103 protein-coding genes, 1 tRNA gene and 1 pseudogene (2 of these 105 running past the window's edge) are annotated in these 112159 nt (G+C 64.7%); 55 read left to right on the top strand and 50 right to left on the bottom strand.

Annotated features, from left to right (window positions below; genetic code table 11):
• On the bottom strand, positions 1–1492 hold the 5' portion of the coding sequence (gene ptsP / locus WI560_RS30620; RefSeq protein ID WP_257178739.1) for a phosphoenolpyruvate--protein phosphotransferase. The gene continues 776 nt to the left of window position 1, outside the view; only the first 1492 of its 2268 coding nucleotides appear in the window; it begins with the start codon at positions 1490–1492; its stop codon lies off the left edge, out of view.
• A gap of 268 nt (positions 1493–1760) precedes the next feature.
• Complete coding sequence (locus WI560_RS30615) at positions 1761–3017, bottom strand: aspartate kinase (protein WP_375306142.1); 1257 nt, start codon at positions 3015–3017, stop codon at positions 1761–1763.
• 147 nt (positions 3018–3164) lie between these two features.
• Here WI560_RS30615 and WI560_RS30610 point away from each other — a divergent pair, with 147 nt between their 5' ends.
• The 3 genes from WI560_RS30610 (at position 3165) to WI560_RS30600 (ending at position 5485) form a co-directional block, all read left to right on the top strand.
• Positions 3165–3632 carry a PH domain-containing protein gene (locus WI560_RS30610; RefSeq protein WP_028139054.1) on the top strand — a complete coding sequence of 156 codons (468 nt, stop codon included), beginning with the start codon at positions 3165–3167 and terminating at the stop codon, positions 3630–3632.
• A gap of 14 nt (positions 3633–3646) precedes the next feature.
• Entirely contained in the window at positions 3647–4414 is a 768-nt protein-coding gene (gene ubiG / locus WI560_RS30605; RefSeq protein ID WP_257178736.1) for a bifunctional 2-polyprenyl-6-hydroxyphenol methylase/3-demethylubiquinol 3-O-methyltransferase UbiG, read from the top strand.
• Between the two features lie 171 nt (positions 4415–4585).
• A complete protein-coding gene (locus WI560_RS30600) occupies positions 4586–5485 on the top strand; it encodes an EamA family transporter (RefSeq protein WP_375306141.1) in 900 nt (299 codons plus the stop codon).
• Here the strand turns inward: WI560_RS30600 and WI560_RS30595 are convergent.
• The 4 genes from WI560_RS30595 to WI560_RS30580 are packed head-to-tail and all read right to left on the bottom strand — an operon-like array spanning position 5482 to position 7956.
• The gene (locus WI560_RS30595; RefSeq protein WP_375306140.1) at positions 5482–5964 is read right to left on the bottom strand and encodes a DUF1178 family protein; all 483 of its coding nucleotides are present in this window, start codon (positions 5962–5964) and stop codon (positions 5482–5484) included. The two genes, WI560_RS30600 and WI560_RS30595, sit on opposite strands and share 4 nt — an antisense overlap.
• Positions 5961–6839 (bottom strand): carbon-nitrogen hydrolase family protein, encoded by an 879-nt coding sequence (locus WI560_RS30590; protein ID WP_375306139.1) that lies wholly within the window; start codon positions 6837–6839, stop codon positions 5961–5963. Before WI560_RS30590 ends, WI560_RS30595 begins: the two co-directional genes overlap by 4 nt.
• A complete protein-coding gene (gene grxC, locus WI560_RS30585) occupies positions 6836–7111 on the bottom strand; it encodes a glutaredoxin 3 (RefSeq protein ID WP_375308951.1) in 276 nt (91 codons plus the stop codon). The genes WI560_RS30590 and grxC overlap by 4 nt, the downstream gene beginning before the upstream one ends.
• Positions 7112–7158: 47 nt before the next feature.
• Positions 7159–7956 carry a ComF family protein gene (locus tag WI560_RS30580; protein ID WP_375306138.1) on the bottom strand — a complete coding sequence of 266 codons (798 nt, stop codon included), beginning with the start codon at positions 7954–7956 and terminating at the stop codon, positions 7159–7161.
• Positions 7957–8155: 199 nt separating this feature from the next.
• On the opposite strand from WI560_RS30580, the gene WI560_RS30575 reads away from it, so the two are divergent.
• The gene (locus tag WI560_RS30575; protein ID WP_375308950.1) at positions 8156–9025 is read left to right on the top strand and encodes a methyltransferase domain-containing protein; all 870 of its coding nucleotides are present in this window, start codon (positions 8156–8158) and stop codon (positions 9023–9025) included.
• 112 nt (positions 9026–9137) lie between these two features.
• Here the strand turns inward: WI560_RS30575 and WI560_RS30570 are convergent, their stop codons facing one another.
• The gene (locus WI560_RS30570) at positions 9138–9548 is read right to left on the bottom strand and encodes a (deoxy)nucleoside triphosphate pyrophosphohydrolase (RefSeq protein ID WP_375306137.1); all 411 of its coding nucleotides are present in this window, start codon (positions 9546–9548) and stop codon (positions 9138–9140) included.
• 138 nt (positions 9549–9686) lie between these two features.
• Between WI560_RS30570 and WI560_RS30565 the strand changes: the two genes are divergently transcribed.
• Entirely contained in the window at positions 9687–11039 is a 1353-nt protein-coding gene (locus tag WI560_RS30565) for a TadE/TadG family type IV pilus assembly protein (RefSeq protein WP_375306136.1), read from the top strand.
• A gap of 175 nt (positions 11040–11214) precedes the next feature.
• On the opposite strand, the gene argJ is transcribed toward WI560_RS30565, so the two are convergent.
• Positions 11215–12474, bottom strand: a complete 1260-nt coding sequence (gene argJ, locus WI560_RS30560) for a bifunctional glutamate N-acetyltransferase/amino-acid acetyltransferase ArgJ (RefSeq protein WP_375306135.1) — start codon at positions 12472–12474, stop codon at positions 11215–11217.
• A 101-nt stretch (positions 12475–12575) separates the two neighbouring features.
• Positions 12576–13502 carry a peptidylprolyl isomerase gene (locus tag WI560_RS30555; protein ID WP_028139043.1) on the bottom strand — a complete coding sequence of 309 codons (927 nt, stop codon included), beginning with the start codon at positions 13500–13502 and terminating at the stop codon, positions 12576–12578.
• 354 nt (positions 13503–13856) lie between these two features.
• On the opposite strand from WI560_RS30555, the gene secA reads away from it, so the two are divergent.
• Both secA and WI560_RS30545 read left to right on the top strand, forming a co-directional pair.
• Positions 13857–16697: a preprotein translocase subunit SecA gene (gene secA, locus WI560_RS30550; protein WP_375306134.1), complete on the top strand. Its 2841-nt coding sequence runs from the start codon at positions 13857–13859 to the stop codon at positions 16695–16697.
• A 237-nt stretch (positions 16698–16934) separates the two neighbouring features.
• The gene (locus tag WI560_RS30545; protein WP_375306133.1) at positions 16935–18494 is read left to right on the top strand and encodes a sensor histidine kinase; all 1560 of its coding nucleotides are present in this window, start codon (positions 16935–16937) and stop codon (positions 18492–18494) included.
• On the opposite strand, the gene WI560_RS30540 is transcribed toward WI560_RS30545, so the two are convergent.
• Complete coding sequence (locus tag WI560_RS30540) at positions 18445–18855, bottom strand: response regulator (protein WP_375306132.1); 411 nt, start codon at positions 18853–18855, stop codon at positions 18445–18447. The genes WI560_RS30545 and WI560_RS30540 overlap by 50 nt on opposite strands.
• 166 nt (positions 18856–19021) lie before the next feature.
• Positions 19022–19147, bottom strand: a pseudogene (locus WI560_RS30535) (MarR family transcriptional regulator); the annotation flags it as partial.
• Positions 19148–19439: 292 nt separating this feature from the next.
• On the opposite strand from WI560_RS30535, the gene WI560_RS30530 reads away from it, so the two are divergent.
• The gene (locus WI560_RS30530) at positions 19440–19844 is read left to right on the top strand and encodes a DUF6006 family protein (RefSeq protein ID WP_375306131.1); all 405 of its coding nucleotides are present in this window, start codon (positions 19440–19442) and stop codon (positions 19842–19844) included.
• 46 nt (positions 19845–19890) lie between these two features.
• On the opposite strand, the gene WI560_RS30525 is transcribed toward WI560_RS30530, so the two are convergent.
• The gene (locus WI560_RS30525) at positions 19891–20334 is read right to left on the bottom strand and encodes a MarR family winged helix-turn-helix transcriptional regulator (RefSeq protein WP_257178725.1); all 444 of its coding nucleotides are present in this window, start codon (positions 20332–20334) and stop codon (positions 19891–19893) included.
• A gap of 179 nt (positions 20335–20513) precedes the next feature.
• Between WI560_RS30525 and WI560_RS30520 the strand changes: the two genes are divergently transcribed.
• From WI560_RS30520 to WI560_RS30490, 7 genes are all read left to right on the top strand, one after another.
• Entirely contained in the window at positions 20514–21698 is a 1185-nt protein-coding gene (locus WI560_RS30520; RefSeq protein ID WP_375306130.1) for a substrate-binding domain-containing protein, read from the top strand.
• Between the two features lie 165 nt (positions 21699–21863).
• Entirely contained in the window at positions 21864–23378 is a 1515-nt protein-coding gene (locus WI560_RS30515; RefSeq protein WP_375306129.1) for an amidase, read from the top strand.
• Between the two features lie 36 nt (positions 23379–23414).
• Positions 23415–24272 (top strand): branched-chain amino acid ABC transporter permease, encoded by an 858-nt coding sequence (locus WI560_RS30510; RefSeq protein ID WP_135171376.1) that lies wholly within the window; start codon positions 23415–23417, stop codon positions 24270–24272.
• Between the two features lie 4 nt (positions 24273–24276).
• Positions 24277–25494: a substrate-binding protein gene (locus WI560_RS30505; RefSeq protein ID WP_375306128.1), complete on the top strand. Its 1218-nt coding sequence runs from the start codon at positions 24277–24279 to the stop codon at positions 25492–25494.
• A 198-nt stretch (positions 25495–25692) separates the two neighbouring features.
• Positions 25693–26796 carry a branched-chain amino acid ABC transporter permease gene (locus WI560_RS30500; protein WP_375306127.1) on the top strand — a complete coding sequence of 368 codons (1104 nt, stop codon included), beginning with the start codon at positions 25693–25695 and terminating at the stop codon, positions 26794–26796.
• On the top strand, positions 26786–27517 hold the full coding sequence (locus WI560_RS30495) for an ABC transporter ATP-binding protein (RefSeq protein ID WP_375306126.1): 732 nt from the start codon (positions 26786–26788) through the stop codon (positions 27515–27517). The genes WI560_RS30500 and WI560_RS30495 overlap by 11 nt, the downstream gene beginning before the upstream one ends.
• Complete coding sequence (locus WI560_RS30490) at positions 27510–28205, top strand: ABC transporter ATP-binding protein (protein WP_257178719.1); 696 nt, start codon at positions 27510–27512, stop codon at positions 28203–28205. Before WI560_RS30495 ends, WI560_RS30490 begins: the two co-directional genes overlap by 8 nt.
• Positions 28206–28636: 431 nt before the next feature.
• Here WI560_RS30490 and WI560_RS30485 read toward each other — a convergent pair whose 3' ends face one another.
• The 4 genes from WI560_RS30485 to WI560_RS30470 form a co-directional block, all read right to left on the bottom strand.
• The gene (locus WI560_RS30485; RefSeq protein WP_375306125.1) at positions 28637–30145 is read right to left on the bottom strand and encodes a L,D-transpeptidase family protein; all 1509 of its coding nucleotides are present in this window, start codon (positions 30143–30145) and stop codon (positions 28637–28639) included.
• A gap of 576 nt (positions 30146–30721) precedes the next feature.
• On the bottom strand, positions 30722–31684 hold the full coding sequence (locus tag WI560_RS30480; RefSeq protein ID WP_135166795.1) for an acetyl-CoA carboxylase carboxyltransferase subunit alpha: 963 nt from the start codon (positions 31682–31684) through the stop codon (positions 30722–30724).
• Between the two features lie 301 nt (positions 31685–31985).
• On the bottom strand, positions 31986–32954 hold the full coding sequence (gene xerD, locus WI560_RS30475) for a site-specific tyrosine recombinase XerD (protein WP_375306124.1): 969 nt from the start codon (positions 32952–32954) through the stop codon (positions 31986–31988).
• Positions 32955–32971: 17 nt separating this feature from the next.
• Entirely contained in the window at positions 32972–33118 is a 147-nt protein-coding gene (locus WI560_RS30470; RefSeq protein ID WP_257178713.1) for a histidine kinase, read from the bottom strand.
• A gap of 187 nt (positions 33119–33305) precedes the next feature.
• On the opposite strand from WI560_RS30470, the gene WI560_RS30465 reads away from it, so the two are divergent.
• From WI560_RS30465 to WI560_RS30455, 3 genes are all read left to right on the top strand, one after another.
• Positions 33306–33929, top strand: coding sequence for a shikimate kinase (locus WI560_RS30465; RefSeq protein WP_375306123.1), 624 nt, complete (start codon positions 33306–33308; stop codon positions 33927–33929).
• A complete protein-coding gene (gene aroB, locus WI560_RS30460) occupies positions 33926–35068 on the top strand; it encodes a 3-dehydroquinate synthase (RefSeq protein WP_375306122.1) in 1143 nt (380 codons plus the stop codon). The genes WI560_RS30465 and aroB overlap by 4 nt, the downstream gene beginning before the upstream one ends.
• Positions 35069–35135: 67 nt before the next feature.
• Complete coding sequence (locus WI560_RS30455; RefSeq protein ID WP_375306121.1) at positions 35136–36488, top strand: hemolysin family protein; 1353 nt, start codon at positions 35136–35138, stop codon at positions 36486–36488.
• Between the two features lie 155 nt (positions 36489–36643).
• Here WI560_RS30455 and WI560_RS30450 read toward each other — a convergent pair whose 3' ends face one another.
• Entirely contained in the window at positions 36644–36913 is a 270-nt protein-coding gene (locus WI560_RS30450) for a BolA family protein (RefSeq protein ID WP_375306120.1), read from the bottom strand.
• Positions 36914–37019: 106 nt separating this feature from the next.
• Here WI560_RS30450 and WI560_RS30445 point away from each other — a divergent pair, with 106 nt between their 5' ends.
• Complete coding sequence (locus WI560_RS30445) at positions 37020–37652, top strand: J domain-containing protein (protein WP_028139023.1); 633 nt, start codon at positions 37020–37022, stop codon at positions 37650–37652.
• 144 nt (positions 37653–37796) lie between these two features.
• On the opposite strand, the gene WI560_RS30440 is transcribed toward WI560_RS30445, so the two are convergent.
• Positions 37797–38891, bottom strand: a complete 1095-nt coding sequence (locus WI560_RS30440; protein WP_375306119.1) for a citrate synthase/methylcitrate synthase — start codon at positions 38889–38891, stop codon at positions 37797–37799.
• A 78-nt stretch (positions 38892–38969) separates the two neighbouring features.
• Here WI560_RS30440 and WI560_RS30435 point away from each other — a divergent pair, with 78 nt between their 5' ends.
• On the top strand, positions 38970–40181 hold the full coding sequence (locus WI560_RS30435; protein WP_375306118.1) for a citrate/2-methylcitrate synthase: 1212 nt from the start codon (positions 38970–38972) through the stop codon (positions 40179–40181).
• 30 nt (positions 40182–40211) lie between these two features.
• On the opposite strand, the gene WI560_RS30430 is transcribed toward WI560_RS30435, so the two are convergent.
• Positions 40212–41141 (bottom strand): LysR family transcriptional regulator, encoded by a 930-nt coding sequence (locus tag WI560_RS30430; RefSeq protein WP_375306117.1) that lies wholly within the window; start codon positions 41139–41141, stop codon positions 40212–40214.
• Between the two features lie 125 nt (positions 41142–41266).
• On the opposite strand from WI560_RS30430, the gene WI560_RS30425 reads away from it, so the two are divergent.
• Both WI560_RS30425 and WI560_RS30420 read left to right on the top strand, forming a co-directional pair.
• Entirely contained in the window at positions 41267–41869 is a 603-nt protein-coding gene (locus WI560_RS30425) for an NADPH-dependent F420 reductase (RefSeq protein ID WP_375306116.1), read from the top strand.
• 46 nt (positions 41870–41915) lie between these two features.
• Entirely contained in the window at positions 41916–42296 is a 381-nt protein-coding gene (locus WI560_RS30420) for a nuclear transport factor 2 family protein (RefSeq protein WP_375306115.1), read from the top strand.
• 11 nt (positions 42297–42307) lie between these two features.
• Here the strand turns inward: WI560_RS30420 and WI560_RS30415 are convergent, their stop codons facing one another.
• Complete coding sequence (locus WI560_RS30415; RefSeq protein ID WP_375308949.1) at positions 42308–42964, bottom strand: DedA family protein; 657 nt, start codon at positions 42962–42964, stop codon at positions 42308–42310.
• Between the two features lie 313 nt (positions 42965–43277).
• Between WI560_RS30415 and cobS the strand changes: the two genes are divergently transcribed.
• From cobS to WI560_RS30390, 5 genes are all read left to right on the top strand, one after another.
• Entirely contained in the window at positions 43278–44261 is a 984-nt protein-coding gene (cobS, locus tag WI560_RS30410) for a cobaltochelatase subunit CobS (protein WP_373568102.1), read from the top strand.
• A 141-nt stretch (positions 44262–44402) separates the two neighbouring features.
• The gene (gene cobT / locus WI560_RS30405; protein WP_375306114.1) at positions 44403–46304 is read left to right on the top strand and encodes a cobaltochelatase subunit CobT; all 1902 of its coding nucleotides are present in this window, start codon (positions 44403–44405) and stop codon (positions 46302–46304) included.
• Entirely contained in the window at positions 46301–47377 is a 1077-nt protein-coding gene (locus WI560_RS30400) for an esterase-like activity of phytase family protein (protein WP_375306113.1), read from the top strand. The genes cobT and WI560_RS30400 overlap by 4 nt, the downstream gene beginning before the upstream one ends.
• Before the next feature lie 239 nt (positions 47378–47616).
• Entirely contained in the window at positions 47617–48729 is a 1113-nt protein-coding gene (locus WI560_RS30395; protein ID WP_375306112.1) for an NADH:flavin oxidoreductase/NADH oxidase, read from the top strand.
• 127 nt (positions 48730–48856) lie between these two features.
• The gene (locus WI560_RS30390) at positions 48857–49264 is read left to right on the top strand and encodes a hypothetical protein (protein WP_375306111.1); all 408 of its coding nucleotides are present in this window, start codon (positions 48857–48859) and stop codon (positions 49262–49264) included.
• 201 nt (positions 49265–49465) lie between these two features.
• Here WI560_RS30390 and WI560_RS30385 read toward each other — a convergent pair whose 3' ends face one another.
• A complete protein-coding gene (locus WI560_RS30385) occupies positions 49466–49717 on the bottom strand; it encodes a PilZ domain-containing protein (RefSeq protein WP_375306110.1) in 252 nt (83 codons plus the stop codon).
• A gap of 396 nt (positions 49718–50113) precedes the next feature.
• On the bottom strand, positions 50114–51442 hold the full coding sequence (locus WI560_RS30380) for a DUF2235 domain-containing protein (protein WP_375306109.1): 1329 nt from the start codon (positions 51440–51442) through the stop codon (positions 50114–50116).
• Between the two features lie 168 nt (positions 51443–51610).
• Here WI560_RS30380 and WI560_RS30375 point away from each other — a divergent pair, with 168 nt between their 5' ends.
• Positions 51611–52132: a hypothetical protein gene (locus WI560_RS30375; protein ID WP_375306108.1), complete on the top strand. Its 522-nt coding sequence runs from the start codon at positions 51611–51613 to the stop codon at positions 52130–52132.
• Positions 52133–52183: 51 nt separating this feature from the next.
• On the opposite strand, the gene WI560_RS30370 is transcribed toward WI560_RS30375, so the two are convergent.
• The 3 genes from WI560_RS30370 to rpmB form a co-directional block, all read right to left on the bottom strand.
• Positions 52184–54826, bottom strand: coding sequence for a DEAD/DEAH box helicase (locus WI560_RS30370; RefSeq protein WP_375306107.1), 2643 nt, complete (start codon positions 54824–54826; stop codon positions 52184–52186).
• Positions 54823–55833 (bottom strand): DUF1837 domain-containing protein, encoded by a 1011-nt coding sequence (locus WI560_RS30365; RefSeq protein WP_375306106.1) that lies wholly within the window; start codon positions 55831–55833, stop codon positions 54823–54825. The genes WI560_RS30370 and WI560_RS30365 overlap by 4 nt, the downstream gene beginning before the upstream one ends.
• Positions 55834–55961: 128 nt before the next feature.
• A complete protein-coding gene (gene rpmB, locus WI560_RS30360) occupies positions 55962–56273 on the bottom strand; it encodes a 50S ribosomal protein L28 (RefSeq protein ID WP_126260955.1) in 312 nt (103 codons plus the stop codon).
• Positions 56274–56790: 517 nt separating this feature from the next.
• Here rpmB and WI560_RS30355 point away from each other — a divergent pair.
• The 5 genes from WI560_RS30355 (at position 56791) to WI560_RS30335 (ending at position 63841) form a co-directional block, all read left to right on the top strand.
• On the top strand, positions 56791–57654 hold the full coding sequence (locus WI560_RS30355) for a DUF3108 domain-containing protein (RefSeq protein WP_375306105.1): 864 nt from the start codon (positions 56791–56793) through the stop codon (positions 57652–57654).
• Between the two features lie 745 nt (positions 57655–58399).
• Positions 58400–61861, top strand: a complete 3462-nt coding sequence (locus tag WI560_RS30350) for a helicase-related protein (RefSeq protein WP_375306104.1) — start codon at positions 58400–58402, stop codon at positions 61859–61861.
• 114 nt (positions 61862–61975) lie between these two features.
• Entirely contained in the window at positions 61976–62197 is a 222-nt protein-coding gene (locus WI560_RS30345) for a S4 domain-containing protein (RefSeq protein WP_375306103.1), read from the top strand.
• A 131-nt stretch (positions 62198–62328) separates the two neighbouring features.
• The gene (gene fdxA / locus WI560_RS30340; protein ID WP_018643465.1) at positions 62329–62667 is read left to right on the top strand and encodes a ferredoxin FdxA; all 339 of its coding nucleotides are present in this window, start codon (positions 62329–62331) and stop codon (positions 62665–62667) included.
• 343 nt (positions 62668–63010) lie between these two features.
• Entirely contained in the window at positions 63011–63841 is an 831-nt protein-coding gene (locus tag WI560_RS30335) for a CarD family transcriptional regulator (protein WP_375306102.1), read from the top strand.
• A gap of 89 nt (positions 63842–63930) precedes the next feature.
• Here the strand turns inward: WI560_RS30335 and WI560_RS30330 are convergent, their stop codons facing one another.
• Positions 63931–65319 (bottom strand): adenylate/guanylate cyclase domain-containing protein, encoded by a 1389-nt coding sequence (locus WI560_RS30330; RefSeq protein ID WP_375308948.1) that lies wholly within the window; start codon positions 65317–65319, stop codon positions 63931–63933.
• A gap of 33 nt (positions 65320–65352) precedes the next feature.
• A complete protein-coding gene (locus tag WI560_RS30325) occupies positions 65353–65724 on the bottom strand; it encodes a winged helix-turn-helix transcriptional regulator (protein WP_375306101.1) in 372 nt (123 codons plus the stop codon).
• 108 nt (positions 65725–65832) lie between these two features.
• On the opposite strand from WI560_RS30325, the gene WI560_RS30320 reads away from it, so the two are divergent.
• Entirely contained in the window at positions 65833–66537 is a 705-nt protein-coding gene (locus WI560_RS30320; protein ID WP_375308947.1) for a glutathione S-transferase family protein, read from the top strand.
• A gap of 27 nt (positions 66538–66564) precedes the next feature.
• On the opposite strand, the gene WI560_RS30315 is transcribed toward WI560_RS30320, so the two are convergent.
• Genes WI560_RS30315 through cyoA form a run of 7 tightly spaced genes read right to left on the bottom strand, consistent with a single transcriptional unit; the run spans position 66565 to position 73510 of the window.
• Positions 66565–67098 carry a response regulator transcription factor gene (locus WI560_RS30315; protein ID WP_257179418.1) on the bottom strand — a complete coding sequence of 178 codons (534 nt, stop codon included), beginning with the start codon at positions 67096–67098 and terminating at the stop codon, positions 66565–66567.
• Entirely contained in the window at positions 67088–68491 is a 1404-nt protein-coding gene (locus WI560_RS30310) for an ATP-binding protein (protein WP_375308946.1), read from the bottom strand. The genes WI560_RS30315 and WI560_RS30310 overlap by 11 nt, the downstream gene beginning before the upstream one ends.
• The gene (locus WI560_RS30305; RefSeq protein WP_375308945.1) at positions 68463–69323 is read right to left on the bottom strand and encodes an SURF1 family protein; all 861 of its coding nucleotides are present in this window, start codon (positions 69321–69323) and stop codon (positions 68463–68465) included. The genes WI560_RS30310 and WI560_RS30305 overlap by 29 nt, the downstream gene beginning before the upstream one ends.
• The gene (gene cyoD, locus WI560_RS30300; protein WP_375306100.1) at positions 69320–69700 is read right to left on the bottom strand and encodes a cytochrome o ubiquinol oxidase subunit IV; all 381 of its coding nucleotides are present in this window, start codon (positions 69698–69700) and stop codon (positions 69320–69322) included. The genes WI560_RS30305 and cyoD overlap by 4 nt, the downstream gene beginning before the upstream one ends.
• On the bottom strand, positions 69697–70326 hold the full coding sequence (gene cyoC / locus WI560_RS30295; RefSeq protein WP_257179422.1) for a cytochrome o ubiquinol oxidase subunit III: 630 nt from the start codon (positions 70324–70326) through the stop codon (positions 69697–69699). Before cyoC ends, cyoD begins: the two co-directional genes overlap by 4 nt.
• Positions 70327–72324 carry a cytochrome o ubiquinol oxidase subunit I gene (cyoB, locus tag WI560_RS30290; protein WP_375306099.1) on the bottom strand — a complete coding sequence of 666 codons (1998 nt, stop codon included), beginning with the start codon at positions 72322–72324 and terminating at the stop codon, positions 70327–70329.
• Between the two features lie 25 nt (positions 72325–72349).
• Positions 72350–73510, bottom strand: a complete 1161-nt coding sequence (gene cyoA, locus WI560_RS30285) for a ubiquinol oxidase subunit II (protein ID WP_375306098.1) — start codon at positions 73508–73510, stop codon at positions 72350–72352.
• A gap of 180 nt (positions 73511–73690) precedes the next feature.
• On the opposite strand from cyoA, the gene WI560_RS30280 reads away from it, so the two are divergent.
• Positions 73691–75019, top strand: a complete 1329-nt coding sequence (locus WI560_RS30280; RefSeq protein WP_257179426.1) for an MFS transporter — start codon at positions 73691–73693, stop codon at positions 75017–75019.
• Positions 75020–75153: 134 nt separating this feature from the next.
• On the opposite strand, the gene WI560_RS30275 is transcribed toward WI560_RS30280, so the two are convergent.
• Positions 75154–76545, bottom strand: coding sequence for a M48 family metalloprotease (locus WI560_RS30275; RefSeq protein ID WP_375306097.1), 1392 nt, complete (start codon positions 76543–76545; stop codon positions 75154–75156).
• 134 nt (positions 76546–76679) lie between these two features.
• Positions 76680–77450: a thermonuclease family protein gene (locus WI560_RS30270; RefSeq protein WP_375306096.1), complete on the bottom strand. Its 771-nt coding sequence runs from the start codon at positions 77448–77450 to the stop codon at positions 76680–76682.
• A 420-nt stretch (positions 77451–77870) separates the two neighbouring features.
• Between WI560_RS30270 and WI560_RS30265 the strand changes: the two genes are divergently transcribed.
• From WI560_RS30265 to WI560_RS30255, 3 genes are all read left to right on the top strand, one after another.
• Positions 77871–79076, top strand: coding sequence for an ABC transporter substrate-binding protein (locus WI560_RS30265; RefSeq protein ID WP_257179430.1), 1206 nt, complete (start codon positions 77871–77873; stop codon positions 79074–79076).
• Between the two features lie 115 nt (positions 79077–79191).
• Positions 79192–79980, top strand: a complete 789-nt coding sequence (locus tag WI560_RS30260; protein WP_375306095.1) for an enoyl-CoA hydratase — start codon at positions 79192–79194, stop codon at positions 79978–79980.
• Positions 79981–79982: 2 nt separating this feature from the next.
• The gene (locus WI560_RS30255; RefSeq protein WP_375306094.1) at positions 79983–80732 is read left to right on the top strand and encodes a hypothetical protein; all 750 of its coding nucleotides are present in this window, start codon (positions 79983–79985) and stop codon (positions 80730–80732) included.
• Positions 80733–80925: 193 nt separating this feature from the next.
• Here WI560_RS30255 and WI560_RS30250 read toward each other — a convergent pair whose 3' ends face one another.
• From WI560_RS30250 to WI560_RS30240, 3 genes are all read right to left on the bottom strand, one after another.
• Positions 80926–81738, bottom strand: coding sequence for an enoyl-CoA hydratase/isomerase family protein (locus WI560_RS30250; RefSeq protein ID WP_375306093.1), 813 nt, complete (start codon positions 81736–81738; stop codon positions 80926–80928).
• Positions 81739–81934: 196 nt separating this feature from the next.
• Entirely contained in the window at positions 81935–83095 is a 1161-nt protein-coding gene (locus WI560_RS30245; protein WP_027573854.1) for an acyl-CoA dehydrogenase family protein, read from the bottom strand.
• 16 nt (positions 83096–83111) lie between these two features.
• Positions 83112–84176, bottom strand: coding sequence for an acyl-CoA dehydrogenase family protein (locus WI560_RS30240; RefSeq protein WP_375306092.1), 1065 nt, complete (start codon positions 84174–84176; stop codon positions 83112–83114).
• A 250-nt stretch (positions 84177–84426) separates the two neighbouring features.
• Here WI560_RS30240 and WI560_RS30235 point away from each other — a divergent pair, with 250 nt between their 5' ends.
• On the top strand, positions 84427–85212 hold the full coding sequence (locus WI560_RS30235) for an SDR family NAD(P)-dependent oxidoreductase (protein WP_028138984.1): 786 nt from the start codon (positions 84427–84429) through the stop codon (positions 85210–85212).
• A 232-nt stretch (positions 85213–85444) separates the two neighbouring features.
• Here WI560_RS30235 and WI560_RS30230 read toward each other — a convergent pair whose 3' ends face one another.
• Together WI560_RS30230 and WI560_RS30225 are read right to left on the bottom strand one after the other, a co-directional pair.
• Positions 85445–85717 (bottom strand): GlsB/YeaQ/YmgE family stress response membrane protein, encoded by a 273-nt coding sequence (locus tag WI560_RS30230; protein ID WP_257179435.1) that lies wholly within the window; start codon positions 85715–85717, stop codon positions 85445–85447.
• Positions 85718–85758: 41 nt separating this feature from the next.
• The gene (locus WI560_RS30225; RefSeq protein WP_375306091.1) at positions 85759–86355 is read right to left on the bottom strand and encodes a YidB family protein; all 597 of its coding nucleotides are present in this window, start codon (positions 86353–86355) and stop codon (positions 85759–85761) included.
• 161 nt (positions 86356–86516) lie between these two features.
• Here WI560_RS30225 and WI560_RS30220 point away from each other — a divergent pair, with 161 nt between their 5' ends.
• Complete coding sequence (locus WI560_RS30220; protein ID WP_375306090.1) at positions 86517–87524, top strand: 2-dehydropantoate 2-reductase; 1008 nt, start codon at positions 86517–86519, stop codon at positions 87522–87524.
• A 17-nt stretch (positions 87525–87541) separates the two neighbouring features.
• Complete coding sequence (locus WI560_RS30215) at positions 87542–87757, top strand: hypothetical protein (protein WP_375306089.1); 216 nt, start codon at positions 87542–87544, stop codon at positions 87755–87757.
• A 131-nt stretch (positions 87758–87888) separates the two neighbouring features.
• Here the strand turns inward: WI560_RS30215 and WI560_RS30210 are convergent, their stop codons facing one another.
• Entirely contained in the window at positions 87889–88509 is a 621-nt protein-coding gene (locus WI560_RS30210) for a hypothetical protein (RefSeq protein ID WP_375306088.1), read from the bottom strand.
• A gap of 244 nt (positions 88510–88753) precedes the next feature.
• Between WI560_RS30210 and WI560_RS30205 the strand changes: the two genes are divergently transcribed.
• The 6 genes from WI560_RS30205 to WI560_RS30180 all read left to right on the top strand — a co-directional run bounded on the left by WI560_RS30205 (position 88754) and on the right by WI560_RS30180 (position 95380).
• Positions 88754–90271, top strand: coding sequence for an AMP-binding protein (locus tag WI560_RS30205; RefSeq protein WP_375306087.1), 1518 nt, complete (start codon positions 88754–88756; stop codon positions 90269–90271).
• A gap of 19 nt (positions 90272–90290) precedes the next feature.
• On the top strand, positions 90291–90929 hold the full coding sequence (locus WI560_RS30200) for an RraA family protein (RefSeq protein ID WP_257196852.1): 639 nt from the start codon (positions 90291–90293) through the stop codon (positions 90927–90929).
• Between the two features lie 26 nt (positions 90930–90955).
• Positions 90956–91327 (top strand): dimethylsulfonioproprionate lyase family protein, encoded by a 372-nt coding sequence (locus WI560_RS30195; RefSeq protein WP_375306086.1) that lies wholly within the window; start codon positions 90956–90958, stop codon positions 91325–91327.
• Between the two features lie 127 nt (positions 91328–91454).
• A complete protein-coding gene (locus WI560_RS30190; RefSeq protein WP_375306085.1) occupies positions 91455–92411 on the top strand; it encodes a tripartite tricarboxylate transporter substrate-binding protein in 957 nt (318 codons plus the stop codon).
• Between the two features lie 176 nt (positions 92412–92587).
• Complete coding sequence (locus WI560_RS30185; protein ID WP_375306084.1) at positions 92588–94378, top strand: adenylate/guanylate cyclase domain-containing protein; 1791 nt, start codon at positions 92588–92590, stop codon at positions 94376–94378.
• A 78-nt stretch (positions 94379–94456) separates the two neighbouring features.
• The gene (locus WI560_RS30180) at positions 94457–95380 is read left to right on the top strand and encodes a phosphatase PAP2 family protein (RefSeq protein WP_375306083.1); all 924 of its coding nucleotides are present in this window, start codon (positions 94457–94459) and stop codon (positions 95378–95380) included.
• Positions 95381–95444: 64 nt separating this feature from the next.
• Here the strand turns inward: WI560_RS30180 and WI560_RS30175 are convergent, their stop codons facing one another.
• On the bottom strand, positions 95445–97904 hold the full coding sequence (locus WI560_RS30175) for a hypothetical protein (RefSeq protein ID WP_375306082.1): 2460 nt from the start codon (positions 97902–97904) through the stop codon (positions 95445–95447).
• Positions 97905–98399: 495 nt separating this feature from the next.
• Here WI560_RS30175 and WI560_RS30170 point away from each other — a divergent pair.
• From WI560_RS30170 to WI560_RS30160, 3 genes are all read left to right on the top strand, one after another.
• Positions 98400–98476, top strand: a tRNA-Arg gene (locus tag WI560_RS30170).
• A 262-nt stretch (positions 98477–98738) separates the two neighbouring features.
• Positions 98739–99866 (top strand): DUF2252 family protein, encoded by a 1128-nt coding sequence (locus WI560_RS30165; protein WP_375306081.1) that lies wholly within the window; start codon positions 98739–98741, stop codon positions 99864–99866.
• Positions 99867–99987: 121 nt separating this feature from the next.
• Positions 99988–101127: an amidohydrolase/deacetylase family metallohydrolase gene (locus tag WI560_RS30160; protein WP_375306080.1), complete on the top strand. Its 1140-nt coding sequence runs from the start codon at positions 99988–99990 to the stop codon at positions 101125–101127.
• Between the two features lie 37 nt (positions 101128–101164).
• Here the strand turns inward: WI560_RS30160 and WI560_RS30155 are convergent, their stop codons facing one another.
• Positions 101165–101890, bottom strand: a complete 726-nt coding sequence (locus WI560_RS30155) for an alpha/beta fold hydrolase (RefSeq protein ID WP_375306079.1) — start codon at positions 101888–101890, stop codon at positions 101165–101167.
• 141 nt (positions 101891–102031) lie between these two features.
• On the opposite strand from WI560_RS30155, the gene WI560_RS30150 reads away from it, so the two are divergent.
• A complete protein-coding gene (locus WI560_RS30150; RefSeq protein WP_375306078.1) occupies positions 102032–103012 on the top strand; it encodes a helix-turn-helix domain-containing protein in 981 nt (326 codons plus the stop codon).
• A gap of 16 nt (positions 103013–103028) precedes the next feature.
• On the opposite strand, the gene WI560_RS30145 is transcribed toward WI560_RS30150, so the two are convergent.
• From WI560_RS30145 to WI560_RS30125, 5 genes are read right to left on the bottom strand one after another with little or no spacing between them, the layout of a single operon-like run.
• Positions 103029–104174: an acyl-CoA dehydrogenase family protein gene (locus WI560_RS30145; protein WP_375306077.1), complete on the bottom strand. Its 1146-nt coding sequence runs from the start codon at positions 104172–104174 to the stop codon at positions 103029–103031.
• A gap of 13 nt (positions 104175–104187) precedes the next feature.
• Positions 104188–105015 (bottom strand): SDR family NAD(P)-dependent oxidoreductase, encoded by an 828-nt coding sequence (locus WI560_RS30140; RefSeq protein WP_375306076.1) that lies wholly within the window; start codon positions 105013–105015, stop codon positions 104188–104190.
• A gap of 19 nt (positions 105016–105034) precedes the next feature.
• On the bottom strand, positions 105035–105442 hold the full coding sequence (locus WI560_RS30135; RefSeq protein ID WP_375308944.1) for a MaoC family dehydratase: 408 nt from the start codon (positions 105440–105442) through the stop codon (positions 105035–105037).
• A complete protein-coding gene (locus WI560_RS30130) occupies positions 105442–105897 on the bottom strand; it encodes a MaoC family dehydratase N-terminal domain-containing protein (protein ID WP_375306075.1) in 456 nt (151 codons plus the stop codon). The genes WI560_RS30135 and WI560_RS30130 overlap by 1 nt, the downstream gene beginning before the upstream one ends.
• 8 nt (positions 105898–105905) lie before the next feature.
• Positions 105906–107087 (bottom strand): lipid-transfer protein, encoded by a 1182-nt coding sequence (locus tag WI560_RS30125; RefSeq protein WP_375306074.1) that lies wholly within the window; start codon positions 107085–107087, stop codon positions 105906–105908.
• A gap of 89 nt (positions 107088–107176) precedes the next feature.
• Between WI560_RS30125 and WI560_RS30120 the strand changes: the two genes are divergently transcribed.
• The 3 genes from WI560_RS30120 to WI560_RS30110 all read left to right on the top strand — a co-directional run bounded on the left by WI560_RS30120 (position 107177) and on the right by WI560_RS30110 (position 110255).
• Positions 107177–107920 carry a TetR/AcrR family transcriptional regulator gene (locus tag WI560_RS30120; RefSeq protein ID WP_375306073.1) on the top strand — a complete coding sequence of 248 codons (744 nt, stop codon included), beginning with the start codon at positions 107177–107179 and terminating at the stop codon, positions 107918–107920.
• Positions 107917–109473, top strand: coding sequence for a long-chain-fatty-acid--CoA ligase (locus WI560_RS30115; protein WP_375306072.1), 1557 nt, complete (start codon positions 107917–107919; stop codon positions 109471–109473). The genes WI560_RS30120 and WI560_RS30115 overlap by 4 nt, the downstream gene beginning before the upstream one ends.
• Positions 109474–109577: 104 nt before the next feature.
• Positions 109578–110255, top strand: a complete 678-nt coding sequence (locus WI560_RS30110; protein WP_375308943.1) for an alpha/beta family hydrolase — start codon at positions 109578–109580, stop codon at positions 110253–110255.
• A gap of 4 nt (positions 110256–110259) precedes the next feature.
• Here WI560_RS30110 and WI560_RS30105 read toward each other — a convergent pair whose 3' ends face one another.
• Entirely contained in the window at positions 110260–111234 is a 975-nt protein-coding gene (locus WI560_RS30105; protein WP_375306071.1) for a ketopantoate reductase family protein, read from the bottom strand.
• 153 nt (positions 111235–111387) lie between these two features.
• Between WI560_RS30105 and WI560_RS30100 the strand changes: the two genes are divergently transcribed.
• Positions 111388–112159 carry the 5' portion of an enoyl-CoA hydratase-related protein gene (locus tag WI560_RS30100; RefSeq protein ID WP_375306070.1) on the top strand. 32 nt of this gene lie beyond the right edge of the window, so the window shows 772 of its 804 coding nt (coding positions 1–772); the start codon lies at positions 111388–111390; the stop codon falls past the right edge of the window.

The following is a 112159-nucleotide window of genomic DNA, read 5'->3' as shown; positions in this document are numbered from 1 at the left end:
CGGTGCGATAGAGCGCCAGCTGGTCGCTGGTGCGCGGCAGGCTCTGGCCCACCATGAATTGCAGCTCGGTGCGGAACAGGCCGATGCCGGCGCTGCCGGTGTCCTCGATATGCGGCAGGTCGATGGCGAGCCCCGCGTTGATCATCAGCTCGACCTTCTGGCCGTCCTTGGTGACGCAGGGGCGGTCGCGCAGCGCCAGATATTGCGCCTGGCGGCGGGCGCGGAAGCGCACGCGCTCGGCGAAGGCCGCTTCGACCTCCTGAGAGGGACGCACATAGATCGAGCCGGAGGTGCCGTCGACGATGATGGCGTCGCCGGGATCGGCGATGCCGGGCGCGTTCGGGACTTCGCCGACCGCGGGGATGCCGAGCGCGCGCGCCACGATCGAGACGTGGGAATTGGCGGTGCCTTCCTCCAGCACGATGCCGCGCAGGCGCTTGCGGTCGTAGTCGAGCAGCGCCGCAGGGCCCATCGCGCGCGCGATGACGATGGCATTGTCGGGCAGCTGCTCGCGTGAGGGCGCGTGGTCCTGGCCGACCAGCTGCCGCATCAGACGGTAGCCGAGATCTTCTAGATCATGCAGGCGGTCGCGCAAGTAGGGATCGGTCGAGCGAAGCATGCGCGCGCGGGTGTCGGATTGCACGCGCTCGACCGCGGCTTCCGCGGTGAGGCCGGTGGCGACCGCCTCGTGCAGCTTGTGCGACCAGCCCTGGTCGTTGGCGAACATGCGGTAGGCTTCCAGCACCTCGCGATGCTCGCCGCCCTCGGCGACGTCGCCGCGCTCCAGCATCCGGTCGAGATCGGCGCGCAGCTTGGCGAGCGCGGTGTCGAGCCGCTTGATCTCCTTCGGCAGGTCCTCGGCGATGTAGTCCTTGATGACAACGCGCGGCTCGTGCAGCACGACGTGGCCGAGCGCGATGCCCTCGGAGAGGATCGCGCCGACCTTCTGCGCGGAATGGCGCGCCGCCGGCTCCTGGCCCGGCTGCGCCAGCGCGGAGAGCTCGCCGGAGGCGATCAGCTCCGCCAGCACCATCGCGGTGGTCTGCAGCGCCTCGAGCTCTTCCTCGACATAATTGCGCTTGGCGCGGTTCTGCACCACCAGCACGCCGAGCGTGTTGCCGGCCCGCAGGATCGGCACGCCGAGGAAGGAATGGTAGATCTCTTCGCCGGTCTCGGGGCGGAACGAGAAGGCGGGGTGGCTTTGCGCGTCGCTCAAATTGAGCGGTGTCGCCTCGCTGGCGACGAGGCCGACCAGGCCCTCATGGGCGCTGAGCACGGTGTGGTGCACCGCCTCGCGGTTGAGGCCTTCGGTGGCGTAGAGCTCGAGCGTGTTGTCGATGCGCAGCACATAGACCGAGCACACCTCGGCCACCATGTTGGCGGCGATCAGCACCACGATCTTGTCCAGCCGCTCCTGGGCCGAGACCTGCTCCGCCATGGTTTCGCGGAGCCGTCTCAACAAGACGCGGGGACCTCCCGACGCGCTCCGCATGAACCGTCAATCTCCTCCGTCTGCCGGGGCCGAAAGGGGCCGCGGCTGCTCGCCCAATATCCAGAAAAACAACAAGTTTGCTCGTCCGGCGCCGGCTCAGGCGGTTGCCTCAGCCGAATCAGCACCGCCTGAACTGGGGCACAGTTTCCGGCAGCCCACCCTGTTCGCCGTATAGCGAATTGGGGCTTGTTTTGCCAAGCAAAACGCCTGCCAAACGCGAAAGTGTGGACACCTGCGCGTTTGCTGCGACCGCTAAGAGAAAATTCGTCTAGGCTTGGTCGAGACCGTAGAGCGTGTGCAGCGTGCGCACCGCCAGCTCGGTATAGGCGGCGTCGATCAACACCGAGAACTTGATCTCGGAGGTTGTAATGGCCCGGATGTTGATATTCCGCCCCGCGAGGGCCGAGAACGCCTGGGCGGCGACGCCGGCGTGGCTGCGCATGCCGCTGCCGATCACCGAGATCTTGGCGACGTCGGTGGCGGTATCGAGCCGCGCATAACCGATCTTGCCCTTGGCGGCGGTAATCGTGTCCTTGGCGCGGGTATAATCTGCCGCCGGCACCGTGAAGGTGAGGTCGGTGGTCTTGCCGTCCTCGGAGACGTTCTGCACGATCATGTCGACGTTGATGTTGGCATCCGCCAGCGGGCCGAAGATCGAGGCCGCAACGCCCGGCTTGTCCTCGATCTGGCGCACCGAGATCTGGGCCTCGTCCTTGGAGAAGGCGATACCGGTGACGACGTGGCTTTCCATGATCTCCTCCTCGCTGCAGATCAGCGTGCCGGGCGGCTGGTTGGCATGCGGGTCGATATCCTCGGGCTTGTCGAAGCTCGAGCGGACGAAGATCGGCATGTTGTGGACCATGCCGAGTTCCACGGAGCGGACCTGGAGCACCTTGGCGCCCTGCGAGGCCAGTTCCAGCATGTCTTCGAACGCGATCTTGTCGAGCCTCTTGGCCTTCGGCACGATTCGCGGGTCGGTGGTGTAGACGCCGTCGACGTCGGTGTAGATATCGCAGCGGTCGGCCTTGACGGCGGCGGCGACCGCCACGGCCGAGGTGTCCGAGCCGCCGCGGCCGAGCGTGGTGATGCGACCCGTCCTGGGCTCGATGCCCTGGAAGCCGGCGATGACCGCGACCTCCTTGCGCTCCTTGAAGCGCTTGATGATCTCGCTGCCGTCGATGTCCTCGATCCGGGCCGAGGCATGGGCGTCGCTGGTCTTGATCGGAATCTGCCAGCCCTGCCAGGAACGGGCCTGGATGCCCATGCCCTGAAGCACGATGGCAAGGAGGCCCGAGGTGACCTGCTCGCCCGAGGCGACGACGGCGTCGTATTCGCGCGCATCGTGCATCGGCGAGGCCTCGGTGCACCAGGCCACCAGCTCGTTGGTCTTGCCGGACATCGCCGAGACGACCACGGCCACCTCGTGGCCGGCGTCGACCTCACGCTTCACATGGCGTGCGACGTTGCGGATACGTTCGATGTTGGCGACGGATGTGCCGCCGAATTTCATCACGAGGCGGCTCATGACGACGCGTGCATTCCTTCATAAGGATCAGTATGGTGGCCCGCACTGGACGGGCCTGGCGGACACCGACCGCGCGTATACAGAGGGGCGGGGCCGGGGGCAAGCGGGTTCCTGCCGGCCAATCCGGGCAATGGGTTAATCGAGGTCATGGCGCGCTATATCGACGAGATCCTGCAGCCGGGCGAGCGGGTGCTGTATTCGACCAATGCGCACTGGATCTTCTATCTTCCGGCCATCCTGGCCTGGATCGTGGCCCTGGCGCTGTTCGTGTTGTCCCGGCAAACCATTGTCGAGGGGCTCATCCTGCTCTGTCTCGTCGCGTCCGGCCTGGTGGCGCTGGCCGCCCTGTACTGGACGGTGAAGGGCTGGTTCCATCGCTTCACCACCGAGACCGACGTCACCAATCTGCGGGTCGTGCACAAGACCGGCTTCATCAAGCGCCGCACCTTCGAAATGGCGCTGGACAAGGTCGAGAGCGTCGACGTCGACCAGACCATCCTTGGACGTATTCTCAACTACGGCGACGTGACGATTCGCGGCGTCGGCGAGGGCATCGAGACGATCAGGACCATCGCCTCGCCGCTCGCCTTCCGTAGTTCGATCACCACGCGGTAGGACCGCGCGCAACCATGAGCATGCAGCAAAATACTTCCGTCTCCGCCCAGCCGGGCTCGACCGTCGATGCCGCCGAGATCGCCAAATTCTCGAAACTCTCGGCGGAGTGGTGGGACCCCAATGGCAAGATGGCGCCGCTGCACCGGATCAACCCGCTGCGGCTCGGCTATATCCGCGATGCCGCCTGCCGCAAGTTCGAACGCAATGTGCGCAGCCTCAACTGCCTCGCCGGCCTGCGCGTGCTCGACATCGGCTGCGGCGCCGGCCTGTTGTGCGAGCCGCTGTCTCGCCTCGGCGCGCAGGTCATCGGCGTCGATCCCTCCCAGAGCAACATCGCCGCGGCGAAGCTGCATGCCGACAAGAGCCATCTTGCCATCGACTACCGCTGCACCACGGTCGAGGAAATCGACCCGCGCGAGCGCTTCGACATCGTGCTGGCGATGGAGGTGGTCGAGCACGTCGTCGACGTCGGCGTCTTCCTGAAGCGCTGCGCGGCAATGCTGAAGCCGAACGGCCTCATGGTGGTCTCGACGCTGAACCGCAACTGGAAGAGCTTCGCGCTCGCCATCGTCGGCGCCGAATACGTCCTGCGCTGGCTGCCGCGGGGCACCCACGAATGGAACAAGTTCGTCACCCCGGACGAGCTGACGAAATATCTGCTCGACAACCGTCTCGTCATCACCGAGCAAACCGGCGTCGTCTACTCACCCTTCGCCGACAAATGGTCGCTCTCATCGGACATGGACGTCAACTACATGGTGGTCGCCGAAGCGATGGTGTGAGGGGGCATGCGAGCTGCTTCTCCCCCAACGGTGTCCGTGCCTGCGTTCGCGGGATGACACCGAGTTTGTGGGGTGAGCATCGCACCCATGACGCCTGTGCGGTTGACCGCGCAGGTCTCAGCTTGCAGGTTGGTCGCATCCTTTCTGCCAAAGCGCCATTTACCCACCCCCATGCTCACCGTCGCCAGCCTCTGGATTCCCTTCACCATCATTGCTGCGCTCGGGCAGGTCGCGCGCAACGCGATGCAGCGGTCGCTCACGAAGCCGCTGGGCACCTGGGGCGCGACCAATATCCGCTTCCTGTTCGGCTTTCCGTTCTCGGTGCTGTTTCTGGGCGTGGTTCTGGTTGCGACCGGCGACCGTCTCGGCATGCCGCCGACTGTATTCTGGCCGTGGCTGCTGCTGGGGGCGCTGAGCCAGATCGTCGCCACCGGCCTGATGCTGCTCGCGATGAACGACCGCTCCTTCGTGGTGACGACGGCCTACCTCAAGACCGAGGCGATCCAGACCGCGATCTTCGGCTTCGTCTTCCTCGGCGATCACCTGACCTGGCTGAAGGTGCTGGCGATCGTGGTCGCGACCATCGGCGTCGTCATCACGGCGCTGCGGCCAGGCGGCGAGAAGGGCTTTGCGGAACTGAAGCCGACCATCACCGGCCTGGTGGCGGCGGCGGCCTTCGCGCTCTCCGCGGTCGGGTTTCGCGGCGCCATCATCAATGTGCCCGGCGTCTCCTTCGTGACCGCGGCGTCGGTCACGCTGGTGCTCGGCCTGTTCGTGCAGACGCTGATCCTGACGATCTACCTGCTCTGGCGCGCGCCGGACGTGCTGCGGGGAATCCTCAATCTATGGCGGCCGTCGATGCTGGCGGGCTTCACGGGCGCCTTCGCCTCGCAATTCTGGTTCCTGGCGTTCGCGCTGACGGCCGCCGCCAATGTCCGCACGCTCGCTCTGATCGAGGTGCTGTTCGCGCAAGCCGTGGCGTATTATTCGTTCAAGCAGCCGATCGCGCCGCGCGAGCTTGCGGGCATCGCGCTGATCGTGATCGGCGTGGCGGTGCTGGTGGGAGCTTAGTTCCGGTCTTCCGGCAGCGCCGGCAGCGGCGAGACCTCGATGCCCTCGTCGATCAGCGATTTCGCCTCTTCCGGCGAGGCCTCGCCGTAGATCGGACGGTGCTCCTTGTCGCCGTAATGCATCGCGCGGGCTTCGTTGGCGAAGCGCTCGCCGACATTGTCGGCGTTCTTGACGATGTGATCGCGCAGCTCCTTCAGCTTGGCGCGCAGCTCCTTCTCCTGCGCCATCAGCAGCGAGGTCGGACCTGACGGCGCGGCTTCGGGCGCGGCCGCAGCAATTGCTTCCGGCGGCGGCGTCGCGCGGCCGCGGCCCTTCTTGCCGACGATGCGCGGCGCCATGATCGCCTTCTCGACCTTGGCCGAGCCGCAGATCGGACAGGTCACCAGCTTGCGCTTGACCTGGGATTCGTACGCCGACGAGCTCTGGAACCAGCTCTCGAAATCGTGGTCCCGGTCGCAGCGGAGTGCGTAGCGGATCATGCCGATCCCCGAACGAGGTGCAGATGGTCCGGCCCTGCCTTGAGATCGGACACGCCGAAGCGGCGGCCGTGCTGGAGCGAGGGAATCGCGCGGCGCGCGGTCTCGACCTTGGCTGGATCGATCTCGGCCATGATGATGCCGGGCTCGACGTCGCCCTCGGCGAGGATCTCGCCCCAGGGATCGATGATCAGTGAATGGCCGTAGGTCTCGCGCTTGTTCTCGTGCAGCCCGGCCTGGGCGGCCGCGAAGATGAAGCAGCCGGTCTCGATCGCGCGCGCACGCAGCAAGATATGCCAATGCGCTTCGCCGGTCTTGCGGGTGAAGGCCGAGGGCACGGTGATGAAATAGGCGCCGCTCTCGGCCAGCGCGCGATAAAGCGCGGGGAAGCGCACGTCGTAGCAGATCGTGAGGCCCACCCGGCCCCAGGGCAGGTCGGAGATCACCGCGGTCTCGCCCGGCTGGTAATTGGCGGATTCGCGGTAACTCTCGCCGTCCGGCAGCTCGATGTCGAACATGTGGATCTTGTCGTAGCTCGCGAGCACATTGCCCTCGGGCCCGATCAGGAAGGAGCGGTTGACCGCCTTCTCCGGCGAAAAGCGCAGCGCCAGCGAGCCGACATGGAGATGGATCTTCAGCTCCTTGGCGAGCGCCCGGTAGGCCTTCAGCGAGCTGTCGTCCTCCTCGCTCTGCAAATGTTCGAACAGCGCCTTGCGGTTCAGCTGCATCATGTTGCTGACCTCGGGCGTCTGCACGTAGTCGGCGCCGTTGGCTGCCGCCTGCCGGATCAGCCTGGTGGCCTGTTCGAGGCTCGGCCCCGGCATCAGGCCGGTGCGCATCTGCACCATCGCGGCGGTGAACGTGCGGTTCTCGCTCATGAGCTGGCCTTCACGCCTTCGAGCATGCTGTCGAGCTTGCCTTCGCGGTCGAGCGCGTAGAGGTCGTCGCAGCCGCCGACATGAGTGCCGCCGATCCAGATCTGCGGGAAGGTCGAGCCCTGGCCGGCGCGGTCGTACATCTCGGCCCGCCAGGAAGGGTTCTTGGCGACGTCGAATTCGGTGAAGGCCGCCTTCTTGCGGGTCAGCAACGACTTGGCGGCGGAACAATAGCCGCAGCCCGGCCTGGTGTAGATCTCGACAGCAGCGTTCATCTTGTCGGGCGCTCTCATGTCATGAATTCATTGAATTATATGGGACTTTACCTGACCTCCACAACCCGGGCGAAGACCAGCACGTCAACCTGGGCGGCCTTGGCTCGCAGCAGGGCCCGCGCGCAGGCATCCAGCGTTGCGCCCGAGGTCAGGACATCGTCGATCAGGACAATGCGGCGGCCCTGGACCGCAGCCTGACGGTCGGAAGATACCTGGAATGCGCCTTGCATATTGGTGGAGCGCTGGGCCCGCGACAGGCCGATCTGCTGCTCGGTCGCGCGCACCCGCCGCAGCACGTCGCCCTGCACCTTCACCCCGCTCTGCCGCGCGATGATGCGCGCAAGCGCCCCGGACTGGTTGTAGCGGCGGCGCCAGGCCCGCCGCCAGTGCAGGGGCACCGGCACCAGCATGTCGGCGCCGGCCAGCAGCTCGCCACCCGCCCGCGCCATCCAGCGCCCCATGGCGGGCGCCAGATCGGTGCGGTCTTGGTATTTCAGCGCATGCACCAGTGTGCGCGCGACGTCGTCATAGCGCACCGCGGCGCGGGCGCGCATGTAGGCCGGCGGGCTCGCGATCGCCTCCATCGACAGCATGTCGGGGCCGGGATCATAGACGAAGGGAATGCCGAGCCGCGGGCAATAGGGCCGCTCGATGAACGACAGCCGGGCCCAGCACGCGGCGCAGACGCCCTCGCCGTCGACCGGCTCGCGGCAGGACACGCACAGCGTCGGCAACGCGATGTCGAGCGCGAGCCGAGCTGCCCGCGACAGCACGTGACGGCCGGCCGCCCACGCGGCACGAACGGGCGCGGCGATGGAGCGGGTCGGGGCGGCGTCGGCTTCCATGCGGGAAGGCTAGCGTTGCCCCCCGGATTGCTCAAGTCATGGTCTCGTGCCCCGGACGCAGCGCAGCGCCTCCGGCGATGCGCTGCAGAGCCGGGGCCCAGAGAGCCGCGCGCACAGATCCGTGGGTCCCGGCTCTGCGCAGCAGCGTTGCACGCTGCAGCGCGTCCGGGACACGAGAGAGGAGATTGCAATGTCCAGCATGATCGGCGTAACCAGCGGCATGGCGCCGACCCCGCAAATCCCGCTCGCTTTGTTCGACCGTGCTCTACTGCATGCGCGGCAGCGGCGTGCGCAGGCGCAGGGGGCCGTGAGCTTCCTGCTCGATCGCGTGGCCGAGGACATGTCGGACCGGCTGGCTGCGGTGATGCGGGAATTTCACGCGCCAGCCGATCTCTGGACGCCCGGCGAGGGGCTTGCGGGTTTACACGCGCGCCTGCCCTCGCTCCGGCACATCGCGCTCGACGCGGCCGGCGCGGAGAAGCTGCCGATCTCCCCGGAAAGCCTCGACCTCGTCGTCTCGGCGCTGGCGCTGCAATTCGTCAACGACCTGCCGGGCGTGCTCGCGCAGATCCGCCGCGCGCTGAAGCCGGACGGGCTGCTGCTCGCCGCCATGATCGGCGGCGACAGCCTGACCGAACTGCGCCAGGCCTTTGCCGCGGCCGAGGCCGAATGCGAGGGCGGCGTGTCGCCGCGCGTGGCGCCGTTCGCCGATTTGCGCGATATCGGCGCGCTGTTGCAGCGGGCGGGCTTTGCGCTGCCGGTCACCGACGTCGATCGCGTTGTGGTGCGTTACGCTAATGCGTTCGCCCTGATGCAGGATCTCCGCCGCATGGGTGCGGCCAACGTGATGATCGAGCGGCGACGCTCGCCGTCGCGGCGCGCGACGCTGCTGCGGATGGTCGAAATCTACGCCGAGCGCTTTGCCGATGCCGACGGCCGCATCCGGGCGACGTTCGACATCATCTGGCTCTCCGGCTGGGCGCCGCATGCGAGCCAGCAGCAGCCGCTGAAGCCGGGATCGGCGAAGGCGAGCCTGGCGGACGCGGTGAAGAAGGCGGGGAAAGAGTGATGTGTCCCGGACGCGCTGCAGCGTTCTTACGCTGCTGCGCAGAGCCGGGACCCAGTCTGCGGCTTCTGGGCCCCGGCTCTGCAGCGCTTCGCGCTGCGTCCGGGGCAAGCCGTCACATCAATAAATCGATCAAATGCGGGATCAGCGGAATGTCCGCAGGCGGCATCGGGTAATCGCGCAGTTTGTTGGCGCGGACCCAGGCCAGGGCCTGGCCCTCGCGTGCCGTCACGGTCCCTTCCCAGCGCCGGCAGATGTAGAGCGGCATCAGCAAGTGGAAGCTCTCATAGGCGTAGCTCGCGAAGGTCAGCGGCGCGAGGCACGGCTCGGCGACAATGATACCGAGCTCCTCGGAGAGCTCGCGGATCAGGCTCTGCTCCGGCCGCTCGCCCGGCTCACACTTGCCGCCGGGGAATTCCCAGAGGCCGGCCAGCGCCTTGCCCGCGGGGCGCTGCGCGATCAGGACGCGCTTGTCGGCATCCACGAGGGCGCAGGCCACCACCAATGTCAGTTTGAGATCGGCCATGCCGGAATGTCGCTCGCTGAGTCTTTCGCAAGGATTCGTTAATCCCGTTGAGGAGGCCAAGTGTCCGGCTCCCATAAGTCATATTTAATCAACGGTTCCTAGAGTGGGAACATATTTAAACCATTCCGAGCCCAATTCATGCGCGCTGTGCTTCGCACCACCCTCCGCCGATTCCTACGCGACCGGCGCGGCAATATCGCGGTGATCTTCGCACTCGCCTGCGTCCCCCTGATCACGGCGGTTGGGTGCGCGGTCGATTATTCCCGCGCCACGCAGATGCAGGCCAAGCTTCAAGCCGCCGCCGACGCGGCCAGCGTCGGTGCGGTCGCCAAGGCATCGCCGGCTTTCAAGGCGGCGGGCACGATGAACTCGGACGGTGCGATCCCGGCGGGCGTAACCGACGCGAGGAACATCTTCAATGCCAACGTCGCCAACCTGACCGGCTATACGCTCGACAGCGTCACGCCGAAAGTGGTCAAGAACGGCTCGACGGTCACCTCGTCCGTCACGTTCAAAGGCACCATCAACACCATGTTCCTCGGCGTGATCGGCAAGTCCGCGTTGAGCGTCACCGGTTCGTCGACGGCGACGGCGAGCATGCCGCTCTATGTCGACTTCTACCTGCTGCTGGACAATTCGCCGTCGATGGGCGTGGCGGCGACGCCGGCCGATGTGACCAAGCTGGTCAACGCGACCACCGGCAACAGCTTCAAGCCAGACGACCAGTGTGCCTTCGCCTGCCACGACTACAATGATTCCAACAATTACTACAATCTGGCCAAGAGCATTGGCGTGACCACCCGAATCGACGTGCTGCGCAGCGCGACGCAATCGCTGATGGACACGGCTGCCGCGAGCCAGACCTATTCGAACCAGTTTCGCATGGCGATCTACGATTTCGGCGCGGACTCAAAGACGATCGGCTTGCGTGCGCTTTTCCCGTTGTCCTCGAACTTGTCGAGCGCGAAGACGGCGGCCGGCAACATCGACCTGATGGGCGTCTACGGCAACAATGACAAATATACCAAGGATCAGGACACACCGTTCAGCACCATCCTGCCGGCGATCGACAAGGAAATTCCCAATCCCGGAAGCGGCAAATCCAACGCGCCCCTGAAGTATCTTTTTTTCGTCTCCGACGGTGTCGCCGACGAAAGCAATACGGGCTGCCTGAAGCCGCTTTCGGGCTCGTCGCGGTGCCAATCGCCGATCAACGCCTCGCTCTGCAAGACGATGAAGGACCGGGGCGTCAAGGTGGCCGTGCTCTACACGACCTATCTCGCGCTGCCCACCAACAGCTGGTACATGAAATGGGTCGACCCGTTCAATGCCGGCCCCTATGGCCCGTCGCCGAACAGCGAGATCGCGCAGAACATGCAGAGCTGCGCTTCGCCAGGGCTGTATTTCGAGGTAAGCCCGACCCAAGGCATCTCGGACGCGATGAACGCGCTGTTCAAGAAAGCGGTCGCGGACGCCCGGATCTCGGGGTGAGGCAATCAATCACCGTCACCCTGAGGCGGCCGCTTCTTAGCGGCCCTCGAAGGGCGACGGCCCTGTTTCCGCGCTGCTGCCGCGTGGCCGTTCATCCTTCGAGGCTCCTGGCGTGATGCCAGGCATCACGCCACTCGTACCTCAGGATGACGGACTCGGGGAGTCGCAGCGGAAATTACGACCTGTAGTCCCCGTTGATCGCCACATATTCCTTGGTGAGGTCGCAAGTCAGCACGCGGTCGCGGCCCTTGCCGAGGCCGAGTGAGACCAGAATTTCGATCTCCGGCGCCTTCATCGCCTCCGACACCTGCGCTTCGTCATAAGACGGATCGCGCGCGCCGCTCTTGGCGACGCGGATGCCGTTGAACGAAATCGAGAGCTTGTCGCGATCGGCCGGCTCGCCGGCCTTGCCCACCGCCATCACCACGCGGCCCCAATTGGCGTCCTCGCCGGCGATCGCGGTCTTCACCAGCGGCGAGTTGGCGATCGACATCGCGATTCGGCGCGCCGAGGCCTTGGTCTTGGCGCCCTCGACAATGATCTCGACCAGCTTGCGCGCGCCTTCGCCGTCGCGGGCGACCTGCTCGGCGAGGTTGGCGAGCACCTGGTTGAAGGCCTTGACGAAGGCTTTCAGGCGCGGATCGCTGGCGCGGCTGATCTTTGGTGCGCCGTGCGCGGCGGCAGCGCCGGTGGCGAAGGCCAGCAGCGTGTCCGAGGTCGAGGTGTCGCCGTCGATCGTCACCGCGTTGAAGGTGTCCTCGACGCCGGCCTTGAGCAGCGCCTGCAACGCCGCAGGCGCGATCGGCGCGTCGGTGAAGATGAAGGACAGCATCGTCGCCATGTCGGGAGCGATCATGCCGGCGCCCTTGGCCATGCCGTTGATGGTGACCTTGGCTTTGCCGAGCTTGACGGTCGCGGTCGCGACTTTCGGGAAGGTGTCGGTGGTCATGATCGCCTTGGCCGCGGCGAGATAGTCGCCGGGCGCCGCGGTTTCGGCCAGCCGGCCGAGCACGCCGTCGAACTTGGTCGCATCAAGCGGCTCGCCGATCACGCCGGTCGAGGCCAGGAAGATCTCGCCCTCGCTGCAGCCGACCGCCTTGGCCGCGATCCTGGCGGTGAGCGCGGTGGAGGCGCGGCCGGTCTTGCCGGTGAAGGCGTTGGCATTGCCGGAATTGACGACGAGGGCGCGCGCCAATCCTTTTTTAGAAGATCCGCCACCCTTCAGCTTGGCGCGGCACCATTCCACCGGCGCGGAGGGGCATTTCGATTTGGTGAAGACGCCGGCGACCGCGGTGCCCTTGTCCATCACCGCCAGCAGCACGTCGGTGCGGTTCTTGTAACGGATGCCGGCCTCGGCGGTCGCCAGGCGGACGCCCGCGATCACGGGCATATCGGGGACGGTCTTTGGGGCGAGCGGGGAAACGGAGGAGGACATCGCGGAGCGCCTTGCTGGGGTCTGGACATGCAGATGGCCGGGGAATCCCCGGCCATTGCGACGTTAGATACTCTCGGCGTACGCGAAGTGACAGCGAATTCTTACTTCTTCGCTGGCGGCGCCATCTTGCTGTCGGACGGCTTGGCCGGGTCGGCCGGTTTGGCATCCGACTTGGCGCCTGCCGCCGGCTGGTCCAGCCGCTCGACCTTGGCTTCGGTGCGCAGCTTGGCGACATACTCGGCCTGGGCCTTGCGGGTCACATATTGCTCGATCTGCGCCTTGACCTGCTCGAAGTCCGGCGCCTTGCGGTTGCGCTTTTCCTCGACCTTGATGATGTGCCAGCCGAACTGCGACTTCACGGGGTCGGAGACCTTGCCCGGCTCCAGCGCGAAGGCGACGGTGGAGAATTCCGGCACCATCTGCTCCTTGGTGAAGAAGCCGAGGTCGCCCCCATCGGCCGACCCCGGATCCTTGGACTTCTTCTTGGCCAGCTCGGCGAAATCGGCGCCCTTGTCGAGCTCGGCCTTGACCGCCTTGGCCTCGTCCTCGGTCTCGACCAGGATGTGGCGGGCGCGCACCTCCTGCTCGCCGGTGATCTGCTTGGAGGCCTCCTCGTAGACCTTCTTCATGGCGTCGGGGGTGGTGGCGGCCTTGCCCTCATTGGCGAGCAGGCTGTCCATCAAGAGCCGATTGCGGGCGAATGCCAGGCGCTTCTTGAACTCCTCGCTGTCGGCGACCTTCTTGTCCTCGGCAGCCTTGCTGACGATCTTCATGTCGATCAGGAACGACAGGACGTTCTCGTCCTTGGTCGCGGGGTCCATCTGGGCGAGGCTCGGCCCGAGCTCCTCCTCGGCCATGGCGACGTCGCTCTTCCTGATTTCCGCGCCATTGACCTTTGCCAGCACCGGATCGTCGGCGGCCCGGAGCGGGCCCGCGAACGCCAGCGACAGCGCCAGGGCAAGGCTGCCAGCCAGGGCGGTCGCAAGGCGGAAACGCTGGCCGGTGGTTACCGGGAACGAGCTGGTCATGGAAAATCCTTATGTTGAAGCAGGGGGCTGCTCGAGCGGGGCGGACACTTGCCCAATTCAGGGGGGCTTGGCAACGCGAAAAGTCTGTCGAAATGATGAATTAGCCGCAATGCGCCCGCCGTTGACAAGGCCCCGACCGGGCCATATCTCTGCCCGGTCGCGACCATGGCGATGGCGTTTATTTTGCTGCGTTTTTGGCCGTTGAACCCAGGCTTGCCCAATTCCCACCCATATGGCGGACGACCCCGCAGTCCGGGCCGAAGGTGCCATCAGGCGTCACGGTGAGTTGATAGGCAGGCGGGTGACAACTTTCTCGGGCCCAACGCGGTTAAATCGCGAACACAGGAACTAGGCATGATCGGCGCGCTCGCCCGCAAGTTTTTCGGCTCCGCCAACGACCGGCGGGTGAAGGGATATCAGTCCCGCGTCAACGCGATCAACGCGCTGGAACCCGAGGTTTCCAAACTTTCCGACGAGGCGCTCAAGGCCCGCACCGCCGAGTTCAAGAAGCAGCTTGCCGAGGGCAAGACGCTGGACGATCTCCTGGTGCCCGCCTTCGCCACCGTGCGCGAGGCCGCCAAGCGCACCCTCGGCCAGCGCCATTTCGACGTCCAGCTGATCGGCGGCATGGTGCTGCACGAGGGCGACATCGCCGAGATGAAGACCGGCGAAGGCAAGACGCTGGTCGCCACCCTCGCGGTCTACCTCAACGCGCTCGCCGGCAAGGGCGTCCACGTCGTCACCGTCAACGATTATCTCGCCCGCCGCGACTCCGGCTGGATGGGCCAGATCTACGGCTTCCTCGGCATGACCACCGGCGTGATCGTGCACGGCCTCGACGATGCCGAGCGCAAGGCGGCCTATGCCTGCGACATCACCTACGGCACCAACAACGAATACGGCTTCGACTATTTGCGCGACAACATGAAGTACCGGCTCGAGGACATGGTCCAGCGGCCGCACTTCTTCGCCATCGTCGACGAGGTCGACTCCATCCTGATCGACGAGGCGCGCACGCCGCTGATCATCTCCGGCCCGCTCGACGACCGCTCCGACTTCTACAACACCATCGACAGCTTCCTGCCCAAGCTCGACAAGACCGATTACGACGTCGACGAGAAGCAGCGCACGGTGACGCTGACCGAAGGCGGCATGGAGAAGATCGAGACGCTGCTGCGCGATGCCGGCCAGCTCAAGGGCGAGTCGCTCTACGACGTCGAGAACGTCTCCGTCGTGCACCACATCAACCAGGCGCTGCGCGCCCACACGCTGTTCACCCGCGACAAGGACTACATCGTCCGCGACGACGAGGTCGTCATCATCGACGAGTTCACCGGACGCATGATGCCGGGCCGCCGTTATTCGGAAGGCCTGCATCAGGCGCTGGAGGCCAAGGAGCACGTCCAGGTTCAGCCCGAGAACCAAACGCTGGCCTCGATCACCTTCCAGAATTATTTCCGCATGTACGAGAAGCTGGCCGGCATGACCGGCACGGCCGCGACCGAAGCGGACGAGCTGTTCGACATCTACAAGCTCGAGGTCGTGGAGATCCCGACCAATCTGTCGGTTGCCCGTCTCGACGAGGACGACGAGGTCTACCGCACCCAGCAGGAAAAATACCAGGCGATCCTCGCCGAGATCGAGCGCGCCAATTCGCGGCTGCAGCCGGTGCTGGTCGGCACGGCCTCGATCGAGAAGTCGGAAGTGCTCGCCGAATTCCTCAGGAAGAACGGCTACAAGCAGATCGACTTCGGCAAGGAGCACGCCCTCGACAAGCTCTATGCGGCGGCCCGCGCCGGCAAGCCGGCGAAGCTGTTCGCGGTGCTGAACGCGCGCTTCCACGAGCAGGAAGCCTATATCGTCGCCGAAGCCGGCGTGCCCGGTGCGATCACGATCGCCACCAACATGGCCGGCCGCGGTACCGACATCAAGCTCGGCGGCTCGCTGGAAATGCGCATCCAGCAGGAGACCGTCGGGATCACCGACGAAGCCGAGAAGGCCAGGAAGATCGAGCAGATCAAGGCCGACATCGAGACCTTCCGCAATATCGTGCTGAAGGCCGAGGAGACCGTCGAGATCGAGCCGGCGAAGGGGTCCAAGCCGGCCAAGACCGTGAAGAAGCCGGGCGGCCTCTACATCATCGGCTCCGAGCGTCACGAATCCCGCCGCATCGACAACCAGCTGCGCGGCCGCTCCGGCCGTCAGGGCGACCCCGGCCGCTCGAAGTTCTTCCTGTCGCTGGAAGACGACCTGATGCGCATCTTCGGCTCGGACCGTCTCGACAGCATGCTGCAGCGTCTCGGCCTGCAAGAGGGCGAGGCCATCATCCATCCCTGGATCAACAAGGCGCTCGAGAAGGCGCAGCAGAAGGTCGAGGCGCGCAACTTCGACATCCGCAAGAACCTGCTCAAGTTCGACAACGTGCAGAACGACCAGCGCAAGGTGATCTTCGACCAGCGCGTCGAGCTGATGAAGGACGAGAGCGTCGCCGAAACCGTCGCCGACATGCGCCACGCCTTCATCGATGACCTCGTCGCCAAGCACGTGCCCGAGCATGCCTATGCCGAGCAGTGGGACGTCGCAGGCCTGAAGGACGAGTTGAAGCGCGTGCTCGATCTCGACCTGCCGGTCGACGAATGGGCCAAGGAAGAGGGCATCGCCGACGAGGAGCTGCTCTCCCGCATCGAGACCAGGGCCGACGAGCACATGGCGGCCAAGGTGGCGCAATGGGGCCCCGACGTGATGCGTTACGTCGAGAAGACCATTTTGCTCCAGACCCTCGACCATCTCTGGCGCGAGCATCTGATCATGCTCGACCATCTGCGCCAGGTCATTGGCCTGCGCGGTTACGGCCAGCGCGATCCCTTGCAGGAGTACAAGACCGAGGCCTTCAATCTCTTCCAGGAGATGAGCGCTCACTTGCGCGAGGCGGTCACGGCGCAGCTGATGCGGGTCGAGATCGTCCCGCCGGAGCAGGAAGCCCCCGTCCTGCCGCCGATGGAGGCGCACAAGTTCGATCCCAACACCGGTGAGGACGAGATGGCGCTCGCGAGCGTCACGCTCGGAGCGCAGGCCTCCGACGCCGCGCTGCGCGATCCCAAGAACCCCGCCAGCTGGGGCAAGGTCGGCCGCAACGAGGATTGCCCGTGCGGCTCGGGGAAGAAGTACAAGCACTGCCACGGGCGGTATGCGTAGCCGGGGACAGTCGGCCGGCTCGCCTTGGCGTTTCAATGGTGGCCCGGTCGGTGCTGTGGACCCGGCCGGAACTCCGATTAACATTTGTTGTTATGATGTCATCACCTTGTGGGTGTGCGCTCGCCCTCAAGGCGGGACAATGATGTCCGCCGGTGCCTGACCGTGTGACGATCGGAATGCAAGTCGGGACGGCTTAACGTGGGGAGGCGGCCATATGACGAGCTATATTGCTCGACGATGGCTGCGCTGGAGCCGGGGTTAAGGCCGTTCATGAGTTCCTTAGACGATCTTCCGCCATCCAGAAGCGAGATAATCGAGGCGCTCGACCTCGAAGGTCTTGCCGATGAAGCGAGCTTCGATGAATTAACCCGCTTCACTGCGGCGCTGTGCGAGGCGCCGATCTGTCTGATCAGTGTGGTCGGGGACACGATGCAGCGCTTCGTGGCCAAGCACGGCCTTCACGTATCCGAGACGCCGCGGGAATCTTCTTTCTGCGCGCACGCCATGCTGGGATCGGATCTGATGGTCGTGCCCGATGCTGCCGTGGACCCGATGTTCGCGGACAATCCCTTGGTCACGGGCGATCCTTTCATCCGCTTTTACGCCGGTGCGCCGCTGCTGACGGATGACGGCTTTCCGCTCGGCTCGCTCTGCGTCATCGATCGCGCGCCAAGGCTTGGTCTGACCCCGTTGCAGGAGCAGGGCTTGCGTGTCATGGCCGGCCAGGTTGTGGGTGCGATGGGTCATCGCAAGACCACGAAGAGGCAGCAGGCCAGCGAGGCGGTTGCGAAGCAGGCGCTTTCTGAAACCGAGCAGAAGTTTCGTGTACTGGCCGACACCATGCCCCAGATGGTGTGGTCGACGCTGCCGAACGGTGATCACGATTACTACAATGCCAGATGGTATGAATTTACGGGCGTCCCGGAGGGCTCGACCGACGGTGAGGGCTGGAACGGCATGTTTCATCCCGAGGACCAAGACAGAGCTTGGGAGCGGTGGCGGCATGCGTTGCGGACCGGCGAGCCCTACGAAATCGAGTACCGTTTGAGGGATGCCGAGGGCAATTATCGCTGGACCCTCGGACGCGCATTGCCGATGCGGGATGCCGACGGCAACATCACCCGTTGGTTCGGAACCTGCACCGACATCCACGAGCAGAAACTGCTGATGGATCAGCGCGAGATGATCAGCCAGGAGCTGAGCCATCGCATCAAGAACATCTTCTCGGTGATCAATGGTTTGATCGGCCTGTCGACCCGTACGCATCCGGAGCTCAAGGGACTTGCGGACGAGTTGCGGTCGCGCATCATGTCGCTCGCCAAGGCGCATGATTTCGTGCGTCCGCACAGCGCCCGCTCGCGGCCGACTTCGACCCAGGCAACGCTCAAGGGTCTTCTGGAGCAACTCTTGTCGGCCTATCAGTCGGAGACCAAGCGGGTGCTCATCACGGGCGATGATGTCCCTATCGACGATCGCTCCGCCACCCCGCTCGCTCTGTCCTTCCACGAACTTGCAACCAACGCCGCCAAGTACGGCGCATTCTCGACGCTAGCCGGGCGCGTCTCGGTGGACGTGAACGCGGCCGATGATGATGTCGTCGTTGCGTGGACGGAAATTGGCGGTCCGCAAATCAGGTCGGCGCCGGCGGCTGAAGGCTTTGGCTCCAGGCTGATCGCCTTGAGTATGTCCAGTCAGCTCGGTGGGAAAATCGCCTACGATTGGAGACCGGAAGGGCTCCGGGCCGTGGCTATGATTCCAAAGACGTCGATGAGCCGCCCGCAGCCGCAAAGAACGTGACGTCCGGAGAGCGCAGCGCTTCCGGCACGCCCGCTGCGTGCTGGACCGCCGTCAGGATCGCCTCATCACTAAAAGGCTTGCGGATGAAGCCGATTGCAGTGCCCGCCCTCGGCTGGATCTGCGCAGGATTTGCCGTGACGTACACGATCTTGGTGCCATAGTTCCGCGCAAGGTCCAGCGCGATCTGCGGTCCGGTCGAGCCGTCCCTCAGGTTGACGTCTACCAGCGCAATTTGCGCCTGTGGACCCGCCTCCAAGGCCTCCTTGCGATCCGTCGCTATCCCGGCGACGCGATAGCCTGCGTCTTCCAGAATGCGAGCGATGTCGCTGGCGACGAAAATCTCGTCTTCGACAATCAACACGGAAGGGGGCATCTGCTACGTCGTGCTGGGTTGAACAATCAGAGCGGCTCGGCGGACGCGCTCTCCACGGCCGATGAGGCGAGGACAACGTCAAGTTCCGCTTTTGGTTCCCGAGGCTCGGCGCTGTCAAGTTCCGAAACGCAAGCGCAGCTCTCACGAGGACTGAATTCGAGCTGTCGATCAAACTCTCCCGCAGCCGCTTGAGCTCGCTGGTCGACTTGGCGCCGTAGCTCTCCAGGATGTGCTCCTCCTGATCCACCGCGAGCGAGTTGAGCTTCTTGCACAGCGCCTCGCTGACAAGCTGCCGAGGATGCCGAAGCGACATTCCAACGACAAGACACTTCGGTGGGGGACATGAATGCTCGGCACGGCCATCGTCAAATGCGCGGCTGAGCAAAGGCGTGAAGCCCAGCATCGCGCGCAGCTGACGGCGTTCGGGCAAAGCGCGGGATCGTGTCTCGGAGAACCTGCCGGGTAAACCACCCAATCTTTGCCGTTCTTTGTGAACTGGATCACCGCAGCAAAGCTCGATCCGTGTTCTGATTGAGACGCATCACGCGGCCCGACAAAATGGAGCCCGGACAATGTCTAAACGTGCGCTGCCAACTGCCTTTTGTTTTCTTGCATTTAGCTTTTACGCCTGCGGTTCGGCCCCTGCGAGCCAGGTCGCCGGATGGTGGGGCGGAACATGGTCTTGCAACATCGATGGCCGGCCGGCCCGGATGAAATGGGCCGCCGTGGACGACAGTCAGACAAGCTGCGACGGCGACACTTGCACCAGCAGCTCGGGAGCACGCTGGGCAGGTAGCTTCTCAGACAATGGCTCGCGATGGGTGAAGTTGACAAATCCACGCAGCGGAACGAAGGGCGGCCTATATTTCAACCATGCCGATGGCAATAAATGGTATTTAGCCAAACCGGTCAGCAACAAGGCCGCTGGCTGGACGACATGGAACGGCCAACGCTATCGCCTCTCGTGCTGGCGATGACGCAAATGCGGCGCCTGCTCATCTCAGCCTGGCCTCGAGGACGAGCCTAATTCGAGCTGTCGATTAGGCTCTCGAGCAGCCGCTTCAACTCGCTGGTCGACTTGTCGCCGTAGCTCTCCAGGATGTGCTCCTCCTGGTCCACCGCAAGCGAGTTGAGCTTCTTGCACAGCACCTTGCCGCGGTCGGAGATGAACATCAGCACCTTGCGGCGGTCGTTCGGATCCTGGACGCGATAGACCAGTGTGTCCGAGACCATGCGGTCGATCATCTTGGTCAGCGTCGGATGGTTGAGCAGCACGGCCTCTGCGAGCTCGCCCATCGAATGGCCGTTGCCGTCCGACAGCACCTTCAAAATGCGCCATTGCTCGACGGGAACCCCCTCCTTGCTCAACCGCAGTTCGAGCTGCCGGTTGATTTCCCGGTTGGCTTGCGCGAGCAGATAAGCGAGGTGTTCGGTGATCGGGGAGTTTTGTTTCGGCGGTTTTGCCACGGCTGAGACTTCGCCTTGACCCAAATGAGTGAATGTCTTGCAATCCATGCTGCATCTATATGCACTTCAATTCTTGAATATTCAATATTTTCAAAATAGGATCATTGCCCAACAAAGGGGCGGATGCCGCGGCCGCTCGAAGAATGTGCTTTCAGGTCTGGTCTCAGACAGGAGTTGGCGTGCGCGCGACGGTGAACTTCCCGGCTCACGGCGGCTCGGCGTTGCCGCCGTTCTTGCTGTTCAGGAATTTGTCGTCTTCGGCGGCGGATTTCGACCTGTCGCCATATGACGCCGACGTCATGAGGCGCCGCGGCGCGCGCAACAAGCTGCGCATCGGCAATTTCCTCACCTTCACCGGCTCGCCCGGGATCTGGGGTCCGACCTCCACCAACAGCGCGATGCTGGCGGTCGCCGAGATCAACAAGCGCGGCGGCATTCTGGGCCGCGAGCTCGAGCTGTCGATCTACGATTCCGGCGGTCCGATCGAGGAGGTGGTGCGCCGCGCCGAGCAGGCGATCGCCTTCGACGAGGTCGACCTGATCATGGGCTCGCACATCAGTGCCGTTCGCGTCGCGCTCCGCAAGGTCACCGGCAACCGCATCCCTTACATCTACACCCCGGTCTACGAAGGCGGCGAGCGCACGCCGGGCGTGATGGCGATCGGGGAGACGCCGCGCTGGCAGAGCCGGCCCTCCATCCACTGGCTCGCCGACGTCAAGAAGGCGGCACGCTGGTACCTGATCGGCAGCGACTACGTCTGGCCCTGGCAATCGCATCGCGCGGTGAAGCGCTACATCAAGGAGGCGGGCGGCCAGGTGGTCGGCGAGGAGTTCGTGCCGGTCGGCGAGGACTATCACGAGCCGCATCTGGCGCGCATCCGTGCGGCAAGGCCCGACGTCGTGCTGATCTCGCTGATCGGCACCGACAGCATCACCTTCAATCGCGCCTTCGCGGAGGCGGGCCTCGCGACGTCGACGCTGCGGCTCGCGGGCGCGATGGACGAGACTGTGCTGCTCGGCATCGGCGCCGACAACACCGAGAATCTGTTCTGTGCGTCCGGCTATTTCAACTGCATGGCCTCGCACGCCAACGACGAGTTCCTCAGCGGTTACCAGGCCATGTTCGGGGCCAACGCGCCGCCGGTCGGCTCCGTCGGCCAGTCGAACTATGAGGGGTTGCGCTTCCTGGAATCGGTGGCCCATCGCGCAGGCTCGCTGGCCTTTCGTCCGCTGCTCAAGGCCGCGCGCAACACCGTCTATACGGCCGGCCGCGGTCCCGTGACGCTGCGCGACGGCCGCGCCGAGATGCCGATGTATCTCGCCGAGGCCGACGGCCTCGACTTCAGGATCCTCAAGACGCTCTGAGCGGCCCCTGCCGACGCGCCGCAGCGGTGTCGCGAAATAATACTTGAAAAGGAAAATATTTCCGTCTCTAGTAACGGAGTGAAGCCGATTGGCCCGCGCTCTGCAAGGTGCGAGCGAGCGGCTTCCGTCCAGTGCCAGGGATCAAGAAGCCTCAAGGAGAGCGCCGTGACAGTTGCCCTTCCCACGCCAGCCCAGCTCCGCAGTGTCGCCGAGCAGTGCGGCCTTTCGCTCACCGATGACGACGTCGCCTCGTTTCGCGGCCTGATGCAGGGTTCGATCGAAGCCTACAATCTCGTTGCCACGATGCCGGACGAGCTGCCGGAGGTGAAATATCCGCGCACCCCAGGCTATCGCCCCTCGGCCGAAGAGAACCCGCGCAATGCCTGGTACCGCAAGTCGACCGTGAAAGGCGCCGCCAGCGGCAAGCTCAAGGGCAAGACCGTGGCGCTGAAGGACAACATCATGCTGGCCGGCGTGCCCATGACCAACGGCTCTTCGACGCTGGAAGGTTTCGTGCCCGATTTCGACGCCACCATCGTCACGCGCATGCTGGATGCTGGCGCGGAGATCAAGGGCAAGGTGCATTGCGAGCACTTCTGCCTGTCCGGCGGCAGCCACACCAACTCCTACGGAGCGGTGCACAATCCACACAAGATGGGCTACTCCGCCGGCGGCTCGTCCTCGGGCTCGGGTGTCGTGGTCGCGCTCGGCGAGGTCGACATGGCGATCGGCGGCGATCAGGGCGGCTCGATCCGCATGCCGTCCTCGTTCTGCGGCACCTACGGCATGAAGCCGACCTGGGGCCTCGTCCCTTACACCGGCATCATGCCGATCGAGATCTATGTCGACCATACCGGCCCGATGACGGCGACCGTCGCCGACAATGCGCTGTTGCTCGAGGTGCTCGCCGGCGACGACGGCTACGATCCGCGCATCAAGGCGCCCAAGGTCGAGGAATACACCAAGGCGCTCGGCCAGGGCGTCAAGGGCATGAAGATCGGCATCGTCAAGGAAGGCTTTGAGCAGCCGGTCGCAGAAGCCGCCGTGAATGAAAGCGTGCGCGAGGCCGCCAAGCGCTTCAAGGACCTCGGCGCCACCGTCGAGACCGTCTCGATCCCGATGCACTTGTTGGGTGGCGCGATCTGGACCCCGATCGGGACCGAAGGCCTGACCCAGACCATGATGTTCGGCGACGGCTACGGCCTGTCCCGCGGCGATCTCTATTCGACCTCGCTGATGGATTTCCATCGCGGCTGGCGCCGGCAGGCGGATTCGCTGTCCGAGACCACGAAGCTGTTCATGATGCTCGGCACCTACATCAACAACAATTTCGGTCCGCGCTTCTACGGCAAGGCGCTCAACATCTCGCGCCGGCTGACCGCCGCCTACGACAAGGCCTTCAAGGACTACGATCTGCTCTTGATGCCCACCACGCCGATGAAGGCGACCAAGCTGCCGGAGCCCAATGCCAGCCGCGAGGAATATGTCGCCCGCGCGCTGGAGATGATCTCCAACACCGCGCCGTTCGACATCACCCATCATCCCGCGATGTCGCTGCCCTGCGGCATGATCGACGGCCTGCCGGTCGGCCTGATGCTGGTCGGCCGCATGTTCGAGGAGTCCACTATCTATCGCGCCGCCCATGCCTTCGAGCAGATCGGCGACTGGAAGAAGATGTGAGCGGAGCATCGATGCAGGTCGCCGGAAACGCCACGCATGGCTAACGCGTTCGTCGCAGCGTTCGAGATCCTGAGCTTCGGCGCGATCATCGTCCTGATCGTGCTGGGGCTCGGGATCATCGCCAGCATGATGGGCATCTTCAATTTCGCGCAGGGCGAGTTCGTCCTGCTCGGCGCCTACATCACCTATCTCGCCTACGCCAAGGGCATGCCGATCTGGGCCGGCATGGTCGCGGCGCCCTTCGTGGTCGGCGCGCTCGGCTTCGCGCTGGAGGCGCTGATCATCCGCCGCTTCTATGCCGCGCCGATCGTCGCCATGCTCGGCACCTATGCGCTCGGCCTGATCATCCGCGAATCCGTGCGCGGGCTGATCGGCGGCTTCTACCTCACCGTGCCCGAGCCGATCGGCGGCTCGATCGACATCGGCGCCATGCACATCTCGGCCTGGCGCTTCACCATCATCGTCATCACGCTCCTGGTGATGGCGGGCTGCTACCTGCTGCTGTCGCGCACCAGCTTCGGCCTGCGCATGCGCGCCACGCTGGAAAATCCCTCGCTGGCGCGGGCCTCGGGCATCTCCACGCCGCTGATGTACGGCGCCACCTTCGCATTCGGCTCCGCCCTTGCGGGGCTCGCCGGCGCGCTGATCGTCCCGGTGTTCAGCCTCTATGCCGATCTCGGCCTGCGCTTCCTGATCCAGGGTTTTGTCGCGGTCATGGTCGGCGGGGTCGGCTCCTTCATCGGGCCGGTCGCGGGTGCCGGCGTCATCGGCACGCTCAGTGCCGCGCTGCCATGGATCATGGCGCCCGTCGTCGCCGACGTGCTCGTCTTCGTGCTCGCCATTGTCTTCATCAAATTCCGCCCGCAGGGCCTCATCGCTGGAAAAGGGGTTTAATCACATGTTCGATCGCACGCAGCTCTCACGCCGTCGCTTCCTCTCCAACTTCGCCTTCGCGTCCGGCGCGGTCGCAACCGGGGTCGGAAGCTGGGTGATCCCGGCGCCCTGGGCCAATGCGGCCGAGGCCCCGATCAAGGTCGGCATCGCCACCGACCTCACCGGCCCGATCGCCTATGCCGGCAACGCCGACGCCAACGTCGCCAAGATGGTGATCAAGGAGATCAACGCCGCCGGCGGCCTGCTCGGCCGTCCGCTCGAGCTCTATATCGAGGACACCGCGTCGAACGAGTCGGTTGCGGTGGGTAACGTGCGAAAACTGATCCAGCGTGACAAGGTCGACATGGTGCTCGGCGGCATCACCTCCTCGATGCGCAACGCGATCAAGGATCCGATCGTGGCGCGCGGCAAGACGCTCTACATCTATCCGCAGCTCTACGAGGGCAAGGAGTGCACGCCCTATTTGTTCTGCACCGGGCCGACGCCGGCGCAGCAATGCGACGAGTTCATCCCCTGGCTGATCAAGAACGGCGGCAAGAAGTTCGCGCTGCCCAGCGCCAACTATGTCTGGCCGCACACGCTCAACGTCTACGCTCGCAAGGTGATCGAGGCGAACGGCGGCGAGGTCGTGTTCGAGGAATATTACCCGCTCGACCAGGTCGACTTCTCCGCGACCGTCAACCGCATCGTCTCCAACAAGGTCGACGTCGTCTTCAACACCGTGATCCCGCCCGGCGTCGGCCCGTTCTTCAAGCAGCTCTATGAAGCCGGCTTCCTCAAGAACGGCGGGCGTCTCGCCTGCGTCTACTACGACGAGAACACGCTCAACATCAATCAGGCCGCCGAGATCGAGGGCCTCGCCAGCTGTCTCGACTATTTCAAGGTGCTCACCAAGGAGAACCCGTTCGACGCAAAAATCCAGGCGGCGTACGAGAAGGATTTCCCCGGCAACTTCCTGTTCGCGGCCGGCAGTGCCGCGACCGGCACCTATCGCGGCCTCAAGCTGTGGGAAGCCGCGGTCAAGGAAGCCGGCAAGATCGACCGCGAGTCCGTTGCCGCCGCGCTCGACCATGCCAAGATCGCCGAAGGTCCGGGCGGGCCTGCCGAGATGGTCCCCGGCAAACGGCACTGCAAGATGAAGATGTACACCGCGGTCGCCAAAGGCGGGAATTACGAGATCGTCGCCCGCAGCGCCGGCCTCGTCGATCCCAAGGAATGCTGATCTTCACCTCTCCCGGAGGGAGAGGTCGGATCGCATCGCAAGATGCGATCCGGGTGAGGGGATCAGGTCTCACTCGATGTCGCGGCCCCTCACCCGGATTGCTCCGGACGATGCTTCGCATCGCCAGGCGCAATCCGACCTGTCCCCGCTGGGGAGAGGTGAACCAACGCGGACTGACCTCTCAATGCTTAACGTGGAATGCTGAAGCCGATGAGTGTGGTAAGAGAAGCCATCGCCACCGACATGGGCGACGAAGCGGGCGGTGCGATGGCTGAGGGCGCAGCGGCGGGACAGGCCAAGGACCGCGTCAGGGCGGGACGGAAGATCCTGCCGATCGTCGAGGCCGTCGTGCTGGTCGCGGCGGCGCTCGCGCCGCTGGTGCTGCAGGACTATCTCACCGTGTTCGCGACGCGCGTGATCATCCTGGCGCTGTTCGCGCTGTCGTTCGACCTGGTCTGGGGCTATGCCGGCATCATGAGCTTCGGCCAGGCGCTGTTCTTCGGCTCGGCCGGGTATGGCGTCGCACTGCTCGCGCGCGACCTCAACGTCACCAATATCTTCCTGGTGCTGCCGGCGGGCACGCTGATCGGCCTCGCCTTCGCGCTGCTGCTCGGCGGCTTCCTGCTGTTGGGACGGCATCCCTCCAGCGTGATCTTCGTCTCGCTCGGCACGCTGACCGGCTCCTACGCCGCCGATCGCTTGGCGCGCGGCTGGTACTATCTCGGCGGCCAGAACGGCATCCCCTCGATCGCGCCGATGTCGCTGGGCAGCTACGATTTCACCGAAGGTCCGGCGTTCTATTATCTGGTGCTCGGCATTCTCGTCGCCGTCTACCTGCTCTGCCGCTTCCTGGTGCGCTCGCAATTCGGCCTCGCGCTGGCGGGCCTGCGCGAGAACGAGCAGCGCATCGCCTTCTTCGGCTACAAGGTGCAGCACCTCAAGGCGATCATCTTCACCATCGGCGGCGCCGTCGCGGGCCTCGCCGGCAGCCTCTATGCCTTCCACGAAGGTTTCGTCTGGCCCAACATGGTCGGCGTCGTGGTCTCGACGCAAGTGGTGCTCTACGTGCTGTTCGGCGGCTCCGGCACGCTGATCGGCGCCGTGATCGGTGCCGTGATCGTCGAGGGCGTCAGCTTCTGGCTGTCGGACAATTACCGCGACATCTGGCCGATCATTCTGGGCTTGCTGCTGCTGCTCGTGATCCTGTTCCGCCCGCTCGGCCTGATCAGCTTCCTCCTTGGCGAGCGCGAACGGGTCGGCAGCTTCGGTGCGAGACCCAAGGAGACGCGCGATGCTCCTTGAAGCCGCCGGCATCAAGAAGGTCTTCGGCAAGCTCACCGCGCTCGACGACGCGGCGCTGACCGTCGGCGAGAACGAGTTCCACGGCCTGATCGGACCCAACGGCTCCGGCAAGAGCACGCTGATGAAGTGCATCGCCGGCGCCGAGGTGCCGACGCAAGGCAAGGTCTCCTTCGTCAACACCGACATCACCGCGTTCACGCCGACCGAGCGCGCACGCGCCGGCATGAGCCTCAAGTTCCAGATCACATCCGTGCTGCCGTCGCTGACGCTGTACGACAACATCCTGCTCGCGTTGCAGGCGCAGTCCTCGCTGTTCGACCTCGTGTTGTCGCGCACCAGGGGCGCGCTGCACGACCAGGTCATGACCATGCTGACGCAGTTTCGCCTGGCCGACCGCGCCTTCGAGGCCGCGGCCGCGCTGTCGCACGGCCAGCAGCAATGGCTGGAGATCGCGATGGCACTCGCCGGCAAGCCGAAACTTCTTTTGCTCGACGAGCCCACCGGCGGCATGAGCCTGGAGGAGCGCCGCGTCACCGGCGAGCTGCTGCAGCCGATCAAGCAGCATTGCTCCCTCGTCATCGTCGAGCACGACCTCGATTTCATCCGCGACATCTGCGATCGTCTCACCGTGCTCGACCAGGGCAGGGTGCTGGCCTCGGGCACCGTGTCCGAGATCCAGGCCAACAAAGCCGTCCAGGAGATCTATCTGCGCCGTGCCTGAATTTTTGGACATCAAGCATCTCGACGCCGGCTATGGCCGCAGCCAGGTCCTGTTCGACGTCACGCTCGGCATTCCCTGGCGCGGCGGCGTCGCCGTGCTCGGGCGCAACGGCGCCGGCAAGACCACGCTAATGAAGACCATCGTCGGCGAGCTGCCGGCGTGGAAGGGCGAGGTCGCCTTCGACGGCCGCGACATCAGCCGCAGAGCCACCCAGGAGCGCGTTCGCGCCGGCATCGGCTACGTGCCGCAGGAGCATTCGGTGTTCGCCCGCCTGTCGGTGCGCGACAATCTCGCGGTCGGCTCGCTCGCGAAGAAGGATGCTTCGGCGGTCGACCGCGTGTTGACGATCTTCCCGAAGCTCGGCCAGCGGCTCGACCAACCCGCCGGCACGCTCTCCGGCGGCGAGCGCAAGATGCTCGCGATCGGCCGCGCCATGCTCGGCGATCCCAAGCTGCTGCTGCTGGACGAGCCGACCGAAGGCGTCTGGATCGGCGTGATCGAGGAGATCACCGAGCGCCTGATCGAGCTCGCCAAGGAGATCGCGGTCATCATCGTCGAGCAGCATCTCGATTTGGCGCTCCGCGTCGCCGACTACGCCTACGTGCTCGACCGCGGCCGCGTCGCGCTGCAAGGCGAGGCGGGGCAGGTGCGGGGCAATCCGGAACTGATGCGGTATCTGGCGCCGTAGAAGGCGCTGCTGTAGCCCACATGAGCGCAGCGACATGCGGGGACGCTGGCCACAGTCGCCGGCGGCTTATGCAGTGGAATGGCTCGGCACGAGAACAACCGTCGTATCAGCAATGGCTAACAGTATTTGATGGCCTGCGAGCCGAGCTACAGCACTCAGCATCTCGGAAATGGAAGGGGCTGTGCTAAATGGTGCCCAAGCGACGCCAGCGAAGCCTATTTTCCAAACGGCGGATGCCGTCAACGGTAAGCTTCCCAACCGGCCGACCGTCTGGGAAAAATTCGCGAGTCCATAGCGCGGGCAACTTATTCAAGTCCCGTCATCCCGAAGTCGCGAGCAGCGCGATGATCGCGCCGCGAGCCTCGAAAGGGGGTACGGCCGAGCTGACACTGTGGAGTGAAGAAGCGCCGAAACGAAAGCAGATCGCCCGCCTACTTCACCGCCGAGAACCGGCTGTCGAAGGAGTTCGATGACACTATCGGCGCGGCGCCCATGATCTGCGTGGCTTCACCCGCGCCGTCGCTTACCGACGGCTTCAGCGCCGGCCGCGTCTGGGCGAGGCGCGTGTCGGGCTTGGCCGGCTCGGCGGGCTTTGCGGCGACGGCCGGCTTCGGCGCGTCCTTCGCGGCATCCTTCTTGTCGCTGCCCGGCACGAACCGGCTCACGGCGGCTTTCAGCCGCGACGCCGCGGTCGGGGGTGTCGTGGTCGTGGCGGCCGGGGCGACGGATGCGGTGGCTTGCGGCGGCGGTGTGGTCGCCGTGGTGTCGGATGAGCCGATGCCCATCTTGCGGCCGAGGTTCGAGAAGAAGCCGCCGGATTTCTCTTGAGGCTTTTCAGTCGTCGGGGCGGCCGAGGCAATGCGGGTGCTCGCGGGCACCGCGACCACCGGCTCCTCCTGCGGCGCCGGCGCGGACGCCACCGCGTCGAGGTTCGGCTTCGGCGGATTGACGTGGCTGGGGATCGTGCCGGGCGCCTTGGCCATCGCCAGCATCTGCAGCGTGGTGCCTTCGGCGCCCTCGGACAGGCCGGTCGAGCCTTCCGGAATCTTGGCGGCGAACACCTTGTTCATGCCGCCGTCGATGCCGGTGTTCATGCGCGCCACCGGCGTGCCCTTGGCGACCAGCCTGGCGTATTCGGCCTCGTCCTTGGCCTGCTTGCCCCGCACCGCGGCGACGATGTCCTCGGGGATGACATAGGCCGGGCATTTCGCCGAGGCGTCGAACACCGGATCGCGCTTGGCGTCCGCCGGCTTCGCCGCGTCGAAGACGTACTTCTTCTCGCAGAAATCGACCTTCGGCTCCTGCCGCGTCACCTCGAAATGATCATAGCCTTCCTTGATCATCTTCCAGAACGGCATGTTCGGATTGTTGCGGTGCCGGGCCATGTTCACCGGCGTCATCCTGAACGGATAGGCCTGCAGCTGGAACGCCTTCTGGCCGCCGAAGAAGGATTCGCGGCCCAGCGAATAGATCTCCGCGATCTGCTCGTCGGTCATGGCGTAACAGCCGCGCGAAGAGCAGTCGCCGTGCACCATCAGCTGCGAGCCGGTGCGGCCCAGCGCCTTGTCGAACGCGTTCGGATAGCCGGTGTTGAAGGAGAGGTAATAGGCCGATTGCGGATTCATCTGGCTCGGATTGATCGAGTAGAATCCTTCCGGCGCCTGGCGGTCGCCTTCGCGCACCTTGGGGCCGAGGTCGCCCGACCAGCGGCAGATCGGATAGGTCTTGAGCAGTGCGAACTGGCCGGAGCGGGTCTGCTTCCAGATCTCGAGCTCGGCCTCCTGCTTGAACAGGCGCACCAGGATCGGCGATTGCAGATCCATGTCCTTCTCGGCCATCGCGGCGATCAGCTTCGGCGGCACCGGCTGATTGGCCTTGGCATTGGTCGCGAGCGAGACCTGGTCGGTGTTGCAGCCGGCCAGCAGACCGCCGGCCGTCATCAGCGCAACCGAAGCCAAGAGCGCGCGAGCAAGCGAACGAGAAATCAAGATGGACCCCACACCGTGCCGGGCATTGATGCGCGAACCCCAATTCGTTTGGCGCATGATCCGACCGGCGAACCGGACCCGTCAGAGACGGGTTTTTTCAGCTCACGCCCCAGCGCTTGTGCCCTGAAGCCATTGATTAAAATTCTAACCTCTGGGTCATGTGGTCGCAACCCGAGCAGGGATCACGAGGGCGTTGGCCCAAAGGTGTGGTCAACAGAGACTTAAACTGGGCCGGAACTTGGACCACGCGGCCAGACCACCACAGAGATCGCCGATTTGGGCAAAAAAAGGGTTAATGCGGGGTTACCGGGGGCGCCCGGGAGGTCTCGTGCCCCGGACGCAGCGCAGCGCCCCTAGGCGGTGCGCTGCTGAGCCGGGGCCCATGACGCGGGGTCCCTGGCGCGGGTGAGCTAGTTTCGTAGGGTGGGCAAAGCGGAAGCGTGCCCACCATCTTTCTCGATCAGGAAGAGATCGTGGGCACGGCGCTTCGCGGCTTTGCCCACCCTACGGCATCAGAATCGAGCCGAATCAGCCCAGTTTCCGGCCGATATCGAGGAATTTCTGCCGCCGCTGCTTGCGGATGGCGTCGCCGTCGAGGCCGCGCAGCTCGTCGAAGGCTTTTGCGATGGCCTCACCCGTGGTGGCGATCATGGCGGCGGGATCGCGGTGGGCGCCGCCGACCGGCTCCTTCAGGATCTGGTCGATCACCCCGAAGCGGAGCATGTCCTGGGCGGTGATCTTCATGTTGTTGGCGGCTTCCTGCGCCTTGGTGCCATCGCGCCAGAGGATCGAGGACGCCGCTTCCGGCGAGATCACGCTGTAGATCGCGTGCTCCAGCATCAGGACCCTGTTGGCGGTGGTGATGGCGATGGCGCCGCCCGACATGCCCTCGCCGGTGATGATCGCGACGTTCGGCACGGTCAGCGCCAGGCAGGCGTCGGTCGAGCGGGCGATCGCCTCGGCCTGGCCGCGCTCCTCGGCGCCGATGCCGGGATAGGCGCCGGCGGAATCGGCCAGCGACAGCACCGGCAGGCCGAACCGCTCGGCCATCTCCATCAGCCGCACGCATTTGCGATAACCTTCGGGCCGCGCCATGCCGAAATTGTGCCGGATGCGGCTCTCGGTGGAATCGCCCTTCTCCTGGCCCATCACGCAGATCGGCTCGCCGCGGAAGCGGCCGAAGCCGGCGACCAGCGCCTCGTCCTCGCCGAACTTGCGGTCGCCGGCGAGCGGGGTGAATTCGGTGATCAGGCCCTTGATGAAGTCGTTGAAATGCGGCCGCTGCGGATGCCGCGCCACCAGCGTCTTCTGCCACGGCGTCAGGTTCTGATAGAGGTCGGCCAGCGCCTGCGCCGCCTTGTCCTCGATCCGCCCGATCTCGTCAGCGATATCCGTGCCGGAGGCCGCCAGCGTCCTGAGCTCGTCGAGCTTGGAATCGAGTTCGGCGACCGGCTTTTCGAAGTCGAGATAGCTGCGCATCTGGTCTTGCATCAACTCAATATAGGGGGACGGGGCTACGAGGCGAAGCGAGGTCGGGGCCGTGGGAAGAAGTGCAGCGTCTTCAATGGCTTGGCTTGTGCACTCCGGGCAGGCAGCCAAATCAAGCGAGAGGCCACGGCTCTTTCTGCGGAGATGTGGCCGAAGTCAAGGCGGTTTCCTCCACCTCTCCCGCTTGCGGGAGAGGTCGGCGCGTAGCGCCGGGTGAGGGTTCTCTCCTCTAGGGGATTGTCGCGGAGACACCCTCTCCCCAGCCCTCTCCCGCAAGCGGGAGAGGGAGCGCACGTCCCACGCCTCACTTCTCCGCCAGCGGGTGCAGGTCGCGCACCAAGCTCTTCAGCCGCTCCTCGACCACATGGGTGTAGATCTGGGTGGTGGAAATATCGGTGTGGCCGAGCAGGGTCTGCACGATGCGCAAGTCCGCACCATTGTGCAGGAGGTGGCTGGCAAAGGCATGGCGCAGTACGTGCGGGGACACCAGCCGGGCCTGTAGGCCCGAGGCGACCGCGAGCTCCTTGAGGTCGCGGGCGAAATGCTGCCGCGTCAGGTGTCCGCTCTCGCCGAACGAGGGGAACAGCCATTTCGAGGCGGTAAGGCCGTTCTTCTTGTCGGCTTTGGTGTCGGCTTTGGCGGCGTCGGTCGCAGCGAGATAATCCGCCATCGCCTGCCGCGAGGCCTCGTTGAGCGGCACCAGGCGTTCCTTGTTGCCCTTGCCGCGCACCACGATCATGCGCGCATCGCGCTTGGCCGCCGAGCGCGGCAGCGCCACCAGCTCGGAGACGCGCAGGCCCGTGGCGTAGAGCACTTCGAGCAGGCAATAGAGCCGCAAGCTCCGCAGCCGCTTCGCCGGCGAGGCATCCTCCGCCTCGCTCAATTCCTTGGCGCGGCGAAGCATGCGGTCGACGTCCGAGATCGACAGCACTTTCGGCAGGCTTCGGCCGCGCTTGGGACCTGACAGGATCGCGGCAGGATCCTCAGTTCGGATGCGCTCGTTGAGCAGGAAGCGATAAAGGTGCCGCAGCGCCGACAGCCGCCGTGCCACGCTGGTGGATTTGAAGCCGCGGCTGTCGAGATCGGCGAGATAGTCGCGCAGCGTCTGCGTCTCAGCGTCCGCAAAGCGGCGGCCGACGCGGCCGAGAAACTCCGAGAAATCGGTGAGGTCGCGGCGATAGGCGTCGAGCGTATTGGGCCCGGCGCCCTGTTCCGCCGCGAGCATGTCGAGGAACAGGCCGGTGAGCCTGGCGTCTGAGGGCGAGTTGCGCATGCCCGTCAGGCTAGCTCCTATTTCTTGAGAAATTTATCCGGCGGGATAGTCACCGTCATTTCCCGCGACTTGGGCGTGACGAAGTTGGCCAGTGCGAAGACCACGCCATAGACGATGCCGGCGAGCACGGCGACGACCGTCAGGAAGCGGAACAGGCTGGGCATCGGGGCAAGGTCTCGGGAGAAGGTCTTGGAAGTAGGTCTTGGGCGGCCAAATTAACCAATGAAATCATCCAACATGTTCGCCGTTTCGTGGCAAGAGTCCTCTGGCGAGGCCCCTTCCGGGGTCGTATAGGTGGCCGAAGCGCGCCGCCATTTGCGGCAGATCGAGCGGGATCCAATCGAGCGAGACATGTCCGACGCCGCGTTGCCGATACCAGCTTCGCCCGAAGCCGACATCCTGTCGGCGCTGGGATCGCGCTCGATCGTGCTCGTCGGTATGATGGGAGTGGGCAAATCCACCATCGGCCGTCGCATGGCGCTCAGGCTCAAGCTGCCCTTCGTCGATGCCGACACCGAGATCGAGACGTCGGCGCAAATGACCATCCCGGAGATCTTCGAGCGCCATGGCGAGGCCTATTTCCGTGACGGCGAGGCGCGGGTGATCGCGCGGCTGCTCGACGGCGGGCCGGTGGTGCTGGCGACCGGCGGCGGCGCCTTCATGCGCGAGGAGACGCGCAAGCGCATCGCGGCAAAGGCGGTGTCGATCTGGCTCAAGGCGGACCACGACGTCATCATGCGCCGCGTGCGCCGACGCGCCGACCGCCCGCTGCTGCAGACCGCCGATCCCGAAGGAACCGTGACGCGCCTGCTCACCGAGCGCGAGCCGGTCTATGGCCATGCCGACCTCACCATCGCCTCGCGCGACGTGCCGCACGACAGAATCGTCGAGGAATGCATCGAGGCGCTGCGCGCCCATCTTTGCGGCGAACAGGCCGCTTCCCCATCTGCCGACGTAGCGAGTGCGCTGAGATGACTGCGCCGTTGAAACATTCAGATCCCGTCAAGGTCGAGGTCGCGCTGGAGAACCGCGCCTACGACATCGTCATCGGCCGCGGCGTGCTGGCCTCGCTGGGCGAACGCGTCGCGCGTTTGCGTCCGGGCGTGCGCACCGCTGTTGTGACCGATCGCAACGTGGCCAAGCACTGGCTCGAACCCGCCGAGGCCTCGCTCGCGGCGAGCGGCATCCCGACCTCGCGCATCGTGGTCGAGGAAGGCGAGATCTCCAAGACCTATGCCGGCCTGGAGAAGGTCAGCGAAGCCCTGATCGCCGCCAAGATCGAGCGCAACGATCTCGTCATCGCGCTCGGCGGCGGCGTGGTCGGCGATCTCACCGGCTTTGCCGCGGCGATCCTGCGCCGCGGCGTCGATTTCGTGCAGGTGCCGACCTCGCTTCTCGCGCAGGTCGATTCCTCCGTCGGCGGCAAGACCGGCATCAACTCGCCGCAGGGCAAGAACCTGCTGGGCGCGTTCCACCAACCGGTGCTGGTGATCGCCGACACCGCCGTGCTCGACACGCTGTCGCCGCGCCAGTTCCGCGCCGGCTATGCCGAGGTCGCCAAATACGGCGTGCTCGGCGACGAGGCCTTCTTCGCCTGGCTGGAGAAGAACCATGCCGACATCGTCAAGGGCGGCTCCGCGCGCGAGCACGCGATCGCGACCTCCTGCCGCGCCAAGGCCGGCGTGGTCTCGCGCGACGAGCGCGAGACCGGCGAGCGCGCGCTGCTCAATCTCGGCCACACCTTCGGTCACGCGCTGGAAGCGGCGACCGGCTTCTCCGACCGCCTGTTCCACGGCGAGGGCGTCGCGATCGGCATGACGCTGGCGGCGCAGTTCTCGGCGAAGCTCGGCATGATCGGCGAGCAGGACGCCGCGCGCGTCGAGCGCCATCTGATCGAGGCCGGCCTGCCGACCCGCCTGCAGGACATCGCGGGCTTTGCGCAGGAAGGCCTCGCCGATGCCGACGCGCTGATGGCGTTGATGGCGCAGGACAAGAAGGTCAAGCGCGGCAAGCTCACCTTCATCCTCTTGGAGGCGGTGGGACGCGCGGTGATCGCGAAGGATGTCGAGCCGGCGCCGGTGCGCGACTTCCTGCAGTCGAAATTATCGCAGTGATGGCGGGACCCTTCAGGTCGGCCGCCCGCGCAACGGCGGGGAATGCCGAGGCGGTCGCGAGGCAAACATGAATTCGATCTCGATCAATCTGCTGCTGGCGGTGCTCCTGCTCGCCGCCAACGCGTTCTACGTGGCGGCGGAATTTGCGCTGGTGAAGAGCCGCGGCTTTCGCGTCAAGGCCATGGTCGAGCAGAATCGCTTCGGCGCCCGCCTGCTGCAGACGATGATGGGAAATATCGAATCCTATCTCGCCTGCTGCCAGCTCGGCATCACCATGGCGTCGCTCGGTCTTGGCTGGATCGGTGAGCCGACCGTCTCTGCGCTGCTGAGCCCGATCCTCGAGCCGCTCGGTCTGTCGGAGGCCACGCTCCACTTCGTCTCGTTCGTGGCGGGTTTCCTGGTGTTCTCGTCGCTGCATATCATCATCGGCGAGCAGGTGCCGAAGACGCTCGCGATCAGGGAGCCGATGCCGGTGTCGCAGTGGATCGCCTATCCGCTGCATGTCTCCTACCTGGTGTTCTATCCGCTGAGCTGGTGTCTCAACGCGGCGTCGAGCGCGATCCTGCGTCTGATCGGGGTCCAGGAGTTTTCGCAGCACGAGATCCTGACGGATTCCGAGATCGAGGGCCTGGTCGAGGAATCGGCCGTGCACGGCAAGATCGAGAGCGGCGAGGCCGAATACATTCACAACGTCTTCCGCCTCGGCGAGCTGACCGTGTCCGACGTGATGGTTCATCGCACCGCCATGGTGATGATCAACGCCGACCTGCCGCCGGAGGAGCTGGTGCGTGAGGTGCTGGCGACCGAGTACACCCGCATTCCGCTGTGGCGCGACAAGTCGGAGAACATCATCGGCATCCTGCACGCCAAGGATCTGTTGCGGGCCATCCGCGCCTCGGAGGGCGATACCTCGCGCATCGACGTCACCACCATCATGCTGCCGCCCTGGTTCGTGCCGGAAATGCGGCCGATCTCCCAGCAGCTCAAGGCCTTCCGCCGCCGCAAGACTCATTTCGCGCTCGTCGTCGACGAGTACGGCGAGGTCGAAGGCCTCGTGACGCTGGAAGACATTCTGGAGGAGATCGTCGGCGATATCTCCGACGAGCACGACGTGGTGGTCGCCGGCGTCCGCCGGCAGCCCGACGGCTCCGTCGTGGTCGACGGCTCAGTGCCGATCCGCGATCTCAACCGCGCGCTCGACTGGCACCTGCCCGACGAAGAGGCAACCACGGTCGCCGGCCTCGTCATTCACGAGGCGCGCTCGATCCCCGACCGCGGCCAGAGCTTCACCTTTCACGGCTTCCGCTTCCGCGTGCTCCGCCGTGAGCGCAACCGCATCACCGCGCTCCGCATTTCGCCGGTCGCACGCGAGGCGGAGCTGGAAGAGGCGAAGCCGAGACGGGCGGGGACGTCGTTTTGACGTAGTGGTTTTGCGCCCGGACGTTCCATATCGTCATGGCCGGGCTTGACCCGGCCATCCACGTCTTACTGGTCGCACCAAGAACGTGGATGCCCGGGACAAGCCCGGGCATGACGACCATTTGTGATCATGTTCAAGCCCGCCAGAAGGAAGAGCTAGCCTTCCCCCGGCGCCTGCGCCTGGATCGCCAGCGCATGCACGCGGCCGGCGAGTTCCGCGGCCAGCGCCGAATTTATCATGCGATGGCGCTCGACCCGGCTCTTCCCTTTGAAGACCGCAGATACGATATAGACCCGGAAGTGTGTCTCACCGCCCGGCCGATGGCCGGAATGGCCTTCATGCAAATGTGACTCGTCGACGACTTGCAGGCTTTCCGGCGTGAAAGCTTCCTGCAACTTGTTGCTGATAGTGTCGCGCATAGCCATGTTGTGCCATTCGGGTGCAGAGATCTCGCCCCGTTAATTGCCGGGTTTGCGGCGAATTGCAATGTCAAGACTTGAACGTTTTTGCATTGCGTAGTCAAAGTCAGCCATGCCGATCGATTCATCAAAATTCTTCGACTCCATCCGCGTCAAGCCGCGGGGCAAGCAGCCGGACGTGAAGCCGCGCGACACCGCCGTCGGCTGCGAGTGGGCGGGGTGTCAGAACAAGGGCGCGCATCGTGCGCCCAAGGGCCGCGAGAACCAGCGCGAGTACTGGCACTTCTGCCTGGATCACGTGCGCGAGTACAACCAGAACTACAATTTCTTCTCCGGCATGAACGCCGACGCCGTCGCGCGCTACCAGAAGGATGCGCTGACCGGTCACCGCCCGACCTGGAAGATGGGCGCCAATGGCGGCAAGAAGGGCGCGGAAGCCGAGATCGACATGGCGTCCGATCCGTTCAGCATGTTCAGCGAGATCAACGGCCGCGCCAGCTGGCGCAAGGGCCCCGAAGCCGCGCCCAAGGCCGAGACGCGCAAGGTGATGAACGCCGAGCGCAAGGCGCTGCTGGTCATGGGCCTCGGCCCCAGCGCCACGCTCGCCGACGTCAAGACCAAGTACAAGGCGCTGGTGAAGCAACACCACCCCGACGCCAATGGCGGCGACCGCTCCACCGAGGATCGCCTGATCGAGATCATCAAGGCGTATAATTATCTGAAGACCGTGGTGCGCGAGGCGTAGTGGCCTCAGCGCGCGCAACTGCCGTAGGGTGGGCAAAGCGCAGCGTGCCCACGATCTCTTGTAATTTCGGACCGATGGTGGGCACGGCGCAAGTGCGCCTTTGCCCACCCTACCGATTCCGAGTTGCGGAGACATCCGCGATACTCATCCTTCCGGCATCGCCCCCACGTAAGACGAACTCGGCCGGATCAGCCGCCCGGTGCGCTGCTGCTCGCGCGCATGCGCGGTCCAGCCTGCGGCGCGTGCCACTGCGAAGATCGGCGTGAACGCCTGTCGTGGGATCGCCAGCGCATCGAGCAAGATCGCGGTGAAGAACTCGACATTCGTCTCCAGCGGCCGCTCCGGATTCTTCTTGCGCAGCGCGCTGCGGATATAGGCCTCGACCTCGCCGGCGAAGGGCAGGTCGGCACCGTCCGCGGAGAGCCGCTCGATCGCCGCCTTCAGCACGTCGGCGCGCGGATCGCGGACGCGATAGACGCGATGGCCGAAGCCCATCAGCCGCTCGCCGCGGGCCAGCGCCGCATCGACCCACGGCTTGATCCGCTCGTTCGTGCCGATCGCGTCGAGCATTTCCAGCACCGGCTCCGGCGCACCGCCGTGGAGGGGACCGGTGAGTGCGCAATAGCCAGCGGTGACGGCGGCGAACAGATCGGCCTGCGTGGAGGCCACCACGCGCGTGGCGAAGGTCGATGCGTTCATGCCGTGATCGCAGACCGTAACGAAATAGGCGTCGAGCGCGGCGACCTCGCGCGGTTCAGGCGATGTGCCGCGCAGCATGCGCAGCGTATCGGCGGCATGGCTCGCATTCGGATCGGGCGCGACCGGATCGAGCCCCTTGGCGCGGCGGACCAGCGCGCCGGCGATCACCGGAAACGCGCCGACGATGGTGGCTTCATGCGCAAGGCCATGCTCGGCGCGAAGCCCCGCGACCGCGGCGCGAAATCCGTCGATGATGCCCATGCCGCGCGTTGGCGGCAGCAGGTCCGGCAGGCGTGCGAAGGCGCGCTCGCGCGCAGCGCCCAGGCTCGCGCGCACGTTGGCTTCGCTCAGGCTGGTCTTGCTGGCGCCGTTCCAGAGCCGGGCGGTGACGCCCTCGAAGCTCGACTGGCTCGCCAGCCGGCCGACATGCTCGCCGGCGATGATCAGCTCGCCGCGCTCGCCATCGACATGGCTCAGCACGGTCTCGGCCGCGGGGACGCCGTCCAACCCGATCTGGCTCTTGGTGAGGTGGATATTCATGGCCCAAATCTCCTGTTCACGGAGCAGACAAGGTCAGGCCTCTCGACACATTGATCAATCTTGATTACATGAATCAATATGAAAAATCCGGAAGGACTCTATCTCTCCGCCCGGGAGGCCGCGGCCGAGCTCGCGATCTCGCCGGCCACACTCTACGCCTACGTCAGCCGCGGCCTGATCCGCTCCGAGCCGACGCCGGATTCGCGCAAGAACCGTTACCGCGCCGAGGATGTCCGGGCGCTGAAGGAGCGCCGGGTGCCGTCGCCGGAGCCGCGTGGCCTGCGCAGCTTCGATGCCGACCTGCCGGTGATGGACACCGAGATCTCGACCATCACGGAGGAGGGCGCGATCTATCGCGGCGTCAACTGCGTCGATCTTTCCGAGAACGGCACGCTGGAGCACGCCGCGACACTGCTCTGGGATGTCTCCGACGTCGATCCTTTCGCCGCCGACAATCAACCTGAGCTCTCCGAGGAGATACGCGCGATCGCCGCGGCCGCACGCCGCGCCGCGCCGATCGACCGTGCCATCGCCGTGTTCGCGCTGGCCGCCAGCACTGATCCCCGCGCCTTCACCCGCGCGCCCGACGGCCGCGCCATGGTCGGCGCGCGCATCGTCCGGCTACTGGTCGCGACCATGCTCAATGCCGAGCCTTCGGCCGAGCCGTTGCATCAGCAGGTCGCAACAGCCTGGGCGCCGGACCACAAGCACGCGCCCGACCTGATCCGCCGCGCCCTCGTCCTGCTCGCCGATCACGAGCTGAACGCCTCGACCTTCACCGCGCGTTGCGCGGCCTCGACCGGCCTCAACCTGTACGATGCCGTCATCGCCGGCCTTGCCGCGTTGAAAGGGCCGCAGCATGGCGGCGCCGGCGTGCTGGCCTCGCAGCTCGTCAAGACGCTGATCGACCGCGACGTCGAGCCCATGGTGCGCGAGCGCGTCGCGCTCGGCGAGCGTTTTGCCGGCTTCGGCCACGGCGTCTACAAGCGCGGCGATCCCCGCGCGCAGTCGCTGCTCAACGCACTGTCACGCGCCGGCGCGCCGCGCAAATTCACCCGCGAGGTGCCGGAGCGCATCGCGGAAGCCACCGGTGAATTCGTCAACATCGACTATGCGCTCGCCGTGCTTGTGCACGCGCTGCGCCTGCCCGGAGGCAGCGAGCTCGCTCTGTTCGCGATGGCCCGCAGCGTCGGCTGGATCGCCCATGCCAGCGAGCAATTGCAGTTCGGCAAGCTGATCAGGCCGAGGGCAAGGTATGTGGGACCCGCGCCAGGTCGGAGAATCCGGTAAGGATCAAGGCCGGCGCGAGCGCATGGGGTATCAGCCCAAGCTTCCGGCGAAACGCTCGGCTAGCCTGTTCTTCCTGAATGCCTCGGCGACCCAGTCCACGAAGACTCTCGTCTTCGCCGGCACAAGCTTGCGCGATGCGTGGTAAATCGAGATGGCGCCGGCGTCACAATACCAACGTGGCACCAGGCGTAGCAGCGACCCGTCTTCGAGCGCTGGAAGAATGTCGGCGGTAGCGAGCATTGCAACTCCCAGACCCAGCCGTGCGGCCTCGCGCATCGCGGCGGGGTCGTTGACGACGATCGATTCAGACAGGGGGGCCTGAACCTCGCGTCCCGAGACATCGCGCATCGACCTGTGCCGGATCCGCCCGCTTTGCAGCGAGCGCATGACAATGCCATCCAGCGCGGCCAATTGGTCCGGCTCGGTCGGTAATGTCCGTCCCGACATGTAGCCTGGAGAGGCCACGGCGACGATGTGCGCCGGCGCCAGGGTTCGGCTGACGAGTCCCGGCAACAATTCAAACCCACCTCCGATCGCGGCGTCATAGCCTTCACCGACCAGGTCGACCTGGCGGTTCTCGAAGTGCCACTCAGGGCGGACCTGCGGGTAACGGGCCAGGAAGGCGGGAAGCAGCGGCAGGATATGGGCGGCGCCGAATGTCGGCGGCAGGCTTATCTTGAGAGCGCCCGCCGGCTCCTCGCGTCCGGTCGACACTCCGGCGATTGCGGCCTGGAGCCCCTCGAGGTGGCCGGCAATCGCCGTGCGGAACGTCTCGCCAGCCTCGGTAAGCGTCAGCCGTCTTGTCGAACGATGAAACAATCGGACGCCGAGATTACGCTCCAGCATGGCGACGTTGCGGCTGACGGCCGCCGGAGTGAGCAAAAGGCGTCGGCCAGCCTCGGAAAAGCTGCCGCATTCGGCGCTGCGAACGAAGGATTCCAGGTTGGCCAGCGTTTCCATGGGCTCATTTACAAGTGATCATTGATAATCTTACGAGCCATAACGCCCTAATCAAAGGGGAATGTTTAAGGCATCTCTGGGCCACCGATCAGCTCGCCTGATCCCAATCAACTCGGAGCATTTCCATGTCCACCATCGGCATTATCGGCGCAGGCAATATTGGCCGCGCAATCGCCCAGACGCTGGCGCGCAACGGCATCGCCGTAACCCTGTCCAACAGCCGGGGTCCGGACAGCCTTAGAACGACCGCGGCCGAGATCGGTCCGCTCGTGACCGCGGGCACCCGCGAGGAAGCCGCCGCCAAGGATATCGTGTTCGTCGCGGTCAATTGGTCGAAGCTGCCCGATGCGCTTGCCGGCCTGCCGTCCTTCGGCGGCCGCATCGTCATTGACGCCAACAACCCGATCGAGGCGCCGCTGTTCAAGCCGGCTGAGCTCGGTGGTCGCGCTTCGTCCGAGGTTTTCGCCGATCTGGTGCCCGGTGCGCGGGTGGTGAAGGCGTTCAACCATCTGCTGGCTGAGCTCCTCGCAACAGACCCGGCGAGCAATGGCGGCAAGCGCGTGCTGTTCTACTCGGGCGACAATACTGAGGCGAAGGCCACTGTCGGCGCGCTGATCGAACGGCTCGGATTCTTTGGCATCGACCTTGGGTCGCTCGCTGTCGGAGCCAGGCTGACCCAGTTTCCGGGTGGTCCGCTTCCGGCGCTGAATCTGGTGAAGTTCGGCTGATGGCTTCGATGATGCTCTCCAACACAATGCGATGAAAGGCTGCGATATGACCACCAATGATGTCGATTTCGACCATCTGCTGCGCTCAAATCTGGAGCGCGTTTTCAACGAGCGGAACGACGACAAACGTCGAACCGCCATAGGCGAGTTATACGTTGAAGAGCCCGTGATGTACGAGCCAGCGGCTATCGTTCAGGGACGGGAGGAGATTTCCCGCGTTGCCGCAAACCTTTTGAAGCAGTTCGGGCCGACGTTCCGCTTTGTCCCCGACGGTGTCGCCGTCGGGCATCACGGCCTGGCGCATCTGGCTTGGCACGCAGGGCCTGCGGACGGCCCGGTCGCGGTGACGGGGGCGGACGTCGCCGAGATTGAAGGCGGCAAGATCGCCCGGTTATGGGTGCTACTCAATGCGCCTGAGGGCAAATAACATCGTCGCCTCTAAGCTGGCGGCTTCGCCTCAGCGACGCCGCCATTCCGCCGGCGATAGAGCCACACCGCGGCGCCGCCCACGATCGCAACGCCCACCACGGTCAGCATCCAGATGTGCTTGCCGACATGCTCGTGATGATGCAGCCCGGCATATTCGTGCAGCGCTGACACCGCCAGCACGCCCGGCAGCACATGGGCGGGCGCCCAGGCCAGGATGGCCGGGATGTTCACCGCGTAGAATCTTGCGGGCGCCATGCCGAGTGCGCCGGCGGTCACGGGGACGAAGGCCCGGATCGGCGGCACGAAGCGGGCGAAGAACACGGCCCAGGTGCCGAAGCGGTTGAAGAAGCTCTCGCTCTCGGCGACCACGCGCGGGTAGTTGGTCAGCGGCCAGGTGTTGAGGATCTCGCGCTGGCGCCGGTGACCGATCCAGTAGGCCGAGCCGTCGCCGAGCACGGCGCCGAGCGCGGCCGCCAGCAACACCCATTGCAGCTTGAGTTCGCCGCCCGGCACCAGGGCACTGAGCGCCAGGATGATGGTCGAGCCGGGGATCACCGAGCCCACCACCGGAACGGCTTCGAGCAGCGCCGCCAGGAACAGGGTCAGATAGGCCAGCCACGGATGGGCGGAGACGAAGGATATGAGGGGATCGAGAAAGGACGTCACGTCGTCTCTGGCGGGCTGGAGCACGGGGCTTTCCGACCCTACATAAGTAAGGGCACGCGGCCAAAGCGCCATTCGTGTGGGCAGGTCCCCCGCGAACCCGCCCGAATTTGGGCGTGATTCGCAAGGCAGCCCTCCAAAAACTGCGTTCCTTGCCTATCTAAATGAAAAGACAACGGAACTTTGATTGGCGGGCGGGCTTCTGCCGGCCATCTGTCTCTGCTAGGTTGAGTTTCAGCACCCAGCCGCAGCCAACGTGCGAATAACCGGTTTCGGGACCGCCCGGGACCTCGGAGGATTGATGACGACCGCCGCCATGTCCAAAGTTGAGGAAGTTTCCGGTCTGCCCGACATGAAGGTGTCGGTGCGCCAGGTGTTCGGGATCGACAGCGATCTCGAAGTCCCGGCCTATTCCGAAGTCGATCCTCATGTGCCCGAAGTCGATTCCGATTACCGCTTCGACCGCGCCACCACGCTCGCCATTCTCGCCGGCTTCGCCCGCAACCGCCGCGTCATGGTGACCGGCTATCACGGCACCGGCAAATCCACCCATATCGAGCAGGTCGCGGCCCGCCTGAACTGGCCCTGCGTGCGCGTCAACCTCGACAGCCACATCAGCCGTATCGACCTCGTCGGCAAGGATTCCATCGTGGTCCGCGACGGCAAGCAGGTCACCGAATTCCGTGACGGCATCCTGCCCTGGGCGCTGCAGCACAACGTCGCGCTGGTGTTCGACGAATACGACGCCGGCCGCCCGGACGTGATGTTCGTGATCCAGCGCGTGCTCGAAGTCTCCGGACGCCTGACGCTGCTGGACCAGAACAAGGTGATCAAGCCGCATCCGGCGTTCCGCCTGTTCGCCACAGCCAACACGGTCGGTCTCGGCGACACCTCGGGCCTCTATCACGGCACCCAGCAGATCAACCAGGGCCAGATGGACCGCTGGTCGATCGTCACCACGCTGAACTATCTCAGCCATGACGAGGAGGTGGAGATCGTGCTGGCCAAGGCCAAGCACTATCGCACCAGCGAAGGCCGCGACATCGTCAACAAGATGGTGCGCCTCGCCGATCTCACCCGCAACGCCTTCGCCAACGGCGACCTGTCGACGGTGATGAGCCCGCGCACGGTGATCACCTGGGCGGAGAACGCCGACATCTTCGGCGATATCGGCTTTGCGTTCCGCGTCACCTTCCTCAACAAGTGCGACGAGCTCGAGCGCCCCCTGGTCGCCGAGTTCTACCAGCGCTGCTTCAACGCCGAGCTGCCGGAATCGGCGGTCAACGTGGCGCTGAGCTAATCTCTCACGGTGTGTCGTCCCGGCGAACGCCGGGACCCATACCGCGTGATGTCTCGATTGAAACGACGCTGATAGTTTCCTGACACAAGAGCGGCCGGTGGTTATGGTCCCGGCGTTCGCCGGGACGACAGATAGGGTCAGATGACCACCTCCAACTCCAAATTCCGCAGCAGCAAGGAAGCGCCGACCGAGCCGTTCAAGCGCTCGGTCGCCTCCTGCCTGAAGGCGATCGCCAAGGCGCCGGAGCTCGACGTCTCCTTCGCCGCCGAGCGGCCGGGCCTCGCGCCCGGCAAGGCGCGGCTGCCCGAGCCCGCGCGCAAGATGACCAAGCGCGATGCCGCGATCGTGCGCGGCCATGCCGATTCGATCGCGCTCAAGCTCGCCTGTCATGACGCCAAGCTGCATCGCAAGCTGATGCCGGGCAATCCGCAGGCGCGCGGCGTGTTCGAGGCGGTGGAGCAGGCGCGGGTCGAGGCGATCGGCGCGCGCCGCATGGCGGGCGTGGCGAAGAACCTCACCGCGATGCTCGACGACCATTTCCATCGCGGCAAGTTCGACGAGATCACCGATCGCGCCGACGCCCCGCTGGCCGATGCGCTGGCGATGCTGGTGCGCGAGCGCCTCACCGGCATGGCGCCGCCGACCGCCGCGAAGAAGATGGTCGATCTCTGGCGTCCGATCCTCGAAGACAAGATCGGCAAGCGGCTCGACCGGCTCGACAGTCTCGTCGAGGACCAGACCAGGTTCGGCGATGCCGTGCATGACCTCCTGACCGCGCTCGAGCTCGGCGACGAGCGCAACGCCGACAGCGAGGACGATGACGACAACGACGAGAACCAGGACGGCGACAACGACCAGTCCGGCGCCGAGGGCTCGCCCGATTCCGATGCCGCGCAGGAGATGAGCGCCGACCAGGCCCAGGCGACATCGGAGGAGATGAGCGAGAGCGCGATGGAAAGCGCGCAGGCCTCGACCTCCGACAGCTTCGACGACGGCGAGCTCGGCGACGACGAGACGCCGGGCGAGGCGACGCGTCCGAACCAGCACGGCAAGAACGAGCCGCGCGGGCCGGAATACCACGCCTTCGCGCCGAAATTCGACGAGGTGATCGCCGCCGAGGACCTCTGCGACCATGACGAGCTGGAGCGGCTGCGCGCCTATCTCGACAAGCAGCTGGCGCATCTGCAGGGCATCGTGGCCCGCCTCGCCAACCGCCTGCAGCGCCGCCTGATGGCGCAGCAGAACCGCGCCTGGGAGTTCGACCTCGAAGAGGGCATTTTGGACCCCGCGCGCCTGTCGCGCGTCGTCACCGATCCCTATCATCCGCTGTCCTTCATGCACGAGAAGGAAGCGACGTTCCGCGACACCGTGGTCACGCTGCTGCTCGACAATTCCGGCTCGATGCGCGGACGCCCGATCACGGTCGCCGCCACCTGCGCCGACATCCTGGCGCGCACGCTGGAGCGTTGCGGCGTCAAGGTCGAGATTCTGGGCTTCACCACGCGCGCCTGGAAGGGCGGGCAATCGCGCGAGGCGTGGCTTGCCGCCGGCAAGCCGGCCAATCCCGGCCGCCTCAACGATCTCCGCCACATCATCTACAAGTCCGCGGACGCGCCGTGGCGTCGTGCGCGAAAAAATCTCGGCCTGATGATGCGCGAGGGTCTACTCAAGGAGAACATCGACGGCGAGGCGCTGGACTGGGCGCACAAGCGCCTGCTCGGCCGGCCCGAACAGCGCAAGATCCTGATGATGATCTCGGACGGTGCGCCGGTCGACGATTCCACGCTGTCGGTCAATCCCGGCAATTACCTCGAGCGGCACCTGCGCCACATCATCGAGGAGATCGAGACCCGCTCGCCGGTCGAGCTGATCGCGATCGGCATCGGCCATGACGTGACGCGCTATTATCGCCGCGCGGTGACGATCGTGGATGCCGAGGAGCTCGGCGGCGCCATCACCGAGAAGCTCGCCGAGCTGTTCAGCGAGACCGCCACGGCGCCCACGCAAGCACCCGCTCGGCCGCGACGCAAACTGCATTCGTGAGCACGCTTTCATCCCGCCGCAGCTTTCTTCGGTACGCTGCGGCGGGATTCTCCACCCTCGCAGTCTCCCGCATCGCGCTGGCGCAAGCCGCGACCGAGCCGCCGGCGCGCCCGCTCCAGATCGAGAACGCCGTCACCGATCCGGTCAGCGTCGAGGTCAATGCGCGCGCCATTCCCAATTTCGAGCCGCGCGACCGCACGCGCACGCGCTTCGGCTCGCTGGAGTACCGCAGCGGCCTGGTGCTGACCTCGCCCTATCGCGGCTTCGGCGGCCTGTCCGGCATCCGGCTCGATGCCAGGGGCGAGCGCTTCCTCGCGGTCTCCGACCAGGGCGGCTGGTTCACCGGCCGCATCCGCTATGCCGACGGCAAGATGACCGGCCTCGACGATGTCGAGGCGGCGCCGCTGTTAGGGGTCGAGGGCCGGCCGATCACCGAGAAGCGGCTGTGGTGGGATTCGGAAGCGATCGCGCGCGACGGCAGCTTCGTCTATGTCGGGCTGGAGCGCGTCAACCAGATCCTGCGCTATGATTTTGCCAAGGGCGGCACCCGCGCCCGCGGCGAGGTGTTGCCGGTGCCGGCGGGCGTGCGCAAGCTGCCCTCCAACAAGGGGCTGGAGGCGCTGGTCGTCGTGCCCAAAGGCAAAGACCAGCCGCTCGCGGGCACCCTGATCGCCTTCTCCGAGCGCGGCCTCGACGCCGACGGCAATCTCACGGCGTTCCTGATCGGCGGCCCCACGCCGGGCCAGTTCAGCGTGCGCCGCATCGACAAATACGACATCAGCGACGCCGTGCTGCTGCCTTCCGGCGAGCTTCTGATCCTCGAGCGCAAGTTCTCCTGGTTCACCGGCGTCAACATCCGCATCCGCTCGATCCCGCTGAAGGCGATCGCGCCGGGCGCGCTGGTCGACGGCCCCGCGCTGTTCGTCGCCGATCTCGGCCACGAGATCGACAACATGGAAGGCATCGACGCCCACGTCACGCCCGAGGGCGAGACCGTGCTGACGCTGATCTCCGACGACAATTTCTCGATGCTGCAGCGGACGCTGCTGCTGCAATTCACGCTGGCGGAGTAGGGCACGCTGTCGTACGGCGAACCCGCTGTCGTCCCGGGGCGCTCCCCAATCTCCACTGTCGTCTCCTGGATCTGCGCTGACGCTTGTCCGGGACGACAGCGGAGAACTTGGCGCAGCGCCCCCTCAAACGATTGCCGAAATGCATGCTGCCGCTGGCCACCATGCAGCCGCGCGGCTGGCAATCCGCTTGCCTCCCACTACACTCGCCCCCATAGCCATCATCCCCCGGAACTCCCCGCATGAGCGTCCTGTTTTCCCCGATCAAGCTGCGCGGCCTGACCTTGAAGAACCGAATCGTGGTGTCGCCGATGTGCCAATATTCGGCCGATGACGGCGTCGCCAACGACTGGCACTTCACCCACATCAACAATCTCAGCCTGTCGGGCGCGGCGATGTTCTGCATCGAGGCGACCCATGTCGAGGCGATCGGCCGCATCACGCCGGGCTGCCTCGGGCTCTACAGCGATGCCTGCGAGGCCGCGCTCGCGCCGATCCTCGCCTCGGTGCGCAAGCATTGCTCCACCGCGATCGCGATGCAGCTCGCCCATGCCGGCCGCAAGGCCAGCAGCGCGCGGCCCTGGGACGGCGGCCAGCTGATTCCGGAAAACGAAGGCGGCTGGCAGACGGTGGGACCGTCCGCCGTGCCGCACAAGGAGGGCGAGGCCGCCCCGCTCGCGCTCGATGCCGCGGGCCTGAAGCGCATCCGCGAGGCCTTCGTCGACAGCACGAAGCGCGCCGCGCGCCTCGGCATCGACGCCATCGAGGTCCATGGCGCGCACGGTTATCTCATGCATCAATTCCTGTCGCCGATCTCCAACAAGCGCACCGACGAATATGGCGGCAGCCTGGAGAACCGCATGCGCTTTCCGCTCGAGGTGTTCGACGCGGTGCGCGCCGCATTCCCCGCGGACAAGCCGGTCGGCATGCGGGTGTCCTCGACCGACTGGGTCGAGGGCGGCTGGGACCTTGCGCAGACCATCGCCTTCGCCAAAGCCTTGAAGGCGCGCGGCGTCGACTGGATCGATGCCTCCTCCGGCGGCGTCTCGCCGCTGCAGAAGATTCCGCTCGGCCCCGGCTACCAGGTGCAGTTCGCGGACGCCATCAAGCGCGAGACGGGCCTTGCCACCATCGCCGTCGGCCTGATCACGGAAGCCCGGCAGGCCGAGGAGATCGTCGCATCGGGCAAGGCCGACATGGTCGCGCTCGCCCGCGGCATGCTCTACGACCCGCGCTGGGCCTGGCACGCCGCCGCCGAGCTCGGCGGCGAGGTCGAAGCCCCGCCGCAATATTGGCGCTCGCAGCCCTCCACGCAAAAGGCGCTGTTCGGCAAGACCACGTTCGGGGCGCGGTAGCTTCTTCACCTCTCCCCGCAAGAACGGGGAGAGGGAGTTCACGCGCCATATCCGGAACTCCCCTGAGCTTCCACGTCCTCCAAAACTGGCCTAACCTCCGTCTCACGATGCATCACGGAGGCCCGCCATGCGCTATCCTGTCCGCAAAACGGCTCATATCTTCGAGCGTGTCGGCCTCGCGATGGCGGGCGCCGCGTGCGGGCTGTTCGTCGGCGCCTATGTCGGCGCCGCGATTCCGATGTTGACCACGCAGGGCTTCCTGCTGCTGATGATGCTGCTCGGCGCCGTCGGCTTCTATCTCGGCATCGACACGCCGCAGATGCCGTTCGACGACGCCCACAGCCAGATCGACGCCGCCGAATTCATGAGCTCCGCCGGCACGTTGTTCGCCACGCTCACCGCCTTCGTCTCCGTCGTCGTCATCGTGCTCCGGCTCGATCCGCACATGGGCTGGACCTGGCTCGTCTTCGCCGGCTGGATCGCCGGCGTCGCCATGCAGATCGTCGCGGGAGCAAAGGCCAGGATGCGGAAGTAGCCTTTCTTCACCCTCCCCTGGAGGGGGAGGGTCGGCTCATATTGAGCGCAGCGAAATATGAGACGGGGTGGGGTGACGGTCTCTCCGCGACGAACACTGCCCGAGTGGAGAGATCACCCCACCCCGCTCGCGCTACGCGCGATCGACCCACGGGCGAGCTACGCTCGTCCCGGACCCCTCCAGGGGAGGGTAAGAAAGACGCTAAAACACCACGCCCACCCGCGTGCCGCGCTTCCAGGCGATGCGGCAGCGTTTCCTGGTGTTGACGTGTAGCAGCTCGAAGCGGTCGGGGATGCTCACCTGCCCGCCGAGATCGACGCAGGCGCCGCCGGGCGAATAATCGATCAGCGTGCAGGGGATCACCGGCGCACGCGCATCGGTGATGATCTTGGCCTGGCGCGACACCAGCCCGGCCGGCTTCACGCGGGCATATTTGCGTGGGAATTGCGGCACGTCTCCTCCAGCTCCGCTCGCGGCATGATCCGGAAAAGTGTGAAGCGGTTTTCCGGAAAGATCATGCCGAACCAAAAGTTTCGCGGCGTGTTCGAGAGACCATGATGGAACGCAGATGATGCGATCCGGCTAAGGCGCGCGGGAGAATTTTAATGAAAAGTGTCGGCGACGGAAGAATGTAGCGGTAGCGGGCCACCCTCCCCTGGAGGGGGAGGGTCGGCTCATATTGAGCGCAGCGAAATATGAGACGGGGTGGGGTGACAGTCCCTCGACACAAACACTGCCCGAGTGGAAAGATCACCCCACCCCGCTACGCATTCCGCTTCTCTACACGCGTAGCGACCCACGGGCGAGCTACGCTCGTCCCGGACCCCTCCAGGGGAGGGTGAGCGCGCTTCACCCCGTCACGCTCTCCCCCGCCGGCTCCACCCGCGGCGGCACCGGCATCGGCACCGTCATATAATCCTTCGGCATGTTCACCGGCCGATAATCCGGCTCCACCGCCATCCGCTTCAGCACGCTCTCGTGCACATGCGCGCCGTCGGGGATCAGGCGCGGCTCGCAATCGGGGATGTAGAAGCCGAACACCACCTTCCGCTCCGGCCACTCCCGGTACTTCGCGCTCTTCGGCAAGTACTCCAGCACCCGCCAGCCCGCCGTCATCGAATTGTGCAGCATGCCGGTCTTGCCGGTGTAGGCCGGCGCGACATATTGAAACGGCGAGTTCTTGCGCTGGATGCCCCAGGCGAGCTGCTTGATGGTCGCCGGGTTGAAGTTCAGCCCCGCCTTCTCCGCCTCATCCAGCATCCACAGCAGCGGATATTTCGACTCGCCGCTCTCGGCCTCCGGATAGCCGCCGCCGACGTCGCTGTGCACGCCGGCGAACCACACCTGCAGGATGTCCTGCGGCACCTTCTTTTCGTCAGGCACGTAGCGGTTGCTCCAGAACTCCTGCGGCTGTTCGTACTTCTTGAGACGGAACATGCAGCGCCGCTCGTCGATCGCGATCGCCTGCCGAAAAATCCTGACGCTCGGGTTGCGCAGCGTGAAGGCGAGCTCCTCCAGGCTCGGCCAGAACAGCCGGTCGGGGCGCGGCACGATCACGCTCGCCACCGTGTCCCACACGCCGATGAAGTGGATGGTCGGCCAGCGCGTCGAGGTGATGCGCGCGAACTGCGCGGCGAGGTCGAATTCGTCCTTCGGCAACGGCCCGCTCTCGTCGAACGTGACGTCGCTGAGATCCTCGACGTCGTTGCCGCGCCCGGTGCCGGAATATTGCTTGTAGGCGACGAGGCCCGAGCCTGCGAGGTTCGCCTGCTCCGGCCTGATCAGGCCGATCTTGTGGATCAGCCCCGCCAGCACGCGCACCGTGTAGGCCCCGCGCGAAAAACCAAACAGATAGATCTTGTCGCCCGGCGCGTAATGCTCGACCAGGAAGCAATAGGCCGAGAGCACGTTGTCATCGAGCCCGTAGCCGGTGGCGAGCCCCAGCACCAGATTGATATTGGCTTTCAGGCGGTGCCACGTCGTCGGCTCCGTCACCGTGCCGACCCCGGGATCGTAAAACACCATCTGCCGCGGCTGCGTCCTGTCCGTCTTGCGCAGGCAGCGATACAGCTTCAGGACGTTGGAGATGTTCTCCGAGATCTCGTTGCCGGTGCCGTCACAGCAGATGACGAGGTTTTTCGGGGCGGGGTGGAGGTCGGGGGTGTGCGCGGGGTTCATGCGGTGCGCCTCGGGGGGATGCTACCGGGGCGAGTATAGCTGGAAATGGGCTATCGAGAGCCAAATATTCTCGTCGACCGCAATGGGATGTGCGTATGTATCTCCTTAGACCACTCTGCCTGCATTATCGTGATCAGCGGGAGAGGTCGCCAACCTAGGAGTGTGCTGATGAACGAGCTGTCCCCGGAAGCAAGCGCGCTTATTACGAAGCTATTCGACGCTCGCGGCGCGACGCTGCTCGCATTTGCCCAAGTCGAATGGTTTTCCGCAAAGCTGATCGTCGAAGCTGCTAGTCTCGAACAATATCGGGGCTTGGATCTATCCTTCACGCAGGACGCTAGCAAACGGGCGGAGAAGCTGAAAGCAATCTTAGAGGTAGAAGGCCCCCTCAGTCCGTACGCAGAAGAGTTGCGGACAACCATCGATCAAGTTTTGGGCTATCAAGAACTGCGAAATTTTGCGGCTCACGGAATGCTTATCCGGCCCGATCCAGGTGACTTTTCGCTCTACTCGCCAATCCACCTTCGCATGTTCCAGATGTTTAAAGGAGGCAAGTTGGTCGAGCTGAAAAAGGATACAACCCTCAAAGAATATACGGACGATCAGGAAGCATTGGCTGCTGCCGCTCAAAAATATATATCGATCGTTCGTACAGTCTGGAAGGACTTGGGGCTGAAAGACCTAGAGTAGCGCAGCCCACGACGGGGAATGTCGGCATGTCACCATGGCCGCTCGATGTCGTTACGATTGTCCGGCTACTGCTTCGGTTGCACCATCTGGATCAATGCCAAGTATCTTCCGTCTCACTTCGGATACGATGACTCTCGGAATATCCATTCCGTCAAATTGCTCATTATGCTCTTCAATCCATTTTTTCGCTTGATCCCGATCGAGATTGTCCAAAGCAATCTTTTCATGGATTTCCACTGCGGCCATCCGCGAAAGCCCCAATTCAATCAGAGAGACCAGCGTCTCGGTAGACACGCCAAACTCCAGAGCGAGCCCGACATCCATCTCGTTCGAGATCAAGTCGCCCCGATCAATTTCGCGCAAGTGAAGCTTCAATACCTCCATATATGCGGCTATATACTTGGGTGCTCGAAATCGAGCGGTCTGCTCGATCAGTTCCATCGTATTTCGAATCAGCTTCGGTAGCTGAAAGGGACGTTTGTGTCTCTGGTGATAGGATATTCGTGCCCTAATGATAGCAGCAAGAGAGAGGCCCTTCAGCCATTCGAGAACGACCAGGGTATGTAAAGGAATTAGGGTCGGGGGCTGAAAGGCGGGATACAGTTGATCGTTAACGATCTCCATGATCCGAGTCATCCGATTGTAAGCATCGCTGCTTTCCGGCGGTGCCGGCAACAGGTCCTCTATATTTCCCTCATAGGACCTGAAATAGTTTAGAAGCTTCTGCATGCCGACTGCGCTTACGGCTGAGTGCCTATTTACTAACTGAGCGGGCAGGGAAATATTTGACACGAGTTGCGTGAGTAGCGCGTCAACCGCAGAGATGAACGCTCCGTCGTGACGTCTCGTAAACGGAGCGTTCAAAATAGTGCCCTCACGCAGGCGTAATGCCAAGAGATATGCGCACACCTGTTCAAGCTGGGCGGATTGGTTCAGTTGACTTGTCTCGCGATCCCAGCGCGTTTGGATAAAATCCAACAGTTCTTTGCCCGAGCGGAATACGCTGTCAGTCTCTCGTTCAATGGGGTACCGGCGTCGTTCTGGAACGCCGTTTGGCCAAGCACCGACATCGTCCGGGTCGATACATACTATGTTGCCTTGAAACTCGTTGCCCCACCGGCCAGCTCTTCCGGCTAAATTCCAGAAATCGTGGGGTTCCATTGGTTGCTTGACGCCCTTGCGAGGCCCCCGAACGACGATCGTCCGGCACGATAAATTAACGCCTTCAATGAGCGTGGATGTGCAGACGAGAAATCGGAGCTTTCCCTTGCGAAATAGTCTCTCGATTTCTTCGCGTAGCAGAGAGGGCATGTTGCCGTAATGAAACGCAACGCCTTTTCGTGCGAGAGGTGCGAGTTGATAAGACTCATGCACGCCCCGCCGAGCTAAATCAGCAAGTCCCGCCAATTCTGGATCGCGTTCGTTTGCGGAGCTATCGATCAGCTGGGTTAATAAAAGAGCGATCTCTTCAGCTTCAGCTGCTCCATTTGCGTAAACGAGGGTGCCGCCCTTTGAACCGACAGAGGACGCGATAAGCGCTAGCTTTTTTCGGAGGGATGTGGGTCTGGCTTCTAGTTTGACTTCTCCGATTGGGAGACGACGATCATTCGGTCTTCTTAGGTCAAGAAACCACTCCGTGGTCCGGCCGGGGCGCTGGGTTGCTAGGATAATGTTTTGGAGAACGGTAGGAACGTCACTGTCAACCGGCTGCTTCACCTTAGAGGTCGGAGCATCCTCTAGGAGCGCTTCAGGATTTTGAGTGGCCGGACTAATAAATACAATCTTGATGTTCGGGTTACCTCGGTTCGCTCTCTCTATGGCGTCTTGGAGCACGACTCCGCGCAAGCGATCACCAACCTTATGCGCTTCATCCGCTATAAGAAGGTCGATCTTTACATTGTCGTTCAGCGCATTGGCGAGTAGGTGCAAGCGCTCTTGGGTCAATACACAAATTAGCTTCTTGCTGGCCTTGGCAGCATCAGAATATTTTGTCGCAAGAGGGAGGGAGGTAACCTCAATATCTTCGATGGACATGCGCTTGATCAACAAGCTCAGATTGTCCTCGATCTCGCTAACTAATGCGCGGGTTGGCGCTAGATATACGGCCATATTTGCCGCGGTGGTCTTCATCTCATCGATGAGCCATTGCAGGACTAGGAATGTCTTCCCGGATGCGGTGGGTGCTGAAGCAGAAACCCAACTATCAGGGTTGCGCGCGTGGATCCAAAAATTCTGTTGAAATGGATTGACTCGTAGCCATTCACCCGAATGCTCCACCAAGATGGAGTTATTTAGCTCTCTTGTGAAAGCCTCAAGTCTAGCTGCTGTGCCGAGCCGTCCAACGAGATCGGGCTTCAAAAGGTGACGTTCAAGAGCTAAATCAGCGGCTCGATAGTTGGAAAGCTTTTGAAGTAAGATTACGCCTGCGTCGTGAACTTGATCTGTACGCGCTAAGCTTACTGCGGCGGTTGCGATTCGAAGAGCAGCTTCGACCGGCGTTCGTTCGTTGGATCTTGCGAGTAAACTTCCCGCTAGGAGCAGGCGCTCCCAGTTCAGTTGTTCTAGTTCGGTTGAAAGGTTGGATTCCGAGGTCAGCCCGATCAGTTCGGAAGCTACGGTAGCTCGAGTTACAAGTTCTAGATCTTCTCGGATTGCGTCGGATAAAAGCCATTGATGTAGCTCAGCCGGTTTCATTGCTTCTTGCCCAATGCTCCAAGGAAGGCTTCTCTGAAGGCGGCAGCAGACGGCATAGGAATGCACAGAAATTCAATCTCGAAGTTTGCGAGCTTCTCTTGGGAAATTCGATTTCCGATCTGCTTAGTCCATTTTGTGAGAGCTGCCTTAGCGGATGAAGCGATCTCATCGGCGGTAACAGCGGTGTCTTCATTCGGATAGAAATCTGCGTCGAATCCAACCAATGCAACGCCGCAATATTGAACGCGATTCGAGAGTGGCGATGTCTTGTCGAAATACTGGCGAAACGCTTTGGTCAAAGTCTCGTCGCTGAGGTCGGCTTTGTCGCTTAGAAGCAGGAGGTCTCGCTCACGCCCAGCATGTTCTTCGTCGGGGTCCAGCAAAAATGGAGACAGGCTGTTGAGGCAGTCTCTTATCGCGTCGGAAGCATCGCTGTAAATTTTTGACTCGCCCCAATATAGTTTGATCACTCCATCGGGGGTCACGCGAGCATATACCCCATCAGCGCCGTGATAGTGCATAGAGGTATCGGTTTTGAGATCCATCTTGCATAAGACTTGAGGCATCTTGAGGAAGCGCTCGGACAACAAATAGAGCAACATCTCGCCGCCTTCCCCTGTCTTTGCGAGATCAGTGAATAGATTGAGCGCCTCGTGATAGAGTTGGATTACAGCTCCGGATGAATGATATTTTGAATCGCGCGCACGGGCCGCTTGCATCTTGTTTTTGGGAATGGCGTAATCTGCGAGCATTGCCCGCATAAATTCAGCCAACCTCGCAATCTTAATTCGGCCATTAGCGTCCACTGCTAGGCAATGGCAGTGCAATCTGACTTTGCAATCTTGAACCACAACGTCGCGCTCGATTAGGCGCAAATGAACGTTCAATTCGTCCGGATCGCCGGCGAGAATATCTTGCAGCAGTTCGGGTGTAAGGTCGGTCAGTCGTTTCGCCCCCCAGCGCATACGTTTGTCACAAACATAGCGGAACGTGATGCGAGCGGACAACTGTTATGCAACTACCAATACGTCTAACAAAAACGGCCGGATCTCCCGATCCGGCCGCTACTCAAACTCTTACTCGGCTAAGCCTACGCCACGCGACGCAACCTAGCCCCCGCCCAATTCCGTGAAACTCAGCTCGCCTTCTTCGCCGGCGCGGCGGTCGGGCCGACCTTCTTCTGGATGGCGCGCTTCAGCTCGAGGGCGCGCGGGGAGAGCGCGTCGGCATTGGCCTTGAGCAGGAAGGCGTCGAGGCCGCCATTGTGGTCGACGCTCTTCACCGCGTTGGTGGAGACGCGCAGGCGCACGTTGCGCTCCAGGGCTTCCGAGATGAACGTCACGTTGACGAGGTTCGGCAGGAAGCGGCGCTTGGTCTTGATGTTGGAATGGCTGACCTTGTGGCCGACGAGGGGGCCCTTGGCCGTCAGTTCGCAGCGGCGAGACATGGTAGAAATCCTTATGCTTCGAACCCCCAACGGGTGCGGCCGCCATTTTGGGCGCCACGGGGGCAAATTCTTTTGTCCTTGCAGGGAGCGGGCGGACGTATAGGGGGGAAGGGGCGGGCAGTCAAGGTTTTGGGCGGTCTTTTCGCCTCTCCCCGCGTGCGGGGAGAGGCCGGAATACGCGCGAATAGCGCGGATTCCGGGTGAGGGGGAGCCTCCGCGGAGGAGGGCGCCGTATCGGATCGCAGCTCTCACCGCCCTCGCGGAGAGCCCCCCTCACCCCGACCCTCTCCCCGCAAGCGGGGCGAGGGGGAAGCGGGAGAGGTTTCGGAGCCCGCGGTGGCCCTCCCATCACCAAAACGGCAATGTTTGTCACGCCTTACCATCATATAAAGGGCGTATTCGCGCCTGAAGAGTTCGATGGAGTTCCCGGTTCGATAGGCCCGGACACATTGTTTGCCGCGGTTTCTGGCTTAAGTAGCAGCGTATCGCGGCCCGATTGGATTGTTTCGTGCTCATAATGCCCTTGTTTGCGCCCACATCGCGCTCCCTCCGGCCGCGCCTGGCCGGCTGGCTGGCGGCGTTCTGCGGCCTGGGCGTGCTGTGGGGCGCGGTGCCCGCGGCGGCGCAGGGCAAGCTCGAGGCGCAATATGAGGCCTCGCTGTCGGGCATTCCCGTCGGCAAGGGCGGATGGAACATCGATATCCAGGACGACGTGTATTCGGCGGCCGCCGCCGGCGGCACCACGGGCCTGCTGAAGTCCTTCACCGGCGGCTCCGGCACCGGCGCCGCGCAGGGCCGCATCGTCAATGGCGCGCTGGTTGCGACCGGCTACCAGGCCTCCACCACCACGCAGAAGAAGACCGAAGAGATCCGCATCACGCTCGACAAGGGCAACGTGAAGGATTTTTCCATCCTCCCCGAGCCGCCGGTCGATCCTGACCGCATCGTCGTCACCGACGCCCATCGCCGCGGCGTCTGGGACCCGATGACGGCCTCGCTGCTGCGCGTGCCCGGCAATGGCGACCCGGTCTCGCCCGAGGCCTGCCACAGCTCGGCCCCCGTGTTCGACGGCCGCATGCGCTACGACCTCAAGCTCGATTTCAAGCGCATGGAGACCGTGAAGGCGGAAAAGGGCTATCGCGGCCCGGTCGTGGTCTGCTCGCTCTATTTCGTGCCGGTCGCCGGCTACATCCCCGACCGCCCCGTGATCAAATACCTCGCCACCCAGCGCAACATCGAGATCGCCTTCGCGCCGGTGGCGGGCACCCGCATCCTGGTCCCGTTCTGGCTGAAAGTGCCGACGCCGCTCGGGCCGGCCATGCTGGAAGCGACCAGCTTCGTCACCACCGCCCAGCCGCCCCGCGTGGCGAAGACGCAGTAGGGCGGCCACGGCGGCGGTCTTGTTTACCCTCCCCTGGAGGGGGAGGGTCGGCGCACAGGGAGCGCAGCGACATGTGCGCCGGGGTGGGGTGATCTCTCCCCACGGGTGCTGTTCGTGTGGAGAGATCACCCCACCCCGCTCACGCTGCGCGCGATCGACCCTCCCCCTCCAGGGGAGGGTAAGAGAATCTTCGCAATATCAATGACTTCCCTACTGTGCATGGGGTTGTTTTCGCGAAAAATGGGTTGGGGAGGCTCCATCCGGGAATCCATTTGACTCCTCCCCGATTCTGATTCGACTCCGCGCCGTCCCCAACTTAAGGCTTTCCGCCCTCGAAACGTCACTTGTCCGAGGAGCGAAAACTCCATCTAGTCGTCGCCGACAGGCCTGGCGCGACATCTTGCGTGAACGGAACGGGACTCAATCTGGAGTCAGCGATTCGGCCGCGATTCGTTCTAGAGTCGTTCCGAAGCTTAAGGCGGACAGGAAAAGCGTCGCAAAGTGAGACAGTTGCGCGGGATTTTTCTCCCTCGCCCCGCTTGCGGGGAGAGGGTTGAGGTGAGGGGGAGTCTGCGCGGGGACGCTGACAGATGGACTCGCGGAGAGTCCCCACCCGGCGCTTCGCGCCGACCTCTCCCCGCAAGCGGGGCGAGGTGACTTTCAAGCGCTTCGCGCACAAGCCCCCGCCCCCGCCCCAATCCAGCACTGACATTCGCCCAAATCGCCACTACCTAATCCCTCAGACATGGCTTTTTCCTCCTCCCCCTTTGCTTCCGAGCGCACAGCGTCCGATCGCGTGCCTGGCGCTGGCGTCACCGCGGTGCTCGGACCGACCAACACCGGCAAGACCCATCTCGCCATCGAGCGGATGCTCGCGCATCCCTCGGGCATGATCGGCCTGCCGCTGCGCCTGCTCGCGCGCGAGGTCTACAACAAGATCGCCGCAAGGGTCGGCAGCGAGGCGGTCGCGCTCGTCACCGGCGAGGAGAAGATCAAGCCCAGGAATCCGCGCTATTGGGTCTCGACGGTCGAAGCCATGCCGCGCGACCTCGATCTCTCCTTCCTCGCCGTCGACGAGGTGCAGATCGCATCCGATCTCGAGCGCGGCCACGTCTTCACCGATCGCATCCTCAACCGCCGCGGCCGCGACGAGACGCTGCTCTTGGGCGCGGCCACCATGCGCCCGATCATCGAGCGCCTTCTGCCCGGCGTGTCCATGATCACGCGTCCCCGGCTGTCGCAGCTGGAATTCGCCGGCGACCGCAAGATCACGCGGCAGCCGCGCCGCACCGCCATCGTCGCGTTCTCGGCCGATGAAGTCTACGCCATCGCCGAGCTGATCCGCCGCCAGCACGGCGGCGCCGCTGTCGTTCTGGGCTCGCTGTCGCCGCGCACGCGCAACGCGCAGGTCGAGATGTTCCAGAACGGCGACGTCGATTATCTCGTCGCCACCGACGCCGTCGGCATGGGCCTCAATCTCGATGTCGACCACGTCGCCTTCGCCTCCGACCGCAAGTTCGACGGCTATCAGTTCCGCCGCCTGACGCCGTCCGAATTCGCGCAGATCGCCGGCCGCGCCGGCCGCGCCACCCGCAACGGCACCTTCGGCACCACGGGGCGCTGCGCGCCGTTCGAGCCCGAGCTCGTCAACGCGCTGCAGAACCACACCTTCGATGCCGTGAAGATGCTGCAATGGCGCAATTCGAAGCTGGATTTCTCCTCGCTCGGCGCGCTGCAGGTGTCGCTCAACCTCGCGCCCGGCCACGAGGCGCTGACGCGCGCGCCGATCGCCGAGGACATGCGCGTGCTCGACCACGCCGCCCGCGACGGCGAGGTGCGCGATATCGCACATGGCAAGATCGCTGTGGAACGGCTGTGGGAGGCCTGCCAGGTCCCCGACTACCGGAAACTGTCGCCGGCCGCCCATGCCGAGCTGGTGACGACGCTGTACGGCTTCCTGATGCGGAAGGGCTGCATCCCCGATGCCTGGTATGAAGCCCAGGTCACCCAGGCCGACCGCATCGACGGCGATATCGACACGCTGTCGGCCCGGATCGCGCAGATCCGCACCTGGACCTTTGTCGCCAACCGCCCGGACTGGCTGAAAGACCCCGAGCGCTGGCAGGGAATCACGCGGGAAGTCGAAAATAAATTATCGGATGCGCTCCATGAACGCTTGACTGAGCGTTTCGTTGATCGCCGGACCAGTGTATTGATGCGCCGCCTGCGGGAGAACACGAGCTTGAATACTGAAATCGGCAAGACCGGCGAAGTCATCGTCGAAGGCCATGTCATCGGCCGCCTCGACGGCTTCACCTTTGCACCGGACGCGGCGGAAGCCGGCTCCGATGCGAAAGCCTTGCAGGCTGCAGCGCAAGCGGTGCTCGCCGGCGAGATCAACATGCGCGCCGAACGGCTCGGCAACGCGCCGGACGACCAGTTCGTGCTGACCTCGGAAGGCATCATCCGCTGGACCGGCGATGCCGTGGCGCGGCTCTCTGCCGCAGAGGATGCGCTGCATCCGCGCATCCGCATCATCTCCGACGAGCGCCTGACCGGCGCCCCCCGCGACAAGGTGCAGGCGCGGCTCGAGCTCTGGCTCAAGACCCATATTGAGAAGCTGCTCGGGCCGATGTTCGAGCTCTCCAAGGCCGAGGACGTCACCGGCATCGCCCGCGGCATCGCCTTTCAGCTCGTCGAGGCGCTCGGCGTGCTCGAGCGTCCCAAGATCGCCAACGAGCTGAAGGATCTCGACCAGTCCTCGCGCGCGGTGCTGCGCAAATACGGCGTCCGCTTCGGCGCCTATCACATCTATTTCCCCGGCCTGCTCAAGCCCGCCGCGCGCGCGCTCGCCGCGCTGCTGTGGGCGCTGAAGCAGGACAATGTCGATCTGTCCTCGCTGTCCGGCGCGCAGCATCTGGCCTCCTCTGGGCGCACCTCGTTCCCGGTCGACAAGGCGCTGCCGCGCGATGCCTATCGCGTGCTCGGCTACAAGCAGGCCGGCGAGCGCGCCGTGCGCGTCGACATTCTGGAGCGTCTGGCCGATCTGATCCGCCCGGCGCTGGCCTGGCGCGAGAACGCATCCGGCGAGAAGCCCGCCGGCGCCTTCGACGGCCGCAGCTTCGTCGTGACGCAGGCGATGACCTCGCTCACCGGCTCCGCCGGCGAGGATTTTGCGTCGGTGCTGCGCGCGCTCGGCTATCGCATGGAGAAGCGTCCGCCGCTGCCGCCAAAGCCCGTCGTTGCCGAGCAGGTCGCGGCCGAGCAGGTCGTGACTGAAACGGTCGCGGCGGAGACGCCGCCGGTTGAAGGCAGCGCCGAGACCTCGACCGAGACTGCAACGGAGGCCGTTGCCGGCCTGCCCGAGGCACCGGCCGCATCCAGCGAAGTTGCCGCTGAAGCCGTCACGGTCGAAGATGCTCCCGGCATCGAGCCGCAGGACGAGCAGGCTCACGACGCCGCGCCCACGCCGGAAGCCTCCGCCGAGGCGCCCGTCACGCCGGAAGACGCCCCCGGCATCGCGCCGCCGGCGGAAGAGCCCACAGCGTCTCCGGAGGCTGCCGGCCTCGAGGCGGCTGCCGCCGAGGCCGCCGCAACGGAAGCCGCTGCATCGCCCGACGCTGCCGCGCCTGAGGCCGCGGCTCCGCCGGCCGAGCCCGAGCTGGTCGAGGTCTGGCGTCCCGGCGGCCGTCACGAGGATCGCAAGCCGCGCCACGAGCGCCACCGCCACCAGCGTCATCACAACAACCAGCGTGCGCAGGCGGGTAGCGAGGCGGGCGCTGCGAGCGCTGCGCCCGGCGAAGCCGCCGACGGCGAGAAGCGCAACGAACGCCATCGTCACGGCGGCCATCGCAAGGACGGCGGCAGAGACTTCCGCAAGCCGCGCGAAGGTGGCGGCGAAGGCGCGCCGCGTCCCGAGGGGCGCGACGACAAGCAGCGCCGCTTCGAGGGCAAGGATCGTGACAACAAGGATCGCGACAACAAGGGGCGTGATCGCGACAAGGGCAAGTTCGGCGGCGATCGCGACAAGGGCCGCGACAACCGTGGCCGCGACCGCGATAAGGGCCGCGACCGCCAGGGCGGTCCGTCGCTGCGCCCCTACGCCTCAAGCGCGAATCCGCGCGAGCGCGACCGGCCCGCCGATCCGAATTCGCCGTTCGCCAAGCTCGCCGCGCTGAAAGAGCAACTGTCCGGCCGCAAGGAATGACATAGCGTTTTCAAGCGAAGTGCGGAGCGGTTCGCGTGAAGAAAACGCGTCCAAGGGAGTAAAGCCACGACCGAGCGGCAGCGCCTCGACAAATGGCTGTGGCACGCGCGGGTGGTGAAGGCGCGCACCTCCGCGGCCGAGCTCGTCGTCACCGGCCATGTCCGCATCAACGGCACCCGCGAGACCTCGCCGGGGCATGCGGTCAAGGTCGGCGACGTGCTCACCATCGCGCTCGACCGCACGGTGCGCGTGTTGAGAGTGACAAGCTTTAGCGAGCGCCGCGGCGATGCTGCCGCGGCCCGCGTGCTCTACGAGGAGCTCGGGATGCGCAATTAATTGCGCATCGCATTCATTTCTTGGTCGATCAAACACGCAAAGCCGTCATGATCGGGCTTCCCGACCTTGCGGCGCCCGGCCATCCGCGCTAGGCAAGCCGCGACTTTTAAAAGAGCTTTTCGGAGCGTTGGATGACTTACGTCGTCACTGAAAACTGCATCAAGTGCAAGTACACCGACTGCGTCGAGGTCTGCCCGGTCGACTGCTTCTACGAGGGCGACAACATGCTTGTCATCCATCCCGACGAGTGCATCGATTGCGGCGTGTGCGAGCCGGAATGCCCCGCCGACGCCATCAAGCCGGATACGGAACCGGGCTTGGAAAAGTGGCTCCAGGTCAACGCCGACTACGCCAAGAGCTGGCCGAACATCACCCAGAAGAAAGAATCACCCGCCGACGCCAAGGAATTCGACGGCATGGAAGGCAAGTTCGAGAAATATTTCTCCCCGAACCCCGGCTCCGGCGACTAAATCAGGCTCAAACTTAACCCTAATAGCGGCGTCGACGCCGAAAACCAGCCCTAAAGACCCCTAAATCATTGATTTTTGCGGGAAATGTGCTATATTGGGCACGTTAAGCCGAACCCCGTCAGCCCCCTTGGCCCCTCTGGGTTCCCGTGAAACCAATGTCGAACAGGGGCGTGGCAGTTTCCGCGCGCAGGCTGTGTCACAGAAAACGCGTAAAAAGAGTACTTCAGCGAGGGCTTCCCATAAGGAGGCCAAAAAAGTCGCCGCGGCCAGCCGTAGCGCATCCAAGGGTCGGACCGCGACGAAGGCGCCGGCTGCAAAGTCCTCGAAGAACAAAAGAAGCGCAATGCCTAACAAGACTGCCAAACCGGCCGCGAAAGCGACCGCTGCCAAGCCTGCTGCCAAGTCTGTGACTGCAAAGCCTGCTGCCGCCAAGCCCGTTGCCGCCAAGGCTCCCGCTGCCAAGCCCGCCGCGCCGAAGGCTCCCGTTGCTGCTGCTCCTGCCAAGGCTCCCGTCGCTGCCAAGCCGGCCGCGAAGCCCGCTGCTGCGCCGAAGGTCGAGGAAAAGAAGGTCGTGACCCAGCGCCAGGGCTTCAAGGCCAACGAATTCGTCGTCTATCCCGCTCACGGCGTCGGCCAGATCCTGGCCATCGAGGAGCAGGAGATCGCCGGCGCGAAGCTCGAGTTGTTCGTCATCAACTTCATCAAGGACAAGATGACGCTGCGCGTGCCGACCGCCAAGGTCGCCAATGTCGGCATGCGCAAGCTGTCCGAGCCGACGCTGGTGAAGAAGGCGCTCGAGACGCTCAAGGGCCGCGCCCGCGTCAAGCGCACCATGTGGTCGCGCCGCGCCCAGGAATACGAAGCGAAGATCAATTCGGGCGACATCGTCGCGATCGCGGAGGTCGTGCGCGACCTCTATCGCTCGGAATCGCAGCCGGAGCAGTCCTACTCCGAACGCCAACTCTACGAGGCGGCGCTCGACCGCCTGTCCCGCGAGATCGCGGTGGTGCAGCACTCGACCGAGACCGAAGCGGTCAAGGAGATCGAGGCCCAGCTCGCCAAGAGCCCGCGCCGCAACGCCAAGGCGGAAGCCGCCGAGGGCGAAGCCGATGCCGAGGGTGAGGCCGACGATACCGATGGCGACGACACCACTGTCGCCGACGAGGCCGCGTAAGCGCCTCGCGTCGATCGCAAGAGATCAAAAGCCCGGCCGTTCGGCCGGGCTTTTTGTTTGGCGTCCTGACGCAGCGGGGGAGTTCGGCTCTACGCGCCGCGCGGCTGGGTCCAAATCGAGATCGGCTGCTGAATACCGCGGACCGCCCGCGGCTCTCGCGCTTCCAATGACTGAAACGTTGCGGCTGCGTCGCCAAGCTCGGCCTTCGCCTGGCTGACGAGGTCGTCACTTGCCACCAGCGCGCAATCGAAGGTGCGGGTCAAGGCTTCGAGACGGCTTGCCACGTTGACGGTCGCGCCGCTCACCGCAAATTCCAGACAGGTCTGTCCGATGTCGCCGAGCACCACCGGTCCATAATGCAAGCCAAAGCTCACATGAAGAGGTGGCTCGCCTGACGCTGCCCGCCGATCGTTCCAACCGTCCGCCGCCGCGATCATTGCCTGGGCACATCGCAGCGCGTTGCTGGCGTCGTGCTCGCCCGCGAAGGGTGTGCCGAACGTCGCCATCAATCCGTCCCCGAGATATTTGTCGAGCGTGCCGCTATGGCGGAAGACCTCCTGCTCCATCAATCCGTGGAATTCCCGCAACGTCCGCACAACCTCCTGCGGCGAGCGCGCATCGGCAAAGGTCGTGAAGCCGACGATGTCGACGAACAGCACCGCGACGTGTTGCGTGCGCACCTGCTTCAACGGCTCGTCCTGCTTCGACAATTCCGCCACGACATTGGGCGAGAAGTAGCGTGCGAGGTTGCCGCGCTCGCGCTCCACCGCCGCATGCCGGACCAGGAGGTCGTTGCTGCGGCGAACCGCGAGCGCCAAGGTCATGGCCACGATCATGAATACGACGATTTCCTGGACGCGAACGTGGAACACGATCTCGCTGGGCGAGATCATCGCAAACAAGCGCTGATCGCTGCCTGTTGCGGCGGCGATGCGGGCCGTCAGCGCAGGATCGCGATCAGGTTGCCACCAGACCCAGACCATGCCGATGATCCAGAGCGCGCCCGTCCACACGCCGACCGCAATCACGGTCCGCCAGGTATAGGCCAGTGTGGCGCCTGCGAGCAGGACGAAGAAATAGATGAAGTTGCCGAAATGGTATTGCATCGCGACCGGCCAGTGCGAGGCTCCGAACGGATTGGGAACCACGATGAGGCACGTCAGCAGCGCCAAGTCGCAAAACAGGAGTGCCAATTCCGGACGCGACACGCCGACCCGCCCAACCCTGACCTGGGCCCAGCCGATCAGTGCGAACAAGCCGAGCAGCGCCACGTAGTAGAGCTGCTCCCAGGCCGGGTTGATCACCAGCAGCAGGCAGCCAATGACGACGAGGGCGACATAGCGCGCCCGTACCGCGAGTTGCAGCCCCTCCCGCTTGGCGGACGTCAGCGCGGCCTGTGCGAACTGAACTGTTTCGGCGTCGCGCTTGCTCGGCGCGGGCGAAAGGGCAGCCGGAAGGTTGAAGCGCTCGACGAGCATTGTCACGGCAGTCTCCTTACCTGGGCCTTCGCTTCAAGTCCGCTGGGTCCTTGCCGAGGTGACGATTTCGCCCCGACGGTCTTCTCTGTCAGTCGTGGCCGCAACCGACGCCCACCAGTCTCCCAAGGCATCGATCAACGGCACGAGCGCGTGACCGGCGGCCGTCAGATCGTACTCCACGCGCAGCGGATATCCGCCGAATTCCGTGCGGCTGACGATGCCGGCGTCTTCCAGCCTGCGAAGCTCGAGCGCGAGCATCCTGTGTGAGATGGTCGGATTGTCGCGGCGCAAATCGCTGAAGCGCTTGGTTCCCTGCTTCAAATAGTAGATCAGCAGCGTCGGCCAGCGGCCGCTCAGAACCAGCATCACTTCCTCGATGGGACATCTCGAAACGAGATCCTTCATCGGCACCTCCAGGTTACAAAAAAGTTCGTAATTTACTTGATACGGCGAGCGACTAGGGTCGCATCACCGCTGCGCAGCGTGATCATCAGACATCACGGAGAATGGATCATGGACCCAATTCTACTCTACGGCTTCCCGAAGGGAAGCTCCATGGGGCTCGTTGCGGCTCTCGAATGGCTGGGCAAGCCATATCGGCTGTGCCGGGTCGACATGATGGGCGAGATGCGAGACCCGTCATACGCCCGCATCAATCCGCGACATGAGACGCCGGTCTTCATCACCGAGCAGGGCGAGGTGCTGACGGAAACGATGGCTATCGCGGCCTGGTTAGAGGCCAGGGACGTCGAGCGGCGCATTAGCTTCGATCCGCTGTCGCGGCAGTCCGATCGCATGCATCAGCTCATGGCGTTCGTGAATACCGGTTTCACCGCCGCCTTCGCGCCGCTGTGGGCCGCATTGGAAGCCGAAGCGATGGAGCCCGCCGCGAAGTCAACCCTGCGGGCCTTTGGCATAGGAAGGGTCATCGAGCGCCATGACAAGCTCGAAGCGATGATCGAATCGCGGCAATTCCTGCTCGGGGAGCGGCCGACCCTTGCCGACGCCGTGCTCGTCGGCGTCGCGCGCTGGCTCGACTTCCACGCGGTTGCGGAGCGGAGCCGCTGGCCGAAGCTGGCGGCGCTGCGAGCTCGCCTCGAGGCCGATCCCGCGATCCTCTACGCCACCGCTCTGGAGGACGGCGACTCTGATCCGGGAACGGGATCGTGCAAAGGCCACGTCGCGCTGGCCGAATTGATTGAGCAATTCGGCAAATAGGGAAGCAGGAGGAGCCTCGACGCGCTCCTACTTCACCGGCCGCTTCTCGAGCTTCCTTGCCAGCGTGCGCCGGTGCATGCCCAAGCGCCTCGCCGCCTCCGAAATATTGAAATCGGTCTCGATCAGGGTCTGGTGGATACGCTCCCATTCCAGCGTCTTGATCGAGGTCGGCCGTGCATCGAGTGCGACCTCGGCGTTTCCCGCGGCCTTGGTGAAGGCGGCTTCGATGTCGTCCGTGTTCGAGGGTTTTGCGAGATAGTGGCAGGCGCCCAACTTGATCGCCTCCACGGCAGTCGAGATGCTGGCAAAGCCCGTGAGCACCACGATCAGCGTGTCGGGGTCGTGTGCGTGCAGCAGCTCGACGCAGGCAAGGCCCGAGGCGCCGCCAAGCTTGAGATCGACAACGGCATGGCCGAAGGAGCGCTGCTCCAGCACCTGGCGCACCTCCTCGATCGAGGCGGCCAGCACGACGTCGTAGCCGCGGCGCTCGAACGAGCGCTTCAGCGTTCGCGCGAAGCCGGCATCGTCCTCGACGACGATGAGTGAACGGTCAGGCGTCAAAATTCCCTCCGATCGCCAGCGTTGCCAGCGGCAGCGTCAGGCGTACCGTGGCGCCGCGCTTCCTGTGATTCTCCGCAATCACGGTGCCGCCCAGCTTGCGCACCACGTTCACCACCAGGAACAGGCCGAGCCCGCCGCCGGCGCGGCCCTTGCTGGAGTGGTAGGGCTTGCCGAGCTGAGCCAGCATTTCCGGCGCAAAGCCGGGGCCGCGGTCAGAGATCGACAGCACGAGGTTGTCGCCCTCGCGCTCGGCCACGAGCTCGACCCAGTCGCGGGAGACCTCATAGGCGTTGTCGAGCACGTTGAAGATCACCTGCTTCAAGGCGATGTCGGAGACGATGGCAACGTCCGCGCCGAACGTATTGACGAAGTAGAGCGTCCGGGCCGAGCGCGCGTTGCGCCATTCGTCGACCAGGGCGGTGACGAAGGCCGTCACCGTCGTCGGCGACGAGCCTTCGCCGCGCGCTTCGCCGGCCGAGACCAGAATGCCTGTCACGATCGACTTGCAGCGCTGCAGCGATGTCTCCATCTCCGCGAGGTCCTCGGCGAGCTCCTGGTCGGCGGCAAGATCCGGCATGCGGCGCCAATCGCTGAGGATGACCGAGAGCGAGGCGAGCGGGGTGCCGAGCTCATGCGCCGCGCCCGAGGCGAGCAGGCCCATGCGCACGATGTGGTCCTGCTCGGCGGCATGCTGGCGCAGCGCCGCCAGATGCGCGTCGCGCTCGCGCAGGTTTCGATTGATGCGGGTGACGAACACGACCAGCAGCACGGCGTTGAGCACGAAGCCGACCAGCATGCCGAGGACGGTGAGGGTGTAGGTCTCGCTCAGTGGATTGGGCGGCAAATCCAGCGGCCGGTAGGCCAGGGTCAGCCAGACAAAGCTCGCGCAGGTCAGCGCGACCAGCGACCAGGTCGAGCGGGCATCGAGCAGCACCGCGCCGAGCGTCACCTGGAGCAGGAACAGCGAGGTGAAGGGGTTGGTGGCACCGCCGCTGAGATAGAGCTGCGCGGTCAGCGCGGCCACGTCCAGCATCAAGGCGACCAGCAGCTCGTTGTTGGTGATCGCGGCGCGATGGCGCACCCAGATCAGGCTGGAGACGTTGAGCAGCACCAGCGCGCCGATCACCGCGCCCATCCGCTCCAATGGCAGGGGGATGTCGAGGCCGAAATGCACGGCGCCGATGGTCACGATCTGGCCGACCACCGCGGTCCAGCGCAGCTGGATCAGCAGCGCCATGTTCTTGCGGTTGGTCTCGTCGCTGGCCGGAGTGGGGCCGATCAGCTCGCTGCGCGCGTCCGCCTGCGATTGCAGCGTGACGGCCAGGCCGTCATGAGCAAGGGTGTGGGGAAGCGTCTTCCCGTCGTCAGGTCGGCTCGACGATCGTTCCAGCATCTGATCCCGTCCTGCGCGCGGCGGCATCAGGGCCGCCGGCGGGTTGGTGGACGAAGCCATTCAGGGCTCTGTTGCGGCGGAACAGCCCGCCGCCGAATGTGACGGCAAGCCTGCCGGCCAACATGAAGGCCAGGGCAAACCACGTCAGCGCGTAGATCAGGTGGTTATTGGGAAAGCGCACCACGGTCAATCCGCCGACGGGACCGCCAGCGGATTGTGATCGGGCGTCGGCATCGACGAAGAAAGGTGCGACGTCGTGCAGGCCGCGGGCCGTCGCGATCGCGGCGACATCCCGCGAATACCAGCGGTTGTGCTGGGGCACGTTGTCTCGGAGGAACCCGCCTTTGGGCTCGGTGATGCGGAGCAGGCCGGTGATCTCGACCTGGCCGTCCGGATTGCCGTCCCGGCGGGTCGATGCGTCACGCCGCTGCGACGGCACGAAGCCGCGATTGATCAGGACCTGCGTGCCGTCCTCGCGCAGAAGCGGCGTCAGCACCCAATAGCCCGGGCCTTCCTCGGTGACGGCCTGAACTAGTGTCTCACGGTCATGCAGGAAGCGGCCGGTGAGGCGGACGTGCCTGTATTCGTCGGTAGCGGCGGAAACCGCAGGCCATGACGCGGCCGCGGGGGGCGGCTGGGCCGGAGCATGGACGCGCTGCTCGACGCGGTCGATCAGGGCCAGCTTCCAGGCGCGGCGCTCGATCTGCCAGATTCCGAGCGCGATCAGAACGACGAAGGCAACAAGCGAGAGGACCGTGAGCCACAGGGAAGGGGCACGCGCGGCCTTGCACGGCGCACCTTTCCTGTCCGTCACGGTCCCGGCCTCGCTCATTTCATTCCGCTCATCTGGTGCATCGGCATCATGTTGCTGTTGAGGTGGCTCATCACCCACAGCGAACCCGACAGCGCGATCACCACCATGACGACGGTGAAGATCAGCGCCATCATGGTCCAGCCGTTCTCGGACGCCGTGCTCATGTGCAGGAAGTAGATCATGTGCACGACGATCTGCACGACCGCGAAGGCCATGATGACCAACGCCGTGACCTGCTTGCTCGGCAGCGCGCCGCTCATCACCAGCCAGAACGGGATCGCGGTCAGCACGACCGAGAGCACGAAGCCGAGCATGTAGCTCGAGAACGTGCCGTGAGCGTGGTTGCCTTCGTGGTGATGATCGTCGGCGTGGGCGGCGTGATTGTTGGTGCTCATCGCAGAACTCCCAGGAGATAGACGAAGGTGAAGACGCCGATCCAGACCACGTCGAGGAAGTGCCAGAACATCGACAGGCACATCAGGCGGCGACGGTTGGCCTCGATCAGGCCGAACTTGCCGACCTGCACCATCAAGGTCACCAGCCAGATCAGGCCGCAGGAGACGTGCAGGCCGTGGGTGCCGACCAGGGTGAAGAACGCGGACAGGAAGGCGCTGCGCTGGGGCGTTGCACCCTCGTGGATCATGTGGGCGAACTCGAAGAGCTCGATGCCGATGAACGCGGCCCCGAACAGGCCGGTGATCGCCAGCCAGACTTGCGTCTGGGCGACCTTGTTCTGCTGCATCGTCAGCATCGCAAAGCCGTAGGTGATCGACGACAGCAGCAGCATCGAGGTGTTCACCGCGACCAGGTTCAGGTCGAACAGGTCCTTCGGCGCCGGGCCGGCGGCGTAATTGCCGCCGAGCACGCCGAAGGTGGCGAACAGGATCGCGAAGATGAGACAATCGCTCATCAGGTAGATCCAGAAGCCGAGCGAGGTGCTCCAGCCCTCCGGATGCGGATGCTCGTCGGCGAGGTAGAAGACCGGCTCGCCGGTCTGCGAGGGATGAACGGCGACAGTCATTTACTTGGCTCCGGCGAGCAATTTGGTGCGCGCGTCCTCGGTCCGGATGACGTCTTCAGCCGGAATGTCGAAGTCGCGGTGATAGTTGAAGGTGTGGCCGATCCCGACGGCGAGCATCGCGATGAAGCTCAGCGCCGCCAGCCACCACATGTACCAGACCAGAGCAAAGCCCATCGCGGTGGCGAGGCCGGCGAGGATGATGCCGGTGCCGGTGCTGCTGGGCATATGGATCGGCCTGAAGCCGGTGAGGGGGCGCTGGTAGCCGCGGCGCTTCATGTCCCACCAGGCGTCGTTGTCGTGAACGACGGGGGTGAAGGCGAAGTTGTAGTCCGGCGGCGGCGAGGAGGTCGCCCATTCCAGCGTGCGGGCATCCCAGGGGTCGCCGGTGACGTCCTTGAGCTGCTCGCGCCTGAGGAAGCTGACCGCGAACTGCATCAGCATGCACATGATGCCGAGCAGGACGAGGCCGGCGCCGATCGCGGCGATGACGAACCAGATCTGCAAGGACGGATCGTCGAACACGCGCAGGCGGCGGGTGACGCCCATCAGGCCGAGCACGTAGAGCGGCATGAAGGCGAGGTAGAAGCCGGTGACCCAGAACCAGAACGACAGCTTGCCCCAGAACGGATCGAGCCTGAACCCGAACGCCTTCGGGAACCAGTAGGAGATGCCGGCGAATGCGCCGAACACCACGCCGCCGATGATCACGTTGTGGAAGTGCGCGATCAGGAACAGGCTGTTGTGCAGCACGAAGTCGGCCGGCGGCACCGCGAGCAACACGCCGGTCATGCCGCCGATCACGAAGGTCAGCATGAAGGCGATGGTCCACATCATCGGCAGCTCGTAGCGGATACGGCCGCGATACATCGTGAACAGCCAGTTGAACATCTTCGCGCCCGTCGGGATCGAGATGATCATCGTGGTGATGCCGAAGAACGAGTTGACGCTGGCGCCCGAACCCATCGTGAAGAAGTGATGCAGCCAGACCAGGTACGACAGGATGGTGATGACCACCGTGGCGTAGACCATCGAGGTGTAGCCGAACAGCCGCTTGCCGGAGAAGGTCGAGGTCACCTCGGAGAAGATGCCGAACGCCGGGAGAACCAGGATGTAGACCTCGGGGTGGCCCCAGATCCAGATCAGGTTCACGTACATCATCGGGCTGCCGCCGAAATCGTTGGTGAAGAAGTTGGTGCCGACGTAGCGGTCGAGCGACAGCAGCGCGAGCACGACGGTCAGGACCGGGAAGGAGGCGACGATCAGGACGTTGGTGCAGAGCGAGGTCCAGGTGAACACCGGCATCTTCATCATGGTCATGCCGGGGCAGCGCAGCTTGACGATGGTGCAGATCAGGTTGATGCCGGACAGCGTCGTGCCGACGCCGGCGACCTGCAGCGCCCATATGTAATAATCGACGCCGACATCGGGACTGTAGCCGATGTTCGACAGCGGGGGATAAGCCAGCCAGCCGGTGCGGGCGAACTCACCGATGAACAGCGAGGCCATCACCAGCACCGCGCCGCCGACCGTCATCCAGAAGCTGAAATTGTTCAGGAACGGAAACGACACGTCGCGCGCGCCGATCTGCAGCGGCACGACGTAGTTCATCAGCCCCGTGACCAGCGGCATCGCCACGAAGAAGATCATGATGACGCCGTGGGCGGTGAAGACCTGGTCGTAGTGATGGGCGTTGAGATAGCCTTCGGAGCCGCCAAAGGCGAGCATCTGCTGCCCGCGCATCATCAGCGCGTCGGCAAAACCGCGCAGCAGCATCACGATGCCGAGGATCATGTACATGATGCCGATGCGCTTGTGGTCCACCGTGGTGAACCATTCGCGCCAGAGATAGCCCCAGAGGCGGAAATAGGTGAGGCCGCCGAGCAATGCGGCGCCGCCGAGCGCGACCACCACGAAGGTGCCGACGACGATCGGCTCGTGCAGCGGCAGCGATTCGAAGCCGAGCCGGCCGAAGATGAGCTTGGGAAGATCAGGAGACATGCGAATTCTCTTTAGGAATCTGACTTCAGGAGTCGGACTTGGGACGTTGTCCGAGGAAGAAGGACGAGGACTTCAGCGGCGTGAACGAGGGCCGCTTCAGGCCGGCGCCGAGCAGCGGCGCGGTGTCGACGGGAGCCGTGATGGACGCGGTGGTCCTGCCCTGCGGCGCATCCGGCGTGCAGGTGCCGGCGACGAAGCTCGGCTCGGGCCCAAGTGCGGTGCCGCGGCGGGCGTATTTGTCGTAGGCCAGCGGCAGGGTGTTGTTCAGGCCCTGATGGCCGGCGCCGCCCTTGGCGTCGATCGCCATCATCTCGCTCTGGCACATCTTGCCGGTCTCGACGCACATGTTGAGGATCAGGCGGTAGAGATCGGCATCGACGGTGCCCCAGCGCCGCACCGGTTCGTTCTGGCTGGGCTTCTCGAGCTGGAGATATTCGGCGCGGCCGAGCGAGCCGCCGGCGGATTTGGCCTGCGCGATCCAGGCGTCGAAGCCCTTGTCGTCGAGGCCCCGGAAGTTGAAGTGCATGCCGGAGAAGCCGGCGCCGCTGTAGTTCGCCGAGAAGCCCTTATACGTGCCGGCATGGTTCACCACCGCGTGGAGCTTGGTCTCCATGCCCGGCATCGCGTAGATCTGGCCGGCGAGCGCGGGGATGTAGAACGAGTTCATCACCGAGGACGCCGTGATGCGGAAGGTGATCGGGCGATCGACGGGAGCTGCGAGCTCGTTGACGGTGGCGATGCCGTAGTCCGGGTAGATGAACAGCCATTTCCAGTCGAGCGCGACGACGTCGACCTCGAGTGGAGCCTTGGCCTGATCCACGGCGCGGTCGGCATGGATGCGGCCGAGCGTGCGATAGGGGTCGAGCAGATGCGTGCCCATCCAGGTCAGCGCCCCCAGGCAGACGATGATCAAGAGCGGCGCCGACCAGATCACGAGCTCGAGGGCGGTCGAGTGGTCCCATTCAGGCTCGTAGCGGGCCGCGGTGTTGGACTGGCGATAGCGCCAGGCGAACAGCACGGTCAGCGCCATCACCGGGAGGACGATCAGGAGCATCAGGACGGTGGAGATGACGACGAGGTCGCGCTGTTGGGCTGCGATATCGCCGGCCGGTGCCAGCACGACGTAGTCGCAGCCGGTGAGCGCGGCAGCCAGAGGTAGTAGCGCCAGGATCTTGAGACGAGACACGGGCCGAGCCTTTGAGAATGAGTTTCTTTTGCGGGAGCAACGGGTAGCTGCGGCGCAACAATCCGGACATTGGACAATTTGTCCAATGTTGCAGTGCGGGAGGTTGGGTCAGACAGGGCCAGATTGCCCGGCGCCCGCCGGGCAGTCGGCTTTGATTTTCAGGACGTTAAGGGCGCACGCATGGCGACGGCACAGACCCCCGCAATGGCAGACCTCCACACGGGCGAGCATGGCCATGACCAGGCCAGCCCCGGCGAGATCGCCATCGGCGTCATCATCGGCCGCACCTCGGAATTCTTCGACTTCTTCGTCTTCGCGATCGCCTCGGTGATCGTATTCCCGCGCCTGGTATTCCCGTTCGCGAGCGAGCTGACCGGCACCCTCTATTCCTTCATGATCTTCGCGCTGGCCTTCATGGCGCGTCCGATCGGCACCGTCATTTTCATGACGGTCGACCGTGCCTACGGCAAGACCGCCAAGCTGATCTCGGCGCTGTTCCTGCTCGGCACCGCGACCGTCGCGCTGGCGTTCCTGCCCGGCTATCACGAGATCGGCGTCGCCGCGATCTGGCTGCTGGCCCTGGCGCGCATCGCGCAGGGCCTCGCCTGGGGCGGCGCCTGGGACGGCATGGCCTCGCTGCTGGCGCTGAATGCGCCGCCCTCCAAGCGCGGCTGGTACGCGATGGTGCCGCAGCTCGGCGCTCCGCTCGGGCTGATCGTGGCGAGCGCGCTGTTCGCCTATTTCGCCGGCAATCTGTCGGCCGACGATTTCTTCGACTGGGGCTGGCGCTATCCGTTCTTCGTTGCCTTTGCCATCAACGTGGTGGCGCTGTTCGCGCGCCTGCGCATGGTGACGACGGAGGAATATGCCACGCTGTTCGAGACCCGCGAATTGCAGCCGGCGCGCATCTCCGAGACGGTCGCGCGCGAAGGCCAGACCATCATGCTCGGCGCGTTCGCGCCGCTCGCGAGTTTCGCGCTGTTTCACATGGTCACGGTGTTTCCGCTGTCCTGGGTGTTCCTGTTCACGCACGAGAGCCCGGTGCGCTTCCTGATCATCGAGATCGTCGCCGCCGTGTTCGGCGTCGGCGCGATCGTGGCCTCGGGCATCATCGCCGACCGCGTCGGGCGCAAATCGCTCTTGATGGGATCGGCGATCGCGATCGCGATCTATAGCGGCTTTGCCCCGCAGCTGCTCGATGCCGGCGCGTTCGGCGAGACGATCTACATGGTGATCGGCTTCATCCTGCTCGGCCTGTCCTTCGGCCAGTCCTCCGGTGCGATCGCCTCGAACTTCAAGCAGGCCTATCGCTACACCGCCTCGGCGTTGACCTCGGACATGGCCTGGCTGTTCGGCGCCGGCTTCGCGCCGCTGGTCGCGTTGCTGCTCGCCACCAATCTCGGCGTCATCGCTTCGGGGGCGTATCTGCTCTCCGGCGCGTTCTGGACCCTGCTGGCACTCTGGCTCAGCGGCCAGCGCGAGGCCGGCGACATGGACGCGGGGCGATAGGCTCGCGTCGTCGCCGCATCGCAGGTGTCGTAGGGTGGGCAAAGGCGCATCGCGCCGTGCCCACCATTTGATTATGATTGAAAGAGTTGGTGGGCACGCTTCGCTTTGCCCACCCTACGGCACCGGCCGTTGCCTCAATCCGCCACGATCTTCACGCGGTCGCGCACTTTCACCTGCGCGGTGCGATCGAGGCCGTTGAGCACGCGGAAGCGCTCGGCGGGATGATCGACGCCGGACATGCGGTGGGACAGCGATTCCACGGTGTCGCCCGGCTGCACGGTGATGACCTTGATGCGGAGCGGGCGGGCGGCCTGGATCTCGTCGAGCGTCAGGCGGCGGAACGACTGGACGGTCTCGCGCGCGTTGCGCTCGCTCTCGGTCGATTTCTGCCGTGCCGCGAAGATGAAGCGATAGACGTCGCTGCCGAAGCGCAGCGCGTAGACCTTGAACTGCCACTGGTCGCCCTTGGCGGTGGCCGACGCGGCCGGGAAGCCGTTGATGGTGATGTCCTCGGTGGACGCCTTCTCGACGCCCTCCATCCAGCCGGAGTTCAGATAGTCACCGAGCGACTGTTCGGCCGGCACGCGCACCACGTCGAAGCGCATCGCCTGTGCGCCGCCCTCGCGCACGCCGATCACGGCCTGCGCGGTGTTGTCGAGCGTGAAATTCTCCGGCGCCTGGAAGGTGAAGCCGAGCTTCGGATGCAGGAAGCGGCGGCCACGGACGAAACCTTCGCTGGGGTCCTCGCCGTAGACGAGGTTGTCGATTGCAGCGAGATAGCTCTCGCGGTCGCGCTCGGCGCCTTCCGGCGCAGTGTATTGCCGCGCGATGTTCTGCGCGTTCTGCACGCGCTCCGGGGTTGCCGGGTGCGACGAGGTGAAATCCTGCGCGCGTGGATCGAGCGAGGACTTGCCGGCCTTCAGCTCGGCATTGCGCTCCATCGCCGAGAGGAAGCGCGCCGCACCGTAGGGATCGAAATGCGCCTTGGCGGAAATGCCCACCCCGATGCCGTCGGCCTCGAGCTCCTGCTTGCGCGAGAAGCTCGCCATGGTGAGCTTGGTCTTGGCCAGCGCCAGCGCGGTGAGATCGGGATCGTTGCTCATGTCGGTGACGACGCGGGTGACGATCGCGGCCTGGCGCGCCTGGTCCTCGCGCATCGCCGCGTGCTTGGACAGCACATGCGCCATCTCGTGGCTGAGCACGGAGGACAGTTCCGAGGTGTCGCTCGCCAGCGCCAGCAGCCCGCGCGTGACATAGAGCTGGCCGTTCGGCAGCGCGAAGGCGTTCACCGCGCCGGAATTGAGGATGGTGACCTTGTAGCCCTGGTCGGGACGGTCGGACGCCGCGACCAGCCGGTCGACGGTCTTGCTGACGAGTGCTTCGAGCCTGGGATCGTCATAGGTTCCGCCATAGCTCCCCAGGATGCGCTCGTGCTCCTTCTCGGTGGCGGGGGTCTGCGCGACGGCCGGCTTGGGCTTGGGCATCGCGACGGCCGGAGGGGTCGCGGCAGCCTGGAACCGGCCCATATCGCCGCAACCCGCCAGCGTTGTGCTCAGGACAAGGCCAAGCGCAGCCGACGCAGCCCGCAGGCGGCGGCCATCACCTCGTCCGTGCCGTTCTAGCACCCCATTCACGTCGCTTAACCCGTGTCCGGCCTGTTTTAAGGCCTTACCCCTGTCGGCTCGTTTGCGCCCAGCAACTCGACCTGTCCTACGAGGCGTATGTCGATGCGCGGCCCCGTATTCCCCTCAACCCAGCCCCGAACTCGAATACGCTTGTTCTCCAAGGACTTAAGGGAAATTCCAGCGCTTTCAAACGCCGGCAGCGTGCGTTTGGAGATAGTCGCCGCAAAGCCTCGTGTCCAGCTTCGTCCGAAGTTGAGGTAGGTCGTTGCCCCAGCTTGCCGGACAGACAGGACTTTGCCCTCGACCACCACAAAGCGCCCGATCCCTGCCAAAATATCGTCCGGACTTTCCGCGTTTTTTATGGCCGACGGGTCAGCCCAACTGCCCTTTTTTTGGCGCCGTGCCGCTGCTTCCGACGCCATCAGGGCGGCCGCGCAGTCGCTGTCCGTGATCTCGGCGGAGACCATGGCCTCGCCCTGGGCCAGCAGCATGGCCTGCACCGGATTGTCGCTTTCGCCGATGAAGACCAGCGCGCCCTGACGGCCATAGCGGTCCGGCGTGTCGTCGCTGCCGCGGAGCCTGACGTCGCGGCCGGCGAGCAGAGATGCCAGTGCCTGCTTCGTCGTCGCAATGGGCTCGATCCCCATGAGACGGATCTCGCGGCCGTCGTCGAGACGGAAGCTGCGCGCATCGACGATGGCGGCAACGCGGCCCTCGCCCTGGGACTCGAACTGGCACGGCGCAGCAGACGCGGTATGACCCGCGATGAGAAGAAAGACGACGCTGAGATGAAGCAGTTGCGTCACGTGACCCGGAGAGGTTGCGTTATGCCTCGATCTTAACTCAAACGACGCCGACCACGAAGGGGCCCTCGTAGGGTGGGCAAAGCGAAGCGTGCCCACGTCTTTGCCAATCGCACGGGCGGTGGTGGGCACGGCGCAAAGAGCGCGCCTTTGCCCACCCTACGGCAGAGAGCGTGGAGCTTCGTCATTGCTGCACGCAATGATGCGGAAACCCTTGCGCCTATCTGCCATTCCGTTTTGCGGAAAGCGCACGATTGATCATTCATTTGCATCGTCGCTCGCGCTTGCTGCGCTCTTGCGCATGCGGCATGATTGCGGCAACAGCATTGCGGCAACAGCGATGCCAAGAGCCAACCAAGAACCAGCCAAGAGCAATAACCAAGCCGCCATCAGAGCACGGCGCGATAAGGGAGATCGTTTTCCATGAAGACTATTTTGTCGGGCATTTTTGCCGCTGCATTTGCCCTCAATGCGAGCGCCGCGCAGGCCCAGGACAAGCCGCCTCTCAAGATCGGCGGCATCCTGGACATGTCGAGCCTCTATGCCGACATCACCGGCGCCGGCAGCGAGACCGCCGCCAAGATGGCGGTGGAGGACTTCGGCGGCGAAGTGTTGGGGCGCAAGATCCAGGTGCTCGCGGCCGACCATCAGAACAAGGCCGATCTCTCCGGCAACATCGCCCGCGACATGCTCGACAATCAGGGCGTCGAGATGATCTACGACGTCGCGGCCTCCGCGACCGCGCTTGCGGCCGGCGAGATCGCAAAGGCCCGCAACAAGATCATCATGTTCAACGGGCCGGGCTCGATCCGTCTCACCAACGAGGCCTGCGGTCCCTACACCATCCACTACGTGTTCGACACCTACGGCCAGGCCAATGTGACCGGCCTTGCAGCGGTGAAGACGGGCCTCGACAGCTGGTACTTCCTCACGGCCGACTACGCCTTCGGCCAGGACCTGGAGAAGGACACCAGTGCCGTCGTGACCAAGACCGGCGGCAAGGTGCTGGGCAGCGTGCGCCATCCGCTCAACACCTCGGATTTCTCGTCCTTCCTGCTGCAGGCGCAGGCCTCCAAGGCCAAGGTGATCGGGCTCGCCAATGCCGGCGGCGACACCGTCAACGCCATCAAGCAGGCGGCCGAGTTCGGGATCATGAAGGGCGGCCAGAAGGTCTCGCCGCTGCTCGTCTTCGTCACCGACATCGACTCGATCGGCCTCGAGACCGCGCAGGGGCTGCTGCTGGCGGAAGCGTTCTACTGGGACATGAACGACGAGACCCGCGCCTTCTCCAAGCGCTTCCAGGAGCGCGTGAAGCGGCCGCCGACCTCGGCGCAGGCCGGCGTCTACTCCTCCGTCACGCATTACCTGAAGGCGGTGAAGGCGGCCGGCACGACCGACGCGGCCGCCGTGATGAAGGTGATGAAGGAGACGCCGATCAACGACTTCTTCGCCAAGAACGGCAAGATCCGCGAGGACGGCCGCATGATCCACGACATGTACCTGTTCGAGGTGAAGAAGCCGTCGGAGTCGAAGGGCCGCTGGGACGATTACAAGCTGCTCGCCACCGTGCCCGGCAACGAGGCGTTCCAGCCGCTGGAGCAGTCGCGCTGTCCGCTGGTGAAGAAGTGACGCGAAGCGTCATCCCGGGGCGCGAAGCGAACCCGGGATCTCGAGGTTCCGGGTTCGATGCGTTGCATCGCCCCGGAACGACGGAGGTTAGATAACGACAAGAAGGAACACCCCCATGAACGACATGGTCCTGCAGAAGCTCGAAAGCGGGCTGCTCACCATCACCATGAACCGGCCGGAGCGGAAGAACGCGCTCAATCCGGAGATGGTGGTCGGGCTGGTCGAGGCGGCGCGCCGCGCGGCTGATGATCCCGAGGTGCGCGCCGTGCTGTTCAAGGGCGCCGGCGGCTCCTTCTGCGTCGGCGGCGACGTCAAGTCGATGGCGGCCGGCCGCGCGCCGCTGCCGTTCGAGCAGAAGCTTGCGAACCTGCGTCGCGGCATGGAGGTCTCGCGCATCCTGCACCAGATGCCCAAGCCTGTGGTGGCGCAGCTCGACGGCGCCGCGGCCGGCGCCGGCCTGTCGATGGCGCTGTCATGCGACCTGCGCATCGCATCGGAATCCTGCAAGATCACCACCGCCTTCGCCAAGGTCGGTTTCTCCGGCGATTACGGCGGCACCTATTTCCTCACCCAGCTGCTCGGCAGCGCGCGGGCACGCGAGCTCTATCTGATGTCGCCGGTGCTGACCGCGAGGGAGGCGCACGCGATCGGCATGGTGACCAAGGTGGTGCCCGACGCCGAGATCGACGCCGCCGCCCACGAGCTCGCGCTGTCGCTGGCGCAAGGGCCGTCGATCGCGCTCGGCTTCATCAAGCGCAACATCAACAATGCCGAGCATCTGGCGCTGGAGGATTGCTTCGACGGCGAGGCGATCCATCACACCCGCTGCGGCGATACCGAGGACCACAAGGAGGCCGCCAAGGCCTTCGTGGAAAAGCGCAAGCCGACATTCAAAGGCGCATGACGATGGCGCCCTATATGCGGCTACGGCAGATCTGCCTCGTCGCGCCGCAGCTCGCGCCTGTCGTCTCCGACATCGCGGAGATCATGGGCCTTTCCGTCTGCTACCGCGACGGCAATGTGGCGAAGTACGGTCTGGAGAACGCGCTGCTCCCGGTCGACACGATCCTGCTAGAGGTGGTCGCGCCCTTCAAGGACGGCACCACGGCCGGTCGCTTCATCGAGAAGACCGGCGGTCGCGGCGGCTATATGGCGATCTTCTGCTGCAACGATCCCGACGAGCGCGGACGTCATGCGAACGCGATGGGCGTGCGCACCGCCAACGTCATCGACCACGCGCCCTATCACGGCGTGCAGCTCCACCCCCGCGATTGCCGCGCCGCCTTCATCGAGTTCAATCACACCGAAGGCAGCGACGATATTCTGGGCGCGTATCCGCCGGCGGGACCGGACTGGCAGAATTTCATCCGCAAGGACGTGACGCAGGCGCTGACCGCCGTGGAGATGCAGAGTCCCGATCCGCAGGGGCTGGCGGCGCATTGGGGCAAGATCATCGGCGTTGCGGCCGATGGCGCCGCGCTGAAGCTGCCCAACGCCACCTTCCGCTTCGTCAAGGGCGCCAGCGAGATTATGAGCGCGCTGGAGTTTCGGGTAACCGACGTCGCACGCGTGCTGCATACCGCGCGAGCGAAGGGGCATGCGGTGGCGGGGAATGAGTTCTTGCTCGGCGGCGTGACGTTTCGGCTAACGGCTTGAGCTCTTGCCGCAAGTACCGCTGTCGTCCCGGACAAGCGAAGCGCAGATCCGGGACCCATAACCACAGGGCGAGGTTATGACGCGGGATGATAACTCCGAGACTTCGTCAAACTTCTCGCTGGATCCCCGCCTCGCGGGGATGACAGGGGAGGTTGCGGCGATGTCAAGGTGATACGGCGAGCTCGTGCCGCAATCACCTTCCCCTAAAATTCGCCGCGCGCCGCTCTTCCGTCGCCTTCACGCCTTCCTTGAAATCTTCCGTCGCGCGCAGGCGGGTCTGTTCGGCGAGCTCGTGGTTGGTCGCCGCCATGACGCGGTCGGCGAGCCCGTTGCGCATCGTGGCCCGGGTCGAGAGCAGGCCGAGCGGGGAGCATTCGGCGATCTCGCCGGCGAGCTTCATGGCGGCCGCCTTGACCTGGTCCTGCGGCACCAGCTCGTTGGCGAGGCCCCACTTGTAGGCCTCTTCGCCGGTGACGCGGCGGCTAGTGTAGAACATCAGCTCGGCGTTGTTCTTGCCGATCAGCTCGGGCAGCGTCACGGTCAGGCCGAAGCCGGGATGAAAGCCGAGCTTGGTGAAATTCGCGGAGAAGCGCGCCTCGGGGCAGGTGACGCGGAAATCGGCGGAGACCGCGAGGCCGAGGCCGCCGCCGATGGCGGCGCCCTGCACGGCGGCGACGATCGGCTTCTTGGCGCGGAAGATGCGCACGGCCTGGATGTAGAGATGGTTGATCGGCCCGAGGCTGTCGGCCGGATCGCCCTTCTTCTCGGCCTCGCGCGCCTCCTGCGCCTGCCGCGCCGGATCCTGGAAGTTGGCGCCGGCGCAGAACGCCTTGCCCTGCGCGGAGAGAACGGAGCTGCGGATCTCGATGTCGCGGTCGAATTCGTCGAGCGCGTCCGCGATCTGGTTGATCAGCGAAATGTCGAAGAAGTTCAGCGGCGGGCGGCGGATCTCGATGGTGCCGACATGCCCGACCTTCTCGACGCCGATGTCTGTGTAGGTGCTCATTATTTGCCTCCCGTAACTCGATATATCCGTAGCGAAGAACCACCTCTCCCAGGGGGAGAGGTCGGCGCGTAGCGCCGGGTGAGGGGTTGCAGTCCCTCGGTAAAGCCCCCCTCACCCGATTTGCTGGCGCAAATCGACCTCTCCCTATGGGAGAGGTGATCGGAGCGAGCCGCCGCGATAGCGTCGTCCATGCGCGTCAACGCAAGCCAAGGCCGCGGGCGATGATGCCGCGCAGCACCTCGGTGGTGCCGCCCTGGATGGTGAGTTTCGGTGCGGTCTTGATGGCGAAGTCGAGTTGCCGCTCCAAAGTTTCGCGGTTGGTTGCGGTCTCCTCGACGAAGGCGGCGAGATCGCGGACGCGGTGCGGAAGCTGCTGCTCCCAGACCGTGCCGATGTCCTTGACGATGGACGCCTCGACCACCGGCTCCTTGCCGGCCTCGAGCATGCCGGCCACCGAGACCGACATGCGCCGCATGGTGTGGAGCTGCGCGACCAGGCGGCCGATGCCTTCGGCGCTGCGGGTGTCCGGGTTGGGGCCGACCGCGCGCACCAGCTCGGTCAGCACATAATAGGTTTCGAGGAAACGCTCGGGGCCCGAACGCTCATAGGCGAGCTCGCTCGTCGCCTGCTTCCAGGCACCGTCGACCTCGCCGAGCACGTGATCATCAGGGATGAAGTGATCGGTGAAGACGACCTCGTTGAACTCGTACTGCCCGGTGATCTGGCCGATCGGGTTCACCTTGATGCCCGGCTGCTTCATCTTGACCAGGAACTGGGTCAGGCCGTGGCGGCGGTTTTCCTTGGTCGGCGGCGAGGTCCGGAAGATCGCGATCATGTAGTCGGCGATATGCGCCGACGAGGTCCAGATCTTGGTGCCGTTGATGAGATAGCCGCCGTCGGTCTTGGTCGCACGCGTCTTCGCCGCGAACAGGTCGGAGCCGGAATTCGGCTCGCTCATGCCGATGGCAAAGCAGATCTCACCGCGGCAGATCCGCGGCAGGATCTCCATCTTGATATGCTCGGGCGCATATTTCAGCAGCACCGGACCGCTCTGGCGATCAGCGACGAAGAAGCGCCGCGTCGGCGCGTTGGCGACGCGCATCTCCTCGGTCACCACGTAGCGCTCGAGGAAGGAGCGCTCCTGGCCGCCATATTTCTTCGGCCAGGTCATCCCGAGCCAGCCCTTGGCGCCGACCCGGCGGGAGAACTCCGGCGCGTCGGTGTCCTCGCGGTTGGGCTTGTGCGGGTCGAAGGTGCCGGCGGCGATCTCCTCGGCGAGGAAGGCGCGCACTTCCTTGCGCAATTGTTCGCACTTTTCCGGCAGGCGGATCGGATCGAAACGAAGCGCAGCGGTCATGTGTTTCTCTCCCTGATCAGCGCGAGGCCACCAGCGGCCACAACTCGTCGGCGCCGCGGTTCGCCACCAGCCTGCCGAGCTCGACGGCCCAATGGCTTTCCGAGCCGAAATCGTCGCGCCAGGCCAGCGCCCGCAGCGAATAGCGGTGCAGGATGTGCTCGAGGGTGAAGCCGATCGCGCCGTGTACCTGATGCGCGATGGCGCCGCCCTTCTCCGCGGCTTCCGCGCAGCGGATCTTGGCGGAGGCCGCTTCGAGATAGACCTCGTCGTCGAAGGATTTTGCATTCGCGATGGCGTCGGCCGCGGACGTTGCCGCCGCAAGCGCCGCGGCGGATTCGCCGGCGAGGCGCGCCAGATTGTGCTGCACGGCCTGGAATTTCGAGATCTTCTTCTCGAAGGCGACACGCTCGTTGGAATAGCGCACGGAGATGTCGAGCATCGATTCCAGTGCGCCTGCGATCTGCAGGCTGCGCGCAACGCCGCCCATCAGCATCAGATGGGTCTGGTCAACGCCCTTCGGCGCGGGCTTGAGCGTGACGGGCTGGACCTTGTCGAGCGTCACGGTATCGCTGTGGTCGTAGCCGACATTGAGGCCCGGCTCGATTCGCGCCTTGCTGGCGTCGACCAGCGCGATCGCGACACCATCCTTGCCATGCGCCAGCACCGCGAAATGCTTCGCCGCCTTCGCAAAAGGCACGCCGCGGGCGCGGCCGGAGAGCGAACCCTCGGCATCGAGGCTGATACGGTCCTTCGGCGAAGCCGGCAGCACCGTCATCTCGCCCTCGGGGGAAGCGATCTTCGCCTGCGCCAGCAGCCAGCCCGCCAGCATGGTCTCGGCCAGGGGAACCGCGACGGCGAAACGGCCGGCGGCATTCAGCAGCGCAAAGCCATCGGCGAGGCTCGCGCCGGAGCCGCCGAGCTCATCGGGCACCCAGGACAAAGGCAGGCCGGCCTTGCTCAGCGCCTGCCATAGCGGCGCCTGCCATGCACCCTTCTTGTCGTTGTTGATGGTTTGCGGATCGGCGAGATCGGCGAAGATCTTCTCCGCGGTCTCGACGACGATGTTGTCACTCTCCGCCACAGCGTTCCCCGTGTTTTGCCGTTGGCGCCTCCCGCCAGGCTGAGCGGGCGCGCAGGTCTTCTTGCGCCCGATGATCCGAAAAAGCCATGGCCCTGACAAGCGTTGATCGCAGGCCAACCTGCGGCGCGGGCATGGGCGCAAGGATCGAGGGGAAGCTAATTCCGCTTAGCGGAGTTTGCTCGATTTGCAGGGCGCCGCAAACTCGCTAAACAAGGCGCGAACGATCAGAGCCACGGGGAAGGAAATCAGGATGGCCAAGGACAATCTGTGCGCAATCGTGACGGGGTCTGCTTCCGGGCTCGGCGCGGCGACGGCCGAGATTCTCGCGCGCAGCGGGGCGCGGCTCGTCATCAACTATTCGTCGAGCCAGAAGGAGGCCGAGGCCACCGCGGACGTCTGCCGCAAGGCCGGCGCGGCGGAGGTGCTGGTCGCGCAGGGCGACGTTTCGAAGGATGAGGATTGCCGCAAGATCGTCGCGGCCGCCAGCGGCTGGGGCCGGCTCGATATCCTCGTCAACAATGCCGGCACCACCAAGCATGTCGCTCACGCCGATCTCGACGGATTGTCGGCTGAGGATTTCCAGCGGGTCTATGGCGTCAACACCATCGGCCCGTTCCAGATGGTGCGCGCCGCGCGCAGCCTGCTCGAGGCCGGCGCCAAAGCCTCGGGGCGGCCCTCCGCCGTGGTCAACGTGTCCTCGGTTGCCGGCATCAGCGGCGTCGGCTCGTCGATCGCCTATGCCGCCAGCAAGGGCGCGCTCAACACCATGACGCTGTCGCTGTCGCGCGCGCTGGCGCCGCTGATCCGCGTCAACACCGTCTGCCCCGGCTATATCGACACGCCCTGGTTCACCAAGGGCCGCGGCGAGGCCGGCGCCAAGCAGGTGCGCGACAGCGTGGTGGCGAAGGTGCCGCTGAAGGTCGCTTCGAGCGCCGAGGACATCGCGCAGCTGGTCTGCTTCCTGGCGATGCCGGCGTCCAGCAACATGACCGGCGAGGTCGTGCGCATGGACGCGGGGATGCATTTGGTGACGTAATTGGGTGTCTTGTCGCAGTGACGCTCCACTGCTGCGGCAAATACAGGTGTCGTCCCCGCGAACGCGGGGACCCATAACCACAGGGAGAAGTTTGGCGCGACTCTGGTCACTCCGAGTCTTCGCCAAACCACCTCCTGTGGTTATGGATCCCGGATCTGCGCGCGCTTAGGGCGCGCTTGTCCGGGACGACGGCCGAATTTGAGGCGCGAGACTCGCGCTACACGACCAAGCGTCACCCCTTGATGACGCCGCTTGCCACCAGCCGATTCCAGATGAACAGCACCACCACCGCGCCGATCGTGGCCATGATGAAGCCGGCACCCTGGTCGGGGCTGTAATGGCCGATGGCCTGGCCGATCCAGGTCGCCAGAAACGCGCCGGCGATGCCGAGGATGGTGGTGAGGATGAAGCCGCTCGGATTGTTCGGCCCCGGCGCCAGCCAGCGCGCGATGAGGCCGGCAATGAAGCCGACGACGATGATCCACAACAGGCCGCCCATGCTCATGAATGTGCTCCCCTTCCCAAAGCGCGTCGATCGAGGTCTGATTAAATCCTGCCCGAGAGCTCGTCCTCGGTCGGCAGCCGTCCATCCGGCGTCAGATGATCGATCACCTGCGGCAGATATTGGCTGAGGCCGTTGAGCAACTCCTCGCGCGGCAGGCCGCTTTGGGCGGACAGGCTGTCGATCTGGTCGGCGCCGAGCGCGCTGGCGAGATCGCCTGGCGCGATCGGTTTGTTCTCGCCCTTTCCGACCCAGGACTTCGCGGCGTCGCCATGGCCGCCCTGCTGCAGCTGGTTGAGAAGGTCGCCGAGGCCGCCGCTGAGCACGGTGCCGGCGGCGCCGCCTGCGAGCAGGCCGCCGAGACCGCCTTTGAGCAGGCCTCCGAGACCGCCAAGACCGCCGCTATCAAGACCGCCGCTGTCGGCGGTGTTCGTGTTGACCGGCGGGGGCGCCGGCGTCGGCGACGGCTGCGGTGCCGTACCGGACTGGTTCGCGGTCATGTGCTTGAACGCCTTCCAGGCGAGCAGGCCGAGCAGCGCCATGGTCATCGGCGACATGCCGCCGGAGGATTTCTCCGTGCTCGGCGTAGAGGGGCCGCGCGGGCCGTTCTGCATGCCGTTGAGGACGTCGAGTAGACCCATGGTGCTCTCCTTTGGCGTCTCGTTCGGCGAGCGCTCGCCGCTGACTGCCCCCGGGGCGAAAACATATGGGGCCGTCATGACCGTTACAAGTCGGCGGCGACGCGATTGGTTGTCGGCTCCGCCTCTGCTATCGAGAGCAGGACGTTCAGGGAGCAGGCTCAGTGGTTGCGGATCGACCGATCGTGGTGGCCGGCGCCGGCGCCATCGGCTGTTTCGTCGGCGGCATGCTGGCGGCCGGCGGCCGCCGTGTCGCGCTCTTGGTGCGGCCGCGGGTGAAGACCGAGATCGAGCGGTTCGGCCTGCTTCTGACCGATTTCGACGGCTCGGAGAAAAAGCTCAGCACAGGCCAGCTCGCGCTGTCGGAAAATCCTGCGATCTTCCACAATGCCGGCATCGTGCTGGTCACGGTGAAGAGCGCCGACACCGCCGCCATCGCGGATCAGATCGCGCAGCATGCGCCCGAGGATGCCGTCATCGTCTCGCTCCAGAACGGTATCGGCAATGTCGCGGTGCTGCGCGAACGTCTCGGCGGCCGCCGCGTGCTCGCCGGGATGGTGCCGTTCAACGTGATCGCGATGGGCGAGGGCCGTTTCCACCGCTCGACCTCAGGCGACATCCATATCGGCGAGGACGCCGCGAACACGGCCGCTGCGCTCACGGTGCCTGGCCTCGCCGTGCGCGCAAGCGCTGACATCACCGGCGTGCAATGGGGCAAGCTGATCATCAATCTGAACAACGCGCTCAGCGCGCTCTCCGACATGCCGCTCGCCGCGCAATTGGCCAACCGCGACTGGCGCAGGCTGTTCGCCGACCAGATGGCGGAGGGACTTGCCGCGCTGAAGGCCGCCGGCATCGCGCCGGTGTCTTCGACGCCGATCCCGATGAGCTGGTCTCCGACCTTGCTGCGGCTGCCGGATGCGATCTTCAGCGCGATCCTGGGGCGGACCATGAAGATCGATCCCGAGGCGCGCTCCTCGATGTGGCAGGACCTGAAACAGGGCCGCAAGACCGAGATCGACTATCTCCAAGGCGCCGTGATCGCGCTCGCCGAGCAAAACCATGTCGAGGTGCCGCTGATGCGCCGTATTGTTGCGCTGATCAGGGAGGCCGAGGCGGTCGGCAACGGACCGCCGCGCCTGACGCCGCAGCAGATCCGCGGCGGGACTTGAGCACGAGGAGAGGTGCGATGAAGCGCTACTGGATGATGGGACTGGCGCTGGCGACGTTCTGCGGCGCCGCGACGCTCGTCCATGCAAGGCCACCGACAGTCCAGAACTCTCCCGGCTATGACAGGCGGTTGCAGGAAAGCAGATCGCAGTTGGGCAGTTCGCCGACGACGGTAGCGCCAGTGGATGCGCCGGTGGTCAAACCGAAGCGCAGCAAGAAGAAACGCACGAACTAAGTGCGACCCTCTCGTAGGGTGGGCAAAGCGAAGCGTGCCCACCAACTCTCTCGATCATGAATCTCTCTCGATCATGAATCAATGGTGGGCACGGCGCTGCGCGCCTTTGCCCACCCTACAAGTCTGCGGCTTCAGCTCTTCTTTGCAGGCTTGCTCGGGGTCGGGCTGAACAGCTTCTTCAGGTCGTTCAAGCTTTCCGACAGCCGCGGCCACTCGCAAGAGAAGGAGCCCTTGGCGCAGGGCGCGCCCTTGCGCTGGCCGACGGTCTGCTGCACCTTCGGTCGCTCGACCGGCACCGGCACGCGCGCGACCTCGGTTCTCAATGCGACCTGCTGGATCTGCCGCGCCTGTTGCTCCTGCTGCTCGCGTTGCTGACGCGCGGTCGCTTGCGCCGCCTCGTTATTGCGGCGCTCTCTGGCGAGATAGGCGGTGTAGGCTTCGTCGATCTTCTTCTGTTCCTCCGGCGTCGGATTGGGGCCGGCGATGTCGAAGGTGCGATCCTGCAGGAAGTCGTAATAGGAATAGCCGCCGCCGGGCTTGCGGCGCCCGGCGAACTTGGCGTTGCAATCGGCAAGCGCGGATGTCTTCTCGGCTTTCGTCGCGGCCTTCTCGGCGGCGTCGGCGCATTCCTCGAAATCGACCGGCGCGCGCTTCCACCATTGTGCCTGGGCATGCGGCAGCGTCAGCAGAAAAAATCCTGCTGTGGCTACGGAAAACAGCGCCGCACGACGCAATGCGATCACGGACGACATTCTACGAGAGCATTCCTTGCAAAACTCAACCCAAACTGAGTCGAGTCGGATTTTTGCCTCTTTATCGCCGGCTTGTCACCCGTGGAACCCGGGAATTTCATGGCTGCAATGCTGACATTTTGTGCTTGACGTGGCGCAGGAGTCACAGCGTCGTGCCGGCCGGCTGCTACACTTCGCCTTGCGGGCGCCTCACCTGAGGCGACGCCAAATAACACGAACCAAGAACGCGAAATGGAAACGCCCGATGCTGCTGCCCCTGTCCGACGTGCCGCGCTGGTACGCTGAACGCAAGCCACATGGCACGATCGCCGTCCGTCACGGGCAGGACACGCTGACATGGGACGCGCTCGAGCGCGGCGCCAACCGGCGTGCGCGGGCGTTCGCGGCCAAGGGCGTCAAGCCCGGCGATTTCGTCGCGATCGGCTTGCCGAACGGCAATGCGTTCTTCGAGACCTCCTTCGCGGTGTGGAAGTGCGGGGCAACGCCGACCTCGCTGTCGTGGCGGCTGCCGCGCGGCGAAGCCGCCGCGGTGCTCGACATCCTCAAGCCCGCGCTGGTGGTCGGCGGCGAAGCCGACTGGAACGCGCCGAACCGCTTGCCGGCGGATTTCGTGCCGGAGGGATTTTCGGACGAGCCGCTCAATCCCCCGGTGGCGCGCTATTGGAAGGCGATGACCTCGGGCGGCTCGACCGGGCGGCCAAAAGTGATCCTCGATCATCATCCGGCGGTGACCGACACGGTCGCGCCGCCGCCGCTCAACATCCCCTTCGGAGTCTCGCTGCTCAATCCCGGCCCGCTCTATCACAACGCGCCGTTCATCGTGTCGCACTATGCGCTGTTCACCGGCGGCAAGCTCACCGGTCTTGCCAGGTTCGACGCGGAGGAGACGCTGCGGCAGATCGAGCGCGAGCGCGTGCAATGGGTCAATTTCGTGCCGACCATGATGCATCGGATCTGGGCGCTGCCAGAGCACGTGCGCAACTCTTACGACCTGTCGAGCCTGCAGACCGTCTTCCACATGGCCGCGCCGATGCCGCCGTGGCTGAAGGAGAACTGGATCGGCTGGCTTGGACCCGAGCGGATCTGGGAACTCTATGGCGGCACCGAGCGGCAGGGCGCCTGCATCATCTCCGGCACCGAATGGCTGACGCACAAGGGCTCGGTCGGCAAGATCGGCGACATGGCGAAGCTGCGCATCATCGGCGAGGATGGCAACGACGTCGCGCCAGGCGAGACCGGCGAGATCTATTTCCTCAACAATGACGGCAAGGATGCGACCTATCACTATCTCGGCGCCGAGCCGAAGCGTCGTGCCGACGGCTGGGAATCGCTCGGCGACATCGGCAGGCTGGATGCGGACGGCTATCTCTATCTCGGCGATCGCCTCGCCGACATGGTGCTGCGCGGCGGTGCCAACATCTATCCGGCCGAGGTCGAGGCCGCGGTCTCCGAGGCTCCCGGCGTGCGCTCCTGCGTTGTGGTCGGACTGCCCGATCCGGAATTGGGCCAGCGCGTGCATGCCATCATCGAGCCGGAGGGCGATGCGGACGGGCAGGTCATTGCGGACGGCATGGCGGATTTCCTCAAGGACCGGCTCAGCCGCTACAAGCATCCCGAGAGTTTCGAGTTCGTCAGCGTCCCGCCTCGCGATGATTCGGGCAAGGTTCGCAGAACATTGTTGCGCGACGAGCGCGCGACGTGGATGAAGGAAGGGCGTGCTTTCCGGATTTGGCCGGTGAAGGCGCGGGCGCCCGCCGAGTAAGAAGGAAGGACCAAGGGATATGACGATCACCATCGCCGCCAACAGCGTGCCGAAGCCGCCGGCCGAAATCATCGAGGGTTTTCGGGATGCGCCGACCTCGGTCATTTCAGACAATCTCGCCCGGCTGCCGGGCGCGGTCGGGCTGAAACCCTATCATCGCGGGGCTAAGCTGGTGGGCACGGCCTTCACCGTGCGCACCCGTCCCGGCGACAATCTCGCCATCCATCGTGCGCTCGAACTGGTCGGTCCCGGCGACGTCATCGTGGTCGATGGCGGCGGCGACGAGACGCGGGCGCTGGTCGGCGAGATCATGAAGAACATCGCGCAATGGCGAAAGGCCGAAGGCTACGTGATCGACGGCGCCATCCGTGACGTCGCCGCGTTCGCGGCCGACGACTTTCCCTGCTACGCCCGCGCCGTGATCCATCGCGGTCCCTACAAGAGCGGGCCGGGCGAGATCAACGTGCCTGTGTCGATCGGCGGCAGCGTGATTGCGCCCGGCGACATCGTGGTCGGCGACGAGGACGGCGTGGTGTCGTTTCCCGCCGCGGGGGCCGCGGCGCTGCTGCAAGCCGTGCGGACCCAGGTCGCGCGCGAGGAGGAGACCCTGAAGGCGATCCGCGAGGGCCGCTACAAGGGCTCTTACGGCAAGTCCTGATCGAACGAGAAGAAGGAGGGGATGGCGTGAGCCAGAAGGAAGAATTCCACAACATCGACGATCCCAGCGACGGCCTCTTCCGCGAGCTCGCCGCCGGCGTGACCACGCGCATCTTCTCCGGCGAGCAGGCGATGCTGTCGGTGGTGACGCTGGCGCCGCATGCGCAGGGCACGCTGCACCATCATCCCGAGGAGCAATGGGGCGTGCTGCTGGACGGCTCGGCCATCCGCGTCCAGGGCGATGAGGAAATTCCGGTGAAAAAGGGCGATTTCTGGCGCACGCCTGGCAACGTGCCGCACACCATGCGCGCCGGCCCCGACGGGGCCAGGGTGCTGGACATTTTCAGCCCGCCTCGGCCAGAATACAAGAAAGCGGGGTCGGGCTTCGGCACGAGCTGAAGCGCTTCCCGCTTTAAACTATTTTTGAGCATGATCTTGTCGGAAAACCGCTGCACGCTTTTCCGGATCACGCTTCCAGCGCCAAAGAGCAAAAAAAGCCGGGCGCTGAAAACAAAGGGAGGGGACCATGACGATCACACGACGCACGCTCCTGGCCGCGCCGGCCATTCTCGCAATGACGCCGGCGATGGCGCAAGGGAGCAAGATCACGCTGGTCGTGCCGTTCCCGCCGGGCGGCTCGACCGACGCGATGGCGCGGCTGCTGCAGAGCAGCCTGCAAACCAAGCTCAATCGCATCGTCGTGGTGGAGAACAAGTCGGGCGCGGCCGGCGCGCTCGGCGCCGCGCAGGTCGCCAAGAGCCCGGCCGACGGTTCGACCTTCCTGGTCACGTTCGATTCCCATGCGGTGATCCCGTCGATCCTCGACAAGCCGCCGCTGGATGTCGAGCGCGAGCTGATGCCGGTGCTGCTGATCGGCACCGCGCCCTACGTGATCGCGGCCGGCGCCGACCGCCCCTACAAGAGCTTTGCCGACGTCGTGGCCGCCTGCAAGGCAACGCCGGGTGCGGTGAAATACGCCTCGGTCGGCATCGGCACGCTCGGCCATCTCGCCATGACGGTGCTCGGCAGCAAGGCCGGGGTCGAGATAACCCACGTGCCCTATCGCGGCGGCGGGCCGGCGATGAACGACGTGCTCGGCGGTCATGTCGATCTCATCGCGGGATCGGCGGCGCTGGTCGCCGCCCAGCTCGGCACCAACATGCTGCGTCCGATCCTGCAGCTCGGCCGCGAGCGGCTGGCGGCCCTGCCTGACACTCAGACCGCGATCGAGGCGGGCTTTCCCGATTTCGAGACGCTGGCCTGGTGGGGCATCTTCGCGCCCGCAGGCACGCCGCCCGACGTCGTCGCAGCCTTCGCGGCCGCGTCCAAGGAGATCCTGAGCCAGCCCGCGACCGCCACCCAGCTGAAGGAGACGCAGCACATGACGCTGCTGCTCCAGGACGGCGCCGCCTTCAAGACCTTCTTCGACAAGCAGGTCGCCACTTGGGGCAAGGTGGTGAAGGACAACAATATCAGGGCGTAGCTGGCCGGGCCGCGGTCCTTGCGCATTGGCGGCGGCGAGGGCTTCCGATCCCCCGTCTCGGCGGCCGGCAGAACCGGGTTGTCTCTTCCCGGCAGGCCTTGCATTTGCCTGACTGTCCTTGTCTGCTACAATCTATCGCGTCACAATGGTTGTGGCCGCCCCATGTTGCGTCTGTGATGATGATCAGAGTCGACAACACGTCCCCGGACAACGGCTCGGATCTAGGGCGGCCGAGAAGGCGTACCGCAGCTACGATTTTCATCGATGTCGTCGGATATTCCCGGCTGATGGGAAGCGACGAGGAGGGCACGCATCAACGCTGGATGTCGATGCGATCGAACATCATCGAGCCGCGCGTCGCTTCATGTGCAGGCGAGGTAATCAAGAGTACTGGTGACGGCTTACTGCTGGAGTTCGCGAATCCGGTCGATGCAATCAGGTTCGCACTCGACACCCAGATGCATCTGGCCAAATCGTCATCTGCCGGCGGCAACCTGTTGCAGTTGAGGACGTCGGCAAACGTTGGCGACGTCATCGCCGAGCGTGACGACATCTACGGGGATGGAGTCAATATTACAGCCCGGCTTCAGGAATTCGCCGGCCCGGGCGGAATCGTAATTTCCGGAGCCATTCACGACCAAGTGAAGGATCATCTGCGCTACCAAGCTGCCGACCTGGGATTCCTCACGCTCAAGAATATCGAGCGGCGCATCCGGGCATTCAAGATAGCGCATCACGACCTGCGACCTCCAACAATCTCAGTGGCTCATTCGCTCAAGCCGTCCGTGGCGGTATTGCCGCTGCAGATGCTCGGCCTTCAGGTGGCGGATGCCTATCTTGCGCAGGGAATCGCCCACGATATCGTCGCCTCGCTGGCGGGTATTCGCGAACTGTTCGTCGTATCCAGCACGTCCACACTTGGGTTCACCGACCCTACCCTCGACCCTGCTGCCGTTTGCCATCGGCTTGGCGTGCGATATCTCGTCACGGGAACGCTCAAGCGTCACGGCGAGATGCTGCGGATGCGGGTGGAGTTGATCGATGTCGACACCAGGTCCATGCTGTGGACCAACCAGTACGATGCGTCGATCAGCCAGTTGTTCGACATACAGGAGAAGATCGCAACGAGCATCGCATACGCGCTGCTGCCGCATATCCATATCTCTGAGCTGCAGCACGCCGAGCGCAAGGCGCCGCAGAGCATGAACGCTTATGATCTGGTCCTACAGGGCATGTATCGCTTGTATCGCCTCGGTCATGACGACATGCTTGCGGCGCGAAACTTGTTCGAGCTTGCCCTTGATCATGATCCGCAATATGCCGCGGCCTATGCCCTGATGGCAAAATGGTACATCCTCCACATCGGCGAGGGTCATTCCATCGACTTCAAAGCCGATTCCCGCGAGGCGTTTCGGCTTGCATCGCGGGCGCTCGAGTTCGAGCCGTCGGACCCGGTAGCGCTCGCGATCTTCGGCCACATCAATTCATTTCTATTCGGCGCGTATGACCGCGCCATCGATGCTTTCGATCGTGCCATCGGGGGAACGCCCAATTCCGCTATTGCGTGGTCCCTGAGCGCGTCGACATACTGCTATCTCGGCGACGGACCGCGTGCCGTGGCGCGCGCGTCTTTCGGTATATCGTTGTCTCCGCTCGATCCGTACGCCTATTTCTATCAGTCGGCGCTCACCAACGCGCACTACACCAATGAGACCTTCGACGATGCTGTGCACTGGGGCACGAAGGTCATGGCAGCTGCTCCGCAGTTTGCCGCGAATTTGCGGCTTCTCGCCGCTAGCCTCGTCGCCGCCGGATCTATCGAGCGCGCGCGCGAAGTCGGCGCCGCGCACATGAAGGTCGATCCCTCGTTCTCGGTTGAGAAATATTGCAGTTGGTATCCAATCAAGCAGCCGGATCGGCTCGCTTTACTTGCTGAACGATTGATTGAAGCTGGGTTGCCTCGCTGACAGCGCGATGAGTGCGCCGTCGTTGTTGGTCGCCTCCTAGAAGATCCAGGTTCCCGCAGAGCAGCTCCGGAGGATGACATGGGTATGGGCATGGGCATGGGAATGGGCATGGGCATGGGTATGGGTATGGGTATGGGCATGGGCATGGGCATGGGCATGGGAATGGCCTTCAGTGCCACGCCACCCGAGCTCGGCTTCCGACCCCTGACCTTGCAGTACGACTTAGGGCCGAACTCCGCTCCAAGTTTTCCGGACCAGTTGCTGCCCAAGGAATGCTGGAAAGATAGGGACGGCCCATGGGATCCCGACGTCCTTTGTCTGCTCTCTCTCACGGAGTTCATAAGGGACACCGATTGGGATACGATCGACGCGGACCTCGCCACGGAGCGGCCGACCCTGCTCGATTGGCAGCCGGGCAAGCCGGACTATCAGAATTTTGTGTCCCGCGAGATCACACAGCTTCAGCTGCTCATGCAGACCGACCGCGAGCGCTACATGGGCGAGATCGTTGCGCAGCATGACAACGCGCCCGGATATTGGGTGAGCCTGATGGCCGTCAACAATCATGAGCACCCCAAGACGCTCGTGGTCATGAATCTTGCCGTCCGAATCGGACAGATCGTGGCGGCCTTCTACAAAGACAAGTACCGTCGAACGCGACCATCCTACGCCTGCCCAGGCCTGCTGCCGGCTTTCGGCCCACCAGCACATGCTTCATTTCCAAGCGGTCATGCCTTGCAGAGCTGGCTCATCTCTCTGTTCCTGGAGGAGGTCGCGTGTTCCTACAAGTATGAACTCGAATGGCTTGCTGAAAGAGTCGCATTGAACCGCGAGCGAGCGGGGGTGCACTATCGAAGCGATACCGAGGCAGGAAAGTTTATTGCCGAAAAGTGCAAGGCAAAGATCGCGGCTCTGCCTGCCACCTCGAAGATCAAGATACTTCTCGGAGAGGCCAAGAAGGAATGGAGCCAGCCGATAGCGGCAGCGCCTGCTCCGGTCTAAGCGGCATCGCGCGAGGTGATGAAGGTCAATCTCGCGGCAACGCCGGTCCGGACCTGCGCAGGCTCTAGGAAAGGATCCACTCCCGATAACCGAGATTGTTGTCGGCGCGGACGAGGTCCGCGACGACGACGGGAGCGGTAGCACATGGCAGGGTGGACCCCGTATCGATGTTGCTGCGGTCGCCTGCAACCGTCGCGCGGGCGAGCAAAGCATTTCTCTTGCCTGCCTGTGGCGTCCATTTGAAGGGTCCGAATTTCACCGAAGCCCCGTTCACTACGCAGCGTTGCGTCGTGTCGCCATCCAGCAGCTCCCAGCCGGTCGATGCGGCATTCCAGACATCGGCAGCATCGCCAGTGGCCGCGAACACGCTGACCGTCGCGCCGTTCGCCGGCTCGGCGCCGCGGTTGCGGAGAATGACGTAGACATAGTTGACATAGCCCGGGCGCGGCGCCTCGTGTGGCGCGCCGTCACCCTCGCTGTGCTGGGCCCACAGAACCTCGGGAAGCGCTGACCAAGTGTCGCTGTATTGATATTGTCCCTTGCGTCCATCGTCGACGTAAATATCGATCAGGGGTGCGCTGCCCGGCTTGTTTTGGCCGGGCGAAGATACCTGATACAGACCTTGTTGCTCGAAAGCCCAGCGGATAACCTTGTGCAGCCTTCCGCCGCGCAGTGTCGATCCCTCATAGTCGAGATCGGACGTGCCGACATCTGCGTCCATAAGGGCGGTGGCGAATTGGCTGGCTTCGCGTGTCGGCTCAGTTTGGACTGCGCCGAGCGAAGCTATGGCGCGGACGATTAGGTAAGCAGTGTAATATGCGGCCGCCCGGCGGCGCTCGAGGTCCGGCTCGCCTGCCGGATTGTTGCGAATCGCATCACCGCCCGCGGCGAGATAGAGCCGGAACAGAGTGCTCGACAGGATCTGCTCGGCGTTGTAGCCGGCGGGATCACGGACGCCGTAAGTGGGTGCGGGTTTCTCATAGAGCGTACCGCTCCAGCCCCAGCCTTGCTCGACCTTACGGTCGTGCCGCCGCAGGGCCAGTTGGACAAAGGGAAACGTCACTCCGCGCCTGCGGGACGAAAGCTTCGATGCCGGATCACACATGATTGCCCCGAGCGCGTCGCCGGCGCTGTGAGCGAAATCGAATTCGGTCGATCCGGTCGCGGCAAGGATCAGGACATGACAGAATTCGTGCCATACGAAGCGCACGTCGGCGACGAGCCCCAGAGGGTGTTTCCAGGTGTCCGAAAGATCGGCAAGGGCAAACAGCATCGCGACGTTCCAGGGCCGCGTTGGCGTGTCGCCCAGAAATGGAGTTACGTAGGCATTGATGCCGCGGCCGTCACGTGCGCCAGACCCGGCCAGAAGCTTGGCTCGATGGTCAACGGTCAGAGGCAGTCTGACTTCATGGAAGTGATCGTGCAGGCTGAAGCCGAATCCCTCGATCAGTCGCATCATGGAATCGCAGTGACAGTAGGCGCTGACCGCAGCAAATTCATTGGTTCGAGCCGAGAAGGCAAATGGGGGTACCTGCTCCGGCGGATCGTATTTTTGGCCAAGCGCAGCCGGCTTGCGCAGCGTTACCCGCGGACCGGACAGCCTGCGCCTTCCGCCACCGGCGTGTTCGAGCTCAAGTAGTGCAACGGGATCGCGCTGTTGGTCGAGAGTGGCGCTGCCGCTGTCAGGTCGTATGTCGAACCCGCCTGTCTTGCTGGCGGGATCACTAAGGAAGGCATACCCAGCGCACGCCGAGGCGATTGGGGCCTTGCGGATAAGCCTGCCCTCGAGACGATCAAAGAGGACCCGGTGCGCAATCGAGTCGCCGCTCGCCAACGCCAGGAAAACCGTGGCGCTAGCCGCCAGGCCAAGCCCGCCATCCTCGTAAACGGTGCTGGGCCCGCTTCGCTGATACGCAACGAGTTGTCCATCTGCGATTGCGTCCGGCGACACAAAGCCAAGAGCTGGGCCGAGCCAGCCCGAGATCAGTTCCGCGGGAAGTCTTTCGGCCCATTCCGGATGGAAATCGCGAAAGGCCCGTTCCACAAAAGCCGGTTTCATCGACAAACTGGCGGGCGTGAGTAACGTTGAGCGGGCACTGGTGATGTGCCACCGGCCGGTCTGCCGCCCGTAGTGTGCGACGACACGTATGCTGGCACCCTGAACATCGGGGACGAAAACAGTATCCTTGACCTTGATCGGAATTGTTTGCTGACACCAGACGACCGTCGTCTCGACACCGCCATTGCGGTTCAGTTCGCGCGGCGGTACCCATCGAAATCTTGATTTGATAGATCGATCAGGCCTGTTGGAGTCGGCCGTGTCCTCGAGATGGCTCAAATCGTCTTCGCTGAGCGGCAGCAAAGGGGGATCGGTGCGGGACGCCAGCCTCAGATAAGCGAGCGCGGCTCGCTTCGCTGACACGTCGGAGTCAGCCACCGCAGGCGTCTGCAGATGGCGCAACTCACGAATAACTCCGTCCGCATCCTTTTCAATCAGAAGATCTGGTTCTTGCGGAAGATTCATAGCTCACCTCAAGGGGTCTCGATCTCCAGCACCACGGAGCGGAGCATGCCTCCGCGGACTGCGCAACGCAAGGCTCGTTCCGCTTGCTTGCAAGGGTGATGGAAGGTCACACGGTCTATGACCGGGCGGCGATTGCTCGCCGTTCATGGGCGGCTTCTTGCGGCAGACCAAACGACTCGCGAACGGACGGAAGTAGCGCTCGCCCCATTCCGCATCGCGTGGCGTGGTCGACGCTGCGATGCCGCAGCGCGCGCCTGCTCATGGGGCGCGTCCACCATCGGCGCCAAAGAAGATGACGCGGCCCCGCCGCCATGGAGCAGCTCGAACCGAGCAAGGGCGCCTCTCGATGATGTGGGCTGCTCCGCCGGGACGGATTGGGGCCCCATTTTACGGCCGGCTTGTTCAGCTTGAAGATGATCTGGTCCCGTCCTTGCGGCTGGCGAACCGCATCCTGCTCTGCTATGAGGGGACCGAACCCGCGACTCCGGGTTCCGCGGTCCCGTAGCTCAGCCGGATAGAGCGACGGTTTCCTAAACCGTAGGTCGGAAGTTCGAGTCTTCCCGGGATCGCCATTATCTCAGATGCGTGACGTGATTGCTGGCCGACCCCCGGCGCGACTTGCGTCCTCCCCATCCTCTGGAGTCACCCGCCTGTTCGCCTGTCGTCCCGTGGCGACGATTGCGAGGACAGATCATTCCGGCTGGCGGACGAGCAACGGCGGGGCTATCCTGCTCGCTCTCTGGTTGAATGGTCGAGTGTCTCGTTCCTTGCAGCAGCGTGCAGCAAGTCCTGTCCGCGGGCTGCTCGCCATCTTTCGCTTCGGGAAGCTCTCGCGTGATCAAGCAAACGTCTAGCCGAACCGGCGGGATCGCGCCGCGTTCATTTCTCGACGACAACAGAGAGTTCGAGCGCTGGCTGCGCTCCGAATGCAAAGTCGTCGCGCGCGACCTCGAAGAAAAGCACAAGAGGATGAAGGACGACCCGTTCGTCTTCCTTCGTGCAACTTTCTTTCGCTGGGCCAGACGTATCGAAGCGATCTGCCCGGAGTTGAAGGACGCGCCGCGCGTGCCGTCGATCGGCGACACCCATATCGAAAATTTCGGGACCTGGCGCGACCTGGAGGGGCGTCTCGTCTGGGGCGTCAACGATTTCGACGAGGCCGCGATTATTGCCTATCCCTTCGATCTGGTGCGCCTTGCGACGAGCGCGCGGCTCGCCCCGAAGGCCAAGAAGAGGAAGGCGAGGGCCATGACCCACGTCGGCAATGGCGACGCCGCCAAGGCGATTCTCGATGGTTACAAGAAGGGTCTGACGCGGCCGCGGCCCTCGCTCCTGGATGAGCAGGCGAGCTGGATGCGCGCTTACGTGGCATGTACCGACGACGAACGCCAAGAGTTCTGGGACGACGTGAGGAAATATCCGCGAGCGAAGCCGCGCCCCCCTGTGGCCGCTGCGCTCCGCAGCAAATTGCCGCCCGATACCTCGTTTGGCCGCTTCGCGAGGCGCGTGGCAGGTGCCGGCAGCCTGGGCCGGCCCCGTTTCGTCGCCATCGCCGAATGGCGCGGCGGCCAAGTCGTCAGGGAGGCCAAGGCGCTGGTGCCGTCAGCCTGGGATTGGGCGCATGGCCAGCACGGCAAGCTGCGCTTTCTCGACCTCGCAACGGGTCCATATCGCGCGCCCGATCCGCACCTCGCGCTCGAGCGCCAGAGCGGCTTCGTGATCCGGCGCCTTGCGCCCGATTCCCGCAAGATCAATCTTGGGGATCACGCGAACATGGAGGTGGAGCTCGATCTGCTCAACGTCATGGGCTTCGACATTGGCGCCATTCACGCCGCTGGAGGCGCATCGGAGAGGATCGCCGCAGACCTGAGAAAGCGCGACATTAACTGGCTACATGCTGCCGCAAAGGCTGCTGCCGCATTCGTCGAAGGTGATTTCAGGGAGTGGCGCAGGCACGGTTGACCGGAATGCCGGCTCCGCTCTCGGTGATTCCCGCGCTTTGCCTGGTTGGTGCAAGATTTGCTATAGGCGATCCGATAGCCCGCACCAGCCTTGCCACGCCCTGCCAATCCCGGAGACCCTGATGCCTTTCGACCTCATCCTGCGCGGGGGCCGCGTGATCGACCCGTCGCAGAAGCTCGACGCCGTGACCGATGTCGCCTTTGCCGGCGGCAAGGTCGCCGCCATCGGCACCGGGCTCAAGGCTGATCCCGGCACGGAGGTACGGGACGCTTCGAAATACATCGTGACGCCGGGGCTGATCGATCTGCACACCCATGTCTATTGGGGCGGCACCTCGCTCGGCATCGACGCCGAGGAGTTCTGCCGGCTGTCCGGCGTCACCACCGCGGTGGACACCGGCAGCGCCGGGCCCGGCAATTTCGCCGGCTTCCGCAAGCATGTGATCGAGCCGAGCCAGGTCCGCATCCTCGCCTATCTGCACGTCTCGCATGCCGGCATCTTCGGCTTCTCGCACCGCATCATGGTCGGCGAGAGCGAGGAGCTCAGGCTGATGAACCCGATCGAGGCCGCGCAGGTGGCCGATGCCAATCGCGACCTCATCGTCGGCATCAAGGTGCGCGTCGGACTGCATTCTTCGGGCACGTCGGGGGCAGTGCCGCTCGACATCGCGCTCGAGGTTGCGAACGAGGTGGGCATGCCCCTGATGGCGCATATCGACCATCCGCCGCCGAGCTATGAGGAGGTGCTGGCCCGCCTGCGGCCCGGCGACGTGCTGACCCACGCGTTCCGCCCGTTCCCGAACACGCCAGCGACCGCGCAAGGCACGGTGAAGAAGGCGGTGCTGGAGGCGCGCGAGCGCGGCGTGCTGTTCGACATCGGCCACGGCAAGGGCTCGTTCGCCTTCAAGACCGCGCGCGCGATGCTCGCCAACGGCTTCTATCCGGACACCATCTCGTCCGACATCCATCAGCTCTGCATCGATGGCCCGGCCTTCGACCAGGTCACGACCCTGTCGAAATTCCTGTGCATGGGCATGGAGCTGCCCGACGTGATCGCGGCCTCGACGGTGAACGCAGCGATGGCGCTGCGCCGCCCCGAGCTCGGCAGCCTCAAGCCCGGCAGCGTCGGCGACGCCACGCTTATCACAGTGAAGCAAGGCCAGTTCGATTACGAGGACGTCGTCGGCGAACATTTGATCGGCGACCGCAAGATCGTCTCGGAGGGCGTCGTCATCGGCGGCCGCTGGTGGCATCCGAATTGAACGGCCCACGATCGCGGGCGTGCACAGGACGCGCCGATCAGTCGCGCCCTGCCTCCATGATCGCCTTGGCGAGGCGCGCCGGATCGGAGAAGCACAGTTCGTGGCTTCCCGGCACCTGCACCAGGCGGAACAGGCCGAGCTTCTCCGATAGCCGCGGATGCCAGCCATGGCTGTGCGGCAGCGCGGTATCTTCCGTGCAGTTGATGTAGGACTTGGCCAGCGGCATGTCGGCCGGATTGCTCTTGAGCGTGATCTTGTCGGTGAAGGTCGCCAGCGGATGCGGATTGAGGACGTCGTAGGCGCGCTGCGCCGTCTCCAGATCGGCGTCGTTGATGAAGGCCTCGCGCCAGACCGGGAATGGCAACACGACCGAGCCGTCGCCGCGTTCGGCGGCGATGGCGTCGAACAGCCCGACATAATGCGGCGGCACCATGTCGTTGAGGCATTCGCCGTCGTTGGGCACGAAGGCATTCCAGTAGACCAGGCGGCGGATGCGATCGGGCGCGAGGTCGGCCACGCCGGTGATGATCATGCCGCCATAGGAATGGCCGAGCAGGATCACGTCCTTCAGATCGTTCTCGGCAAGGTAGCCGGCAATCGACTGGATCGCCTCCTTCAACCCTGTCGTCTTGGCATCGCCCGGACGGTTGCCCTTGATGGTGGGGGTATGGACCTGATGGCCGGCCGCGCGGATCGGTGCGGCGAGAGGCTCGAACTCGGCACCGGTGTGCCAGGCGCCATGGACGAGGACGTAGGTCGACATGTTGTGGCTCCTCCCGAGACTGTGATTAGATTGATGCCGCGCCGCTTTGGCCGGCAGCGGTGCCGCCGCGCGTCAATTGTGGACTGGCGGCTGATGGGGCGCTTGGCTGGAAGCGAACAGAATTGGTCTCGGAGTGAACCGATGCAGCAGGTCGAGCACGCCATGCCGTCACGCCAATCGGCCTGGGATACTGCGGGCGTCCGGCCGAGCGAGCAATTCGCCTATTATCGTGAGGCGATCTGCCAGGCCTTCATGAATCTGACGCCGGAGCCGGCGGCCGCGCCCGGCTTTCCCGCCAGCGTCGAGCACGTCCGGCTCGGCCAGGCCGCGATCAACCGCGTCAGCTTTCCCGAGCACGTGGTGCGGCGCTCTGCGGCCGACATCGCGGCATCCGACCGCAGCTGCTTCTACCTCAACCTGAAGCTGGCCGGCCGCTGCCGCATCCAGCAGGGCAATCGCGAGATCAGCCTGTCACCCGGACAGGTCGGCATCTTCGACAGCGATCGGCAGTTTGCGCTTCTGCACGACCGTGGTCCGCAATTGCGCGTCGCCTCGTTCTGGGTGCCGTCCGAGGCCTTGCGCGAACGGCTGCCGGCTTCGCTCGACGTCGCTGCGGCACGGGTCTCCGACGATGCCGTCGTCGGCCACCTCATCGTCGAGACCGCGCGCACGCTCGCCGATGGCGCGCTGCGGATGACCGAAGACGAAGGGACGCGGCTGTTCCAGGCGCTGATCGAGCTGGTCGCCGTCAGCCTGTCGCGGCGTGGCCGGGCAGGTGTGGCGGAGACTGAGGGTCTCGCCGATGCAACCACGCTGGCATTGAAGCGCGCCATTCACCGGCGGCTCCGCGAGCCCGGCCTTGCGGTCGCCGATGTCGCCGGCGCCGTGGGCATCAGCGAGCGCTACGTGCACAAGCTGCTGGCGCGATCGGGCTCGAGCTTCACCGAATACGTCATATCCTATCGCCTCGACGGCGCGGCCAGGGATCTCAGCGATCCCGCGATGACGGATCGTGCGATCGGCGCCATCGCATTCGATTGGGGCTTCTCGGACCTCTCGCACTTCACCCGCCGCTTCAAGCAGCGCTTCGGCTGCCGGCCGCGCGACTGGCGCGCGCGGTGATTGACAGCGACCTGATCTACAAGGATCTGGCGATCAACAGCTTCATGATCTCGTTGGTGCCGCCGTAGATCTTCTGGATGCGGGAATCGATGAAGATGCGCGAGATCGGGTATTCCTGCATGTAACCGTAGCCGCCGAACAGCTGCAGGCATTCGTCGGCGGTCTCGACCTGCTTCTCCGAGCACCAATATTTCGCCATCGAGGCCGTGACCGTGTCGAGATCCCCAGCGACGAGGCGCTCGATGCACCAGTCGACGAAGACGCGCGCGATCATCGCCTCGGTCTTGCGCTCGGCCAGCGTGAAGGCGGTGTTCTGGAAATCCATCAGCGGCTTACCGAAAGCTTTGCGCTCCTTGGTGTACTCGGTGGTGAGCTTGACCGCGCGCTCCATCGAGGCGACGGCGCCGACCGCGAGCGCAAGGCGCTCCTGCGGCAGCTGCTGCATTAGCTGGACGAAGCCCTGGCCTTCCTCCTTGCCGAGCAAATTCTCCGGCGGCACGGTGACGTTGTCGAAGAACAGTTCCGACGTGTCGGAGGCATGCAGGCCGATCTTGTCGAGGTTGCGCCCGCGCTTGTAGCCGTCGGCGCCCGCGGTCTCGACGACGATCAGCGAGATGCCCTTGGCGCCGGCTTCGCCGGTGCGCGCGACCACGATGACGAGATCGGCGGCCTGGCCGTTGGTGATGAACGTCTTCTGGCCGTTGATGACGTAGGAATTGCCCTGCTTCTTCGCCGTGGTCTTCACGGCCTGCAGGTCCGAGCCGGTGCCGGGCTCGGTCATGGCGATGGCACCGACCATCTCGCCGGAGGCCATCTTCGGTAGCCAGCGCTTCTTCTGCTCCTCCGAGCCGTAATTGAGGATGTAATGCGCGACGATGGCGCTGTGCACGGAGACGCCGGTTGTCAGCTCCGGCACGGTGCTTTCGAGGTCGTCCAGCACCGCGGCGTCGTAGGCGAAGGTCGCGCCCAGGCCGCCATATTCCTCCGGCACGCTCGCGAGCAGCGCGCCCATCTCGCCGAGCCCGCGCCAGGCGAAGCGGTCGACCATCTTCTGCTCGCGCCATTTTTCGGCATGCGGCGCCAGATCCTTGGCAAGATATTTACGGAACTGGTCGCGGAACGTGTCCAGCTCTTCGGTCATCCACGACGATCGGTATTGCATCAGCGCCTCGCTCTCAGACAATCAGGCCGCCGCCGGCGACGACCACCTGACCGCTGATATAATTGGATTCCGGGCTGCAGAACAGATAGACGGCGTCGGCCGCCTCTTCCGGCGTGCCGCCGCGGCCGAGCGGGATCATGCGCGACATGGCCTCCAGCATCTGCGGCTGAACGCCGACCTTGATGTCGCGGCCGGCGACGTCGATGGTCTTCTGCTGCGCCTCGATCGGCTGGGTCAGACGGGTGTTGATCAGGCCGAAGGCGACGCAATTGACGTTGACCTTGTAGCGGCCCCACTCCTTGCACATGGTCCGGGTCAGCCCGATCAGCGAGGCCTTGGCCGAGGAGTAGCTCGCCTGACCGGCATTGCCGTAGAGGCCAGCGATCGAGGAAATGTTCACGACCTTGCGGAACACCTCGCGCCCCTCCTCGGCCTCCTTCCGGGCGAAGACGCGGATCGGCTCGGCGGCGGCGCGCAGGATGCGGAACGGCGCGACCAGGTGGACGTCGAGCATGGCCTGAAACTGCTCGTCCGTCATCTTCTGGATGGTGGAGTCCCAGGTGTAGCCGGCATTGTTGACGATGATGTCGAGCCCGCCGAACTTGTCCAGCGCAGCGCCGACGAAGCGGTCGGCGAAACCCGTTTCCGAGACGCTGCCGTTCACGGCAGCGGCATCGCCGCCGAGCGCCTTGATCTCCGCGACCACGGCGCTCCCCGGCTCCGCGTCGAGGTCATTGACGACGACCCTGGCGCCTTCGCGCGCCAGCTTGAGCGCGATCGCACGTCCGATGCCGCGGCCCGAGCCGGTGACGAGCGCGACCTTTCCGCGTAACTTTGCCATTGCATGTGTCCTCTTGCTGTCACAGCGCGATGATCGCACTGCCTTCGAGCTTCACCTCGCCGCGATCGTCCGTGGTGGTGAGCGACAGCCTTGCGCGGCGCTCGCCATCCTCGGCGAAGAGCTCGGTCACCGTTCCCTCGCAGGTCAGCTTGGCGCCGAGCTGGGTGATGGCGACGAACCGGGTCGAAAAGCTGCGGAGCTTCGACGGCGGCACCGCGTCCGTGAGCGCCTGGCCGAGGAAGGCCATCACCAGCATGCCGTGGGCGAACACGTCAGGAAATCCGGCCGCCTTGGCGAAGTCGATATCGACATGGATCGGATTGTGATCGCCCGATGCGCCGCAATAGAGTGCGAGCGTGTGGCGGGTGATCGGCGGAAAGGCCTTGTGGACGATGCGGTCGCCGGCCTTGATGTCTGCGGATGCCATCACGACGCCACCTCGTTACGGACGACGATGGTGCGCGCGGTATCGGCGACGTGCACGCCGTCCTGGTTGGTCACCTCGCACCGGATGCCGATCAGCGTCATTGCGCCGCCCTTCTTGTCCGTCACGCTGGCCACGCGCGGCCGGAACGTCAGGGTGTCGCCGACCAGAACCGGCGCGTGATAGACGAAGCTCTGCTCGCCATGCAGCACGCGTGCGAGGTCGATGCCGAGTGCAGTGAACATCTCGAAGGGGTCGTCGACGTCCATCATCTCCAGGCAGAACAAATAGGTCGGCGGCACCGGCATGCCGGTGAATCCGGCCGCGCGCGCCGTGTCTGCGTTGCGGTAGACCGGATTTTGTTCACCCAGCGTGTTGAGGAAGTAACGGAGACGACCGGGCTCCACGCGCGCGGTGACGGGCGTGAAGCAGCGCCCTACGGCGGACTGATCGACCATGGCGGATATCAGTGCCGCTGGTAGAGCGTGACGACGCAGGCGCCGCCGAGGCCGAGATTGTGCTGCAGCGCGATCTTGGCGCCCTCGACCTGCGTGGGGCCCGCCGTGCCGCGCAGCTGCCGCGTCAGCTCGTAGCACTGCGCAAGCCCGGTTGCGCCGAGCGGATGTCCCTTGGACAGCAATCCGCCGGACGGATTGGTCACGATCCGCCCGCCATAGGTATTGTCGCCGTCATTGATGAACTTGCCGGCTTCACCCTCGCCGCAGAGACCCAGCGCCTCGTAGGTGATGAGCTCGTTGTGGGCGAAGCAGTCGTGCAGCTCGACGACGTCGAGATCGCCCGGTCCGACGCCGGCGCTCTCGTAAACGCGGCCTGCCGCCTCTTTTGCCATGTCGTAGCCGACCAGTTGCATCATGTCGCCGGCCTTGAAGGTCGAGGGCGTGTCGGTGGTCATGGCCTGCGCCGCGATGCGCACCTCCTTGCCGATGCCGTGCTTGTCCGCAAACCGCTCCGACACCAGCACGGCCGCGGCGCCGCCGCAGGTCGGCGGGCACGCCATCAGGCGCGTCATCACGCCCGGCCAGATCACCTGGTCGTTCATGACGTCCTCCGCCGTGACTTCCTTGCGGAACAGCGCGAGCGGATTGTTCCTGGCATGACGGCTCGCCTTGGCACGCACCTTGGCGAAGGCATCGAGCGGTGTGCCGTATTTCTTCATGTGGCTGAGGCCTGCGCCGCCGAAATAGCGCAGCGCCAGCGGAATGCCGGGCGCATCGATCAACTGGTCGGCAGCCGCGTCGAACTCCTCGAACGCGCTCTGGCGGTCGGTGTAGACGCTTCCGAGCGCGCCCGGCTTCATCTGCTCGAAGCCGACCGCCAGCACGCAATCGAGCGCGCCGCTCGCGACCATCTGCCGCGCCATGAACAGCGCGGTCGAGCCGGTCGAGCAATTGTTGTTGACGTTGACGATGGGAATGCCGGTCATCCCGACGTGGTACAGCGCGCGCTGTCCGCAGGTGGAATCGCCGTAGACGCAGCCGGCATAGGCCTGCTGCACCTTGTCATAGCCGAGGCCGGCATCCGCGAGCGCCAGCTTGACCGCCTCCGTCCCCATCTCGTGATACGGCGCGCTGGCGCCCGGCTTGGCGAAGGGGATCATGCCGACCCCTGCGACGATGACGTCAGACATCGCTTCCTCCCAAATAAATTACCCGTTGGACTTTTTCTTACCCATGGGTAACATATCGGTCGATGCCCACGAGAGTCAACCGACCCAGCATGGATTCCGCGCCGCCCGTTCCGCCCTCGTCGCCGCAGGCTTCGCCCTGGCTGCCGTTCGAGAGCCGCCGCCGCGCCCGCGACGAAAAGCGCGAGGCGGTGCTGCGCGCCGCCGTGCAGCTGTTTCTGGAGCAGGGCTATCATCGCGTGACGCTGAACGAGGTCGCCGAGCGGCTGAACATCACCAAGCCCGCGCTGTACAATTACTTCCGCGGCAAGGACGAGATCCTGTTCGAGTGCTGGTCGATGGGCGCCGAGCTCGTCGACGGCGTCATCACGGAGATCAATGCCGGCGGTGGCTCGGGCCTCGCCAAGCTGCGCAAGCTGGTGCACGCCTATGCCGCGCTGATGGCGACCGATTTCGGTGCGAGCCTGGTGCGTTTCGACCTGCGCGATCTGGCCGAGCGGAACGCCGCCGTCGCACGTGCCGCCAAGAAGCGCATCGACACCACCTTCCGGCGATACATTGCCGCAGGCACGGCCGACGGCTCGATCAAGCCATGCGATCCCAAGCTCGCCGCCTTCGCGATCGCGGGCGCGCTCAACTGGATCGGCCACTGGTATCAACGCGACGGCGAGCTCTCGCCGACCGAGATCGCGGACGAGTTCACGGTTCGGCTGACCGAGGGCCTGGCGACCGAGAGCCGGCAGCAAATCACAAAGAAGACGCCGAGAGCGCCGCAACGGCGCAACTCAGAGCGCGCCACGACTGGGAAGAAGCGCACAGGAGAAGGAACGCGATGAACATCACGCATGGGCTGCGGCGCGCGCTGCAGATCAATCCGAAGGGGCTCGCCACCGTTTATGGCCAGCGGCGCCGCAGTTGGGGCGAGCTCGGCGAACGCGTCGCCAGGCTGGCCGGCGGACTGCGCACGCGCGGCGTCAGGGACGGCGATCGCGTCGCCGTGCTGTCCTTCAATTCGGACCGCTATCTCGAGCTTTATCTGGCGGCCGGCTGGGCGGGCGGCGTGATCGTGCCGCTCAACATCCGCTGGAGCGCCCTTGAAAACGAGGATGCGCTGCGCGACTGCCGTGCCTCCGTGCTGCTGGTCGACAAGGCCTTCGCGCAGGTCGGCGCGCAGCTTGCCCAGGCCACTCCCGCGCTGAAGCTGATCTATGCCGACGACGGCGAGGTGCCGGCCGGAATGGAGAGCTACGAGGATCTAGTCGCGGGCAGCGCTCCGGTCGCCGATGCCATGCGCAAGGGCGAGGATCTCGCCGGCATCTTCTACACCGGCGGCACCACAGGGCGTTCCAAGGGCGTGATGCTCAGCCACCAGAACCTGATGGCCAATGCGCTCAATGCCCTCGGCGAAGGACTGTTTCCCGCCAGCACGACCTATCTGCATGCGGCGCCAATGTTTCACCTCGCCAACGGCGCTGCGATGTATTCGCTGCTGCTCTCCGGCGGCTCCAACGTGATCGTCCAGGGCTTCACGCCCGAAGGCGTGATGGCGGCGATGCAGGACCAGCGCGTCACGGACGTGCTGCTGGTGCCCACCATGATCCAGATGCTGGTCGATCACCCCGCGATCGGAAACTACGATTTGTCGTCGCTGAAGCACATCATCTATGGGGCCTCGCCGATCAGCGAGGCGGTGCTCGACCGTGCTGCGCGCGCGCTGCCGCATGTGCGTTTCACCCAGGCCTACGGCATGACCGAATTGTCGCCGATCGCGACGCTGCTGCATGCGAACGAGCATGTCGGGGAGGGGCGCAGGAAGGGACGTCATCGCGGTGCGGGCCGCGCCACGCTCGGCTGCGAGGTGCGCATCGTCGACGAGAACGACCGGCCGGTGCCGGCGGGTGCCGTCGGCGAGATCGTGGTGCGCGGCGACACTGTGATGATGGGCTATTGGGAGCGGCCGGAGGAGACCGCGCGCGCCGTCATCGACGGCTGGATGCACACAGGCGACGGCGGCTACATGGACGAGGACGGCTTCATCTACGTCGTCGACCGCGTCAAGGACATGATCATCTCGGGCGGCGAGAACGTGTACTCGGTCGAGGTCGAGAACGCGCTGGCGCAGCATCCGTCAGTGCTGCAATGCGCCGTCATCGGAATTCCCAACGAGCAATGGGGAGAGCAGGTCCACGCCGTCGTGGTCAGACGCAGCGGCGTGGAGGTCTCGCCCGGCGAGCTGATCGAGTTCACGAAGACGTTGATTGCGGGCTACAAATGTCCCCGCAGCATCGAGATCACCGAGGCGCCGCTGCCGCTGTCCGGCGCCGGCAAGGTGCTGAAGCGCGAGCTGCGCAGGCCGTTCTGGGATGGCCGGGAACGGCGGGTGAGCTGACGGCTCCCACGCGTAAGGCGTGCCGCCGGGGATGCGTGCGAAGTTTCATGTTTCCACATCGCGGTCGCGCGGGTATCTCTTGCGGGACTCATCGGGAACATCCAATCTTGGTCGAGACGCGCGAGCTCAAGCTTGACATCGAACGCATCGGCACGGTCTCTGCGATCCTGAGGCAGCCGGACCGTGCGCGTGCCTGCTACGTGCTGGCGCATGGCGCCGGGGCCGACATGCGCCATTCCTTCATGGAGAGGGTCGCGGAGGGGCTTGCGAACCGCGGCATCGCGACCTTCCGCTTCAATTTCCCCCATATGGAGAAGAAGCTGGGGCGTCCCGACCAGCCCGCTGTCGCGCACGCTGCGATCCGCGCGGCCGTCGCGGAGGCGGCGCGGCTCTGTCCCGGGTTAAAGCTATTCGCCGGCGGCAAGTCGTTCGGTGGCCGCATGACCTCGCAAGCGCAGTCGAAGTCTCCGCTGCCAGGCGTGAGAGGTCTCGCCTTCCTCGGCTTCCCCCTGCATGCCGCGAAGAAGCCGTCCTCCGAGCGCGCCGAGCATCTCGCCGGCATCACCGTCCCGATGCTATTCCTGCAAGGCACGCGTGACGAGCTTGCCGATCTTGGCCACCTCACGCCGGTCATCGCGCAGCTCGGAGCGAAGGCGACGCTGCATCAGGTCGAAGGCGGGGATCACTCGTTTGCGGTGCTGAAGAAGTCCGGCCGGACCAATGAGGAGGCGCTCACAGAAGTGCTGGACGCGCTCACGGCCTGGATCAACGGGATCGCCTGAAGTCTCACGCCGCATAGAGCCCATTGTCGCGCGCTTTCTGGATCGCCAGCGCGGCGATCAGGTCGAGGGTCGGCGTCGACAGGCCGGCGGTGCGCGCGAAGGCGGCGGGCGCCCGGACCAGCACGTCGATCTCCATGGCGCGGCCGAGCTCGTAATCCTGGAGCAGCGAAGGCTTGTGATTGGGGGCGGGGCCGCTGCGGGTCACCCGCTTGACCTCGGGGATGAAATGCTGGGCGATGTCGTTGGCCTCGTTCAGCATGCGCGGGATGACCTCGGCGAAAGCGGGGTCGTCGCGCACGCCACGCGCGGTCTGGCCGGTGAGCAGACACAGCACCGACAGCGACATGTTGGTCAGCAGCTTTGACCAGATCGCCTCGCGAATATCGGCCACGGGCGGCGATTCCAGCCGCGCATCGTTGAAGACATTGCGCAGCTTGGTGATCCGCTCGCAATTGCGGTCGTCGCATTCGCCGATCAGGAGGCGGTTGCGGTCCGGCGTCAGGTTGTGCACCACGCCGGGCGCGGTCACCTCGTTGGAGGAGAAGACGACCCCGCCGACGATCCGTTCTTTCGGAATGCAGGCGCGCAGGCGCCCGCCGGGATCGAGGAAGGAGATATCAGGCGGCGTCGGATGCCGCGGCGGCAGGCCGATCCCGTACCACCAGGGAATGCCGTTCTGCGCGAACACGATGGCGGTGTCGTCCTGCAGCAGCGGCTTGATGCTGGAAACCAGCCCCGGCAGCGCGGTCGCCTTCAGCGTCGAGATCACGACGTCCTGAGGACCGAGCTGGGCCGGATCGCCTGATGCGTTCACCTTGGCGCTGACCTCGGAATCGCCGACCCGCAGCTTGAGGCCGCCCGCGCGCGCCGCCTCCAGATGTGCGCCCCGCATCACGCATGAAACGTCATGGCCGGCCCGCGCCAGCCGTACCGCAATGTGGCTGCCGACGGCGCCCGCGCCGAAAATGCAGATGCGCATGATGATTCCGTCCTGTCCCTTGCTGCCACCCGGGCGGCAGCATGACACAAGCCGCCATGCGATGGACGCGACCGCCCCACGCTGGAAAGATATGGATCGGGACGCGTTGCCTCGGCCATAGTGCACGCCAAGCAAACGACCGGAGGATCGCCGATGACTGCCAGCCCCGTCCTGTGGACCCTCGACGAGCGTGGGGTTGCGACCGTCACGTTGAACCGGCCCGAGGTCAACAACGCCTATGACGGCGCGCTGATCGCGGGCGTGCTCGCGGCCATGGACGATCTGGGGACGAAGCCTCACCTGCGCGTCGTCGTGCTCAAGGGCAACGGCAAGCACTTCCAGGCCGGCGCCGATCTGAAATGGATCAACGGCGTGCGGCCGCAATCGGCTGAAGCGAACGAGGCGGCCTCGCGCGCGACCTTCGAGGCCGTGCAGCGGCTCAACACGCTGCCGATTCCGACCGTCGCGCTGGTTCAGGGCGGCTGCTTCGGCGGCGGCACCGGCGTGATCGCGGCCTGCGATGTCGTGATCGCCGCGGACAATGCGCTGTTCTCGATCACCGAGGTGCGCTGGGGCCTGACCGCGGCGATCATCATCCCGCAGCTCTGCGACGCCATCGGCGTCCGCCAGGTCCGCCGCTACGCGCTGACCGGCGAACGCTTCGGCGCCGAGGATGCCCGCCGCATTGGCCTCGTGCACGAGGTGGTGCCGCTGGCCGAACTCGAGGCCGCAGGCAGCAAGGTGGTCGAGCAATTGCTCGCCAACGGGCCGGAGGCGATGGCCGAGACCAAGAAGCTCGCACTGGAGAGCTCGTTCGGCGGCATGGCGGTGGGCGATGCCGCCTACACCCGGCTCGTGCAGCTGCATTCGCTCAAGCGCCAGAGCGCGGAGGCCGCGGAGGGATTGGCGTCGTTCGCGGAGAAGC

This window comes from Bradyrhizobium sp. A11 (assembly GCF_042077125.1).
GTDB classification, from domain to species: domain Bacteria; phylum Pseudomonadota; class Alphaproteobacteria; order Rhizobiales; family Xanthobacteraceae; genus Bradyrhizobium; species Bradyrhizobium japonicum_B.
The sequence above is the reverse complement of the archived record's forward strand: the minus strand, read 5'-3'. Positions and strand labels throughout refer to the sequence as shown.

What these genes read in the sequence shown, in the direction of transcription:
- WI560_RS30615 (WP_375306142.1), bottom strand. Translation starts at nt 3,017, where the DNA reads ATGAGCCGCCTCGTGATGAAATTCGGCGGCACATCCGTCGCCAACATC.
- WI560_RS30610 (WP_028139054.1), top strand. Translation starts at nt 3,165, where the DNA reads ATGGCGCGCTATATCGACGAGATCCTGCAGCCGGGCGAGCGGGTGCTG.
- ubiG (WP_257178736.1), top strand. Translation starts at nt 3,647, where the DNA reads ATGAGCATGCAGCAAAATACTTCCGTCTCCGCCCAGCCGGGCTCGACC.
- WI560_RS30600 (WP_375306141.1), top strand. Translation starts at nt 4,586, where the DNA reads ATGCTCACCGTCGCCAGCCTCTGGATTCCCTTCACCATCATTGCTGCG.
- WI560_RS30595 (WP_375306140.1), bottom strand. Translation starts at nt 5,964, where the DNA reads ATGATCCGCTACGCACTCCGCTGCGACCGGGACCACGATTTCGAGAGC.
- WI560_RS30590 (WP_375306139.1), bottom strand. Translation starts at nt 6,839, where the DNA reads ATGAGCGAGAACCGCACGTTCACCGCCGCGATGGTGCAGATGCGCACC.
- grxC (WP_375308951.1), bottom strand. Translation starts at nt 7,111, where the DNA reads ATGAACGCTGCTGTCGAGATCTACACCAGGCCGGGCTGCGGCTATTGT.
- WI560_RS30580 (WP_375306138.1), bottom strand. Translation starts at nt 7,956, where the DNA reads ATGGAAGCCGACGCCGCCCCGACCCGCTCCATCGCCGCGCCCGTTCGT.
- WI560_RS30575 (WP_375308950.1), top strand. Translation starts at nt 8,156, where the DNA reads ATGATCGGCGTAACCAGCGGCATGGCGCCGACCCCGCAAATCCCGCTC.
- WI560_RS30570 (WP_375306137.1), bottom strand. Translation starts at nt 9,548, where the DNA reads ATGGCCGATCTCAAACTGACATTGGTGGTGGCCTGCGCCCTCGTGGAT.
- WI560_RS30565 (WP_375306136.1), top strand. Translation starts at nt 9,687, where the DNA reads ATGCGCGCTGTGCTTCGCACCACCCTCCGCCGATTCCTACGCGACCGG.
- argJ (WP_375306135.1), bottom strand. Translation starts at nt 12,474, where the DNA reads ATGTCCTCCTCCGTTTCCCCGCTCGCCCCAAAGACCGTCCCCGATATG.
- WI560_RS30555 (WP_028139043.1), bottom strand. Translation starts at nt 13,502, where the DNA reads ATGACCAGCTCGTTCCCGGTAACCACCGGCCAGCGTTTCCGCCTTGCG.
- secA (WP_375306134.1), top strand. Translation starts at nt 13,857, where the DNA reads ATGATCGGCGCGCTCGCCCGCAAGTTTTTCGGCTCCGCCAACGACCGG.
- WI560_RS30545 (WP_375306133.1), top strand. Translation starts at nt 16,935, where the DNA reads ATGGCTGCGCTGGAGCCGGGGTTAAGGCCGTTCATGAGTTCCTTAGAC.
- WI560_RS30530 (WP_375306131.1), top strand. Translation starts at nt 19,440, where the DNA reads ATGTCTAAACGTGCGCTGCCAACTGCCTTTTGTTTTCTTGCATTTAGC.
- WI560_RS30510 (WP_135171376.1), top strand. Translation starts at nt 23,415, where the DNA reads ATGGCTAACGCGTTCGTCGCAGCGTTCGAGATCCTGAGCTTCGGCGCG.
- WI560_RS30505 (WP_375306128.1), top strand. Translation starts at nt 24,277, where the DNA reads ATGTTCGATCGCACGCAGCTCTCACGCCGTCGCTTCCTCTCCAACTTC.
- WI560_RS30500 (WP_375306127.1), top strand. Translation starts at nt 25,693, where the DNA reads ATGCTGAAGCCGATGAGTGTGGTAAGAGAAGCCATCGCCACCGACATG.
- WI560_RS30495 (WP_375306126.1), top strand. Translation starts at nt 26,786, where the DNA reads ATGCTCCTTGAAGCCGCCGGCATCAAGAAGGTCTTCGGCAAGCTCACC.
- WI560_RS30485 (WP_375306125.1), bottom strand. Translation starts at nt 30,145, where the DNA reads ATGACGGCCGGCGGTCTGCTGGCCGGCTGCAACACCGACCAGGTCTCG.
- WI560_RS30480 (WP_135166795.1), bottom strand. Translation starts at nt 31,684, where the DNA reads ATGCAAGACCAGATGCGCAGCTATCTCGACTTCGAAAAGCCGGTCGCC.
- xerD (WP_375306124.1), bottom strand. Translation starts at nt 32,954, where the DNA reads ATGCGCAACTCGCCCTCAGACGCCAGGCTCACCGGCCTGTTCCTCGAC.
- WI560_RS30470 (WP_257178713.1), bottom strand. Translation starts at nt 33,118, where the DNA reads ATGCCCAGCCTGTTCCGCTTCCTGACGGTCGTCGCCGTGCTCGCCGGC.
- WI560_RS30465 (WP_375306123.1), top strand. Translation starts at nt 33,306, where the DNA reads ATGTCCGACGCCGCGTTGCCGATACCAGCTTCGCCCGAAGCCGACATC.
- aroB (WP_375306122.1), top strand. Translation starts at nt 33,926, where the DNA reads ATGACTGCGCCGTTGAAACATTCAGATCCCGTCAAGGTCGAGGTCGCG.
- WI560_RS30455 (WP_375306121.1), top strand. Translation starts at nt 35,136, where the DNA reads ATGAATTCGATCTCGATCAATCTGCTGCTGGCGGTGCTCCTGCTCGCC.
- WI560_RS30450 (WP_375306120.1), bottom strand. Translation starts at nt 36,913, where the DNA reads ATGGCTATGCGCGACACTATCAGCAACAAGTTGCAGGAAGCTTTCACG.
- WI560_RS30445 (WP_028139023.1), top strand. Translation starts at nt 37,020, where the DNA reads ATGCCGATCGATTCATCAAAATTCTTCGACTCCATCCGCGTCAAGCCG.
- WI560_RS30440 (WP_375306119.1), bottom strand. Translation starts at nt 38,891, where the DNA reads ATGAATATCCACCTCACCAAGAGCCAGATCGGGTTGGACGGCGTCCCC.
- WI560_RS30435 (WP_375306118.1), top strand. Translation starts at nt 38,970, where the DNA reads ATGAAAAATCCGGAAGGACTCTATCTCTCCGCCCGGGAGGCCGCGGCC.
- WI560_RS30430 (WP_375306117.1), bottom strand. Translation starts at nt 41,141, where the DNA reads ATGGAAACGCTGGCCAACCTGGAATCCTTCGTTCGCAGCGCCGAATGC.
- WI560_RS30425 (WP_375306116.1), top strand. Translation starts at nt 41,267, where the DNA reads ATGTCCACCATCGGCATTATCGGCGCAGGCAATATTGGCCGCGCAATC.
- WI560_RS30420 (WP_375306115.1), top strand. Translation starts at nt 41,916, where the DNA reads ATGACCACCAATGATGTCGATTTCGACCATCTGCTGCGCTCAAATCTG.
- cobS (WP_373568102.1), top strand. Translation starts at nt 43,278, where the DNA reads ATGTCCAAAGTTGAGGAAGTTTCCGGTCTGCCCGACATGAAGGTGTCG.
- cobT (WP_375306114.1), top strand. Translation starts at nt 44,403, where the DNA reads ATGACCACCTCCAACTCCAAATTCCGCAGCAGCAAGGAAGCGCCGACC.
- WI560_RS30395 (WP_375306112.1), top strand. Translation starts at nt 47,617, where the DNA reads ATGAGCGTCCTGTTTTCCCCGATCAAGCTGCGCGGCCTGACCTTGAAG.
- WI560_RS30390 (WP_375306111.1), top strand. Translation starts at nt 48,857, where the DNA reads ATGCGCTATCCTGTCCGCAAAACGGCTCATATCTTCGAGCGTGTCGGC.
- WI560_RS30380 (WP_375306109.1), bottom strand. Translation starts at nt 51,442, where the DNA reads ATGAACCCCGCGCACACCCCCGACCTCCACCCCGCCCCGAAAAACCTC.
- WI560_RS30375 (WP_375306108.1), top strand. Translation starts at nt 51,611, where the DNA reads ATGAACGAGCTGTCCCCGGAAGCAAGCGCGCTTATTACGAAGCTATTC.
- WI560_RS30370 (WP_375306107.1), bottom strand. Translation starts at nt 54,826, where the DNA reads ATGAAACCGGCTGAGCTACATCAATGGCTTTTATCCGACGCAATCCGA.
- rpmB (WP_126260955.1), bottom strand. Translation starts at nt 56,273, where the DNA reads ATGTCTCGCCGCTGCGAACTGACGGCCAAGGGCCCCCTCGTCGGCCAC.
- WI560_RS30355 (WP_375306105.1), top strand. Translation starts at nt 56,791, where the DNA reads ATGCCCTTGTTTGCGCCCACATCGCGCTCCCTCCGGCCGCGCCTGGCC.
- WI560_RS30350 (WP_375306104.1), top strand. Translation starts at nt 58,400, where the DNA reads ATGGCTTTTTCCTCCTCCCCCTTTGCTTCCGAGCGCACAGCGTCCGAT.
- fdxA (WP_018643465.1), top strand. Translation starts at nt 62,329, where the DNA reads ATGACTTACGTCGTCACTGAAAACTGCATCAAGTGCAAGTACACCGAC.
- WI560_RS30335 (WP_375306102.1), top strand. Translation starts at nt 63,011, where the DNA reads ATGCCTAACAAGACTGCCAAACCGGCCGCGAAAGCGACCGCTGCCAAG.
- WI560_RS30330 (WP_375308948.1), bottom strand. Translation starts at nt 65,319, where the DNA reads ATGCTCGTCGAGCGCTTCAACCTTCCGGCTGCCCTTTCGCCCGCGCCG.
- WI560_RS30325 (WP_375306101.1), bottom strand. Translation starts at nt 65,724, where the DNA reads ATGAAGGATCTCGTTTCGAGATGTCCCATCGAGGAAGTGATGCTGGTT.
- WI560_RS30320 (WP_375308947.1), top strand. Translation starts at nt 65,833, where the DNA reads ATGGACCCAATTCTACTCTACGGCTTCCCGAAGGGAAGCTCCATGGGG.
- WI560_RS30310 (WP_375308946.1), bottom strand. Translation starts at nt 68,491, where the DNA reads ATGCTGGAACGATCGTCGAGCCGACCTGACGACGGGAAGACGCTTCCC.
- WI560_RS30305 (WP_375308945.1), bottom strand. Translation starts at nt 69,323, where the DNA reads ATGAGCGAGGCCGGGACCGTGACGGACAGGAAAGGTGCGCCGTGCAAG.
- cyoD (WP_375306100.1), bottom strand. Translation starts at nt 69,700, where the DNA reads ATGAGCACCAACAATCACGCCGCCCACGCCGACGATCATCACCACGAA.
- cyoC (WP_257179422.1), bottom strand. Translation starts at nt 70,326, where the DNA reads ATGACTGTCGCCGTTCATCCCTCGCAGACCGGCGAGCCGGTCTTCTAC.
- cyoB (WP_375306099.1), bottom strand. Translation starts at nt 72,324, where the DNA reads ATGTCTCCTGATCTTCCCAAGCTCATCTTCGGCCGGCTCGGCTTCGAA.
- WI560_RS30280 (WP_257179426.1), top strand. Translation starts at nt 73,691, where the DNA reads ATGGCGACGGCACAGACCCCCGCAATGGCAGACCTCCACACGGGCGAG.
- WI560_RS30275 (WP_375306097.1), bottom strand. Translation starts at nt 76,545, where the DNA reads ATGGGCCGGTTCCAGGCTGCCGCGACCCCTCCGGCCGTCGCGATGCCC.
- WI560_RS30265 (WP_257179430.1), top strand. Translation starts at nt 77,871, where the DNA reads ATGAAGACTATTTTGTCGGGCATTTTTGCCGCTGCATTTGCCCTCAAT.
- WI560_RS30260 (WP_375306095.1), top strand. Translation starts at nt 79,192, where the DNA reads ATGAACGACATGGTCCTGCAGAAGCTCGAAAGCGGGCTGCTCACCATC.
- WI560_RS30255 (WP_375306094.1), top strand. Translation starts at nt 79,983, where the DNA reads ATGGCGCCCTATATGCGGCTACGGCAGATCTGCCTCGTCGCGCCGCAG.
- WI560_RS30250 (WP_375306093.1), bottom strand. Translation starts at nt 81,738, where the DNA reads ATGAGCACCTACACAGACATCGGCGTCGAGAAGGTCGGGCATGTCGGC.
- WI560_RS30245 (WP_027573854.1), bottom strand. Translation starts at nt 83,095, where the DNA reads ATGACCGCTGCGCTTCGTTTCGATCCGATCCGCCTGCCGGAAAAGTGC.
- WI560_RS30235 (WP_028138984.1), top strand. Translation starts at nt 84,427, where the DNA reads ATGGCCAAGGACAATCTGTGCGCAATCGTGACGGGGTCTGCTTCCGGG.
- WI560_RS30230 (WP_257179435.1), bottom strand. Translation starts at nt 85,717, where the DNA reads ATGAGCATGGGCGGCCTGTTGTGGATCATCGTCGTCGGCTTCATTGCC.
- WI560_RS30225 (WP_375306091.1), bottom strand. Translation starts at nt 86,355, where the DNA reads ATGGGTCTACTCGACGTCCTCAACGGCATGCAGAACGGCCCGCGCGGC.
- WI560_RS30215 (WP_375306089.1), top strand. Translation starts at nt 87,542, where the DNA reads ATGAAGCGCTACTGGATGATGGGACTGGCGCTGGCGACGTTCTGCGGC.
- WI560_RS30210 (WP_375306088.1), bottom strand. Translation starts at nt 88,509, where the DNA reads ATGTCGTCCGTGATCGCATTGCGTCGTGCGGCGCTGTTTTCCGTAGCC.
- WI560_RS30205 (WP_375306087.1), top strand. Translation starts at nt 88,754, where the DNA reads ATGCTGCTGCCCCTGTCCGACGTGCCGCGCTGGTACGCTGAACGCAAG.
- WI560_RS30200 (WP_257196852.1), top strand. Translation starts at nt 90,291, where the DNA reads ATGACGATCACCATCGCCGCCAACAGCGTGCCGAAGCCGCCGGCCGAA.
- WI560_RS30190 (WP_375306085.1), top strand. Translation starts at nt 91,455, where the DNA reads ATGACGATCACACGACGCACGCTCCTGGCCGCGCCGGCCATTCTCGCA.
- WI560_RS30185 (WP_375306084.1), top strand. Translation starts at nt 92,588, where the DNA reads ATGATGATCAGAGTCGACAACACGTCCCCGGACAACGGCTCGGATCTA.
- WI560_RS30180 (WP_375306083.1), top strand. Translation starts at nt 94,457, where the DNA reads ATGGGTATGGGCATGGGCATGGGAATGGGCATGGGCATGGGTATGGGT.
- WI560_RS30175 (WP_375306082.1), bottom strand. Translation starts at nt 97,904, where the DNA reads ATGAATCTTCCGCAAGAACCAGATCTTCTGATTGAAAAGGATGCGGAC.
- WI560_RS30160 (WP_375306080.1), top strand. Translation starts at nt 99,988, where the DNA reads ATGCCTTTCGACCTCATCCTGCGCGGGGGCCGCGTGATCGACCCGTCG.
- WI560_RS30155 (WP_375306079.1), bottom strand. Translation starts at nt 101,890, where the DNA reads ATGTCGACCTACGTCCTCGTCCATGGCGCCTGGCACACCGGTGCCGAG.
- WI560_RS30150 (WP_375306078.1), top strand. Translation starts at nt 102,032, where the DNA reads ATGCAGCAGGTCGAGCACGCCATGCCGTCACGCCAATCGGCCTGGGAT.
- WI560_RS30145 (WP_375306077.1), bottom strand. Translation starts at nt 104,174, where the DNA reads ATGCAATACCGATCGTCGTGGATGACCGAAGAGCTGGACACGTTCCGC.
- WI560_RS30140 (WP_375306076.1), bottom strand. Translation starts at nt 105,015, where the DNA reads ATGGCAAAGTTACGCGGAAAGGTCGCGCTCGTCACCGGCTCGGGCCGC.
- WI560_RS30135 (WP_375308944.1), bottom strand. Translation starts at nt 105,442, where the DNA reads ATGGCATCCGCAGACATCAAGGCCGGCGACCGCATCGTCCACAAGGCC.
- WI560_RS30130 (WP_375306075.1), bottom strand. Translation starts at nt 105,897, where the DNA reads ATGGTCGATCAGTCCGCCGTAGGGCGCTGCTTCACGCCCGTCACCGCG.
- WI560_RS30125 (WP_375306074.1), bottom strand. Translation starts at nt 107,087, where the DNA reads ATGTCTGACGTCATCGTCGCAGGGGTCGGCATGATCCCCTTCGCCAAG.
- WI560_RS30120 (WP_375306073.1), top strand. Translation starts at nt 107,177, where the DNA reads ATGGATTCCGCGCCGCCCGTTCCGCCCTCGTCGCCGCAGGCTTCGCCC.
- WI560_RS30115 (WP_375306072.1), top strand. Translation starts at nt 107,917, where the DNA reads ATGAACATCACGCATGGGCTGCGGCGCGCGCTGCAGATCAATCCGAAG.
- WI560_RS30105 (WP_375306071.1), bottom strand. Translation starts at nt 111,234, where the DNA reads ATGCGCATCTGCATTTTCGGCGCGGGCGCCGTCGGCAGCCACATTGCG.